The 115,343-nt window shown below is 46.7% G+C and carries 110 protein-coding genes (2 of these 110 only partly in view); 54 read left to right on the top strand and 56 right to left on the bottom strand.

All coding sequences use genetic code 11. The annotated features are described in order from the left end of the window. The 4 genes in view from BFP76_RS02030 to BFP76_RS02015 are tightly spaced (at most 55 nt apart) and all read left to right on the top strand, a layout consistent with a single transcriptional unit that may run on beyond the window. Positions 1-231: the 3' portion of a S41 family peptidase gene (locus tag BFP76_RS02030; RefSeq protein WP_099591496.1), read on the top strand. The gene continues 1,098 nt to the left of window position 1, outside the view; only the last 231 of its 1,329 coding nucleotides appear in the window; its start codon lies beyond the left edge, outside the window; its stop codon occupies positions 229-231. A 48-nt stretch (positions 232-279) separates the two neighbouring features. After that, entirely contained in the window at positions 280-765 is a 486-nt protein-coding gene (locus BFP76_RS02025) for an RNA pyrophosphohydrolase (protein ID WP_099591495.1), read from the top strand. Between the two features lie 55 nt (positions 766-820). Beyond that, positions 821-1,339, top strand: coding sequence for a hypothetical protein (locus tag BFP76_RS02020; protein WP_099591494.1), 519 nt, complete (start codon positions 821-823; stop codon positions 1,337-1,339). 16 nt (positions 1,340-1,355) lie between these two features. Beyond that, positions 1,356-1,790, top strand: coding sequence for a c-type cytochrome (locus BFP76_RS02015; RefSeq protein WP_099591493.1), 435 nt, complete (start codon positions 1,356-1,358; stop codon positions 1,788-1,790). Here the strand turns inward: BFP76_RS02015 and BFP76_RS02010 are convergent. Further along, on the bottom strand, positions 1,780-2,574 hold the full coding sequence (locus tag BFP76_RS02010) for a hypothetical protein (RefSeq protein ID WP_099591492.1): 795 nt from the start codon (positions 2,572-2,574) through the stop codon (positions 1,780-1,782). The genes BFP76_RS02015 and BFP76_RS02010 overlap by 11 nt on opposite strands. Before the next feature lie 49 nt (positions 2,575-2,623). Then, positions 2,624-2,905: an I78 family peptidase inhibitor gene (locus tag BFP76_RS02005; protein WP_099591491.1), complete on the bottom strand. Its 282-nt coding sequence runs from the start codon at positions 2,903-2,905 to the stop codon at positions 2,624-2,626. Between the two features lie 66 nt (positions 2,906-2,971). Between BFP76_RS02005 and BFP76_RS02000 the strand changes: the two genes are divergently transcribed. The 6 genes from BFP76_RS02000 to BFP76_RS01975 are packed head-to-tail and all read left to right on the top strand — an operon-like array spanning position 2,972 to position 8,058. Next, on the top strand, positions 2,972-4,084 hold the full coding sequence (locus BFP76_RS02000; protein ID WP_099591490.1) for an S-(hydroxymethyl)glutathione dehydrogenase/class III alcohol dehydrogenase: 1,113 nt from the start codon (positions 2,972-2,974) through the stop codon (positions 4,082-4,084). 9 nt (positions 4,085-4,093) lie between these two features. Then, a complete protein-coding gene (locus tag BFP76_RS01995; RefSeq protein WP_099591489.1) occupies positions 4,094-4,585 on the top strand; it encodes a GNAT family N-acetyltransferase in 492 nt (163 codons plus the stop codon). A 56-nt stretch (positions 4,586-4,641) separates the two neighbouring features. After that, positions 4,642-6,045, top strand: coding sequence for a Si-specific NAD(P)(+) transhydrogenase (gene sthA, locus BFP76_RS01990; RefSeq protein ID WP_099591488.1), 1,404 nt, complete (start codon positions 4,642-4,644; stop codon positions 6,043-6,045). Further along, positions 6,042-6,503: a YaiI/YqxD family protein gene (locus BFP76_RS01985; protein WP_099591487.1), complete on the top strand. Its 462-nt coding sequence runs from the start codon at positions 6,042-6,044 to the stop codon at positions 6,501-6,503. The genes sthA and BFP76_RS01985 overlap by 4 nt, the downstream gene beginning before the upstream one ends. Next, complete coding sequence (locus tag BFP76_RS01980) at positions 6,500-7,120, top strand: HAD family hydrolase (protein WP_099591486.1); 621 nt, start codon at positions 6,500-6,502, stop codon at positions 7,118-7,120. Before BFP76_RS01985 ends, BFP76_RS01980 begins: the two co-directional genes overlap by 4 nt. 2 nt (positions 7,121-7,122) lie before the next feature. Next, complete coding sequence (locus BFP76_RS01975) at positions 7,123-8,058, top strand: ornithine cyclodeaminase family protein (protein ID WP_099591485.1); 936 nt, start codon at positions 7,123-7,125, stop codon at positions 8,056-8,058. On the opposite strand, the gene BFP76_RS01970 is transcribed toward BFP76_RS01975, so the two are convergent. From BFP76_RS01970 to BFP76_RS01960, 3 genes are all read right to left on the bottom strand, one after another. Next, positions 8,027-9,484 (bottom strand): heme biosynthesis protein HemY, encoded by a 1,458-nt coding sequence (locus BFP76_RS01970; protein WP_099591484.1) that lies wholly within the window; start codon positions 9,482-9,484, stop codon positions 8,027-8,029. The genes BFP76_RS01975 and BFP76_RS01970 overlap by 32 nt on opposite strands. Before the next feature lie 17 nt (positions 9,485-9,501). Continuing rightward, the gene (locus tag BFP76_RS01965; protein WP_099591483.1) at positions 9,502-10,791 is read right to left on the bottom strand and encodes a COG4223 family protein; all 1,290 of its coding nucleotides are present in this window, start codon (positions 10,789-10,791) and stop codon (positions 9,502-9,504) included. Positions 10,792-10,892: 101 nt separating this feature from the next. Further along, a complete protein-coding gene (locus BFP76_RS01960; RefSeq protein WP_099591482.1) occupies positions 10,893-11,594 on the bottom strand; it encodes a uroporphyrinogen-III synthase in 702 nt (233 codons plus the stop codon). A gap of 77 nt (positions 11,595-11,671) precedes the next feature. On the opposite strand from BFP76_RS01960, the gene tsaD reads away from it, so the two are divergent. The 3 genes from tsaD to BFP76_RS01945 all read left to right on the top strand — a co-directional run bounded on the left by tsaD (position 11,672) and on the right by BFP76_RS01945 (position 14,199). After that, positions 11,672-12,769, top strand: a complete 1,098-nt coding sequence (tsaD, locus tag BFP76_RS01955) for a tRNA (adenosine(37)-N6)-threonylcarbamoyltransferase complex transferase subunit TsaD (RefSeq protein ID WP_099591533.1) — start codon at positions 11,672-11,674, stop codon at positions 12,767-12,769. After that, positions 12,766-13,737 (top strand): NAD(P)H-dependent glycerol-3-phosphate dehydrogenase, encoded by a 972-nt coding sequence (locus BFP76_RS01950; RefSeq protein WP_099591481.1) that lies wholly within the window; start codon positions 12,766-12,768, stop codon positions 13,735-13,737. Before tsaD ends, BFP76_RS01950 begins: the two co-directional genes overlap by 4 nt. Positions 13,738-13,812: 75 nt before the next feature. Further along, positions 13,813-14,199, top strand: coding sequence for a DUF1761 domain-containing protein (locus tag BFP76_RS01945; protein ID WP_099591480.1), 387 nt, complete (start codon positions 13,813-13,815; stop codon positions 14,197-14,199). Here BFP76_RS01945 and BFP76_RS01940 read toward each other — a convergent pair. The 6 genes from BFP76_RS01940 to BFP76_RS01910 all read right to left on the bottom strand — a co-directional run bounded on the left by BFP76_RS01940 (position 14,196) and on the right by BFP76_RS01910 (position 20,679). Continuing rightward, on the bottom strand, positions 14,196-14,915 hold the full coding sequence (locus BFP76_RS01940; RefSeq protein WP_099591479.1) for an extensin-like domain-containing protein: 720 nt from the start codon (positions 14,913-14,915) through the stop codon (positions 14,196-14,198). The genes BFP76_RS01945 and BFP76_RS01940 overlap by 4 nt on opposite strands. Before the next feature lie 271 nt (positions 14,916-15,186). After that, entirely contained in the window at positions 15,187-15,528 is a 342-nt protein-coding gene (locus tag BFP76_RS01930; RefSeq protein WP_099591477.1) for a DUF2853 family protein, read from the bottom strand. Between the two features lie 137 nt (positions 15,529-15,665). Then, positions 15,666-16,307, bottom strand: a complete 642-nt coding sequence (locus BFP76_RS01925) for a YjbF family lipoprotein (RefSeq protein WP_099591476.1) — start codon at positions 16,305-16,307, stop codon at positions 15,666-15,668. Next, positions 16,304-18,430, bottom strand: a complete 2,127-nt coding sequence (locus BFP76_RS01920; RefSeq protein ID WP_133117373.1) for a YjbH domain-containing protein — start codon at positions 18,428-18,430, stop codon at positions 16,304-16,306. The genes BFP76_RS01925 and BFP76_RS01920 overlap by 4 nt, the downstream gene beginning before the upstream one ends. Before the next feature lie 102 nt (positions 18,431-18,532). Then, positions 18,533-19,723, bottom strand: coding sequence for a Wzz/FepE/Etk N-terminal domain-containing protein (locus BFP76_RS01915; RefSeq protein ID WP_099591474.1), 1,191 nt, complete (start codon positions 19,721-19,723; stop codon positions 18,533-18,535). Positions 19,724-19,857: 134 nt separating this feature from the next. After that, positions 19,858-20,679, bottom strand: a complete 822-nt coding sequence (locus BFP76_RS01910; RefSeq protein ID WP_165775630.1) for an IclR family transcriptional regulator — start codon at positions 20,677-20,679, stop codon at positions 19,858-19,860. A gap of 302 nt (positions 20,680-20,981) precedes the next feature. On the opposite strand from BFP76_RS01910, the gene BFP76_RS01905 reads away from it, so the two are divergent. The 5 genes from BFP76_RS01905 to BFP76_RS01885 are packed head-to-tail and all read left to right on the top strand — an operon-like array spanning position 20,982 to position 26,457. Further along, a complete protein-coding gene (locus tag BFP76_RS01905) occupies positions 20,982-22,592 on the top strand; it encodes a peptide ABC transporter substrate-binding protein (RefSeq protein WP_099591472.1) in 1,611 nt (536 codons plus the stop codon). Between the two features lie 57 nt (positions 22,593-22,649). Beyond that, a complete protein-coding gene (gene oppB, locus BFP76_RS01900) occupies positions 22,650-23,573 on the top strand; it encodes an oligopeptide ABC transporter permease OppB (RefSeq protein WP_099591471.1) in 924 nt (307 codons plus the stop codon). A 4-nt stretch (positions 23,574-23,577) separates the two neighbouring features. Continuing rightward, a complete protein-coding gene (locus BFP76_RS01895; RefSeq protein ID WP_420818646.1) occupies positions 23,578-24,504 on the top strand; it encodes an ABC transporter permease subunit in 927 nt (308 codons plus the stop codon). A gap of 1 nt (position 24,505) precedes the next feature. Continuing rightward, positions 24,506-25,474, top strand: coding sequence for an oligopeptide/dipeptide ABC transporter ATP-binding protein (locus BFP76_RS01890; RefSeq protein WP_240513957.1), 969 nt, complete (start codon positions 24,506-24,508; stop codon positions 25,472-25,474). Continuing rightward, a complete protein-coding gene (locus tag BFP76_RS01885; protein WP_099591469.1) occupies positions 25,471-26,457 on the top strand; it encodes an oligopeptide/dipeptide ABC transporter ATP-binding protein in 987 nt (328 codons plus the stop codon). Before BFP76_RS01890 ends, BFP76_RS01885 begins: the two co-directional genes overlap by 4 nt. A gap of 2 nt (positions 26,458-26,459) precedes the next feature. Here BFP76_RS01885 and BFP76_RS01880 read toward each other — a convergent pair whose 3' ends face one another. The 6 genes from BFP76_RS01880 to BFP76_RS01855 form a co-directional block, all read right to left on the bottom strand. Further along, positions 26,460-27,245 carry an SDR family oxidoreductase gene (locus BFP76_RS01880; RefSeq protein ID WP_099591468.1) on the bottom strand — a complete coding sequence of 262 codons (786 nt, stop codon included), beginning with the start codon at positions 27,243-27,245 and terminating at the stop codon, positions 26,460-26,462. Between the two features lie 124 nt (positions 27,246-27,369). Continuing rightward, entirely contained in the window at positions 27,370-28,452 is a 1,083-nt protein-coding gene (locus tag BFP76_RS01875) for a DUF1513 domain-containing protein (RefSeq protein WP_099591531.1), read from the bottom strand. Between the two features lies 1 nt (position 28,453). After that, positions 28,454-29,428, bottom strand: a complete 975-nt coding sequence (locus BFP76_RS01870) for an imelysin family protein (protein WP_205661345.1) — start codon at positions 29,426-29,428, stop codon at positions 28,454-28,456. Next, entirely contained in the window at positions 29,428-30,939 is a 1,512-nt protein-coding gene (locus tag BFP76_RS01865) for a di-heme oxidoreductase family protein (protein ID WP_099591466.1), read from the bottom strand. The genes BFP76_RS01870 and BFP76_RS01865 overlap by 1 nt, the downstream gene beginning before the upstream one ends. Positions 30,940-31,021: 82 nt before the next feature. After that, complete coding sequence (locus BFP76_RS01860; RefSeq protein ID WP_099591465.1) at positions 31,022-32,275, bottom strand: imelysin family protein; 1,254 nt, start codon at positions 32,273-32,275, stop codon at positions 31,022-31,024. Between the two features lie 89 nt (positions 32,276-32,364). Then, positions 32,365-32,739 (bottom strand): response regulator, encoded by a 375-nt coding sequence (locus tag BFP76_RS01855; RefSeq protein ID WP_099591464.1) that lies wholly within the window; start codon positions 32,737-32,739, stop codon positions 32,365-32,367. Positions 32,740-33,004: 265 nt separating this feature from the next. Between BFP76_RS01855 and BFP76_RS01850 the strand changes: the two genes are divergently transcribed. The 10 genes from BFP76_RS01850 to tdh all read left to right on the top strand — a co-directional run bounded on the left by BFP76_RS01850 (position 33,005) and on the right by tdh (position 43,869). Further along, on the top strand, positions 33,005-33,433 hold the full coding sequence (locus tag BFP76_RS01850; protein ID WP_165775629.1) for a MarR family transcriptional regulator: 429 nt from the start codon (positions 33,005-33,007) through the stop codon (positions 33,431-33,433). Between the two features lie 264 nt (positions 33,434-33,697). Then, a complete protein-coding gene (locus BFP76_RS01845) occupies positions 33,698-34,273 on the top strand; it encodes a substrate-binding periplasmic protein (protein ID WP_099591462.1) in 576 nt (191 codons plus the stop codon). Continuing rightward, complete coding sequence (locus BFP76_RS01840; protein WP_099591461.1) at positions 34,274-36,526, top strand: ATP-binding protein; 2,253 nt, start codon at positions 34,274-34,276, stop codon at positions 36,524-36,526. A gap of 426 nt (positions 36,527-36,952) precedes the next feature. Further along, the gene (gene msrB / locus BFP76_RS01835; RefSeq protein ID WP_099591460.1) at positions 36,953-37,399 is read left to right on the top strand and encodes a peptide-methionine (R)-S-oxide reductase MsrB; all 447 of its coding nucleotides are present in this window, start codon (positions 36,953-36,955) and stop codon (positions 37,397-37,399) included. Position 37,400: 1 nt separating this feature from the next. Beyond that, positions 37,401-37,910 (top strand): peptide-methionine (S)-S-oxide reductase MsrA, encoded by a 510-nt coding sequence (msrA, locus tag BFP76_RS01830; protein WP_099591459.1) that lies wholly within the window; start codon positions 37,401-37,403, stop codon positions 37,908-37,910. 16 nt (positions 37,911-37,926) lie between these two features. Next, complete coding sequence (locus tag BFP76_RS01825; protein WP_099591458.1) at positions 37,927-39,399, top strand: protein adenylyltransferase SelO; 1,473 nt, start codon at positions 37,927-37,929, stop codon at positions 39,397-39,399. 150 nt (positions 39,400-39,549) lie between these two features. Beyond that, a complete protein-coding gene (locus tag BFP76_RS01820; protein WP_099591457.1) occupies positions 39,550-40,926 on the top strand; it encodes a DUF1963 domain-containing protein in 1,377 nt (458 codons plus the stop codon). 40 nt (positions 40,927-40,966) lie between these two features. Further along, positions 40,967-41,533 carry a helix-turn-helix domain-containing protein gene (locus BFP76_RS01815; RefSeq protein WP_099591456.1) on the top strand — a complete coding sequence of 189 codons (567 nt, stop codon included), beginning with the start codon at positions 40,967-40,969 and terminating at the stop codon, positions 41,531-41,533. Positions 41,534-41,623: 90 nt separating this feature from the next. Then, positions 41,624-42,826, top strand: a complete 1,203-nt coding sequence (locus tag BFP76_RS01810) for a glycine C-acetyltransferase (RefSeq protein ID WP_099591455.1) — start codon at positions 41,624-41,626, stop codon at positions 42,824-42,826. Then, positions 42,823-43,869, top strand: coding sequence for an L-threonine 3-dehydrogenase (tdh, locus tag BFP76_RS01805; RefSeq protein ID WP_099591454.1), 1,047 nt, complete (start codon positions 42,823-42,825; stop codon positions 43,867-43,869). Before BFP76_RS01810 ends, tdh begins: the two co-directional genes overlap by 4 nt. A gap of 2 nt (positions 43,870-43,871) precedes the next feature. On the opposite strand, the gene BFP76_RS01800 is transcribed toward tdh, so the two are convergent. Together BFP76_RS01800 and BFP76_RS01795 are read right to left on the bottom strand one after the other, a co-directional pair. Then, positions 43,872-44,060: a hypothetical protein gene (locus BFP76_RS01800; RefSeq protein WP_099591453.1), complete on the bottom strand. Its 189-nt coding sequence runs from the start codon at positions 44,058-44,060 to the stop codon at positions 43,872-43,874. Positions 44,061-44,182: 122 nt separating this feature from the next. Continuing rightward, the gene (locus BFP76_RS01795; RefSeq protein ID WP_099591452.1) at positions 44,183-44,896 is read right to left on the bottom strand and encodes a helix-turn-helix transcriptional regulator; all 714 of its coding nucleotides are present in this window, start codon (positions 44,894-44,896) and stop codon (positions 44,183-44,185) included. Between the two features lie 90 nt (positions 44,897-44,986). Here BFP76_RS01795 and BFP76_RS01790 point away from each other — a divergent pair, with 90 nt between their 5' ends. The 4 genes from BFP76_RS01790 to BFP76_RS01775 all read left to right on the top strand — a co-directional run bounded on the left by BFP76_RS01790 (position 44,987) and on the right by BFP76_RS01775 (position 48,732). Beyond that, a complete protein-coding gene (locus tag BFP76_RS01790; protein ID WP_099591451.1) occupies positions 44,987-45,223 on the top strand; it encodes a hypothetical protein in 237 nt (78 codons plus the stop codon). A gap of 42 nt (positions 45,224-45,265) precedes the next feature. Continuing rightward, positions 45,266-46,159, top strand: a complete 894-nt coding sequence (locus BFP76_RS01785; RefSeq protein ID WP_099591450.1) for a PfkB family carbohydrate kinase — start codon at positions 45,266-45,268, stop codon at positions 46,157-46,159. Next, positions 46,156-47,061 carry a pseudouridine-5'-phosphate glycosidase gene (locus BFP76_RS01780; RefSeq protein ID WP_099591449.1) on the top strand — a complete coding sequence of 302 codons (906 nt, stop codon included), beginning with the start codon at positions 46,156-46,158 and terminating at the stop codon, positions 47,059-47,061. The genes BFP76_RS01785 and BFP76_RS01780 overlap by 4 nt, the downstream gene beginning before the upstream one ends. A 75-nt stretch (positions 47,062-47,136) precedes the next feature. After that, on the top strand, positions 47,137-48,732 hold the full coding sequence (locus BFP76_RS01775) for a GMC family oxidoreductase (RefSeq protein WP_099591530.1): 1,596 nt from the start codon (positions 47,137-47,139) through the stop codon (positions 48,730-48,732). A gap of 1 nt (position 48,733) precedes the next feature. On the opposite strand, the gene BFP76_RS01770 is transcribed toward BFP76_RS01775, so the two are convergent. Continuing rightward, positions 48,734-49,948, bottom strand: a complete 1,215-nt coding sequence (locus tag BFP76_RS01770) for an acyl-CoA dehydrogenase (RefSeq protein WP_099591448.1) — start codon at positions 49,946-49,948, stop codon at positions 48,734-48,736. A gap of 146 nt (positions 49,949-50,094) precedes the next feature. Here BFP76_RS01770 and BFP76_RS01765 point away from each other — a divergent pair, with 146 nt between their 5' ends. Further along, positions 50,095-52,227, top strand: coding sequence for a hypothetical protein (locus BFP76_RS01765; protein WP_133117372.1), 2,133 nt, complete (start codon positions 50,095-50,097; stop codon positions 52,225-52,227). On the opposite strand, the gene gmd is transcribed toward BFP76_RS01765, so the two are convergent. From gmd to BFP76_RS01740, 5 genes are read right to left on the bottom strand one after another with little or no spacing between them, the layout of a single operon-like run. Continuing rightward, positions 52,228-53,298, bottom strand: coding sequence for a GDP-mannose 4,6-dehydratase (gene gmd / locus BFP76_RS01760; protein ID WP_099591446.1), 1,071 nt, complete (start codon positions 53,296-53,298; stop codon positions 52,228-52,230). An 18-nt stretch (positions 53,299-53,316) separates the two neighbouring features. After that, positions 53,317-54,741: a mannose-1-phosphate guanylyltransferase/mannose-6-phosphate isomerase gene (locus BFP76_RS01755; RefSeq protein ID WP_099591445.1), complete on the bottom strand. Its 1,425-nt coding sequence runs from the start codon at positions 54,739-54,741 to the stop codon at positions 53,317-53,319. A gap of 8 nt (positions 54,742-54,749) precedes the next feature. Next, entirely contained in the window at positions 54,750-55,922 is a 1,173-nt protein-coding gene (locus BFP76_RS01750; RefSeq protein ID WP_099591444.1) for a DegT/DnrJ/EryC1/StrS family aminotransferase, read from the bottom strand. Further along, a complete protein-coding gene (locus tag BFP76_RS01745; RefSeq protein ID WP_133117371.1) occupies positions 55,923-56,852 on the bottom strand; it encodes an NAD-dependent epimerase/dehydratase family protein in 930 nt (309 codons plus the stop codon). Positions 56,853-56,861: 9 nt separating this feature from the next. Continuing rightward, on the bottom strand, positions 56,862-57,779 hold the full coding sequence (locus BFP76_RS01740) for a hypothetical protein (protein ID WP_133117370.1): 918 nt from the start codon (positions 57,777-57,779) through the stop codon (positions 56,862-56,864). Between the two features lie 193 nt (positions 57,780-57,972). On the opposite strand from BFP76_RS01740, the gene BFP76_RS01735 reads away from it, so the two are divergent. From BFP76_RS01735 to BFP76_RS01710, 6 genes are all read left to right on the top strand, one after another. Next, complete coding sequence (locus BFP76_RS01735; RefSeq protein WP_099591441.1) at positions 57,973-58,587, top strand: ribonuclease D; 615 nt, start codon at positions 57,973-57,975, stop codon at positions 58,585-58,587. Next, positions 58,554-59,219: an LPS export ABC transporter periplasmic protein LptC gene (locus tag BFP76_RS01730; RefSeq protein ID WP_133117369.1), complete on the top strand. Its 666-nt coding sequence runs from the start codon at positions 58,554-58,556 to the stop codon at positions 59,217-59,219. The genes BFP76_RS01735 and BFP76_RS01730 overlap by 34 nt, the downstream gene beginning before the upstream one ends. Before the next feature lie 27 nt (positions 59,220-59,246). Further along, positions 59,247-59,702 carry a lipopolysaccharide transport periplasmic protein LptA gene (gene lptA, locus BFP76_RS01725; protein WP_165775628.1) on the top strand — a complete coding sequence of 152 codons (456 nt, stop codon included), beginning with the start codon at positions 59,247-59,249 and terminating at the stop codon, positions 59,700-59,702. Between the two features lies 1 nt (position 59,703). After that, on the top strand, positions 59,704-60,459 hold the full coding sequence (gene lptB, locus BFP76_RS01720; RefSeq protein WP_099591438.1) for an LPS export ABC transporter ATP-binding protein: 756 nt from the start codon (positions 59,704-59,706) through the stop codon (positions 60,457-60,459). Between the two features lie 249 nt (positions 60,460-60,708). Beyond that, positions 60,709-61,287, top strand: coding sequence for a ribosome hibernation-promoting factor, HPF/YfiA family (gene hpf, locus BFP76_RS01715; RefSeq protein ID WP_099591437.1), 579 nt, complete (start codon positions 60,709-60,711; stop codon positions 61,285-61,287). A gap of 27 nt (positions 61,288-61,314) precedes the next feature. Then, positions 61,315-61,779: a PTS sugar transporter subunit IIA gene (locus BFP76_RS01710; RefSeq protein ID WP_099591436.1), complete on the top strand. Its 465-nt coding sequence runs from the start codon at positions 61,315-61,317 to the stop codon at positions 61,777-61,779. A gap of 7 nt (positions 61,780-61,786) precedes the next feature. Here the strand turns inward: BFP76_RS01710 and BFP76_RS01705 are convergent, their stop codons facing one another. The 8 genes from BFP76_RS01705 to cysQ all read right to left on the bottom strand — a co-directional run bounded on the left by BFP76_RS01705 (position 61,787) and on the right by cysQ (position 71,000). Continuing rightward, complete coding sequence (locus BFP76_RS01705; protein ID WP_099591435.1) at positions 61,787-63,238, bottom strand: nodulation protein NodH; 1,452 nt, start codon at positions 63,236-63,238, stop codon at positions 61,787-61,789. Beyond that, positions 63,238-64,938 (bottom strand): DUF5927 domain-containing protein, encoded by a 1,701-nt coding sequence (locus BFP76_RS01700; protein WP_099591434.1) that lies wholly within the window; start codon positions 64,936-64,938, stop codon positions 63,238-63,240. The genes BFP76_RS01705 and BFP76_RS01700 overlap by 1 nt, the downstream gene beginning before the upstream one ends. Further along, positions 64,938-65,948, bottom strand: coding sequence for a glycosyltransferase family 2 protein (locus tag BFP76_RS01695; RefSeq protein ID WP_099591433.1), 1,011 nt, complete (start codon positions 65,946-65,948; stop codon positions 64,938-64,940). The genes BFP76_RS01700 and BFP76_RS01695 overlap by 1 nt, the downstream gene beginning before the upstream one ends. Before the next feature lie 23 nt (positions 65,949-65,971). After that, a complete protein-coding gene (locus tag BFP76_RS01690) occupies positions 65,972-67,195 on the bottom strand; it encodes a glycosyltransferase family 4 protein (RefSeq protein WP_133117368.1) in 1,224 nt (407 codons plus the stop codon). A 40-nt stretch (positions 67,196-67,235) separates the two neighbouring features. Then, a complete protein-coding gene (gene galU, locus BFP76_RS01685) occupies positions 67,236-68,126 on the bottom strand; it encodes a UTP--glucose-1-phosphate uridylyltransferase GalU (protein WP_099591529.1) in 891 nt (296 codons plus the stop codon). A gap of 72 nt (positions 68,127-68,198) precedes the next feature. Next, positions 68,199-69,422, bottom strand: a complete 1,224-nt coding sequence (locus BFP76_RS01680; RefSeq protein ID WP_099591431.1) for a glycosyltransferase family 2 protein — start codon at positions 69,420-69,422, stop codon at positions 68,199-68,201. Next, entirely contained in the window at positions 69,419-70,201 is a 783-nt protein-coding gene (locus tag BFP76_RS01675) for a 3-deoxy-manno-octulosonate cytidylyltransferase (protein WP_099591430.1), read from the bottom strand. Before BFP76_RS01675 ends, BFP76_RS01680 begins: the two co-directional genes overlap by 4 nt. A 1-nt stretch (position 70,202) precedes the next feature. Further along, entirely contained in the window at positions 70,203-71,000 is a 798-nt protein-coding gene (gene cysQ, locus BFP76_RS01670) for a 3'(2'),5'-bisphosphate nucleotidase CysQ (protein WP_099591528.1), read from the bottom strand. 116 nt (positions 71,001-71,116) lie between these two features. Here cysQ and BFP76_RS01665 point away from each other — a divergent pair, with 116 nt between their 5' ends. Next, complete coding sequence (locus BFP76_RS01665) at positions 71,117-71,947, top strand: ABC transporter permease (protein ID WP_099591429.1); 831 nt, start codon at positions 71,117-71,119, stop codon at positions 71,945-71,947. Here BFP76_RS01665 and BFP76_RS01660 read toward each other — a convergent pair. Continuing rightward, entirely contained in the window at positions 71,944-72,546 is a 603-nt protein-coding gene (locus BFP76_RS01660; protein WP_099591428.1) for an alpha-ketoglutarate-dependent dioxygenase AlkB family protein, read from the bottom strand. The two genes, BFP76_RS01665 and BFP76_RS01660, sit on opposite strands and share 4 nt — an antisense overlap. Before the next feature lie 254 nt (positions 72,547-72,800). On the opposite strand from BFP76_RS01660, the gene dnaK reads away from it, so the two are divergent. Both dnaK and dnaJ read left to right on the top strand, forming a co-directional pair. Further along, the gene (gene dnaK / locus BFP76_RS01655) at positions 72,801-74,696 is read left to right on the top strand and encodes a molecular chaperone DnaK (protein ID WP_099591427.1); all 1,896 of its coding nucleotides are present in this window, start codon (positions 72,801-72,803) and stop codon (positions 74,694-74,696) included. Between the two features lie 71 nt (positions 74,697-74,767). Beyond that, entirely contained in the window at positions 74,768-75,904 is a 1,137-nt protein-coding gene (dnaJ, locus tag BFP76_RS01650) for a molecular chaperone DnaJ (RefSeq protein ID WP_099591426.1), read from the top strand. Positions 75,905-75,955: 51 nt separating this feature from the next. On the opposite strand, the gene BFP76_RS01645 is transcribed toward dnaJ, so the two are convergent. Continuing rightward, a complete protein-coding gene (locus BFP76_RS01645) occupies positions 75,956-78,217 on the bottom strand; it encodes an NADP-dependent malic enzyme (protein ID WP_099591425.1) in 2,262 nt (753 codons plus the stop codon). A 270-nt stretch (positions 78,218-78,487) separates the two neighbouring features. Between BFP76_RS01645 and BFP76_RS01640 the strand changes: the two genes are divergently transcribed. Next, positions 78,488-79,633: an NAD-dependent epimerase/dehydratase family protein gene (locus tag BFP76_RS01640; RefSeq protein WP_099591424.1), complete on the top strand. Its 1,146-nt coding sequence runs from the start codon at positions 78,488-78,490 to the stop codon at positions 79,631-79,633. 44 nt (positions 79,634-79,677) lie between these two features. On the opposite strand, the gene BFP76_RS01635 is transcribed toward BFP76_RS01640, so the two are convergent. Genes BFP76_RS01635 through BFP76_RS01620 form a run of 4 tightly spaced genes read right to left on the bottom strand, consistent with a single transcriptional unit; the run spans position 79,678 to position 84,302 of the window. Further along, on the bottom strand, positions 79,678-80,499 hold the full coding sequence (locus BFP76_RS01635) for a Stf0 family sulfotransferase (RefSeq protein WP_133117367.1): 822 nt from the start codon (positions 80,497-80,499) through the stop codon (positions 79,678-79,680). A 26-nt stretch (positions 80,500-80,525) separates the two neighbouring features. Beyond that, positions 80,526-81,368, bottom strand: coding sequence for a Stf0 family sulfotransferase (locus BFP76_RS01630; protein WP_165775627.1), 843 nt, complete (start codon positions 81,366-81,368; stop codon positions 80,526-80,528). 31 nt (positions 81,369-81,399) lie between these two features. Next, positions 81,400-84,087, bottom strand: coding sequence for a glycosyltransferase (locus tag BFP76_RS01625; RefSeq protein WP_133117366.1), 2,688 nt, complete (start codon positions 84,085-84,087; stop codon positions 81,400-81,402). 32 nt (positions 84,088-84,119) lie between these two features. Continuing rightward, the gene (locus BFP76_RS01620; RefSeq protein ID WP_099591420.1) at positions 84,120-84,302 is read right to left on the bottom strand and encodes a hypothetical protein; all 183 of its coding nucleotides are present in this window, start codon (positions 84,300-84,302) and stop codon (positions 84,120-84,122) included. 213 nt (positions 84,303-84,515) lie between these two features. Between BFP76_RS01620 and BFP76_RS01615 the strand changes: the two genes are divergently transcribed. From BFP76_RS01615 to BFP76_RS01605, 3 genes are read left to right on the top strand one after another with little or no spacing between them, the layout of a single operon-like run. After that, positions 84,516-85,475 (top strand): NAD-dependent epimerase/dehydratase family protein, encoded by a 960-nt coding sequence (locus BFP76_RS01615; protein WP_099591419.1) that lies wholly within the window; start codon positions 84,516-84,518, stop codon positions 85,473-85,475. Between the two features lie 4 nt (positions 85,476-85,479). After that, on the top strand, positions 85,480-86,316 hold the full coding sequence (locus tag BFP76_RS01610; RefSeq protein ID WP_099591418.1) for a glycosyltransferase: 837 nt from the start codon (positions 85,480-85,482) through the stop codon (positions 86,314-86,316). Between the two features lie 3 nt (positions 86,317-86,319). Beyond that, complete coding sequence (locus BFP76_RS01605) at positions 86,320-87,549, top strand: hypothetical protein (protein WP_099591417.1); 1,230 nt, start codon at positions 86,320-86,322, stop codon at positions 87,547-87,549. Between the two features lie 2 nt (positions 87,550-87,551). Here BFP76_RS01605 and BFP76_RS01600 read toward each other — a convergent pair whose 3' ends face one another. After that, the gene (locus tag BFP76_RS01600) at positions 87,552-89,510 is read right to left on the bottom strand and encodes a glycosyltransferase family 8 protein (protein WP_099591416.1); all 1,959 of its coding nucleotides are present in this window, start codon (positions 89,508-89,510) and stop codon (positions 87,552-87,554) included. 116 nt (positions 89,511-89,626) lie between these two features. On the opposite strand from BFP76_RS01600, the gene BFP76_RS01595 reads away from it, so the two are divergent. Further along, positions 89,627-90,445, top strand: coding sequence for a Stf0 family sulfotransferase (locus tag BFP76_RS01595; RefSeq protein ID WP_099591415.1), 819 nt, complete (start codon positions 89,627-89,629; stop codon positions 90,443-90,445). Between the two features lies 1 nt (position 90,446). Here the strand turns inward: BFP76_RS01595 and BFP76_RS01590 are convergent, their stop codons facing one another. The 7 genes from BFP76_RS01590 to BFP76_RS01560 all read right to left on the bottom strand — a co-directional run bounded on the left by BFP76_RS01590 (position 90,447) and on the right by BFP76_RS01560 (position 99,421). Next, positions 90,447-91,139, bottom strand: a complete 693-nt coding sequence (locus BFP76_RS01590; protein ID WP_099591414.1) for a hypothetical protein — start codon at positions 91,137-91,139, stop codon at positions 90,447-90,449. Between the two features lie 32 nt (positions 91,140-91,171). Continuing rightward, positions 91,172-91,945 carry a hypothetical protein gene (locus tag BFP76_RS01585; protein WP_099591413.1) on the bottom strand — a complete coding sequence of 258 codons (774 nt, stop codon included), beginning with the start codon at positions 91,943-91,945 and terminating at the stop codon, positions 91,172-91,174. Beyond that, positions 91,942-93,009, bottom strand: a complete 1,068-nt coding sequence (locus BFP76_RS01580) for a GSCFA domain-containing protein (RefSeq protein ID WP_205661344.1) — start codon at positions 93,007-93,009, stop codon at positions 91,942-91,944. The genes BFP76_RS01585 and BFP76_RS01580 overlap by 4 nt, the downstream gene beginning before the upstream one ends. 115 nt (positions 93,010-93,124) lie before the next feature. Next, complete coding sequence (locus BFP76_RS01575; RefSeq protein WP_165775626.1) at positions 93,125-94,726, bottom strand: M10 family metallopeptidase C-terminal domain-containing protein; 1,602 nt, start codon at positions 94,724-94,726, stop codon at positions 93,125-93,127. A 147-nt stretch (positions 94,727-94,873) separates the two neighbouring features. Then, on the bottom strand, positions 94,874-96,652 hold the full coding sequence (locus BFP76_RS01570) for an acyl-CoA dehydrogenase family protein (protein WP_099591410.1): 1,779 nt from the start codon (positions 96,650-96,652) through the stop codon (positions 94,874-94,876). A gap of 90 nt (positions 96,653-96,742) precedes the next feature. Further along, on the bottom strand, positions 96,743-97,978 hold the full coding sequence (locus BFP76_RS01565; RefSeq protein WP_099591409.1) for a DUF1501 domain-containing protein: 1,236 nt from the start codon (positions 97,976-97,978) through the stop codon (positions 96,743-96,745). 3 nt (positions 97,979-97,981) lie between these two features. Next, the gene (locus BFP76_RS01560; protein ID WP_133117365.1) at positions 97,982-99,421 is read right to left on the bottom strand and encodes a DUF1800 domain-containing protein; all 1,440 of its coding nucleotides are present in this window, start codon (positions 99,419-99,421) and stop codon (positions 97,982-97,984) included. A 78-nt stretch (positions 99,422-99,499) separates the two neighbouring features. Here BFP76_RS01560 and mutS point away from each other — a divergent pair, with 78 nt between their 5' ends. Continuing rightward, positions 99,500-102,157 carry a DNA mismatch repair protein MutS gene (gene mutS, locus BFP76_RS01555; RefSeq protein WP_240513955.1) on the top strand — a complete coding sequence of 886 codons (2,658 nt, stop codon included), beginning with the start codon at positions 99,500-99,502 and terminating at the stop codon, positions 102,155-102,157. A 34-nt stretch (positions 102,158-102,191) separates the two neighbouring features. Here the strand turns inward: mutS and BFP76_RS01550 are convergent, their stop codons facing one another. From BFP76_RS01550 to BFP76_RS01535, 4 genes are all read right to left on the bottom strand, one after another. After that, on the bottom strand, positions 102,192-102,563 hold the full coding sequence (locus BFP76_RS01550; RefSeq protein WP_099591407.1) for a VOC family protein: 372 nt from the start codon (positions 102,561-102,563) through the stop codon (positions 102,192-102,194). Positions 102,564-102,596: 33 nt separating this feature from the next. Beyond that, positions 102,597-103,181, bottom strand: a complete 585-nt coding sequence (locus BFP76_RS01545) for a nucleotide exchange factor GrpE (RefSeq protein ID WP_099591406.1) — start codon at positions 103,179-103,181, stop codon at positions 102,597-102,599. A 3-nt stretch (positions 103,182-103,184) separates the two neighbouring features. Then, complete coding sequence (gene hrcA, locus BFP76_RS01540) at positions 103,185-104,210, bottom strand: heat-inducible transcriptional repressor HrcA (RefSeq protein ID WP_099591526.1); 1,026 nt, start codon at positions 104,208-104,210, stop codon at positions 103,185-103,187. A gap of 93 nt (positions 104,211-104,303) precedes the next feature. After that, the gene (locus BFP76_RS01535) at positions 104,304-105,095 is read right to left on the bottom strand and encodes an ABC transporter permease (protein ID WP_240513962.1); all 792 of its coding nucleotides are present in this window, start codon (positions 105,093-105,095) and stop codon (positions 104,304-104,306) included. A 98-nt stretch (positions 105,096-105,193) separates the two neighbouring features. On the opposite strand from BFP76_RS01535, the gene BFP76_RS01530 reads away from it, so the two are divergent. From BFP76_RS01530 to BFP76_RS01505, 6 genes are read left to right on the top strand one after another with little or no spacing between them, the layout of a single operon-like run. Then, entirely contained in the window at positions 105,194-106,417 is a 1,224-nt protein-coding gene (locus tag BFP76_RS01530) for a KpsE/RkpR family capsule polysaccharide export protein (RefSeq protein ID WP_240513954.1), read from the top strand. Position 106,418: 1 nt separating this feature from the next. Further along, positions 106,419-107,183 (top strand): ABC transporter ATP-binding protein, encoded by a 765-nt coding sequence (locus BFP76_RS01525; protein WP_099591404.1) that lies wholly within the window; start codon positions 106,419-106,421, stop codon positions 107,181-107,183. Between the two features lie 9 nt (positions 107,184-107,192). After that, complete coding sequence (gene rph / locus BFP76_RS01520; RefSeq protein ID WP_099591403.1) at positions 107,193-107,906, top strand: ribonuclease PH; 714 nt, start codon at positions 107,193-107,195, stop codon at positions 107,904-107,906. Beyond that, positions 107,906-108,517: an RdgB/HAM1 family non-canonical purine NTP pyrophosphatase gene (gene rdgB, locus BFP76_RS01515; RefSeq protein ID WP_099591402.1), complete on the top strand. Its 612-nt coding sequence runs from the start codon at positions 107,906-107,908 to the stop codon at positions 108,515-108,517. The genes rph and rdgB overlap by 1 nt, the downstream gene beginning before the upstream one ends. Beyond that, positions 108,502-109,662, top strand: a complete 1,161-nt coding sequence (hemW, locus tag BFP76_RS01510; RefSeq protein WP_099591401.1) for a radical SAM family heme chaperone HemW — start codon at positions 108,502-108,504, stop codon at positions 109,660-109,662. The genes rdgB and hemW overlap by 16 nt, the downstream gene beginning before the upstream one ends. A gap of 9 nt (positions 109,663-109,671) precedes the next feature. Continuing rightward, a complete protein-coding gene (locus BFP76_RS01505; protein ID WP_099591400.1) occupies positions 109,672-110,025 on the top strand; it encodes a YbaN family protein in 354 nt (117 codons plus the stop codon). Here the strand turns inward: BFP76_RS01505 and BFP76_RS01500 are convergent. The 5 genes from BFP76_RS01500 to mnmE form a co-directional block, all read right to left on the bottom strand. Beyond that, positions 110,022-110,921, bottom strand: a complete 900-nt coding sequence (locus BFP76_RS01500; protein ID WP_099591399.1) for a ParB/RepB/Spo0J family partition protein — start codon at positions 110,919-110,921, stop codon at positions 110,022-110,024. The genes BFP76_RS01505 and BFP76_RS01500 overlap by 4 nt on opposite strands. Before the next feature lie 27 nt (positions 110,922-110,948). Further along, positions 110,949-111,719 carry a ParA family protein gene (locus tag BFP76_RS01495; RefSeq protein ID WP_099591398.1) on the bottom strand — a complete coding sequence of 257 codons (771 nt, stop codon included), beginning with the start codon at positions 111,717-111,719 and terminating at the stop codon, positions 110,949-110,951. Next, complete coding sequence (gene rsmG, locus BFP76_RS01490; protein WP_099591397.1) at positions 111,716-112,348, bottom strand: 16S rRNA (guanine(527)-N(7))-methyltransferase RsmG; 633 nt, start codon at positions 112,346-112,348, stop codon at positions 111,716-111,718. The genes BFP76_RS01495 and rsmG overlap by 4 nt, the downstream gene beginning before the upstream one ends. Further along, a complete protein-coding gene (gene mnmG / locus BFP76_RS01485) occupies positions 112,345-114,210 on the bottom strand; it encodes a tRNA uridine-5-carboxymethylaminomethyl(34) synthesis enzyme MnmG (RefSeq protein WP_099591396.1) in 1,866 nt (621 codons plus the stop codon). The genes rsmG and mnmG overlap by 4 nt, the downstream gene beginning before the upstream one ends. A 95-nt stretch (positions 114,211-114,305) precedes the next feature. Continuing rightward, a protein-coding gene (gene mnmE / locus BFP76_RS01480; RefSeq protein ID WP_099591395.1) for a tRNA uridine-5-carboxymethylaminomethyl(34) synthesis GTPase MnmE crosses the window boundary here: on the bottom strand, positions 114,306-115,343 show its 3' portion. 258 nt of this gene lie beyond the right edge of the window; the window shows 1,038 of its 1,296 coding nt (coding positions 259-1,296); the start codon falls outside the window, past its right edge; it ends in the stop codon at positions 114,306-114,308.

The following is a 115,343-nucleotide window of genomic DNA, read 5'->3' as shown; positions in this document are numbered from 1 at the left end:
CAACGCCCACCGCTGGATGATGTGCTGGAAGAAGATTCACAAGCACAACGATTTGAGGCAGACCTGCGTGGGTCGCTGGAAAATGACAGCCTGACCGACGATGAGCGCAAACAATTGGAAGAAGAGCGCAACGCGCAAATCGAAACGGCCAAGCTGCGCGATCAGGATTATCAACTGGCCTATGCATTGGATGTTCTAAAAGGTTTGTCCGTCTTGAAAAACGGTAACTAATCCGTGGGGGCATAGCCGCCCCCACACATTTTACCCCAAGGTATTCACATGACCGAAGAAGAAATTTACGCGCTGCCATATCGTCCTTGCGTGGGGATAATGTTGTGCAATCGACATGGCGGAATTTTCGCAGGCCAACGTTTGGATAACCCCACCGCCGCATGGCAGATGCCACAAGGTGGTGTGGAAAAAAACGAAGATCCGCGCAATGCCGCACTTCGTGAATTGGAAGAAGAAACAGGAATCCCCGCCAATGCGGTTGAAATCATCGCACAGACGGACGATTGGATTCCCTATGATTTACCACATGCCTTGGTTCCAAAATTATGGAAGGGCAAATATCGCGGCCAAAAACAGCAATGGTTTTTAATGCGGTTTTTGGGCGATGATGATCTGGTGAATATTCAAACTGAACACCCTGAATTTTCGCAATGGTGTTGGATGCCTGCCGATCAATTGTTGGACAGTATCGTGCCGTTCAAACGCGCGACCTATGAACAGGTATTACGCGAATTTCAATCACAGTTGGCCTAGCCCCAGTTTGAAATCCGTTCAATCGTTATTACCTGAATAGGCGAGAGGATTTGATATGAAACAGTTTATGTTACTGACATGTGCGAGCATTATGTTTGCCCAATCCGCCCATGCGCTGTCTTGTATGCGCCCAAATATTGCACGTTCATTTAACGAATTTGCCCAAAGTGACGACATATATGTATTGGGATTTGGCAAGATAACCCCAACGCAAAAAATCATCGACCCAAACAAGGGCAAAGACGGTGTTGCAAAACATGAATCCTATTCCGTTCAGGCAAGTTTTAGCGGCCGTTTCATGGGCAAAAGCGGATGGGGTGAACCAAAAACGCTGCCTGTGCGTGTAGAGGTTCAATGTTTGTCGATCTGGTGTGGTGGTTTTCCTTCCGGCAAACAAGACGCCATCGCATTTTTTCAGAAAACCAAATCTGGATATGTGTTAAACATGGGGCCCTGTGGTGGAAATTACAAAGCATCACCAACCTCACAAGAGCAAAGCATTCTAAAGTCCTGTTTTCGAAACAATAAATGTTCGAATGCGCAGATTGAAAAACTTGGTGGCACGTATCGCTAATTCTTAGGGGGGCTTCATGAAACCAATTTATGTATTTTTCACGGCTCTTGCGTTTGGCGCATCTGCCTTTGCGCATGGCAATGCAACGGGGGCGGTTTTGGAACGCATGGAAGGAATGAAATCCATTCAGGCCGCAATGAAATTATTGGGAAAACAGGCTGGCACCAATGATGCATTTGATTTTTCTGCTGTGAATGCTGCGGCCACTGATATCATGCATCATGCAAACGAAATACCCGCCGTTTTCGCAGAAAAGGATTTATCGATGCCCACAGAGGCCAAAGCGGAAATCTGGGAAGAAATGGATGCATTTAACAAGCTTGCAGCCGCATTAGAATCCGCAGCCCAGATCGCCGCGAATGCGCAAAATGCAGATGAATTGAAATCCGCAATGGGGGCAATTGGCGAAACCTGCAAAGCCTGTCACAGCCAATATCGTATCAAAAATTAAACGGCACATACCAAGACATGCTAATCGATGGGCCGTGATGTGTTTCATCCGAAATGTAACGCCGATCAGCGGTGTAGCGCAGGTTTAAATTCAAATTCCCCCGCTCATAGATCGGCCATTTCAACCGCAGGCCTGCATCAAGTTTGAGTTTGTTATTGTAATCCAGCCCGTCATGATCGCTGACAAATCCAGCGCCCAGAAATACACCCATTTTTGGCGCTGGGTTGATACGGCGAAGTTGCGTGATTTCACGCGCCAGTTCAAATCGCCCTTGTCCTACCCAATTATCCGCCCGCGGACCATCACGCCCCGCAGAATTGCGCAGATTGGCCCACCCGCTCAACACAATTTGATCGCCATCCTTGGCCGGTTTCAACCGTTTCCAAAGATCAAAATCCACTGTTGCAATCCAACGTTTGTGCCGTGTCTGCGAAAGGTCGCGATTGTCCATATCGTATCGCGCACCAAACGCGATCTTTGATCCAGCGAACAATTCATAGCGCAGTTTTGCACCAATGCTCAGTCGTTGTTTGGATGCAAAACCATTATCTTGGGAATCGCGCGCACCAAAAAGCGCGCTATATAAAATGAATTCACCTGGGACCAAAACGGGGCCGTAATTCACACTATGCGTTAATGTGGTTTCCGCGTTGAGATTGTCATCATCCGCAGGCAAAGCAGAGTTTGGAAAGACCACAGCGCCAGAAAACACGCTACTTGATTTAGGTGTGGCATTCACCGCGTGGGGCGCAAGAATCATCAAAAGAGCAGCAATTTTTTTCATATGACCATTGTCATGGCCAAGAATTGCGAATTTCTAAACGCGCAGAAAATTAGCCGCAATAAATACGTTCAATGCGACCTAATTTTCCGATGGTGATATTCATACGATCGCTGCGGTAATCCATTGTCACCGCCATATCTGGCCCAATGACGCGCGTATTTTTGGGCAGCGTTACGCCATCTAAAAACGATTGGGGCTGCCACAATAAATGTTGATAAGACGCCGCCGCGCATTCCTTGGGCGTATCGATTACTTCTACTGGCATTTGCGTTTCGCAAGCCACAACGCCAAGCATTGCACCACAGATAAACAAAGTTTTTGTACCAAACATAAATCTCTTTTCCTTACGGGGCAAAATTGCCTACACTCTGGCTGAAAATCAGCTTGGAGATGAAACATGATAACACGCGCCGCCGTCGCCTTGGAAGCAGGCAAACCACTTGTCGTTATGGATGTAAACCTAGAAGGCCCCAAAGCAGGCGAAGTGTTAATCGAGGTTAAGGCCACAGGCCTGTGCCACACAGATGAATTCACCCGTTCGGGAGACGATCCAGAGGGCGCATTCCCCGCCATCCTAGGCCACGAAGGTGCCGGCATTGTGATCGAGGTTGGCGAAGGCGTCACTTCGCTAGAAGTTGGCGATCACGTGATCCCGCTTTACACACCTGAATGTCGCGAATGCGAATATTGTTTGAACCCAAAAACAAATCTGTGTCAAAAAATTCGTGCTACCCAAGGTGCAGGCGTTATGCCCGATGGTACCACGCGATTTTCGATGATGGATGGCACGCCGATCCTGCATTATATGGGCTGTTCCACATTTGCCAATCACACGGTGATGCCTGAAATCGCATTGGCCAAGGTGCGCAAAGACGCGCCATTTGATAAAATCTGTTATATCGGTTGTGGTGTCACAACGGGTATTGGCGCGGTGATCAATACGGCCAAGGTTGAAATTGGATCAACCGCGATTGTGTTTGGTTTGGGCGGCATTGGTTTGAATGTGGTTCAAGGCTTGCGCCTTGCTGGGGCCGATCAAATCGTTGGTGTTGATTTGAATGATTCCAAGGTGGAAATGGCAACCAAATTTGGCATGACTGATTTTGTAAACCCCAATGATGTTGATGGGGATCTGGTCGAACATCTGGTTAACGTCACGGGTGGTGGCGCGGATTACACATTTGATGCTACAGGCAATGTGAATGTGATGCGCACCGCATTGGAATCCGCGCACAAAGGTTGGGGCGAAAGCGTGATCATCGGCGTGGCCCCTGCGGGTGCAGAAATTTCCACGCGTCCATTCCAATTGGTAACCGGGCGTGTTTGGCGCGGCACCGCATTTGGTGGCGCATCTGGGCGCACAGATGTTCCAAAAATTGTTGATTGGTACATGGATGGGAAAATCGAAATCGACCCGATGATCACCCATAAACTCTCGCTTGATGAAATCAACGAAGGTTTCGAATTGATGCACCAAGGTAAATCGATCCGCGCGGTTGTTGAGTTTTAAGTTCGAAACATGATCCAAATCTCGCCTGCCACGAACACTGATCAAGATGCAATTTGGGCAATCTTGAAACCTGTGTTTCGTGCAGGCGATACATATGCCATCGATCCGGATATCAGCCGCGACAACGCGCTGGCATATTGGATGGATGGCAATCATCGCGCATTTATTTGCCATGACGACGATACCGTTTTCGGCACTTATTACATCTGCCCAAATCAAGGCGGTAATGGTGATCACATTTGCAATTGTGGTTTTGCCACCGGTAAAACAGCACAAGGCAAAGGCGTGGCGCGCACAATGTTGGATCACGCGCTTACAACCGCCACAACGATGGGCTTTAAGGCCATGCAATTTAATTTCGTGGTTGCGGCAAACACACGTGCCATTGCGATTTGGCAACGTAACGGATTTGACACCATCGGGCGCATTCCCGATGCATTTAACCACCCACAAAACGGTATGGTTGATGCATTAATAATGTATCGCAAATTGGGTGAATAAACCTTGCACGAAAAAACCCGTGCAAATATCCTGATTTTGAAACACGGGAACAAAGCATGTCTCATTATGACTTGATTATTATTGGCAGCGGGCCATCGGGGCGCGCCGCTGCAATGCAAGCGGGAAAATTAAAACGCAAAGTGTTGGTTGTGGAGCGCGGACGCAAAGTCGGGGGTGTTTCCGTACATTCGGGTACGATCCCATCAAAGACGCTTCGTGAAACGATCATGAATCTATCGGGTTACCGCGAGCGTAGCTTTTATGGCCGTGCACACCGCGCCAAGGATGTAATCAAAGCGGATGATCTGCGCCAAAGATTGGTTAAGACATTGAACTATGAGGTTGATAACCTTGAAAATATGTTCGCCCGCAATCACGTGGACATCATGCATGGCGAGGCCCATTTTACATCCAAATCATCAATCGAAGTTATCGGCGAAGATGAAGAACGCATTACATTCACTGCAGATCGGTTTTTAATCGCCACTGGCACGGTACCATTTCGCCCCGATTATATCCCATTCAACGGCAGCACCGTTTTAGACAGCGACGATGTAATCGAGCTGAAACGCCTTCCACGGAGCATGATTGTTATCGGTGCAGGCGTGATTGGTGTGGAATACGCCACCATGATGCAGGCCTTGGACGTTAAAGTAACTTTGATCGAGCCGCGAAAGACTTTTCTGGATTTCATCGACTCCACCCTTATCCAAGATTTTTCTCATGAAATCAGGGATATGGGGCTTGACCTTCGTCTGGGGTGCAAGGTCACATCCGTGGTCGATGAAGGCGATCAAATTGTGGTTCAAACCGATAATGGCCGCCGTGCCTGTGCGGAAATGCTGTTGTTTGCCGCGGGGCGTATGGGTGCCACGCAAAGCTTGAATTTGGCTGCATGTGAATTGGAAACAGACCATCGTGGCCGCATCGAGGTCGCCGAAAAAACCTATCAAACCAAACAACCCCATATTTACGCCACTGGTGATGTGATCGGCTTTCCAAGCCTTGCATCAACATCGCTTTCGCAGGGACGGATTGCATCCTGTCATGCGTTTGGCGAAAAAACCTTGCCTGAATCGCCTTGGTTTCCCTATGGCATTTATTCGGTGCCCGAAATTTCAACCTGCGGCATGTCCGAAGAGGAACTTCAGGAACGTGGCATTCCATATGAGGTTGGTATCGGCAAGTTTCGCGAAACATCGCGGGGCAACATCATGGGGATTGAACATGGCGTGTTAAAAATGCTGGTCAGTTTGAAAACACGGCGCATTTTAGGTGTGCAAATCATGGGCGAAGGCGCGACAGAGCTAATTCATATTGGCCAGGCGGTGATGAACCATTCAGGGACGGTGGATTATTTCATCGAAAACACATTTAACTATCCCACCTTGGCAGAGGCCTACAAAGCCGCTGGTTTTGACGCCTGGCAACGTATGCCGAAACCCGAAATGAAATCATGACCAGTGTTTATGTCGATGCGGATGCTTGCCCCGTGAAAGACGAGGTCGTGCGCGTGGCGGAACGACACAAATGCAAAGTGTTCATCGTATCAAACGGCGGTTTGCGCCCCAACCCACATCCGTTGGTGGAAAATATTATCGTTCCCGATGGTCCCGATATTGCCGATATGTGGATTGCAGATCGCGCAAAATTGGGCGATGTGGTGATCACAGGTGATATTCCATTAGCGGCAAAAACAGTGGCCAGTGGTGCGCGAACCATTCGTCATAATGGTGATATGTTTACATCAGCAAACATCGGTAACCAATTGGCAACACGTGATTTAATGGCAGATGTACGCGCCGCAGATCCATTTCATCGCGGCGGTGGAAAACCGTTTTCCAAGACCGATCGTTCCAATTTTCTCAACAGCCTAGAGCGCGAAATTCGCGCCGCCCAAAAGGAGGCAACCCCATGATTACGGCCGTAATATTTGATATCGGAAATGTTCTGATCGAGTGGCAGCCAGAACGGCTCTATGATGCAGTGATTGGATCTGATCGCCGCAAAGAAATGTTCGCCGAAGTCGATCTGCATGGCATGAACGATAGCATTGATCGTGGCGCACCCTTTAAGGAAACCATTTATGATTTCGCCGATAAAAACCCAAAATGGCGCGATGAAATTCGCATGTGGCATGACCGTTGGATTGAAATGGCAGCACCCGTTATCCCCCAATCCATCAGCTTGCTTCGCACGTTAAGGTCAAAGGATATCCCTGTGTTTGCATTGACAAATTTTGGCATTCAAAGCTTTGATTACGCTGAAACAGTGTACGATATTTTAGGCGAATTTGACCAACGATATGTATCGGGTCATATGGGCGTAATTAAGCCAGATGCGTTAATCTATGAAATGGTCGAAGAACGATGTGGGCACCCACCCGAAAATCTGTTGTTCACAGATGATCGCGCGGACAATATCGAAATGGCATCATCACGCGGATGGAATACGCATCTTTTCACATCACCGCAGGGCTGGGCGGATTGTTTGGTTGAACACGGGCTGTTAACCAAGGCCGAGGCAACAGTTTAACGATGACACATATTCCATTGATATCATTCGATGAAATGGACAAACACCTGTCGTGGAAAGCCATGGCAGAGGCCATTCGTGCAGGTCACGATTTGCCCAAGGCACAGTTGCAGGATGTGTTTATTCGCCGTGATTCTGACACGCTTTTGAATCGTAGCGCATGGGTCGATGGATTAGGCGTTGCAGTTAAGGCCGCAACCGTATTTCCCAAATCTGATCCATCTGTGGATGGTGGTATGTTGGTGTTTGATGATGACTCCGGCGCATTGCAAGCGGTTGTAGATTTCAAACTTGTCACCAAATGGAAAACCGTCGCCGACAGCATGTTAGGGGCAAGCCTGTTGGCGCGGCCTAAAAGCAAACGTTTGTTGGTTGTGGGTGCCGGAACGGTCGCAGAAAATCTTATCAGCGCCTATCAATCGTTTTTCGATCTTGATCATATTTCCGTTTGGAGCCGCACCGAAAAATCTGCGCAAAAATTGGCGGCGAAAACAAATACAACGCCCATTACGGATTTGGAATCGGCCGCAATAGATGCGGATATCATAAGCTGTGCCACGATGGCGACGGAACCTGTTGTTTCTGGGGATTGGCTGCAAGCTGGACAGCATATTGATCTGATCGGCGCCTATCGCGGCGATATGCGCGAAGTTGATGATGCCGCCCTAACTCGCGCCCGCATTTTTGTGGATTCTCGCGACACAACGATTGATCATATTGGCGAGTTGAAAATTCCAATTTCCCAAGGCGTAATCACCGCGAATGACATCATCGCCGATTATTACGATATTCCCATGGGTAAATTTGCACGCAATTCAGATGATGAAATCACCCTTTTCAAAAACGGGGGTGGTGCGCATATGGATTTGATGATTGCCAAAGCGATTATCGCGCTTTGGCAAAACATTAATGCGGCTGGGCAGATTCATCAGGAGTGATAATCTCTGCATCTGGTACGTCTGTATCTGGCTGTTTTTCAGCCTCGCCCGTTAACATACCCGCGGTAAAGCCGAGCATCGCCGTGCTGCTTTGCAAGTCAGCGCTGGTTGGGGGAACCTTCCATTCCAAAGTGTCAAACCCAGCACAATTTTCGCAGCGCGGTGTCCATGCGGCGTGGATGTTGGAACAGTTTCCACATACCCACTGTGGCCCACGTGGTGCATCAAGCGCCTTGTTCAGCCAACCGCGAACAACTTGTTCGGATGCTCCTTCGCCTTTTTCAATCGCGGCCATGATTGTCAGCGAACGTGTGGTTGGTTCTGACTGTGCCAGTTCACGCGCTGCGCGACGTGCGGCGGGGAAATCTTCGTCTGCAAGGGCGAGCTCTGCCTTGAGCAGTTTTGTTTCGCTATTTTCAGGATGCTGTTTGGTTAACACCGCGAAACGTTTCAATCGCGCAGTTGGTGTTTCGTTTGGTTCAACCTCTGCCAATGCAGCCGCAAGATCGGGATGTGGGTTTGCGCCCCACGCCTTTTTCAACACCGCCGTTGCCGCACGATTGTTGTTGTTAAGCATGTGCATTTCCGATGCCAATACGGCCGCAGGCACCAATGCGGGCGAAAGCTTGTTCGCATTAAGCGCTGCATCTTTACCCGCCTCGATATCACCAGCGTCCAGCATTTGACGCGCATCGGCAAGGGCAACAACAGCCTCGCGGCGTTTACCAACATCTTTGGGCAGGTTGTTTGTCCGCACCTTGGCCTCGATCGTTTTTTGCGCACCTTGCCATTCGGATTTTTCCGTTTGCAAATCAAACAATGTTTGCAATGTCGCCCCGTGATTAGGGCGCAGCGCAAATGCTTTTTCTGCCAATTTTAACGCGGTATCCGTATCGCCATCTGCCAATTTTTGTTTCATAATCCCATGCACACCAACAAAGCGCGTGCGATCATTATCCAACAATTGTTTATAATATTTCATCGCGCGATCCGTATCGCCGTTCAATTCGGCGGCTTGGGCGCTGATTAAATTTGTAAGCTCTGGTTTATCCAAATACCGTTCTGCGGTGGCAATTTGTTTAATGGCTGTGCGTCCTTCGCCAGCGGCCATTGCAACCATGCCATCGGTCAGGGCATCAAACCCGCGTTTTTCTTTGTTTCGACCAAAATATCGTGTGATCGCAGTTTCGTCGCCATTGAAAAATTTGAAGATCGAAATTGCCAAACCCACCAAAAATTCAGTGACCCATAATGCCGCGATAAACAACACAATCGCCAAAACAGCCTGCATCGGTGAAATGCTAATTTCTTGATCACCAAATTGGATATTCACAGATCCGCCCGTGTCAATAATTTGACCTGCACCAAATGTAATTGCCGCGATGACAACAACGAAAAGGACGATTTTAATAAGAGACCAAAGCATAAAAAATTCCTTTTCGATTAACGATCAAATGAGGCAGCAATGGATTGCAACGCAGTTTGCGCATCCGCACGCGCCGTTGCATTCCCTGTCCATTCAGACATAGCAGATTTTGCACCATCATTCAGCGCGGATAGCTCGGCCAATGCGCCTGACAAATTATTTTCATCCAGCGCACCTTGTACGCGTGATAAGATCGCGTCGGTATCATCGCCCGCTTTTGGTTTTAATGAACGCACGGTGACTTGGGATTTGAAAAACGATGAGATTTTTCCGCCCACACTATCCGCTTGCTCTGATGCAATTGATGCCTTGAGTGCCGCATGTGCCGCTGGTGAAAAACTTGATTTCAGCTCTGCCATTGGCATGACGCCAGATTGTGCACTATCAGAAAGTGTGGCTGGTATTTCCACGCCATTATTTCCCAGATGCGTCAAAACGCTTTCAAAACTTGCCCCTGATTCAAGCGCGGTTGAAAGATCGCTAATCGCTTTCTTAACCTCTGCATTGGCCACACGCGCATTTGCTGTTTCGGTCACAGCGGCAATTTTGGTTTCCGCTTCTTGTACCTTTCGCTCAGAGCTTACGGATACCTCGTCAATTTTCTGGCTTAACGATCCTTGCTTGGATGACACATCGTTAAGCTCTGCTTTCAACCCTTCGATCGTGGCGGCATAGCTTGCGATTTTGGCGGCGGTGGCGTCATCAACGGTTCCACTGTTCAGATCAACATCCGCCAATTGATCGGTCAATGATGTAAGCTGTGCTGCGACACCTTCCATGCGGGTTTCAATCGATGACAGTCGCGATTCAATATTCGCACTGTCCGCCGCGGCAAGTTTGTCGGCAAATTCCTGGATCGTTGCCGAATTTTTGGCGTCATATTGTGCAAACGCCGCATCAATCGTTGCTTGTGTGTCATCTGCATTGGCAAGATCGTCAAATTTTAAATTCAACTCATCGCGCAGATCGGCGATCTGTTGCGCTGCTCCTGATTGTCCGGGTGCCAAAAATTCAGCAACAGGTGACAGGCCAGCGGGCAAATGTGGCGCAATTTTTGGACCACCCCAAAGCGCGATACCGCCACCAATCGTCAACAATACCAACCCTGTCAGCACCATAGATGACAGGGACGAGCCATGCGCCAATTCTTCGCCGTCATCGATATGATCGTCTTCGAATTCAGCTTCCATTTCGTCTGACGGCGTTTCAATAACGTCATCTTCAACAGTTAGGGTATCTTCAACAGATGAATCTACGGAAGTTTCATCCGTAGTTGTGTCGGTTGTTTTGGAATCTTTATTCGCCACGCTCGATATCCCCTTGATCGTCTGTTCATTTAATATAGGGCGCTTTTACCCCCTATAAAAGGTTTGCAGTGAATTCTATGAGTCGACAAGCAGAGATTACGTCATTTACCTGCGGTATATGCGCCTGACACCAATGATAACATGCCTGCGCGATTGGGTGATTTGGCAATTTGAACATAGCAATTGGGCATATCAGATAATAGCGCTGCGACCTGATCGCTGATGCATGGTAAAATCAAATTTCGCGGTTTGATTTGCTGTAATTGCGCACGCAATATGTTCGCGCCATTGGTTGAAAAAACAGGAATAACGCATTGTTCAGAATGTATAATATTGCGAACACCGCTTAAAAAATCCACCGGAATTTGACGATAGGAAGCATATGCATCACAGGCAATTCCACGGCGCTCTAGATTTGCGCATAAATCAAACGATATTTGTTCGCCATGAACATAACAAACAGGCCCATCCGTAATCATTTCCGCCATCGCCGCGCCATCACCCGATCCTTGGGTGACAAAAAAACCAGCAGCACGTGCGCGCGTTGCAGTTGCGTCATTCACGCAATATGCGTGATTGCCAGAAACACGATGTGCACGCAGATAAGCGTCAACACCGTTGGCTGATGTGAACGAAAAAATGCGATTCTCGGGCGGCGGGAGAGTAACTGGTAAAAACGCAATTTCCACAAGTGGTGCATATTCCACCGCTACATCATCACAAATTTCGCGTAACGCATCTATGAAATCGCGTGCCTGTCCCATCGGGCGCGTCATGATCAAAACTGGTTTTGGTGACTTCATGGTTGCTTTACGTTGAATGGATCGTTCTGGGGTGATACCCCGTTATGGAATATGAACATGCAATGGGCCAATTGGCAATGGAACAGAACACCACCATCCTTGGAATCGAAAGCAGCTGTGACGATACAGCCGCTGCGATATTGCAACAAAGCAATGGCAAGGGCGTTATTTTATCATCTGTTGTTTCTGGCCAAGAAGACCTGCATGCCGCATTTGGTGGTGTGGTTCCCGAAATCGCCGCGCGTGCACATGTGGAACGTTTGGATTTATGCGTTGAAAAGGCAATTGCCGATGCCCAAATTTCGCTATCAGAAATTGACGCAATCGCGGTGACGGCAGGGCCGGGGTTAATCGGTGGAGTCATCAGCGGCGTCATGTGCGCCAAGGGATTGGCAGCGGGGTTAAACAAACCCCTGATCGGGGTGAACCACTTGGCTGGGCACGCATTAACACCACGCATGACAGATGGCATCGCATACCCATATTTAATGCTATTGGTCAGCGGCGGACATTGCCAATTTTTGGCAGTGCAAAGTGTCGAAAAATTCACGCGCTTGGGTGGCACAATTGATGATGCACCTGGCGAAGCATTCGACAAAACGGCCAAGCTATTGGCGCTTGGTTATCCCGGTGGGCCGTTGGTGGAAAAGGCCGCACTTGCAGGTGATCCCGCCAGATTCAAATTTCCACGCCCATTGTTGGATCGCGCGGGCTGCGACATGTCTTTTTCGGGTTTAAAAACCGCATTGCGCCGAGCACGCGATCAAATCGTTTCGGAAAAAGGTGGGATCAGCAAACAAGATCGATCCGATCTTTGTGCCAGTTTTCAAATGGCGGCTGCTGATACATTGGCGGAAAAAACACGACGTGCCTGTTTGGCATTTTTGGATTTGTCCAAAGCCCATTCACCAACAATTGCCGTTGCCGGCGGTGTTGCCGCAAATGGAGTTATTCGCGGCAAACTGGAACAAGTCGCAAAAGATGCAGGGTTCGATTTTCTCGCACCACCGATGAAATATTGCACCGATAATGCCGCGATGATCGCATGGGCAGGATTGGAAAGATTCAATGCTGGATATAGCGATGACATGACCCTTGCCGCACGTCCCCGCTGGCCGTTAGATCAATCAGCCGCACCAATGCTGGGATCGGGCAAAAAGGGGGCAAAGGCATGAATAATATCGGTGTGATCGGTGCAGGCGCATTTGGCACAGCATTGGCATGCGTGTTTGCCAACGGGGGCAATCACGTCACCTTGTGGGGGCGCGATCAGGCCAAAATGAATGCAATGGCCCAGTTGGGTGTGAATTCGGATTACCTGCCAGATTTACCACTGCCAAACGGTTTATTACCCACATCGGATTTTTCGCGCCTACTGGATATGGATGCCATTTTGATGGTTGTACCAGCCCAACATTTACGCGGTTTATTGGCACAATTAGATTTTACAAAAATACCCTGTCCGATCATTTTTTGCGCCAAGGGCATTGAATCTGAAAGCGGAAAATTACAAACCGAAATCGGCAACGCGTTTTTACCAGATCACGATATTGCAGTGATCACAGGGCCTGGATTTGCACAAGAAATCGCGGGTGGAAAACCAACCGCGCTCACCATCGCCAGCGATAATCCCGTGCTTGGTGAACGATTGCAAGAAATGTTATCCACCCCAAGTTTGCGATTATATTTATCCAACGATATGCGTGGTGCACAACTGGGTGGTGCTTTGAAAAACGTGTTGGCAATTGCATGTGGAATTGTCGCGGGCAGCGGCCTTGGCCAGAGCGCACAGGCCGCCTTGATGACACGTGGATTTGCAGAAACCTCGCGGTTGGGGCTTGCCATGGGGGCGAAAATTGAAACGCTTTCTGGGCTATCTGGATTTGGGGATTTGGTTTTAACCTGTACGTCCAAACAATCGCGCAATTTTTCGTTTGGTCATACGCTGGGGCGCACCGGAGCGTTTTCCACGGGTAAAACATACGAAGGTGTTGCAACGGCAAAGGCTTGTTTAAAACTAGCGCAACAATTCAACGTCGAAATGCCCATCGCACAAACCGTTGCAGATATTTTAGACGGGCAATTGGATGTACCAACTGCGTTGACATCATTGATGTCTCGTCCGCTAAAATCAGAATTTTAGATAACGCGCAAAATTACAAAGCCCTAGATTTTTCGCTTTTCTCACTGCATAATTTTCACATTTAGGGAGGATATCATGCAATTCATCGCCGTTATAATCGCCGCTATCGCTAGTTTTGGGTTCGGAGCGATCTGGTACATGAGCCTTGCCAAACCGTGGATGGCCGCCGCCGGTGTTAGCGAAGAACAGGTTAAGGCCGGTGCGGGGCCAGCGCCCTATATCATCGCGTTTATCAGCGCCATTTTGGTTGCTGGCATGATGCGCCATATTTTCGCTAGCAGCGGCATCGACACGGGTGGCAAAGGATTGATAAGCGGGCTTGGCATTGGGTTGTTTATGGCATCACCATGGCTGGCAACCTGTTATTCATTCGGAATGCGTTCCAGAAAATTAATCGCAATTGATACAGGTTACATCACATTTGGCAGCGCTATCATGGGATTAATTCTGGGGCTGTTTTAACGACAACTGTTCCAGCGTCCTTGATCAAAATGAAAATGATCTTTGTGAAGGGCATTATAATCTGGGCTCAGGGTCACATTAAACCAATCACAAGCGCCATCACGAATGGAGCGTAAAAATATCGCTTTGTTCGATTGATCATCCCAATCAGATAAAACAGAAACTTTCTGACCATCCGCCAAAACAAACCCTGCGATATCCACCGCATTCGCGCTGGCGTGTTCGCTCATGCGGCGGCGCTGACCATTTGTTGTGCGTATAGGGCGGCATGAATAACTGGAAAAATGTTCTACACGCGCCACCGATTGCCCCAAATGTTCAAAAGCGGCGGATTGTAGCGCATGGCGTTCCCACAACGCCAATCGCAACGCAATTTCACATTTTGTTTCCATTGGCGCGATTGATGATTGTCCAACTTCGCGCAATTCAACACGGTTTTTAATGTGGCAATTTTGTTCATCAATGCGATCATTCATATTGCGAAAATTTACATCCAATTGCGCCAACAAAGTGCTACATTGTGCGGGGTTTTTTAGCGCGCGGCGCAATTTATAATCTGTAAACCGCGTATGTTTGGCCATCGGGTCAAATGGGCTAACCGGGTTCCATTCATCTGGCAGTGGGGAATTGGGCAGATAAATCAAGCCGGCAATCACCCCGCCCCACAACAGGCAAAGTGATATCACCACCCCATTCAACCATCGCAAAAACCGCATTTGACCTGCCTAAATTTGACGCTGCACCGAACATCCATTTGAAAGAATATTCAATGCCAAAGAAAAGGGAAGCTCCATAGCGGAACCTCCCTTACCCCACAGCCCAAAACGGGTGCTCACCAATTTTGCATGATGGGATATAGATATGATTGTTTTAACATTGCAAATTTTGTTTGTGAATAAATTAAGATAATTCAGCTTCTTAACCATCACTTCAAAAATAAAAGGGGCGCACATGCACCCCTTTTCGAAACTGATATTTTTGGTCAAATCAACCGTAAACAGATTCTTTGCCAAAATGTTTTGTCAGCATGTAATAGACAACTGCGCGGTATTTTGAACGTTCTGAACGGCCATATGTATCCATGGCTTGATTGATCGCATCCATCAATGCAGGACTGTCAGCCAAACCCAATTTTTTGATCAAAAAATTGTTTTTCACTGTTTCAAGTTCGGCTTCTTGAGTAGCCGCAACAGTGGATGCATCTTTGTTGTAAATTGCTGGCCCACAACCGATGGTTACTTTTGTCAACAGATCCATATCTGGTGACATGCCACATTTATTTTTCAAATCGTCTGCGTATACCGCGATCAAATCGTCTCTTTTGCCCATGAAATTGCTCCTTGTTTTCAAAGCAGGTTATTAATTTCAGCAACAGATAATCGAACTCTGCCACCTCCCGTGGGTTAAAGATAGGGTATGTTGCAGCCCAAAAAAAGAGGCAAGATGCAGAAACATCTTTTCTTTGGTTAGTTATTTAATATCTCTATGATTGCATGCCCCATTTGTGGGCTGATCCATTGTTGAGATTTCCAAACTTTTCCAGATGCTTGGCTGATCCAATAGCGGTTTTTAAACGCGTGTGTTGGGCTTTTGCAGAATTCTTCAACACGTGTGAGCGTATAGTTTTTCTCTACAATCGTAATCGTGTCGCTGGTTTGCCCTTCAAATTCACAGCTAAATTGAATTTCTGCCAGATGATTTTCAGGAGTGAGATAACGATAGGTCCGCATTTTTTGACCAGACGTTCCCATTGCCATGAGATCATATTCCAACCCACGGGTCGCAACCAGTTTATTGTTTCTGATGGTAAAGGTTTTCCCACCTTTGTTCAAAAATGTTCGATTGGAGCCATTTTGCGATACCATCGTAAACAAAGATTTCACACCCGCTTTGGGCACCGAAATCTGAGCAATACTTTGTTTTACATTTGCAATGCTTGCACGGCTAAGCGGTTTTGGTTTGACGCCTGATCGTTTCGCCTTACGCTCGGCAATCATTTGTTTCGCGGTGTCGCTCATCAATCCGCCACCAGCCACGTTATTTTCGCTGCTACATGCGCCAAGGCTTAATACAATGGCAACCCCAATTGATAGGCCGATTAATTTCATCGCCAAAACCTTCCCCAAGAACCTGATACTGCATTTGTGTGATAGTCTTTCACAATCGGATATAATCGGTTCTCCACATTAAGCCGCGCACCACCATCACGCGTTAATGATGTCAGCGTGTTGTTCACAGTTTTCTTGCTTGATGTACCAATCGCCCATGAAAGCGGAATTTCCATACGCACACCTTTGTCAAAACTGCCTTCGCCAAAATCTTCTGCTGGAACATCTGTCAGGGTCGCATAGGCACCGACTTTCCAGCCATTGTCAAAGGTGCGATCAATTGAGAATGTTGCGCCAACATCACCCGCCAAATAGCGCCCCGCATCCAATTGCAACGCAAATCCGTTATTCATGTCCAAATAGCCAGAGACATGCCCAGTCACGACCGAATAATCGCGAAAACCCAAGCGCATATCAAAATCACGCTGTTTGACATAATTGATTTCGGCGCCCAGCCCCCAGTTTTGTTCAACAGGTTTATACAAAACCTCTGCCGAGACGCCGCCGTACATTTTTTCCAAATAACCGGCCGAAACACGGCCATAAACCGCTGGGGATAGTTTGAACAAATAATCCGCCGTTAAACGATCCAAAGATGGATCACCCTGACGATTGTATTGGCCGATATCCGTACGCACGGCGGGCAGATTGCTTTCACTTGGAGAAGGTTCAAAATCGTTTTTAATGAGCTTTTTGGAAATAGACCCGCTGATAGAAAACCCCGGTGATATGTCCAAATCGCCTCGCAGACGCAAACCACCAGTAATTGCAAATGGGTCGTCAGAATCAAAAACCTTGATCGAAACATATGGTGCAAGCGACCAAGTAAAATCTGGGTATAGTTCGGGATCCAACTCACCAATTGACGGCAGCTTTCGCGCATCGCTTAAATCAAATGCGCGCGCGCTTTTGACAATACCATTTGGATCGTTTTCAAATTTTTCCAACTGATCGCGATTGATCGTCATTGAGGCCACAGGCAAGCCTTGTTCAACAGGTGTGATAACAAACGTATCAACGGAATCTGGCATGACAAATGCCATGGCGCGTGCCGCACGGCCATACGCCTGTGCGGTTGTAATATAGCGTTCATTACGTACGCGCAATTCTGCACGATTTGCGCTGAGCGCCAGTGACTCTACAACCAAACCCTCTTTGTTTAGCAAAGTGTTTAACTGTTTGCGCCCCTTGGCATTGATATTGTCAACGCTTTGCCAATCTGTAGATCGATCCACAGGTCGCGCACGCGGTGTTATTGGAAGTGGTGCGGAATCACGAATGCCACGACCACCCGTTTTGGGGTTAAGTGATGTGGTAAATCGCAAGCCAACTTCGGATCCGTACATGTAATACAGGCCAACGCTGTAGGAGCTATTGCGCGAATATTCCAAACCAAAATTGAGTGGCGATTTGCGATCAAAGGTAATTTCAGATCGACGATTTGGAAAATTTTCGTCGCGATCAAGCGTGTTTTCAATCGCATATTTGTCAGACGAATATTCAACCTTCGCACGCAGCCCCTTTACAGGAGTTTGCCACTCAACACCGCCAAAAAAACCAGCGGGTCCGCTAAACCAATCGTCGATGGATGGTTTCCCGCCCAAGTTTCCTTCGCGATAAACTTGGATGTCATCGCTATTGGAAAAGCGCCCCCAACCAACACCGCCTGTGACCTTTAGCTTGGGCGTGATGTTTTTTGTGGCGACGATATACTGACCAGAATAAATTCCTGTTCCCATAAAATCGCGCAAACCAATGGCGAGAGCAGGGCGAAATTCAGTTTCATCAAGCAAGCGATATTGGAAATCAAAGCTACGATCATATGTTTCGTTATCAAACACCCAGTTATCAATTTTGGTGTATCGAAAGGTGCCCGATAATCGTGGCGTCACCTGAAATGTGAAGGTACCGCGAACAGATCCTGCAAAACTGGAAATTGTGGTGGAAAATTCAGCATCTGGCTGGCTCTCTGCCGATGGCATATCAATCAAGCCAGAGGTTCCAAACATATTCATCGACGGTCCAAATGACAGGGACTGCGCCGAAATGGCCGATGCGCTGACAGTTAGCATCAACGTTGAAATACACCGCAAACGATGTTGGAATTTACTGGCTCTGCCCACTGAACTGCCCCTTCACTTTCGCGATCTTTTGTTGGTTATAACAATAGCATCACCAAAAGCGAAAGTTAAATCGTTGTCCGATAAATTGTGAGCGGTTAAGCGTTACAATACGTGTTGCTGCTTTTGCCAAGCATAAGCATCCCGTAGCGCAACAATAGCTGCGCCAAACAAAAGGGTGATCAACATCGCGATCCCCGTTTTCATCAAAACCCCATATCCAAGTTTTGCACCGTGATTAGCAACGGACAAAATACGGCTTTCGTTCAAGTTGCGATCGTAAACATCTGACATTTGTCGAAACTGTAACAACGCCTGATCATGCAACAGTGAATCTGTGTCGACTTGTCTGTTCAATTCTTGCAGCGTTTCCAAATCGGATGCATATTTTTTGATTTTCTGCGCTAATTGGTTTTCCGCAAATATCAATGAATCGCGTTGCTGTTTGTTGCGCATCTGATCTTTGGTTAGTGCATTATCCTGTAATGATTTCACTTCTTTCAATTTCAAGCGCAGCGCTTCGTCATCCCCAAGATCAGTTGCGGTTTTTGCAGTATGAAATGTGGCGCCATCATCCGCAGGAAACCCTTTGAAATTCACAATCTTGAATTCCCCAGACGCCTGAGTAATCTGCGCGATGCGTTGGCGCGTTTGTGTCATTTGTAAATACAAACGATCCAATTCTTGGGGCAATGATGCATGGGTATTTTGTTTAAATTTGCGCAAATTTTCCAATGAAACGTTCAGGCGGTTTTTGCTCTGCGCGACGCGTTGTGACAAATGTTGCATTCGTGTTTCAGCAACAAAATTGCGATGCTCCATCTGGCGTTCGGTGTATATTTTCACAAGTTCATTCGCCAAATTAATCGCGTTTTCTGCATCACGCGCCGATGCTGAAACCTCGATAATATAGGAATGGCGAATATTTTTAACACTGATTTTGCGCGCCAAATGATCGACAATTTTTTCAGGATCTTCGATTTTCGCATATTCCGTAAATGATGCGACATGCAAACGTTTTGCCAATTCAGCAAGCAAATCACGCGATGTCAGTACCGCCAGCTGTGTATTCGCCGCATATTCCAAAGACGCCGCCGCACCCGTCGCCACAGTTTCACCGCCATCATTTTGGCCCAGTGAAATAACAATCGCAGATTTCGCCTGATACCAATTTGGCGAAAAATAAGTGAAATAAATCGCGGCCATAACGCCGGCGATCAAACCAAGCGCAGCCAAAAACATTTTGGCCCGCCACAATATTGCAGCAAGATGAAATATATTTATATCACGCGACATGGGCACACCATTTTGCGGTGCGGTTAACAATCCATTCTGCAATTTATTGATCTTTCATGGTTCGACCAGTTTCGAATTCGCTGGCCAAACCATTTACGATTTTAATTAAATTTTTGTTAACTTCGAAACGATGACTAGTTCGCCAAAGCAATCGTAATATCATGCGCCGTCTGGCAAATAATTGGCGCAAGCTCTTCTTCGACGCGCTCTACCGTCCAGTTTGGCATGGTTACGCAAATGTTGATTGCCCCGACACCTTGCCGTCCCGGGCCATAAATCGGTGCGCCGACAGATATTTCACCGATAATGCATTCCTGAACAGCGATGGTATATCCTTTGTCCGACACTTCGTTGATCCGACGCAATATTTCCGCAGGGTCAGTCACGGTATGGGGCGTGAGATTACGAATATCAGATTCTTTTAAAATTTTGGCACGATCTTTGTCGGGTAGAGTTGATAAATATGCGCGCCCACTCGCCGTGCAAAACATCGGTGCACGCCCGCCGATGATCGGGTTCACAATGGGGGAATGAAAGCTGGGCAGGCGAGAGACGTAAATCACATCTTGTTCCATTGGAAGCGCAAGGTTCACCGCCTGTCCACAGATTTCACGTGCACGCAACAAATAAGGTGCCGCCAGTGTGTTCGTCGGATCAGACCGTAAAAACGTATAGGAAAATTCCAGTAATTTTGCAGAAGGAAACATACGACGGCTACCCTCTTCGCGTTCGAGATATCCCATTTCAACCAAGGTATAACAAAACCGTTGTGCCGCGCTTTTGCCCAGCCCTGTTTTCAATGCAACTTCGGTCAGGCTCAGCGGTTTTTTTGATTGATGAAAGGCGTGCAATACAAAGAAGCACTTTTCAACCGATCCAACAAACAGCGAGCTACGGTTATCTTCGGCACTGGGTTTTTTTCCATTATGTGTGAGCAATTCCGCCGCATTTGTCATCACTATCATCCCCCCGCACGAAATAATTCGAAATTCCGTTTGCAAATCTAAATCTTCTGGATACAGTTTGTACTGTAATTTGACACAAAGTATTGCAATATAATACTTGGTGTCAATTTAAAATACGCTGGATTGATGATGCAACAGAAAGCCAAAACACGTTATGATTGTAATTTCTGTTCTAGGGTCGTCGTATCCACCGCATGAAAAATAGTGCAAACCACCAAAAGCAGTGTACGATCAAACCAGAATGAAAAATTCAATCTTAGCTGCAATCCAACATGAATGAAGGGAGACTTAAGATGAAAACCAACTTATTTATATCCGCCGCGGCCTGTGCGCTTTTGGCGATGCCCACGATGGCGGCAACGCCAATGGAGGGCGAAAAGCTCGCTGCAGAACAAGTTTACACATACCGCCTGCTTGACGATATCAAATCTTTCGATCCGCAGATCAACACCGATGTTGAAGGATCTGAAATCATGCGTGACCTGTTTGAGGGTCTGATGAACGAAGACGCAACAGGTGGTTTGGTTCCAGGTGCCGCTGAAAGCTATACCGTAAGCGATGACAAACTGACCTACACATTCAATTTGCGCGATGCGAAATGGTCAAATGGCGATCCCGTTACGGCCAATGATTTCGTTTATGCATGGCGTCGTTTAGTCGATCCTGCAACCGCATCTGAATATGCATGGTATATGGAATTGATGGGTGTGAAAAACGCCAGCAAAGTTGTGAAAGGCGAAGTTGCCCCAGATCAGCTTGGCGTACGCGCAGTTGATGACAAAACATTCGAAGTCACAATCGACACGGCATTACCTTATTTTGCCGCCATGACAGTTCACGGTTCAACATTTCCAGTAAACCAAAAGGTTGTGGAAACACATGGTTCCGAATGGACAAAACCGGGCAATCTGGTGGGTAATGGTGCATATGTATTAACCGAATACCGTTCAGGAGAACGCGTGGTGCGTGAACGCAATCCAATGTATTGGGATGATGCAAACACGATCATCGAAAAAACTGTTGGCTTGATTGTGAATGATGAAAACATCGCGCTCACACGTTATTTGGCAGGTGAAATGGATCAAACGGATATTCCCGCCGGTCAATATCCACGCCTGAAAGCGGAACTTCCAGATGATACATATTCATATCCACGCTCGTGTTCGTATATCTATTGGTTCAACCAAGGCGAAAAAGGCAACCCAGCCTTGAAAGACGCGCGCGTACGCAAAGCGTTGTCATACACAATTGATCGCGAAGTCGTCGTTGATCGCATCCTTCAAGGTGGCCAATATCAATCATATAACTTTACCCATCAAAAAACCGCTGGGTTCGAATTGCCAGAAATTGATTATGCAAGCTGGACACAAGCCGAACGCGATGCAAAAGCCAAAGAATTATTGGCAGAGGCAGGATATGGCCCTGATAATCCGCTCAGCGTGAAAATTTCCTATAACACAGACGAAGCGCATAAAAAAATCGCTATCGCTGTGTCACAGTTTTGGAAACAAAAACTGGGTGTGAATACGGAACTGGCAAATTCAGAATGGAAAGTTCACACAACCAATATGCAAAATGGCGATTATGAAATCGCGCGTTACGCATGGTGTGGTGATTATAACGAAGCATCGACATATCTTGATCTGATGACATCATATTCAGGCCATAACGTTTCTGGCTGGAGCGATCCAGAATATGACAAGTTGATGAAAGATTCCAAAACCATGGCGGATCCAAATCCGAACTATGCCGCCGGTGAACAACTGTTGGCCGATAACATGGTGTTTGCGCCAATCTATCAATACACGGGCATCATTATGCTCAAGCCAGAAGTAAAAGGTTTCCCAATCGATAACCTGATGCAAAACTGGTATTCGCGTGAACTGTACATCGTAGAAAAATAATCATATGTGGGGCGGCGCAAACGCGGCGCCCCATCATTTCTGCGATAGGTACACTCCATGTTGAACTATATTATCAAACGGCTGGCGATTGCCGTTCCCACGATCCTCGTATTGATCGTATTTTCGTTTTTGTTGATGCATGCCGCGCCTGGTGGACCATTCACATCAGAACGCGCCGTTCCCCCTGAAATTTTGGCTAATCTAGAGGCAAAATACGGCCTCGATCAGCCGCTTTATATGCAAATCTGGACCTATATTAAAAACGTTGTGTTCCATTTCGATTTTGGTCCGTCATTTACATACAAAGACCGCACGGTGAATGAAATCATTGCCCAAGGTTTTCCAATCACGCTCACCTATGGTTCTGTTGCATTCGTTTTCGCCGTGATCGTTGGCGTATCGCTTGGCGTGGCGGCGGCGATTTACCACAATAGCTGGCTTGATTATTTGGCCGTGGGTATTTCCATTGGCGCACAGGTATTGCCCAACTTTGTTATGGCGCCGATCTTGGTATTGATCTTTACGCTTTGGCTTGGTTGGTTGCCTGGTGGTGGCTGGGAAAACGGCGAGGTTAAATTCCTCATCATGCCTGTGATCGCTCTTTCGACCAGCTTTATGGCGTCAATCGCGCGTATCATGCGATCATCAATGTTAGAAGTGATGAACGCCAATCACATCCGCACCGCACGTGCCAAAGGGTTGCCAACACGCCAAATCATTTTTCGCCATGCACTAAAACCTGCGATGTTACCCGTTGTGTCATATCTGGGCCCTGCATTTGTCAGCATGATCACGGGTTCCGTGGTGATTGATATGTTCTTTTCCACAGGTGGCATTGGTCTGTTCTTTGTGAATGCGGCATTAAACCGTGATTATTCCGTGATGATGGGGATCACGATTTTGATCGGGGTTCTCACCATTCTTTTCAACCTTGTGGTCGATATCATCTATGCATGGATCGATCCGAAAATTCGGTATTAAACATATGTTGATCGAACAAGATAAAATGGAAAATCTCGCCGATGCATTGGTTGCCGCAGAAGTTAAGGGGCGATCACCATGGGTGGATGCACGCAAACGATTTTTCAACAACAAGGCCGCCGTGGCGGGATTGATCGTGCTGATATGTGTTGGGTTGTTTGCATTTCTGGGCGGATATTTCGCAAAATTTAGCAATGATGAAATTGACTTTATGGTCATCGGACAGGTCGCCCAATTGGGCGGGCCATCCATTTCATCGGGGCATTATTTTGGCACCGATGATTTGGGCCGCGATATGTTTGCCCGCGTGGTGCAAGGTACACAAATTTCCCTGATGGTTGGTGTTGTTGGCGCGGCAATCGCGGTGATTGCGGGTACACTTTATGGTGCAACGGCGGGATATGTTGGCGGGCGGATTGATAATATCATGATGCGCATCGTCGATATCTTGATGGCGATCCCATATATGTTCGTGTTGATCTTGCTTCTGGTGATTTTTGGGCGCTCGATTTCCATGCTGTTCGTCGGTATTGGGTTGTTGTCTTGGCTGGAAATGTCACGCATTGTGCGCGGCCAAACCCTGACCCTTAAAAACAAAGAATTCATTGAGGCGGCGCAAGCCACGGGTGTGTCCAGCTTCAAAATCATCACCCGCCATATCGTGCCCAATCTGTTGGGCGTGGTTGCGGTTTATGCAACCTTGCTGGTTCCCCTGATGATCCTGACAGAAAGCTTCATTTCATTCCTTGGGCTTGGCGTACAAGAACCGCTAACTTCATGGGGTGCATTGATTTCCGAGGGTGCTGGAACAATGCAATATGGCACGTTGTGGCAACTGGCGTTTCCATTATTTTTCTTTGTGATAACCCTGTTTGGCTTTTATTTTGTTGGTGATGGTCTGCGCGATGCGCTCGACCCAAAGGATCGTTAAAATGGCACTTCTTGATGTTCAAAATCTGTCTGTGTCATTCAATACCAATGATGGTGTTGTGAATGCGGTCAACGATGTGAGCTTTGCCATGGACGCGGGCCAAACCTTGGCCATTGTCGGCGAAAGTGGTTCGGGCAAAAGCCAAACCGCATTCGCGATACTTGGTTTATTGGCGCAAAATGGCATGTCATCGGGATCGGTTAAATTTCAAGGCAAAGAAATCTTGAACGCACCGCTGGAAAAGTTAAACAAAATCCGCGCCGCCGATATCGCCATGGTGTTCCAAGATCCAATGACATCGCTCAATCCATATATGCGCGTATCCGATCAAATGGCAGAAGTCTTGATTCACCACAAAGGCATGTCAAAAACCGAGGCGATTGCTGAATCTGTGAAAATGTTGGATGCGGTCAAAATTCCCGATGCGGCGGCACGCGTACGGCTTTACCCCCATGAATTTTCGGGCGGGATGCGCCAACGTGTAATGATCGCAATGTCGTTGTTGTGCAAACCAAAACTGTTGATTGCGGATGAACCCACAACTGCCTTGGATGTAACGGTTCAGGCACAAACGATGACCTTGTTTTCAGAGCTTCAATCCGAATTTGGCATGGGTGTTATTTTGATTACCCATGATCTGGGTGTGGTTGCAGGTTTTTGCGAAGAGGTGATGGTTTTATACGGTGGGCGCGTGATGGAACAAGGGCCAACCGATCCAATTTTCGCAACGCCAAGCCATCCTTACACTCGTGGTTTGCTCAAGGCGATCCCGCGTGTCGATCAACTGAACGCCGAACTTGATACAATTCCTGGAAGCCCGCCGAACATGTTGCAAGCACCTAAAGGGTGCCCGTTCGAACCGCGTTGCCAATATGCCCAAGAGGATTGCGTGCAATCCCTGCGCCCATTGACCGAATTTGCCCCTGCGCGCAAACGCGCCTGTAATCGTGAATTGGAGGAATTGGTATGAGCGATCCATTGCTAAAGGTCGAAAATCTCCGCGTTTCATTTCATATCAAATCCGAAGGCGATATGCCGTGGACAAAACCGCGTGAATTGCACGCCGTTGGCGGTGTTGATTTTGAATTGAAACAGGGTGAAACGCTGGGCATCGTTGGTGAATCGGGGTGTGGGAAATCCACATTGGCACGCGCATTAATTCGTATGGTTCCCGGTTCTGGCAACGTGGTTTGGATGGGTGGCGATAATTTGTTGAATGTCAGCAAATCCAAAATGATGAATTACCGCTCTGAAATTCAGATGGTGTTCCAAGATCCGCTTGCATCGCTAAACCCGCGCATGACCGTGGGACAAATCATCGCCGAACCTTTGCGCACACATCAGCCAAATTTAGGCAATGCAGAGGTAAAGGAACGTGTGAAAAAAATGATGCAACAGGTCAGCCTGTTGCCAAACCAAATCAACCGATACCCACATGAATTTTCAGGCGGGCAATGCCAACGCATCGGCATCGCGCGCGCATTGATCGTGGAACCAAAGTTGATCATTTGCGATGAACCGGTTTCGGCGTTGGACGTTTCCATTCAAGCACAGGTGATAAACTTGTTGATGGAATTGCAGCGTAAAATGGGGCTATCGCTTATTTTCATTGCGCATGATTTATCTGTGGTCAAACACATTTCAAACCGTGTGATGGTTTTATATCTGGGCAAGGTGATGGAAGTGGCGGATCGCAATGATCTCTATGATAATCCGCGCCACCCTTACACACAGGCATTGATTTCCGCTGTGCCAATTCCCGACCCCGAGATTGAACGCAACAAGGAAATCATTCTGATTGATGGCGATTTGCCAAGCCCGCTTGCACCGCCTTCGGGTTGTGTTTTTCGCACACGCTGCCCCAAGGCACAGGCGATATGTGCAACCACACCGCCCGCACTTGACCCACAATCAGATCAGGAAACCCATTTGGTTGCCTGTCATTTTACATAACATCATTCACGGCTTGGGCTAGCGGCGGAACCCGCCAAAATCCCACCATCAATGGTCAGTTCAGCGCCGGTCATATATGCCGCCTCGTCGCTGGCAAGCATGACAGCGATTGCAGCAACCTCGGACGGATCACCAAATCGGCGCATCGGTGTGTCGGCCACAATTGCTTCCGTCCGTTTTTCGCGATCAGGGCCATCGCCCAACATCGGTTCCCACATTGGGGTGAGAACGGCAGCGGGGTGAATGGAATTACATCGGATATTCAACCCCTCTTGCGCACAATAAAGCGCCACTGTTTTCGTGTGATTGCGCACCGCCGCCTTTGATGCCGCATAGGCAGCAGCGGCTGGTATCCCGATCATTCCAGAGCGTGACGATATGTTAATGATCGAACCCGCGCCAGATTTACGCATGGCGCCAATCGCATATCGGCAACCCAAAAATGTACCATCACTATTCACCGCATGAACGGCACGCCAATCTGCAAGGCTTGCGTGTTCTGGATCGTGGGGCACCATGCCCTGTTCAAATCCTGTGATACCCGCGTTATTCACCAACACGTCAATCTGTGGATGGTGTCTGGATAATTGCGCCCAGCCATCTTCGGATGCGACATCCAACTGATAAGCAGTACCACCAATTTTGGTGGCAACATCCGTGGCCGATTGCAAATCAATATCTGTGACAATGACCTTTGCGCCCTCGGCGGCAAACGCATGTGAAATGGCCGCACCAATACCGCGACCCGCGCCGGTAATGACGCATGTTTTATGTGATAGACGTTTCATGAAAACCCCAATGATCAGAGAAACCGCATCCGCGGCAAACAGTAGAATTCGATTTTAGCGTACTGAATTGTTCATCTGACTGATCCTTTGGTTGCGCATAAGGTATCGCAAAACGGGGTAAACTTCAAGATCGCTGGCAATTCACCAAATGATTATCCCACGCCAGCGCATGACGTTTTTTCGCGACCAAATCTCCACCGGTACAGGTATACACGCCACCCCCGCCATCGGTGATTTTGAATCCAGCGCGATCGGTTGCGATCCCACATGCATCGGATCGATGCAGCATGGCGCGCAATCCCACTTCGACATCATAGATTTGCACCTTATTACCACGGGGCGATGTCGCGCCGATCTGTGTTCCATCCCCTGAAAACGCAACGCTGCCGATATAGTTTTTCATCTGACGCAATTGTGCAAACGGCGCGTCGAACAACGTTGCCTCTTTGCCAATTTGATGGGTTCCAACCAGCGGTGGTGTTTCTGTTTCATCACCTTGCCACTGCATCCCAAATGCAACCAAACCATCAGCGCGCACATCCATATGACGGATGGAATTTTTGCGAAAATCATCATCCAATTGCATCTGCGCGATTAAATGACCATCGCGTTTAAGATAGCTGATATTGGGTTGCATATCGTCCAGATTTAAAATCTCTCGGCCATGGTCAGGGTGCGTTTTCAATCCGCCATTGGCAACAACTAGTGTTTGATCATCGGGCATCGTGCAAATTTCATGTGGCCCAATTCCACCCGATGTAATTTCACCAATACGGCGGTAATTTTGTGCACGCGACCAAACTCCGATCACACCCTGCCCATGCTCATAATCATTTTCGGTGGTACATAGATAGGCGCCATTTTCCACAAATGTGCCATGCCCATAAAAATGTCGCCCTGCGGGGGCCTCTAATTTTTTGATCAGATCACCATTGGTGCAATCAATGACCAAGGCAAAATTGCCTGGGCGGCGGGCAAAACCAACAGCCTCTGGCGCGGTGGGATGTGCGCAGGCGGCGTGGCCACGATCAGGCAGCGGGATACGAAAAACCTCGCCACCATTATCATCCAATCCAAAAAGCGCAAATGTTCCGCTTGGCTCTTTCGCGGCGGCCAGCAATGTTGGGTTGCCTGCATCGGCCCATGTCAATCGCGGTGTGGTGCTCGCGCTGATCAACCCTGCCAAAAACAAACGACGATTGGTCATATCAATCCCCATCCAACGCATTAAAGCCAAGATTCACACCAAGATATGTGCCAAGCTCCACGCGCATGGCTTCGTTAACGTTATGAACCATGGTTTGCACTGTCTCAATTTGGAACCGTACCCCTAATTCAGAAACGCTTGCGAATGCGGGATCGTTGATTGTTGGCAAAAACCGTAACAATGCCGCCATTGCTTCGTTCGTTTCAGGAGTAGCATCATCACCCAAAGCGCGGATCATTTCGTCCAAGGCAATTAATGTTGCTTGAATATTTGGCAGTGCTCGCGCCGATCGCCAAGCCTCGGCACGTTTTGGCCGTGGGCGTTGAATCGTGCCAAGAGGGCGGGCAATCCGAGATGTTTCAATAAATTCCAACGCGCCCGACAAAGATGTTAGATATGCCTGTGCAGCCTCTTGTTGGGTGAGGTAAACGGGATTTGTTGCATCACCTGCATCGCGCACTATTTTTGCAAATTCGCTCTTCCAAGCCGCGTTCATGGTCGCTGCTTTGCCTGCAATATCTTGGGTAATGCGATCGACCAGTTTACAAGAATAGGACCCTTCTGAAAATTGAATGAAATCTGGATCAAACAACATCATTTCCAATGCCAAAAACCCATGCGCGGCAATTGATACTGTTGCGAAATCTTCGCCATTTTCTATGGCCTTGTCCTGATCTGTAATCAGGCGCGACAATGCCTTGGTGGTGAAACCTTTTTTATCAGGCCAAAATGCCAAAGCCAAAGCGCCGCCCTGTTGTTCCAACGGGCCAAATGACACGATGCTAGCGCCATTCCATGCATCATATGCACGGTGATAATTCGCAATGATATCGTCCCCCTGACAGGAGGATTGCGCCAAGGTTTGCGCGGCATCATCAAAGCGTTGGTAAAATTCCAATGTTACATCAACACCGTGATCAACCCCGCCGTATACGGGCGTTGCCATCAACAAAATTACCGACAAAAATTTACGCATCATAGGCTCTCAATAAATTTAAGAAGCGCGTCACGATCACTGGTTGATAAATCAATCACACGCTGTTTGGCATGTTCGCCTTCACCGCCATGCCAAAGAATGGCTTCGAGCAAATTTCGCGCGCGCCCATCGTGTAAAAACCGTGTGTGTCCGCTGACTTGTTGCGTTAATCCAATACCCCAAAGCGGTGGAGTGCGCCACTCGTTGCCCGATGCCTCACCAGAAATTGAACCATCCGCCAGACCGTTCCCCATGTCATGTAACAACATATCCGTATAGGGCCAGATCAATTGAAAGCTTTGCGCATCTTGATCGACCAATCGGTTGGTTACAAATTTTGGACGATGACAAGCAGCACAGCCAGATTCATAGAAAACTTGTTTCCCCCGCAACACCACTGGATCATCCACGTCGCGTCGCATAGGCACGCCCAAATTGCGCGCATAAAAATTCACCAAATCCATTGCCTCATCGGATATTTCGACATTCCCGTGTTCTTCGGTGCTGCCGTCTGGGGCTGTGCGACAGGTGTTTTGAAATTCGGTGCAGTCACCCCATCCATCTGGAAACAAAGTGCTGGAAATTCCAATGTCATTTTTGAACGCAGTTGCCGATTGTTCCAAAATTGATGGGCTGGTTGCCTTGAGTCCAAAGCGGCCCAATTCAACATTGCGCGTCATTGCGGACAACACCCAATTGGGACGCCCAGATATTCCATCACCGTTGGAATCTTCTGGATCTGCATGTGCAAGAATATCAGCGGCTGGTATCGCCTCTAACAATCCCAACCCGATCATTTGAGGTGCGATGCGTGGCGCCACAATCGTATCCGGATGCAAATCGCCATAAGCCAAGTTTTTCACGGAATAGGTTGGAAATTGAAGCGTCACAACAACACCATCAGATAGCGTAATATCAATGTCGGAAGTGGTGATTTCGAATTGACCTTCCGCCGCAAGGCCAGGGATTGCGAAATCTTGCAATTGTGACCCGTAAATTGGATCAGGCAGGGATGCCACGTAATCTTTGATTGCATCGGTATCTGGCGTCATCGGCGATGAACGTGACAAATTCATCAGCATCGAAACATGGCTGTCATTTTCACCCACCGGAGGATGCCCACGCCCATCTTTTAGGTGGCAGCGCTGACAAGATCGCGCATTATACAATGGGCCAAGCCCATCAGACGCAAGCGTACTGGATGGGGATGACACCCACAGTTTACGAAACAAGGCATTGCCCAGTTTAAAATCCAATTCATCTTCAAAGCTAAGGTTTGCTGAAAAATCGGAAAATGCATTGCTATCGCTGCGCACCCGCACACTGGCCGCACCTGCAGGGCGAGATTCAAATTGTTCAGATTGCGTGAAATCATGCGTGAGCGCGGTGATATTTGCCACGCGTTCAATTTCGGCATCTGTGCGCGGCACGACAACAAGATTGAACGGTTCATTTGGTTGGGCGTTGACGATACCTGCGTATAAACACAGGCAGATAGCTATCCATTTCATGGGCAATCTCTTGTTCATTTTCGCGTCACTACCACGAAAAAACGGCGCCTAAAAGACGCCGTTAGAAAAGTTGATATTGGATTTACTGAAAAACAGCATCTGGATTATCAAGACTGTCGGAACCTTCAAATTCAATCAAGTCAAGGCCCAGCGCAGTTGTTGCACGTTCAATTGATTTGGTCTGTTTAACTAACCCGTTGACGGCATTCATGATCAACATCTCGCCTTTTTCATTTCCACGCTCCAACATTTGGTCATATGCAAATCCGGCATCCGCAGCAGATTTCAACGCGCCAAGATCCTGCATGGTTTGTGCTAAATCATCGGTTAATGCCGCTGCAATGGCTGCATCTTTTTCTGCAACCAATCCAAACAATGAATCGCCCGTTACAACAGAACCATCAACGCGTTTGTAGGTGCCCAAGAATATGTTTTGTACGCCCAACCCATCGTAAAAATGGCTGTTGTGCGTGTTATCGGAAAAACAATCATGTTCTTCCTCTGGATCATTTAGCATCAGACCAAGCTTCATCCGTTCACCCGCCTGTTCGCCATATGACAATGAACCCATACCTGTAAGCATCGCAAGAAGCCCCGCATCAGCATTACCTGTCACTTCGCCACGTGCGTCGCCACCTGTTTGCCATTGCGCAACCATCCATTCCAAATCGGAAACCAATAAATCTGTCGCTGCTTTCAAATAATCACCACGACGATCACAATTTCCGCCTGTACAATCATCACCCGTGGCATAATCCGTCGCAGGGCGTGCGCCTGCTCCTGTTCCATGACCATTCAAATCTTGTCCCCAAAGCAAAAATTCAATTGCATGATAACCGGTTGCTACATTGCTTTCGATTTCGTCGGCTTCGTGCAATTCACCCGACAATAATTCAGGGGTAATATTTGATGCATCAATTTCCTGACCAGCAACGGTCAGCTTTGGATTAGCAATAACATTTAGAACTGCCAATGCGTTTTCATCTGTTGCCCCGCCATAAGATGCGTCAACGTAATCAATCAAACCCTCGTCCAATGGCCAAGCGTTTACCTTGCCTTCCCAATCATCAACGATGGCATTGCCAAAACGATAGACTTCGGTTTGTTGATACGGAACACGCGATGCCAACCACGCTGATTTTGCATTCGCAAGCGTTTCATCCGTTGGATTTGCAATCAACTCCGATACCGCCGCTTGCAATAATTTCGCAGTGCTAAGGCTGTCTTCATATTTTGCTTGGGCAATATTGGCATAGTTTTCAACCACACTTGCCTTGTCGGCCAAAACGGGCGAGGCGATCAATGCAGCGGTGGTTGCAACGACGAATGATTTCATAATGGAGGTCTTTCTGAACAGATAAATTCGAATCCGCGAACCGCGGTTATCTTTATCTGACAAAAATAATCAGTTATGTCAAATCAGAGTTATTTAGTCGGAATTACTTTTTCAAGAAGCTCTTTAAGCTGTGCCGTTGAAACTGGTTTATAAAGCACATCTTCAAATCCAGAAATTTCCCCCATTGCGGTGACTGCTTCCAATGGTATTTGATGCCCACCACCCGAAATCATCACAATTGGAACATTCGTGAAAATATCTTGGTTGGATTTATACAATTCAATCCCAGTGGTATCACCAAGCCACATATCCAACAGCACCAAATCGGGCTGTGATTTTTTCATCTGAGCGATAAATTCTTCTGCTGTGGTAATGCTTGTTGCTTGGTGACCAAACACTTCGCACATGGCACCAAGTGTCTTTGCGAATTCAGCATTATCATCAAGAATATATACAACAGCCATGTTCAACCATTACCAAGACAAACGGGTATAAATTCTGACCCTCGGTAAATTGCATACCACTTTTGGCTGTTAATCGCCAATTGCAAACCACCAAAAGGCGACAATTTACTAAAAAACCAAAGAAAGCTAAGTACAACAACGATTTAGAATTGCGCAATCCTTGGTCAACGTGGCAAAGTAGTTGAACAAAATTTGTTTAGGGAGCTGAGTTTGAATATTTGCAAACCGAAATTTTCGATTTTTCGGATTCAAATGGTTGGATTCAGTGCCTGATACTAATCGTACACAATTGGCCACGGCGGTTCTGCTTGAACAAGTTTTGCGCAAAACCTACGTCCGGCTTGGGCCACAGGAATTACAACCTGCACAGTGGTCAGCATTGCGTTATTTTAAACGCACCTATCCCGAGGGTGGTACGGTATCTGAGCTTTCTAAATTTTTGGGAGTTACTGCAGGCCCCGCGAGCCGCGCAGCACATGCATTAGAACAACGCGGATTATTAGAAGCGCGCGTAAATCCAGAAGACAAGCGAAGCACATTATTTTGCCTCACCCCCCAGGGAAAGGCGAAATTGGTACAAGATCCAATGCTCGCCCTTGCTCAAAACATCGCAGAGCTGGACCCAAGTGACCAAGACGCATTGGCGCAAACTCTGTTGAAATTAACCAGCTTGTTAAAAATTGACACATCTTAAGCGATAATTTACCACAGTATCGCCACCTTATTGATTGAATATCGGTCTCAAGGTTTGTCTGATTAGATAAATGAACGCTATTCATTTAGGTGTGAGGTTGATTTGGGACATCGTTTTATAAAGTTTATTTCTATCGTCACAGTAAGCATTATTTGCGCAACCGCTGCTTATGCACAGACACAAACCAAAAGCCTATTCTTATCATATTCGGTGCTGTCACCCATTTCGACACCTGAATGCGACGGATATCTTGATCGCGTTGTTATGGAAATGTTCAGGCGCAATAATCTGTTGCTTGATAAAGAATATGTTGCACCAGCACGTGGGCTTGATATGGCAAACCGTGGTTTAACAGATGGCGACATGAGCAGAAGCCAAGTTGTGAAGGTTTCACATCCTGATCTGTTACAAGTGCCTGAATCCACCTATTCCATCACCCTTGCGGGCATGTATACCGATCCAAAAATTAATCTTACGAGTTGGTCAGATTTCAACCAGTATAACGTTGGTTATATTCGTGGCTGGCAAGAGGCGCTTCGTATTTTTGATGGCCATCAAAAATTGACCGAGGTTTCTGATCCCGAAACATTGCTTCAGATGTTGCAAACGGGGCGCATCGATGTGGCATTGTTTACGATTCTGCCCGCAAAGATCATGGCGAAAAACTTGAATTTCGAAAACTATTACTTTTCCGATATTCGCCAAGAACGCAAAATGTACATGTATTTAAATCAACGCCACGCAGACCTGATTGAACCGCTGAGCGAAAGTCTTCGTGAAATGAAGCGCGATGGAACATATCACGAAATCATGGGGCCATATATCAAGGAAAATAAATAAATGGCGTCCAATCGACCGCGATTGTCCCGAATTGGCTTGGCCACCGCGCAGTCAATTTTGCTGCCTTTGATTATCGCCAGTGTGGTTAGCTGTACTGTGTTGGTCAATTGGGTTTATCGCACCGAACAAAATCGGCTGATGGATGAATTAGATCACCATGGTCGCACGCTCGTGACCGCATTGGAACAATCGCTTTGGCTGTTTGACGACCCTTTGACCAAACAACATATCGATGATGCGATAGAATTTAATTTCATCACATTTGCCAAAATCGAAGATAATTTTGGCGAAAACTATCAAACGGGTACGCTACAGCCCACAAACATGTTCACCCGCGAATATACCATCGAGCGCAATTTTCGTGGCAGGCAAATCGAACTTGGTACTTTGCAACTTGGCGTCGACACCCGCCATTTGATCAGAGATTCAATTTTGCTCGCGGTGTTTGAAGTCGTCATATTTTTTGCCACCATCATGATCGCAAGTTTGGTGATTTATCTTCATCTCAAGAACAACCTGTTGTCACATCTTAATGCCATCGCACAAAAGCTTAAATCCTCACCCGAATTTCCACTGGGATTTAATATCGCGCTCAATCGCAAGAATTCCAAACCCGATGAGCTGGACGAACTGGTTGAATCCATTCATCACATGCACCACCAATTGATCACCACACGCGCCACCAGCGAACAAACCGAGGGTAGATTTCAAGGGGCATCAAAATTTGCCGCACTTGCCCATTGTACGGTAGATCTCCACACATTTCGTCTGATCGAAGCGGACGAAGCATTTATTGAATTGATTGAACTTGACCCTGAAACGATGCACTCCATTGATTTGATCAATGAATTGGCGCCCAGCAGGTTAACCGAACCATATCTATCCGATGTTCCAGAAATTTTGGCACGTTTATTACGCTTTGAATCCGTGGAAAACGTGATGGAACTTTCCCTGCCTTCTGGAAAACGCAAAGTAATCCGACATCTGTTTGTGCCATTGCCAACCGAACCCGATGGCACACGCTTGGTGAATATGATCGCACAGGATATTACCGAAATTTATGAAATGCAAAACAGCCTGCTTCAATCGCAAAAAGTCCAAGCCATTGGCAAACTTACGGGCGGTGTTGCACATGATGTAAATAACATTTTGGCAATCATTTCTGGAAATATCGAGCTGTCACAGATTTTGAACAGCAACGAAAAAATTGATGAATATTTGTCTGTTGCTTTGACCGCAACGCAGCGCGGCGCGGGATTAACGCGCCAATTGCTTGCCTTTGCACGACAACAGCCATTGTTGCCAAAGGCGATAAATCCCAGCGAACTGATCCAAGAATCAAAAGAGCTGATCCGCACAACAATTGGTGAACATATTTCCATCACAGCGGAAACCAATGATGATATTTGGCGCTGCACTGCCGATGAAGCACAGCTTCAAGCAGTGATTTTAAACTTAGTATCAAACGCACGCGATGCCATGCCATATGGCGGTAAACTTTCGATAGCAGTTTCAAATGTGACATTGGACGAAGAATTCACCAAAACTGATACGGACTTAATCCCAGGTGATTTCGTCTGCATCTGTGTCTCTGACAACGGAATGGGAATGAACGAAGAAATCCTGAACAAAGTGATCGACCCGTTCTTTACCACCAAACCGCTTGGATCAGGTACGGGACTTGGTCTGTCCATGGCATTTGGTTTTGCAAAACAATCCAATGGCCATCTGCAAATCAATTCAAAAATTGGCAAAGGAACATGTGTGCGTTTGTATCTGCCACGTGATTTCAGCGTCGACATTAAACAGTTGGATACATTCAAAAATATACCTCACGATTTTTTGGTAGATAAGTGCATTTTATTGATCGAAGACGATAATGTTTTGCGCGAAATCTACGCCAAGCAATTGTCCAACACAGGGTGCATGGTTCGATCTGCATCCGATGGCCCAACGGCCGTAACCTTGGCATCATCCATGCCGCATATTGATCTTGTTCTTTCGGATTTCATTTTACCGAATGGGATGAACGGGAATGTTGCATGTCAGGAAATATTGAAACTTCATCCAAATGCGAAAACGTTGTTGATGTCAGGCTACACCGGTGATGCCGATCTCTCTTCACCCATTACAGGTGCAGTTGGAAATGTATTACAAAAACCTTTTGAATTTGCTGATCTGTTAAACGCAATCTTCGCCACACTATCAACACAAACCTCTATCAAAGTAGCCAAGAAAGAGTTACAACAATAAATAGTTTGCTACTAGCAACTAAAGCAGCTATAGGTTGAATATAACTATTAACGATAGAGTATTTTTATGGGTAACACGACGAAAAGCGACGAAAAGCAATCTAAAAAGGTGCAACAGATTAGATTGATCAACAAACTGTACGCAGAGGCTGATCGGCATTTTGAAACGCCAGTTGCAAACAGTAATTCCATACCAAGCCAACACAATTGGGCAAATTCCCGTTTGGCACAGGAATAGTCACGCAAAATTGCAAAAATTGAAAATGCTCTAGGAAAGCCGATAAAATCTCTATTGGCTATCTGAGCCACGGATGAATAACCCGTGGCTCATTTTTACGTGAAAATTGTTCACAAATCGCGAATTCAATTTGGTATTTCCCAATAAACACGCCACATTAGCATCAACAAAAATAGTTGGAGCAATGCCGTGAAAACCTATGAAAAATCCAAAGATGCGCTGGCCAATTTAACGCCAGAACAATTTCGCGTCACACAACAAAATGGAACAGAACGCCCAGGCACAGGGGAATATCTGAACAATAAAGAGCCGGGTATTTATGTTGATCTGATCACGGGTGAACCTTTGTTTGCCTCATCTGATAAATACGAATCTGGGTGCGGTTGGCCGAGTTTCACCAAACCGATTGAGCCTACAAATCTGACCGAGCTGCGCGATGAAACGCATGGAATGGTGCGCGTTGAAATTCGCTCAACGCACGGCGACAGCCATCTTGGGCATGTGTTTCCAGATGGCCCACCCGATCACGGTGGATTGCGATATTGCATAAATTCTGCATCCTTGCGTTTCGTTCATCGCGATGCGATGGAGGATGAAGGATACGGCGATTACATCGACCAAGTAGAGGAATTTTAACATGGCACAATCACGCGCTGTCTTGGCTGGCGGCTGTTTCTGGGGAATGCAGGATTTAATCCGTAAAATGGATGGCGTTATTTCAACGCGCGTGGGGTACACGGGTGGTGATGTTGAAAACGCAACCTATCGCAACCACGGAACTCATGCCGAAGGGATCGAAATTATTTTCGATGATAGCATCATCAGCTATCGCAAACTTTTAGAATTCTTTTTCCAAATTCACGACCCAACAACCGCGAACCGTCAAGGCAACGATGTTGGCGCATCATATCGTTCTGCGATTTACTATACGAATGATGAACAGCACAGCGAAGCATTGCGCACAATTGCCGATGTAAACGCATCTGGTATTTGGCCAGCACCCGTAGTGACAGAGGTTGAACCTGTCAGTGCGTTTTGGGAAGCGGAACCTGAACATCAGGATTATTTGGAACGCATTCCAAATGGATATACCTGTCATTTTATCCGCCCCGATTGGGTTTTACCGCGCAGTGACGCCGCCGAATAACAAATGAAAGCCGCAGATGCCCATCGATTTTCATTTTGATAACACCTATGCACGCGAACTGGATGGTTTCTATGTTCAATGGCAGGGCGATACTGCGCCAGATGCAAAGATCATTAAATTCAATCATGAACTTGCGAATGTACTTGGGCTTGATGCGGATGCATTAAACTCAAAACAAGGCGCAGCGATCTTTGCTGGAAGCGTTGCGCCAACGGGTTCAAACCCTTTGGCACAAGCATATGCAGGGCATCAATTCGGGGGGTTTTCCCCACAACTTGGCGATGGGCGTGCCATTTTATTGGGTGAAATCGTTGATGCAAAAGGCCAACATCACGACTTGCATTTAAAGGGATCGGGCCGCACCCCATTTTCACGTGGCGGCGATGGTAAGGCCGTGCTTGGCCCAGTTTTACGCGAATACTTGATGGGCGAGGCAATGCATGCGTTAGCCATACCCACCACGCGTGCCTTGGCCGCGGTTACAACTGGCGAAGAAATCTTGCGCGATGGGTACCAACCCGGTGCTGTTTTGGCGCGCATCGCCGAAAGCCATCTTCGTGTGGGAACCTTTCAATTTTTTGCGGCGCGTCAAGAAAATGAAAAGCTACGCCAATTGGCAGATTACGCAATTCATCGCCACTATCCAAACTTGCAAAATGCCGAAAACCCCTATGTCGCGTTGCTGCAATCTGTTTGTGGGGCACAGGCTCAACTGATTGCAAAATGGATGTTGGTTGGATTCATCCACGGGGTTATGAACACAGACAATATGACCATCAGCGGGGAAACCATCGATTACGGTCCCTGTGCGTTTATGGATTATTACGCAAGTAATACGGTATACAGTTCGATCGATGCAAACGGGCGATATGCATATGGCAATCAACCCAAAATGGCCAAATGGAATTTGGCGCGTTTGGCGGAATCTTTGTTACCGCTTATTGATCAAGACACAGATCGCGCAATTGAAATTGCAACTGTGGAAATAAATAAATTCGATGATATCTACACCCATCATTGGGTCGATGGGATGCGCAAAAAAATCGGATTGTCCACTGTGCAAGACGACGATGTCGATTTAATACATCAGCTTTTCACATCAATTGAAAATCAACAGGTCGATTTTACGCAACTGTTTCGTGCTCTGGCAGGTGCTGCAACGGATGAACCCAGTGAAGTTTTTGATTTGGTTTCGCATTCTGATGATTTCAAATTATGGATTGCCCGTTGGCAAACCCGCCTTGCACAGGAATCCATCAATCCATCTGATCGCATTGCCGCAATGAATGCGATGAATCCGTTGTATATTCCACGCAACCATTTGGTGGAAGCAGCACTAAACGCTACGGTGAACGAAGGTGATATGACCCCGTTTGACGATTTACTGGCAGTGTTAAAACAACCATTCACACCTCGTTCAAACGCAGAAAAATACGCCCAACCTGCACCCGCTGATTTTGGACCATATAAAACATTTTGCGGAACATAGGTTTTTGTTCAGCGCATACGGCAACACACCTGTGAAAATATTGCCCAAAATTCGACGCAATACATTGCTAACGATATGATTATAGGTGCATTATTGTGCCTACACCCACCCAGAATCGTAATTTTAAGGTAACATTGCAGAGCTTTATACATGGACCCGATTGAAACCATTTCACAACATATTCAAGCGGCACCGATCATCGCCGCCATTACGCTGGCGTTGTTAACCATCCATTATGGGGTTGTGTGGCTTCTCAACCAGCGCAAGTCGACCAACGTGAGCGATGTAGAAACCCATGAATATGGTACCGAAGGTGGATTGATCGCCGATATGATGAAGGCGGGATCAGGTAGCAACGATTTGGAACAGCGCGAAGCAAAGGAGCGTGAAAACCCGCCAACCTCGCTTCGGATTATTCCTCAGGTTCCGATCCGAACGGACGTTGCATACAATAGCTGGTTTGGCGGACATCCCTATTTACCAGAAGAGGCCAACTGGCCCGTTGCACCCAACGATCATATGCATTTCTTGGCACAAATTAATTGTGCTGACATTCACCCGCATGTCTGGGGTGGCGCGGGCCCGCGCAAAGGTTGGCTTGTGGTGTTTTTAAGTGAATCCTGGCCGCCAAAACCTCTGATAATTTATACGCAAACTTTGGGAAAACCGCGTTCTGCGCCAACCCCATCGGACAAATTGCAACAATGGTTTGAACCCAAGATGGAAACAGGATTGGTTTATCAGCCCGTTTCACCACGCTGGCCCGTTCAATTTGGTGTCCACACGATGGGTATGGATGATCCATTTGATTGGCAACAGGACAATGCCATCACCGGCCTTGCACGCCCTGACCCACGCACAGCGATACCGTTTGATATTTCGCAACCGCATTTTCGCCCATTTGATTGGGCATCAACCCTGCACATTTTGAAATTCATCAAAACGCAAAAACAGGCTCAACGCACCGCGTTCGTTGATCGCAATGCGATGAAGTTGAAATCAAATACGATGAATCCAGAACAGCTGGCGCAATACAATCAAACCGTTACGCAGATGGACAGCCAATTATCTAAATTCCAAATGTTGTTGGACACTGCGCATAATCAGGCACAATCCAAACCCTTTACCGATACCGAGCTAGAAGCAAGTTTTGGATTGATCAGTTTCTTTTTTGGGGAGTCATTTTTCCAAGATAACCAGCACGATTATCTTCGTGCGATGTATGAATATTGCAAACATTTATACACCCAAGCACCCAACAGCCTGCCAGATACACATCGACCCTATTATGAATCGCTTTGGGCATATGATGCGCGGCGTGAAATCGGAGCGCTTGGTAATATTCCACGGGGCAACATTGATTTGTTCATTGGCCAAGATAGCGATGATGTTGTATTGCTTGAACTTCCAAGCAGCGCGATGATGGGCTGGGTTTGGGCCGAAAATAGAGACTTGGTCATTACAATGAAACGCAGCGATTTGCGCCATTCTTATTTTGGCAATTTGGGGCTGCACCTCACCACCTAAATTTTCGCAAATATGCAGATGATTAAAAGGAACCTTTCGCGTGTCGCCAAAACCCGAAATCACCATAAGATTAGCGAACCGCCTGAAAGAGGCGCGCAATGCCAAAGGGCTAAGCCTTGATGCGCTGGCGAAATTGTCTGGTGTATCGCGATCCATGCTGTCACAAATTGAACGCGGCGGTTCCAGCCCGACTGTGGCCAGTCTTTGGAATTTGACACAGGCATTGAATGTCGATTTCGCGGGTTTGCTAGATGATGATCAAAACGATAGCAGCCCGATCAAAGAATATGTAAGCGCCGATGAAACGCCGGTCATTTCACAAAAAGACACGGGTTGTACTATTCGGATATTAAGCGCCCCAAGTGACGTTGGCGAAACCGAAGTTTACGATATTACTTTTGATTCAAACGCTATGATGGATAGCGCACCGCATAAACGGGGTTGTGTTGAATCAATCACTGTATTGGAAGGGACACTAAAGATCACAAGCGATGGTCATAGCGTGCAATTAGCGACGGGTGACACTGCCCGATACGAAGCAGATAAAAACCACGCGATTCAGGCGGATAAACCCGCCCGCGCATTGCTCATTGTAAAAAATGCATAACGGACAATATCCAATATAATGGCATGTCATCCTTTATCTTGACGCATGCCAATTTATTGGCTAATCCTCCGTTATAAAGGAGGCCAATCCATGCCGACAGATTTCTTAGATCATATTGAAAATACACTTCGCAACATTGATGCCGATGGATTGTACAAACGCGAACGCATGATTGTTTCGCCGCAATCGGGGCGAATTACGGTTGACCACCCAATCAACGGACGCGCGGAAATGGTGAACCTTTGTGCGAATAATTATCTGGGTCTTGCTGATCATCCTGCACTTATCGCGGCTGCCAAGAATGCGTTGAATGAACACGGTTTTGGCATGGCATCGGTGCGATTTATTTGTGGAACCCAAGATATTCACCGCCAGCTGGAACAACGCTTGGCCACGTTTTTAAACAAAGATGATGCAATCCTGTTTGCTGCTTGCTTTGATGCAAATGGCGGTTTGTTCGAACCCTTGCTTGGACCCGAAGATGCCATTATCTCCGATAGCTTGAACCACGCATCCATCATCGATGGCATCCGCCTGTGCAAAGCAAAACGTTATCGTTATGCCAATTCGGATATGGCGGATTTGGAAACACAATTAATCACAGCGCGTGAAAACGGTGCACGGTTTATCATGATCGCAACCGATGGTGTTTTTTCCATGGATGGATATTTGGCAAACTTGCCCGCGATCAACGCCTTGGCCGAAAAATATAATGCATTGGTAATGGTGGACGACTGTCATTCAACCGGTTTCATGGGGCCAAAGGGCAAGGGAACACCCGCACATTTTGGCGTGGATGTTGACATATTGACCGGCACATTAGGCAAAGCATTGGGCGGCGCAATCGGGGGTTACATCGCAGGACCACAAGCGGTGATTGACCTGCTGCGCCAACGCGCACGACCATATTTGTTTTCAAATTCTCTACCGCCCGCGATTGTTATGGCGGGAATGGCCGCGCTGGATTTGATCGAGCAAGGCGATGATTTGCGCGAACAATTATTTGCAAATGCAAGCTATTGGCGCAAAGGGTTAACCGCACTGGGGTTTGATTTATTAGAGGGCGAACATCCAATTATTCCTGTCATGCTTGGCGATGCGCGATTGGCCCAAGATATGGCGGCGGATTTATATAATCGCGGTGTCTATGTTGCCGGTTTCTTTTTCCCCGTCGTCCCCAAAGGACAGGCACGCATTCGCACGCAAATGAACGCAGCCCTCACTCGCGACGATCTTGATTTTGCACTTGATGCATTTGCCAAAGCAGGGCGCAAAACAGGGGTATTGTCATGAGCAATGAAATGAAATCTCTGGTCAAGGCGAAACCCGAACAGGGTCTGTGGATGCAACAAAGCCCAGTGCCTGAAATCGGACCAGACGATGTGTTGATTCGCATCAATAAAACGGGCATTTGCGGAACAGATATTCATATTTGGAATTGGGATGATTGGGCGCAAAAAACAGTGCCTGTGCCAATGATTACAGGACATGAATTCGCAGGCGAAATTGTTGAGCTTGGTAAAAACGTAACCGATCTGACCCTTGGTCAACGCTGTTCTGGTGAAGGGCATCTTATTGGAAAAAACAGCCGCCAATCACGCGCCGGGCATTTTCATCTGGATCCAGATACGCGCGGAATTGGTGTGAATGAACAGGGTGCATTTGCGCAATACCTGCGCCTTCCTGCGTTTAACGTGGTGCCGCTGCCCGATGAAATTTCAGACGATATTGGCGCAATTTTGGATCCATTGGGCAATGCCGTTCACACCGCATTGTCATTTGATTTAATCGGCGAGGATGTTTTGATCACGGGTGCGGGGCCGATTGGAATAATGGCCGCCGCCGTGGCACGCCATGCCGGTGCACGAAACGTGGTGATCACAGATATAAACCCTGCGCGTTTGGCATTGGCCGAACAGGTAACTGATCTGGTGCCCGTAAATGTTGCAAACGAAGAACTGGCCGATGTGATCCCACGCCTGAAAATGAAACAGGGGTTTGATGTTGGTATGGAAATGTCAGGCAATCAGGTCGCACTTGATCAAATGATCGAAGCAATGGTGATGGGTGGGCGTATCGCAATGCTGGGTATTCCACCGGGCAAATCACCGGTTGATTGGTCGCGCATCGTTTTCAAGGCCATCACAATAAAAGGTGTTTATGGTCGTGAAATTTTTGAAACATGGTACAAAATGATCGCCATGTTACAAAACGGATTGGACGTGAGCAAAGTGATCACACATCATTTTGACTTCAATGATTTTGAACAAGGTTTCGCAGCAATGAAAAGTGGTACCAGCGGCAAGGTGGTTTTGGATTGGACCAAATCAATCTGATCCTATGATGCCGCCTTACGTTGGATATCTGTGTCTAAAATTTGTTGGTATTTTCGCTGACAATCCTCGCAGTATTCGTTTTCAACACCTGCTTGATCTTTCGCTGCTAAAACTTTGTTACATTCACAGCAGTGCACATTTGAATTTGCGTTTGTCGCAATTTTTTCTTGTTGTTTGTATTTATCCAGCATTCTTGGACCATTATTTAAAAGTATTTAAAAGTGAGTAATTGTTATCATGTTAAACTTTAACAAGAGTACAAATTATTTCAAATAAAGCCTGCTTTTTGCTGTCTTTTCGGACAGTTTTGGCACTAAATCAGCTGTCTGCCGACCGAAATGGCGACGGCTTGGGTTCGTGTTTTAGCACCCAATTTGTGTAACGCTTTGCTGCATCTTTGCTTTACCGCTGATTCTGAAATTCCAATGGTTTCGGCGATTTCGCGCTGTCCCATTCCATCGCGCAAGCATCGCAAAACCTGTATTTCGCCGGCGGATAAATTGGGGTTGTCATTTACCCCATTCAGTATCTCTTCAAACGTTTGATTTAGTTGCGCAAGCTCCCCATCCGTAAAATCACGATCAGAGCGTGCGGCGGCCAAAAATGATCGTTTGTACTGAATTTTTCGTGAAATAACGGCACCATATTTCATGCCGAAATCTTGGTTTGCTTCCTTTAAAATACCGCGCATATCGGGCAACTGAATTTCGGACCAACGCTTCATTCCTTCGTTGGTCACGCTCCACATAAATATCGGATCCAGCGCGAAATAATTGCTGCGCTGATACTTTGTTTGCCATTTTTTGGGATAGGTTGTGTACCAAAAATTTGGGCCACGAACTGTCAGATTGATGGCCAAGACAAATCCAGATTTTCCCAGCTTCTCAATGGCTGTGACTTTTTTTTCAAATTCAGGTATGATACTAGCTAGCATAACAATAAAACTTTCAACGAATGAAATACTTTTATCAGTAACGAAATTGTTATAAAATACCCGATATGCTTCACTGTTGTGAAATGTGAACATCGGGTGGTTTGAAATGCGGCTGTTTTTACGTTAAGCTGCGTTCTGGATCAAACGTGTCGCATTCAGTTGCACAGAGATTGTGGGGAAAATATGCAAACGGTAACAAACGAAAACACCGTGATAAAATTTACCGCTGATATGGCGGAAAATCTTATGACCTATTTTACAAATTACCAAACAGGCGGTGTGGTTGCGATTGAATCAAACCATCTTGGGCTGTGGTTTGTGAATCCAAATGATGGATCGCGTCAATTCTTGGGCAAAGCAGCCATAACAACACGTAACGCAACAGGCGTATTCAAATCGGTTGAGTTCAACAAACAATAAGCGGCTTGCCAACTGTGAACAGAATGTTCACAAGGTGCGCTTATGACAACAACACCAAAAATTTTATGTGTCGGTTCTGTTCTGTGGGACATTATCGGTCGATCAAGTAGCCATCTTCGGGTTGGGTCGGATGTGCCTGGGCGCATTACGCGTATTCCAGGTGGTGTGGCGATGAATATCGCAATGACATTGCGCCGCTTTGGGTTAACGCCAGCGTTGCTCACCGCGATTGGACAAGACGACGAAGGCCGCGAATTGCTGACCGCATGTATGCGTATGGGTATGATCACAGATCACGTCTATGCATCCATTGATTTGCCCACCGACCGCTATATGGCGGTAGAGGGTGCAAACGGATTGATCGCAGCAATCGCCGATGCACATTCGCTAGAGGCCGCGGGCGATAAAATCTTGACCCCTTTATCAGACGGCAGCTTGGGGAGTGTTGAAAATCCCTATGCTGGGATTATCGCGCTTGATGGAAATCTTACACAGGCATTGTTGTCCGATATCGCCAAAAGCCCATTGTTCAAATCGGCCGACCTTCGGATCGCACCCGCAAGCCCAGGCAAGGCAGAACGGCTATTACCCGTGCTCGGCCATCAGGGCGCAACGCTTTATGTAAATCTGGAAGAGGCTTCATTGCTCTGCCACAAGGAATTTAAAAATTCAGAAGAAGCAGCCAATGGTTTGATATCAAATGGTGCGCATCGTGTGCTGGTAACCGATGGTGGTAACATGGCCACCGAAGGGTGCGCAGATGGACTATATTCCGCCACACCGCCGCCTGTGTTGGTAACCCGCGTCACGGGTGCGGGTGACACGTTCATGGCGGCGCATATCGCCGCTGAAACACGCAATGAATCGCGTGCCCAAGCTTTAAATTCCGCGCTCAAGGCTGCGGCAGACTACGTTTCAGGAGACACCAACCTATGATCCCTATCACCTATTCCAGTGCCGTTTCTGCTGCGCGCGAAAACGGCGCACCGATTGTTGCGTTGGAATCGACCATCATTACGCATGGTATGCCTTATCCGCAGAACATGGAAACCGCACAGCGTGTTGAACAAGTCGTGCGCGACAACGGTGCCGTACCGGCAACAATCGCTGTAATTGATGGCAAATTATGTGTTGGGCTAGAAGAAACGCAATTGGCTGCATTGGCACAAGCGAAAGACGTTGCCAAACTTTCACGCGCTGATCTGGCAGCCTGTATCGCCATGGGTGGCACGGGTGCCACAACAGTCGCCGCCACGATGATTGGCGCAGCGCTGGCAGATATCAAAGTATTTGCAACGGGTGGTATTGGTGGCGTTCATCGCGGTGCGGAATTGACCTTTGATATTTCCGCCGATTTACAAGAATTGGCGCAGACATCCGTATCCGTTGTTGCGGCGGGACCAAAGGCCATTTTGGACATCCCAAAAACGCTAGAGGTTTTGGAAACACTTGGTGTGCCGGTTATTGCCTATGGTCAATCCGAAATCCCTGCGTTCTGGTCGCGATCTTCGGGCATTGCAGCACCACTGCAAATGGATACAGCACGTGATATCGCCAATGCACATATAATGCGTGAAAAAATGGGATTGCCTGGTGGTCAGCTCATCGCCAATCCAATTCCAGCAGAGGATGAAATTGCTGCCAGTGATTTGGCGCCTGTTATCGAAAAAGCCTTGGCCGAGGCCGAAGAGCAAAACATTGCTGCCAAATCCGTAACCCCATTTTTGTTGCAACGTATATTTGAACTGACTGATGGTAAATCGCTTACTGCTAATATTGCATTGGTGTTGAACAACGCAAAACTGGCCAGCAAAATCGCAGTTGAGATGGCGCGTTAAAAAGGTTGTTTGAATGGTCAAATCGTGGAAAGCTATCCCATGTAATTGAATGGGGTGGATAGATTGGTGCAGGCAATTAACAACGAAAATCAATACGATTATATTATCGTTGGCGCTGGCTCTGCTGGCTGTGTTTTGGCCAACCGTCTGTCCGAAAATCCCAAAAATCGTGTCCTTTTGTTAGAGGCCGGTGGCAAAGACAATTACCATTGGATTCACATCCCTGTTGGGTATCTCTATTGCATCGGCAATCCGCGTACCGATTGGCAATTTAAAACCGAACCCGAAAAAGGATTAAATGACCGCAGCTTGCTTTACCCTCGTGGGCGGGTCTTGGGTGGTTCATCCTCGATCAACGGCATGTTGTATATCCGCGGACAGTCCGCAGATTACGACGGCTGGGCACAAATGGGTTGCACGGGTTGGGGTTGGGATGACGTTTTACCCCTTTTCCAAAAATCAGAGGATTCATTCGCGGGCAAATCCCAATTTCACGGTGCAGGCGGTGAATGGCGTGTCGAAGAACAGCGGCTTCGCTGGGATGTGCTTGATTCAATCCAAGATGCCTTTGTCCAGACAGGTGTTCCAATCAGCGATGATTTTAACACTGGCGATAATTTTGGTGTCGGCTATTTCAAAGTAAACCAAAAGTCTGGCTGGCGTTGGAATACGTCCAAGGGGTTTTTACGCCCCGCAAAAAACCGCCCGAACTTAACCGTGCGCACCAACAGCCAAGTGCAAAATATCATCTTTGAAAACAAACGTGCCACTAGCGTGAACCTGTTGGATGGTTCAAAATTTTTCACCAAAGGCGAAATTATTTTAAGCGCGGGCGCAATCGGTTCGCCGCAAATTTTGCAACTATCTGGCATCGGTGACGGCGATGCATTGCAATCCCTTGGAATCGATGTTGTTCACCATGCACCCGATGTTGGTAGAAACCTCCAAGACCATTTGCAATTGCGTTGCGTGTGGAAGGTTAAAAACACAAAAACCCTCAACACAATTGCCAACACATTGATGGGCAAGGCGCGGATTGGCTTAGAATATGCATTAAAACGCAGTGGCCCAATGTCGATGGCACCAAGCCAGTTGGGCGCATTCACCAAATCATCACCTGAAATGGATACCCCTGATTTAGAATATCACATTCAGCCACTTTCACTGGGTGCATTTGGTGAAGATCTACATAATTTTGACGCGGTCACGATCAGCGTATGTAATTTGCGCCCGCAATCTCGTGGACAGGTGACGATAACGTCGCCTGATGCACGTACACATCCAAAAATTGCGCCAAACTATCTGTCAGAACCTGCCGATTTACGTGTTGCCGCAAATGCCATTCGCCAAGCGCGAAACATCATGGCGCAAAGCAAATTGGCCCAATTTGAACCTGATGAATTTTTACCAGGTGCGGATAAAATTTCTGAAACAGATTTGCATACGGCCGCGGGCATGGTTGGATCCACCATTTTTCACCCAGTAGGCACCGCACGCATGGGAATGGATGATCAATCGGTTGTCGATCCTGAATTGCGTGTGCGTGGAATTGATGGGCTGCGGGTAATTGATGCATCGGTGATGCCCAAAATTATTTCGGGCAACACCAATTCGCCAACCATTATGATCGCGGAAAAAGGTGCGCAAATGATTTTGCGCAGTGCAAGTTAGCCTACATAAAGGCCTGCAAACCTGTTTGTGCACGGCCAAGGATCAGGGCATGAACATCATGCGTACCTTCGTAAGTATTAACCGCCTCTAGATTCATAACATGGCGGATCACACCATATTCATCGGATACGCCATTGCCCCCATGCATATCACGCGACACACGCGCGATATCCAATGCTTTGCCACAATTGTTACGTTTCATCAGGCTGATCAATTCGGCAGGCGCACGATGTTCATCAAACAATCGCCCAAGTCGCAAACAACCCTGAAGCCCAAGCGAAATTTCGGTCTGCATATCTGCAAGTTTTTTCTGAATAAGCTGCGTTTGCGCCAAAGGTTTGCCAAATTGTTTGCGTTCCAGCGTGTAATCCCGCGCCGCATGCCAACAAAATTCAGCCGCACCCATCGCACCCCATGCGATACCATATCGCGCACGATTCAAACATCCAAACGGCCCCGCAAGCCCCGAAACATTTGGCAACAAGTTTTCCTCTGGTACAAAAACCTCGTCCATTTGAATCATACCTGTTGTCGATGCGCGCAGGGAAAATTTGCCCTCGATCTTGGGGGCATTCAAACCTTTTATGCCTTTTTCCAAAACGAACCCTTTGATCGCACCGTCATGCGCATCAGATTTTGCCCAGACAACAAAAACATCCGCAATCGGTGAATTGGTGATCCAGTTTTTAGCACCTGAAATTGAATATCCGCCATCAACTTGTTTTGCACGGGTTAACATCCCACCAGGATCTGAACCGTGGTCGGGTTCTGTTAAACCAAAGCATCCAACCCATTCGCCACTTGCCAATTTTGGCAAATATTTTTGGCGTTGTTCGTCCGTGCCATATGCAAAAATCGGGTGCATCACCAATGAGCTTTGCACAGACATGGCAGAACGATAACCGCTATCAACACGTTCAACTTCGCGTGCGACCAATCCATAGGAAACGTAATTCGCACCAACACCGCCTAGTTCTTCTGGGATGGTGGACCCAAGCAAACCAAGCGCACCCATTTCCGTCATGATTTCGCGGTGGAACACTTCGTTTCGGTTCGCCTCGGTCACGCGGGGTTGCAATTTATCTTGGCAATATGCGCGTGCGGCATCGCGGATCATGCGCTCTTCTTCGGTCAATTGATCTTCGATCAAAAACGCATCTTCCCAGATCATCGCAGGCGGTTTCGCGCGGGCCAATTCGGGGGTGTTTTGTGCCATAATAATTTCCCATTTTTTTCGATTTTTCAAAATATTGAACTATTTCAATTGGAATGAACAGAACAGTTTTTAACGAAACGTTACCCGCATTCTAGTAATTGCCACAATCAATGATTACACAAGGTATTCAGAACAAAGATGAAATGATGTCGAAAACAAAATCTGCTGCATATGCCTTTCGCGTTGATCGCATGGGGTCGCGTTTAATCGCGATGCTAAACGCATTGCGTGTGGCCACCGATTACGACATTGATTTCAAAATGTATTGGTTAATCACCGATACAATGAGCGATGAAATCAGAGACCCAAGCCAAATTTTTTCGCAAAATTTTATCGACAAATATTTCGTAACCAAAGACAGCTTTGAATCTCTTCAACCTGACATGTTCGAGGTCGCATATCGTAACCCTGGATGGGATGCGGACAGGTTGGCATCCGAAATTGCCAAGGGAAAAAATCTTTTGCTGTCACACGCATTTGCAAGTGTCGCAACATTTCCTCACGAAGACGAAGCCGTGGTTCGCGCAAGCGTTGCGGCCGCATTTGATCGATTGGAATTCAATCCAGTCGTCGCAACAATGATCGACAAGATCAACACAGCCTTAGACGATGCACCACCCATCGCATATCACATCCGCCGTGGCGATATTATCGATCCAGAAAGCAATGCCGCTAAAAAGGTATGGCCGAAAAAATACACCCCCCGAGAATTTTATCATATCCATCTGCAACGCCACAGTGAAAATTCCAACGGTAAAATATTGGTATTTTCGGATGAACCACGAGAGGTTGAACGCCTAAAAACCATGTCATCAAATGTGCTTGCGCTTGATGATATGATTGACACCGCTGCGCTTAACGATGCGCAATATGATTTCCTAAGCTTATATGCCATGTCGCGATGCCACGAAATTATCGGCCCGCCGGGCAGTGGTTTTTCAGAAACTGCAGCATTGTTTGGCAATGCCACCGTCACCGATGTTCAGGAAACCCTGTCACCAGAAGATCACGATCAAGCATTGGCATTGCTTGTCTCGCACCTAGATAGCGGTCCGGAACATTTCCTTGGGCTTGCCGATGTTGGGCAAACGTTACCATTTGCAACCGAATATTGGTTAAAGAATAACAAGTCGAAACAAGGTGCTGCGATCACGCGAAAATATTTGGATATGGGTCTGAACCGGGCATATATCTATGTTATTTTGTGCGAATTATACCTTGGGCATGATGATGCACAGGCGGCATTGGATATTCGTGCGTTAGCACAAAAACAAGAATTGCAATTTGATATTGCGATGGCCACGTTGAATTTGATGTGCGTGCGTGCGCATCTTGCGCAAAATGATAAAGAGGGTGCGATTCAATCGCTCTGCCTCTCGCTTTGGTCATTTCCAAATATTCAAGGTGCGGAAAAAACCATGCTGCAAATGGTTTTGAACAAGCTTCTGACACCAGACAATTTTTTCCCTTTTGATAAAATGCTTACGCGGTTTGCGCTGCCTGGTTCACCGGCTGCGGGTGGAAATCGGGTTGGTGGATTTATCGGGAAAAAGCCAATTGAAATACCATTCGTATCTATCGACATGATCAGCCGCGATTGGTCTTTGTTTTTGGGAAAACGTCGCCATCGTTTATTTCATCACAAAGATCGGATTGAAATGCTGTATTCACGGATCACAGCCGTGTGCGAACGCTGTTCACCCGAACATGCGCATAGCAGCATGACAGGATTATATGCACTTGAAATGGGTGATGTGAAACGCGCATTAAAACAACATCGCGCAGCGACTGATGCTGTCCCTAACAATGCGCTTTATCAAAAACGATTTGGTGATGCGCTGATCGCAGATGGTCAAATCGGCAACGGAATAACCGCATTAACACTTGCGGCGAAAATTGAGCCTGAACAAATTTTATACACGGCCCATCTGGCCGAAGCACAAATTCAAAACAAACAAGTGGATGCAGGAATTGAAAGCTATCGTTCTATTGTTGCGCAAGCGCAAAACTATCCAGAAGTGGTGTTGAAGGCCGCACTTGCATTATCGCGTAAGAAAAAGCACCGCGAACAAGCCCGAAAACTGGGATTGATCGCATTGGAAAACAGCCAAGGTTCCGCGCGAGTATTGAATGCCTATGCCACAATTTTAAAACGCTGTGGTTCAAAAAATGAGCTCTTGGCAATCCTGACCGTTTTACAAGATGTGGGAACGTTGCGCCCGGCCTTTCGAAAAATTCATGACAAGCTAACCGCCGATTTTAATCGTAAATCCGCTTAACTAGGTCGCACCATATGTACGCCGCGCCAGACGTTCCGTTTTCAACAATTGGCGATCTTCGGTAACCATTTCCTCGACCAGTTTTTGAAATGGCGTTGTGTGGCTCCATCCAAGTTTTTCGCGGGCTTTTGTTGGATCACCCAATAATTGTTCCACTTCTGTAGGGCGGAAATAACGTGGGTCAACTTCGATCAAGCATTTGTTGGTTTTCGCATCAAAGCCTTTTTCATTTTCACCTTCGCCTTCCCAGCGAATTTCAATGCCAACATGGGAAAATGCGATTTCACAAAATTCGCGCACGGAATGCATTTCGCCCGTTGCCAAAACGAAATCATCAGGCGTGTCATGTTGCAAAATGCGCCACATACCCTCGACATAGTCACGTGCATGGCCCCAATCGCGTTGCGCTGATAAATTGCCCAACATCAATTTTTCTTGCAAACCCAATTCGATCGCAGCAACCGCACGGGTGATTTTACGCGTTACAAACGTCTCCCCGCGAATGGGGCTTTCGTGGTTAAACAAAATCCCGTTAGTAGCAAACATATTATACCCTTCGCGGTAATTCACTGTGATCCAATAGGCATATAGTTTCGCCGCTGCATAAGGTGATCGTGGATAAAACGGCGTTGTTTCGCTTTGCGGGATTTCTTGCACTTTACCATAAAGCTCTGACGTAGACGCTTGATAAAATTTGGTTTTTTCCGTCAGCTTTAGCAAACGAATTGCCTCTAACAAACGTAGCGTGCCAATACCATCCGCATTCGCGGTATATTCCGGCATTTCAAACGAAACCTTTACGTGGCTTTGCGCGGCAAGGTTATAAATTTCATCTGGTTGAATATCCTGAACCAATGAAATCAAAGACGCGCTATCAACCATATCGGAATAGTGCAGGTTAAAGTTTGAATTCTTGTGGCTGTCGATTTGCAAGTGGTCGATACGACCCGTATTAAAAGACGAAGAACGGCGTTTAACGCCATGAACTTCATAACCTTTTTCCAGCAAAAGTTCAGACAGATACGCGCCATCTTGGCCTGTTACACCTGTGATTAGGGCGGTTTTAGTCATTGTTTCTCCTTTGTGCGGTCAGACCCGCGCATAAATGTCTTCGTAACGGATGATATCATCTTCGCCAAGATAGCTTCCGGTTTGCACTTCGATCAGGTGCAAATCAACTTTGCCAGGGTTTTCAAGCCGATGCACCGCACCAAGGGGGATGTATACCGATTGATTTTCTGTCAGCAATTCCACGCGATCATCCACCGTAACATTCGCCGTTCCTGCGACAACAACCCAATGTTCCGAACGATGCACATGTGATTGCAAGCTTAGCTGTGCACCTGGTTTTACCATGATGTTTTTCACCTGAAACCGATCACCAAGCGCGAGCGTTTCATACCATCCCCACGGGCGGTGGCATTTTGGGAATTCTTCGGCCTGTGGCGCATTAATGGATTTCAAATGTTCCACGGCTTGTTTCACCGATTGCACCTGATCCATGTCCGCCACCAACACTGCATCTCGCATGGCGATGGCCACGATGTTTTTCAAACCAATGCCCACAATTTGAACCTGATCACCGCGTGATTGCAGCAATGTATTTTCACAATCAATCGCTGTGGCCGTATCGCCCAAGGCAACACCGTCGTCGTCTTTGTCAGCCTCTTGCCATACGGTCTTCCAGCTTCCTAAATCGTTCCAACCTGAATCCAGCGGAACGGTTACACCCGAAACATTTTCCATGATGGCATAATCGAAACTAATGTTATCAGCCTTGTCATAATCCGATGACATTCTGAAAAAATCGAGATCCTCTGCGCCGTTTTCAACACCTTTTTTCACGGCACTTAACACTGCGGGGGCATGTTTTTCGAATGCGGCCAACACCGCATTAGCAGAAAACATAAACATGCCTGAATTCCAAAGATAGCGACCAGAGGCGACCATTTTTTCCGCCGCTTTTTCATCTGGTTTTTCAACGAATTTTTCAAATGGTAATGCAGTTGGCACATTTCCATCAGGTGCCGCGTCCAACTCTATATATCCAAACCCTGTTTCGGGTCGCGTTGGACGTATGCCAAAGGTCACAAACGCACCTTTGGCGGCGGCATCGGCGGCAACGTTCACCGCTGTTTGAAATGCGGCTTCATCTTCGATCACGTGATCTGATGGTGCGACAAGGATCAATGCATCTGGGTCTTGTTTTGCCAGAATCACTGCCGCTGCCGCGATTGCGGGTGCGGTGTTGCGCATTGATGGTTCAATAACAATTTTGGAAGGGCCCGCATCCAGCTGCGCCAATTGATCCCCGACCAAAAAACGAAACGCGTTGTTTGATAACATCAAGGGGGGTTCAAACCCAGCGCCCGCAAAACGACGCACCGTTGATTGCAGCAAGCTTTCCTTGCCAAACATTGACACGAATTGTTTTGGATAAGATTTGCGCGACATCGGCCACAAGCGTGTGCCAGAACCGCCGCATAAAATTACAGGATAGAGTTTATGTGCCATGAAATATCCTACTGTTTATCCGCGACATCTTGCACAACTTGGCGCAGGCGCGCCAATTGTTCGGGAATGGGGTGATGGTGATTACCCACGAACAGACCATCAACATCCACATCCTGTGCCGCGGTGATGGTGCTCCCGACCGAATGGGGCAGCTTTTCAATCACGGGGTTATTTAAAAAATTACCGGTCACAATCGGGCGGCATTCAATTTCGGCAGCTTTGAAAGCATCAACCAACAATGAACGCTTCCCTTTCATTTTTCCTTTTAGGATCATGGCAAAGCCAAACCAGCTACTCTCGCCGCGCTCTTGTTGGATATCAAGAAAATCAAGGTCGTTGAACATGTCCTGAAATTGTTTACCGTTTTTGCGCCGCTCGCTCACAAAACCATCCAATTTCGCCAATTGCGGAATGCCCAGCGCACCCTCCATTTCGATGGGTCGCAGATTGTATCCAGGCAGCACAAATCGAAACTGACGCACGAATGGATCAGGGTCGAGCGGTAAATGTGTATCAGATGGCAAATCCCGCACCCAACCATGCGCACGCATAGACAACATCGTATCATACATTTTGCGATCATCGGTGATAACCACGCCACCTTCCATGGTGCAAATGTGATGTGAAAAGAACGTCGAAAACGTGCCGCAAAATCCAAATGCGCCCGCCTGTTCGCCATCATATTTCGCACCCATTGATTCACAATTATCTTCCATTAACAACAAGTTATGTGATTTACATAATGCGCGTAATTTATCCGCCTCTACTGGGTTCCCCAGCAGGTTCACCGCAAACACAGCCTTGGTGCGTGGGGTGATCGCCTGTTCAATTTTGTTCAGATCAATATTCAGCGTTTCTGGATCAATATCGACAAAACGCAGCATCAAGCTCGATTGCGTAATTGGGAAGTAGGTTGTTGACCAGCTGACCGCAGGCACCAACACCTCATCCCCTGGGCGCAAGCCTAAATCTGGATGATGAAACGCCGATGAAATCGCTAGCAGGTTGGCGGTTGAACCGCTTGATGTCATTATCGCGTATTTTTTACCAAATTTGTCCGCGAACTTTTCTTCGAATTCGCGCACTTTCGCGCCCATGGTAAACCGATCAGATGCAATCACATCTTGTAGCGCGGAATGTTCGGCGTCATCCCATGTGGTATTCGCGAGCGGGTAAAACATTTATTGGTCCTGTGTCTGCATTTGAAATTTTTGAACAATGCGTTCTAAAGCTTGGTTAATAGGTGTGACGGGTCCCCATCCGTGTTTTGCGGCGATGCTACTATCCATTTGTTTGGCCATCATGCCTTCTGGTTTGCTGGTATCAAAGGTAAATGTACCTTTAAATGAAAAAAGCTCTGCAATCATTTGATAATATTCGAAAACTGAATGATCTTGACCGTATCCAGTATTCAAATATGCGGGCAATTCATGGCCCTTGTCGATATTTTGCAAGATAAAACGCGCCAAATCATCAACCAGTAAAAATTCGCGCCGCGCGTTTCCAGATCCCCATATTTCAACCGTATCCTTATTATCATTCACCGCTTCAGATATCTTGGTTACAATTGCGGCAATCAAATGGCTGGCATCTGACCCAAAATGGTCATTCTCGCCAAATAAATTACACGGGATCAGTGTTTTGTAGGCATAACCACTTTGCGTGGAAATATATTCACATAAACGCGCACCCGTGATTTTTGACAGGGCATACCCCTCGTTTGTGGGTTCAAGCGGCGCTTGAAGAATATACTCTTCTTTCAACGGTTGTTTGTAATCCTTGGGATACATGCAAGACGAGCCCAGAAAAAACAGACGTTCTATTTTTGCTTTGTAGGCGCCCATGATCACAGCATCATTAATTTGCAGATTTTCTGCCAAAAACGCCACCGGATGGGCGATATTCGCCTGAATACCACCAACGCGCGCCGCGCCGTGAATAACCGCATCGAATTCGCCATTTTGCATAAACTCTGCAACAGCATCGCGATTGGTTAACATCAATTGAGAACGGGTTGGCGCAATGATTTCGTGTTGAGGAAATTCGCGAACAGCAATGGCACGCAAACTTTGCCCCAACATGCCGCTTCCGCCAGTTAATAAAATGCGCACGAATATCCCCTAGTCAGCCAGATTATCTGGCGTTGTAATTGTGTTTAAACCTTCCATGCGCTGAATATAATACCAATCATCGTCATACCCATAGGTTAATTGTTGAATGCGTTCTGGCGTCATCACATCGTGGTGGCGTGGCATTTCACTGCTTGGGTAGTTTTCGGTATATTCATGCATGATCTTGTTCATATCATCGTCTGCGATATCGGGTGAATTTGCCAGATATTCGTGCAACAATTCGCCACCTTCCAGTGACAAGCCAGTGTTTATCGGGCGTGTTTCGATGCTAAGCTTTTCGGGCTCTGAAAACCCGGTCATTTCACCAATCAACCGGCGTGAAATATCGTGAAGCTCTTCGTATTTCCACACGGTAAAATTGACATCAGGCACGGCAGTAAACAATTTTTCAAATGTTGATGACCAGCGAAATCGATCAATATCCATGCGCTCGATGTATTTTTGAAACGGCATAGATTTTTCAAACCTTGCGATTTCGCTATAGGCGGAAATGACAAATTTGGCAGGATTGCGAATTCCAAAAAATATCCGCAGTGAATCGTTTTCGAAAATCTCGCGCAGGCGAATGCATCGTGATGTTAACGGCGCATATGCCTGTGCATTAACAATTGGGGCGCGAATGGACCCTGCAATGCTATTGGTCATCACAACCAATCGTTTTGGGTTTTCGACATCACCGGCAAGCTTTTGAATAAACTCTTCGCGTGCCTCTGATAATGGTTGGCCTTTGTTGGTGTTTACAATCATTTGCGACACTGCGGATGCACCGGCCTTGGCCGTTGGCACAACGATGTTTTCGCCCGCCAAAAGTTCAGCATTTTGCAACATACAACGATTAAGATAATGCAACGCCACCCGATGTGCGCCGAGAAAAAAGCTTACTTCGATCTGGTCAGGTGTGCTCACGTTGAATTTGCCTTTGGTTGTCATTTATTAGTTAGGTATAGATTGATAAATTTCAGCGTCTAGCCATCGAAAAAATCCTCATAACGCACATGAAACCTAAACAACACGACAATGGCGAGTTGATTATACCGAAAAACACCGTAAATATAGAGCCTTGCGATTAATTTAACGCGGCGACATTAAAAGAGCGAAAATGACGAACTATTTGCACAAGGGCGATTTGCCTGATGATTTGGATCTTGGCCCAGTGGTGGCGATCGATACTGAAACCATGGGGTTGAACCCACATCGCGATCGATTGTGCGTGGTGCAATTATCCGCAGGAAATGGCGACGCGCATGTGGTCCAAATCGCCCAAGGTCAAACAGAGGCACCAAACCTGTGCAAATTGTTTGCCAATCCAGATCAGATCAAACTGTTCCATTTTGCCCGTTTTGATATCGCGGCAATTGAAAACCATTTCGGTGTGCGTACCGCGCCCGTCTATTGCACAAAGATCGCATCAAAACTGGTGCGGACATATACGGATCGACATGGTCTTAAAAACCTGTTGCAAGAATTGCTAAAGGTGGATGTATCCAAACAACAACAAAGCTCTGATTGGGGAGCGGATGATTTAACCGAGGCGCAAATTGAATACGCCGCAAGTGATGTGTTGTATCTGCATGGTTTAATGGATGAGCTAAACATTCGCCTGAAACGCGAACATCGCAGCGAAATCGCACAGGCTTGTTTTGATTTTCTGCCGACACGGGCAACATTGGATCTGGCTGGTTGGCCGGAAACCGATATTTTCGCACATATGTAATCGTGGCACAGAAAGATACATATTCCAAATTTGTCGCGATGGCGAAATTCGTTTTGCCGGTTGTCGCCGTTGGATTATTTGGCAGTATCTTTTTGTTCACAAAATCTGATGCAATCCGCGAAGGATTGATTTTTACCAATGCTGAAATGGCAGAATTGGCAACGGGACAAAAAATCACCAAACCCCATTTTGCAGGCGTCACCCAGTCGGGCGAAGCATTTACCGTGTCCGCCAAAGAAGCGTTACCAGATGCGCCCAGCCCCGAGCGCATTGATTTGATTTTCCCCAATGCCGAAATCAATACCAAAAAAGGGTTAAACATTATTTCCAAGGCAACGGACGGTGTGATCAACATCAAAAATAAATCCGCGACCTTAAGCGGTGACGTCAGCATGGATACATCAAACGGATATTCCGCACGCACGCAACATTTGGTATTTGATTTCAAAACCGGCAATGCACAAAGCCCGAATAAGGTGATTGCACAAGGCCCAATCGGATCAATCGAAGCAGGCTCACTCGAGGCAATTCAAAACCTTGATATTGCGCCGCAAGGCGGACAAGCAGTTCTGCTGTTCAAAGGGGGGGTAAAGCTGATATATACGCCCACAGAAACCAACAGTGCCGAGTAGATAATGAAACACATATTGATCGCATCAATGACATCGCTTGTCCTTTTTTCATCGCCCATCGCGGCGCAAACTGGCGTTTCATTATCTGGACCAACCCACGACACTCAGCAACCCGTTCAGGTTACTGCCGATAATTTAACCGTCCAACAGGCCAGTAATTCTGCGATTTTCGAAGGAAACGCCAAGGTCGCACAGGGCGTTGTGCGATTTGGCGCTGACAAAATTACCGTGCATTATGATGCAACTGGTAAAACAGTGTCCGATATTGTTGCAAATGGTGCGGTGGTTTTTACTAATGGCGCTGAATCAGCAGAAGCACAGAACGCCAATTTCAATGTGAATTCTAATATGGTCATTTTGACAGGGAATGTATTGTTGTTGCAAGGGTCCAACGCAATTTCTGGCGATACGTTACGCTTGAACCTAACAACCAACCAGGCGACGGTTTCTGGAAATGTAAAAACCGTAATTTCGCCCAACTGAAATGGAAAATGACGCGCAACATCACGATAGTCTTTCAGGTGGCTTAACAGTTGCCAGTTTGGGTAAGTCGTACAAAGAAAAAATTGTGCTACGTGATGTTAACCTGTCATTAAACCGTGGCGAAGTTGTTGCTTTGCTGGGTCCAAATGGTGCAGGTAAAACAACCTGTTTTTATGCCATCGCTGGATTGGTCGCACCAGATTTGGGTACCGTCATTGTTGATGGCAAGGATGCCACGCATTTACCAATGTATCGTCGTGCAAACCTTGGGCTTGGCTATCTTCCGCAAGAGGCCAGCATTTTTCGCGGCTTGTCGGTCGAAAAAAATATTAGTTCTGTCATCGAACTTTGGGAACCAAATCGCCGTAAACGTCGTGCACGATTGGAACAATTACTGGATGAATTTTCCATCAACCACATCCGAAAATCACCCGCGGTCGCATTATCTGGCGGTGAGCGGCGGCGCGTGGAAATTGCGCGGTGTTTGGCCAGCAACCCGAATTATGTCCTGCTTGATGAACCATTTGCGGGTGTAGATCCAATTGCCGTGGGCGATATTCGCGCACTTGTTTCACAGCTTAAACAACGCGACATTGGTGTATTGATCACCGATCACAATGTGCGCGAAACACTCGAAATCGTGGATCGCGCGTATATTTTGCACGATGGCGTCGTTTTAATGAGCGGTACCCCAAAAGAAGTGGTCGCAAACAAGGATGTGCGGCGTGTCTATCTGGGTGAAGATTTCAAAATTTAGATTTCGTTAACTTGGAATCAGTGTCAATTTCTACATTTTGCAACGCAACTATCTGCCATAAAATTTTGAAAATCAATATTGTTTGGTAACTGTTTGAGTCCTAGATTAGTGACATGTCTATCCAAAAAACACACGATTACCCGTTCATTTGACCGATGTCATCTGGGGGGAGTGCGTGATGAAACAACAAAAAAGGAGGATAAAAATCACGATAGACACCCCATCGCTACCATAAAAACAGGAGAATTCATGCGATATCAAATCAGTGGAAAAAAACTCGACATTGGCGAATCACTTCAAACCCATGTGAAATCAGAATTGGGCGAAGTTATTGAAAAATATGCCGAAAGACCTACCGACGCGGTAATTACTTTTTCCAAAGACAGACATGAATTTCTATGTGAATCGACCATTCATTTGTCCACGGGACTTACGGTTAATGCACATTCGCGCGCCAATGAGATATATGAATCTTTTGATATTTGCGCCGAAAAAATGGAAAAACAGCTTCGCAGATACAAGCGCAGATTGAAGGATCACCACAATACACGCACAACACCAGTTGAGTTTATGGGCGCTTCGTCGTATATCCTCGCCAGCGAGGGAGATATTGCAGAGGCGAGCGAACCTGAATCACTGCAACCCATAATTGTCGCGGAAATGGAAACGAAGATTAAATCGCTGTCCGTTGGGGAGGCTGTCATGCAAATGGAACTAGCCGACGAACAGGTATTGTTTTTTAAAAACGAAGGCCACAATGGTTTGAATGTGGTGTTTCGGCGTAAAGATGGGAATATTGGTTGGATTGACCCCGAAAATATGAAATAGGGGCGGCCTAACGAATAGAGGCATAAAATGGAACTGAAAGACATTCTGGAAAAAGACGCAGTGCGGTTTGTTCAATCGACAAGCAGCAAAAAGCGACTGTTACAGGATATCAGCGAGCAGGCGGAATCAAACTATGGCATCAGTGCCGAGGTTGTTTTGGCTGCTTTGCTGGAACGTGAAAAGCTTGGCTCAACAGGCGTTGGACGTGGCGTGGCGATTCCACACGCGCGTTTTGATGAAATTGACCGAGTTTTTGGTCTTTTCACACGTTTAGAAAAACCAGTGGATTATGATTCAATGGACAGTCAGCCTGTTGATCTTATCTTCACCATTTTAGCGCCCCAAAAAGAAGGTGCAGAGCATCTGAAAGCGTTGGCATTGGTATCGCGCACATTACGTTCGGAAAACATTTGTGCCAAACTGCGCGCAAATAGCGATGCGAACACCCTGTATAGCCTTCTGACAGAAGTGATGACTCATCAAGCGGCCTAACCTTTGGTTAGGCCCAATCCTTAAATCCAAATCGATTATAATCAATTTGATACGCAGCGCGCGTTAGCTTTTCAATTTTCGCGTCGTAAATTTCAGCAAGCGTAAACATTTGATCTGGCTGATCTGGATCTGGCAATCCAATTGGTTTCAATCCCAGTTTGGATTCAATGAACGCCATCGAAATTGCAAGTTGATCTGGTGTGACGATCACATCTGGCTGTACCCATTCCGACAGACCCGCAAGCACCGAAAACTGGCTTGCCCAGCAAGGATCAATCCGCGCACGGGTTTGTCCATTCAAATTACCCTTAAGATATTTCAAAAAACATGCGAACGCTTTGGCGTGTTGATCAGCCGAATATCCATCCCCAAGAAGCGTTTCGCGTGAAGCATTTTCCATCTGTTCATCCGATGGCAATGGCGCATCATAATATTGAATAAGGTTTTTGCGAATCCAGGGAAACACCGACGCGCCGTTTAAAAAAATGTGATCGTAAAATGCCTTATATGCGCGATCGACAGGGTGATCCAAAACGCTAAACACTGATCGGATATTGCGCGATTTCAACCACTCGTTCAAAACTGCTTTGTTTTGATTATTGGATACGGATGCATCATGCATCTTCATCCATTTCAAAACCTGATCGCGTTGACAATTCCCAATGGGAAAATACAATAATGGCGATGTGTCACCACAATAAAATTGTTTCACATCCAATTGATATTTCGCACCAGACAGGGATGCTTCGCGCAAGCTGGCGAAATCCATTGTCGCGATTGATTGCATCATCTCGTCAAAATTAGATACTTTTTGCGATAACGGTTCCGGATTTTGACGCGCCATTTTTTGCGAAAGGGTTTTTTGCATTTTGCGCGCACCAATAAATCGCGCAACACCGTTCATCACATCCAAATCATTCAAATCTTCGTATTTCAAACGAAACGCTGATTGCCCAGATGTTTGCAGCGTTTTTTCGATATGGTCCGTATTGGCATCGCGTTTGGCGACAAAGCTTTTAAATTCGTCTGCATCAAATTCTACCACCGCTTTTTTGCGTTTATGCAGATCCCCCATTTTCCATTGATCGGTTTGTTCTGCAATTTTTTGCGACACAAAACTGTCCACCGGATTGCGGGTTAAAATAATTTTGGCACATTCGTCGTCTTCCAAACAAAAATCCAAAACCCGTTGATCATGTTCAGAAAACAATCGAAACCCTGGCAATGTGTCACTCACGGTTTCAACCAAGTTTCGAAGCAGCAAAAACGGATCGCGTTCGCGGGTTTTTAAATCCATTTCAACAACAGATTCTTTTAACGGATAACCCACAAAACCCGGATTGAACAATTCGCCGTGGCACGACAGTTCATCAAACCCGTTGATATGGCTTTCAAACAAATTTGATCCTGTGCGCATTTCCGCCAACAGAATAAAATATTTGAATTTTCCATCTGACATTATTGAACCAACTTTGGTGTGCTGCGTGGTTGTTTATCCGCTTGTTTTTCCGCCGCTGGTTTCGCCAATGGCACAGTTTCCAACGTAAGTCCTGCATTTTTTAAATCACGAAGCGCTTTGTTCACGCCATTCAAATCAACCATTTTTGGCATATCAAGCAAAGCGTGTTTTGGTGCATCGCCCAATATTTCAGTCGCTGCATTCAAAATTTGTTGCGGATTTTCCAACACATCCTGCAGATCAAACGTACTTACACTTGCACTTGTGCTGGATTGTTCCAGTTCAAGCAGAAATGCACGTTCCATATCTTGAAGCTGTCGTGCATAAGATGGCACATCTTTACCCACCTTTTTCGCGGCAAGGTATTTCAAAATCCAACCTTCGCGAATGACAATGATATGCGCATTTTCATCCTGTGTAAGACGTGTTCGCACCGCTTGATGATCACGTAGATCAAATTGAAAACAATGTTTGTTTTCGCGATCATTCCACAAAAGATTTTGCAAAAAACCATAGGGGTTGCGATTTCGGATTTTCACATTGCCATCCAACCCGCCCAAGAAATTTTTCGCACCAGTTGCGAATTCAACTCTTTGACGGTGAAATAAATGCCCGTGGCAGACCATATCGGATGATTTGCAAAGCCAATTCACGATATCAGGATATAAATCGTTCAACCCATAATACACGGCAAATGGCGCCACCGTTTGCCCGCGTGAACCAGCGTAACCACCTGGAAACCGTCCTGCGTTAAAATACCCAACACCCCCCGATGTGCGTTGTGCAAGGGCCGCTTCAAAATGTTCATCGATTGATTTTGCGCCCACCTTTGACATTGGTACTTTGTCACGATCGGACGCTAGCAATTGCGCATACATTTTATCCGCGCCAACCCACACTTTGCGCACAAAAAATGCATCGGATTTTGAAATGGCATCAAGGTGGTCGTCATACAAAATAAATGGTTTTCCCTGTGCGTCGAATTTCGCAAATGTCAGGCTGCGCGATTCAATGCGTTCAGAATGGTTGCGCACCAGTGTTTGAAAATAGGATTCATCTGGTATCCAGCAATGTTTGAAATATGAATCATTCACGGCGCGATTTGGATCATTCACAATCAATTGCAACGTTTTCCCAGTTAAACACCACCACTGAGATCCGGTATGGGGTTCAATATGTGTTGGGATTTGCCGGTTAACACCAAGAATCCGCTGTGCCTGAACCAATTTGTCAAATGTAAACCGGTTTCGTTTCCATGACACTGGAAAATACAATGTGAACCGTTCTTCGTTCAAACCGTCTTGAACCCATTTGTCCTTTTCAACCGATACCGATTGAATAAAATCCGTCGCTTTGTGACGTGACAAGAAATGTTTGAATTGTTTGATCGGCCTGATCGGCAAACAAGAACCAGAAATTAACGCGACATGCCCAATGTTTGGATGCTTTTGTAATAACAATTCTGCGGCGCTCAGGCTTGCCTGAACCAACGAAAAACGACCCCATTCGCAATGAATTGAATCCGTGAACATGACATGTTTATTGGTCTTGAACTGATCGCGGAGCGCATTGGATTCTTTTGCGGGGGTATGTGCATCGATATGTAAACTGATTGCACAGTTTTGCTTTGCCAAATATTCCACAAGCGCACCAACACGGTGTAAATTTTCATGCGCGAGTATGACAAAGCCAAGCTCCATTACGCCCAATCTCCAGAGGACATCAAACCAAGGGATTCCAATTGGCGCCAATCCTTGTATTTAACAGATTGCCCATTCCATAAATCGTTTTTGCCCCCACGGTGTTTTGAATAGGAATTGTATTCACGGCTGGCCGCATAATGTTGTTTTCTGGCCAATTCTTCTTTGGTTTTAGTGCTGAACATTTCCAGAAATTTCGTATGCACCAAACAACCAGACGCACGCTGTCCCCCGTTATGGGCGTAAACCAAATTCAAGCTGCGCGGTAACAGGTTATGTGTCGAACTGACAAAAACATTTCCTCGTTTCCATTTCACCAATGGAATTTTATTTAAAGCAGGCGCAAATGCTGGACGTCCAGCAAAAAATCCACGCTGTCGCGCACCCCCTTGGATCCACAGGTTTCCATATTTACGGTTGCGTTCATAATAATAATTTCCCGTATCGAAATGGTCAGAAACAGTCATCGGATTATCACCGGGGCGGTAATGCGCCTCTGATATTTTTCCTTTGGGGTAGGTGTCCACCAATTGCGTCCCAAAACTACGGGTGGAGGATTGATCCAGCCAATGGGTCAACGCCTGAATGGGTCGGGTATCACAATGAGGATATACAAAAAATTCATCGACATCGACAACCAAGCACCAATGCCCCACCGCATAGGCACCCAACAAACCGTTCAACCAATCCATTCCAAATCCAGCGCGTTTATAGCTTCGCGTGGTGTGCCACACGGAAACGTCTGGCTGGCTTATCAAATATTCAAGCGTACCATCGTCGGAACCATTATCGACAAAACAAAAGTGGTTCACGCCAAGTTTGCGATAATATTCAAAAAAGAAAGGGAGCCTGATTTTTTCGTTTCGCACAGTGGAAAACAAAATCACATCGTCTTCACGAATCTTGGAAACATTCAACGCAGCAGGCGTCAGCTCTCTGCGTTTACGCAGTGATCTGGCCCGTCGGCGTTTGCGCTCTAATCGCAATCTATATTGATCCCAAAACTTCATGATGACCCTAAATTGGATACTGATTATGGAATTTCTGCGGCGAACACCGTATTAAAATGTGCCCGCCAAGTTGATTCATCAATTAATTTCAATTCATTGGCCGTTAGTTTTGCTTGTTTTTTACCAATTTCCAAGCGTGTTTTGATTGCCGCACACCATTGGTCAACATCTGTTGCAGATACATAAGTTGGATATTCGCCAACGCACTCACGAAACACCCCAAGATCGCTACAGATAACAGGGGTGTTTTGCGCCATTGCTTCGATTGCGGGTAATCCATATCCTTCGGCAAAGCTTGGAAATAACAGTGCATGCGCACCACTAATTGCCGCCATAGCTGTTGTATCGGGCAACCCTGATTTTTCAAAAATGTTCACCTCGATTTGTGGTGAGTTATCCAAAAAACCAAAAGTGTCGTGGTTATTCCAACCGCGACGACCAATAACGAATAGATCGGGCATTTTGTCGGGCGCCAGCGCTGTGTTTAGCTTTTGCCAAACATCGAATAACACCTTGTGGTTTTTGCGGGGTTCAATTGTACCCAAAATCACAAAATACGGACGGTCATTTCCAAAGATTTCCGCACCCTGATCATTGTTTTTATTGATGCCAAGTTTCGCGACACAAATTTGCGGAACCGCGCCCCATTTGGAAAAATGATTGTTCACAGTTTCCTTGGTGTGATGTGAATTGACAATGATCCTGTTGGCAAATTTTTGAGCGACTTGCATCTTTGTCTTGAATAACGCCGGCGTATCTGCACGGCAATATTGGGGATAATCAAGTGGGATCGTGTCGTGAATAAATACGTGAATATCTGTACATCCTGCGTCCTGAATTTGCTGAAAACAACGCTGGGACAGGTTCGAATGCGCTGTATTGTAATACTCAAATCCATTGGGAAAAGAATTTCGCAAAACGTTTGCAAGCTGGCGCCATGTGCCAAAAGATTTGGCCACATGTCGAATTTCGCTTCGCAATTTTCGTTGGTCATGATCCAATCGAAATCGTATGCGATCGATGCCTTTTGGATTGGGCAACATCCTTTGCGATACCTTGTCTTTCAACGCGGCAAATTCAGTGGGTGTAATTAGCGCAAAATTTCGCCCCATCTCGGTCATAAACAACGCATCGGGAAACCTTTGACCAACTTCGTCAATATAGGCCAGCTCTACCCGATCAACGCCAGTAACCAATCCTTGGCTCATCCTTGAAACGGTGCGCGTAATGTCCAATAAAACTGTCAACAGCGCTCCATTTCATCGCCAAGCGTACAATTATGTAAATCTATTGTGCGGCGCGCGGTGTTTCAACCATTTGCACGAGATAGTCCATTAATTCATCACGCAAATCATCACGGGATAGCCCAAATGAAATACTTGCCTGTAAAAATCCAGCCTTTGATCCACAATCAAACCGTTCGCCGTCAAATCGAAAACCATAAACGTTTCCGCGTTCACGCAATTCGGATGCGATTGCATCGGTCAGCTGAATTTCATTTCCCGCACCTTCACGCGTAATTGCCAAGTGATCCAAAATTTGAGGCGTGAGGATGTAACGGCCAATCACCGCCAAATTCGATGGTGCCTTATCCACATCCGGTTTTTCAACCAAACCTTTTACAGATATCAGTTTTCCATCGTCGTGTTTCACATCCAATATGCCATATGCATTGGTGCGGTTCATCGGGACTTCCATTGCGGCGATAATGTTGCCGCCCGTTTGTTCATGTGCGTCCATCATTTCCTTAATGCATGGTTTTTCAGATGCAATAACATCATCTGGCAAGATCACTGCAAACGGTTCATTTCCAATTATGCGCCGCGCACATAAAACCGCATGGCCCAGTCCCAATGGCTGTGTTTGGCGCACATATGAAATTTCGCCGCAATTCATCGACGATTTATAACATTCCTCCAATAAATCCCATTTTCCACGGGATTTAAGAGAATTCTCCAATTCTGGGGCCGCATCAAAATAGTCTTCTAGGGCGGATTTTCCGCGTGATGTCACGAAAATAAATTCTTCGATGCCGGCATCGCGTGCCTCATCAATTGCGTATTGAATTAAGGGGCGATCAACCAACGTTAATATTTCTTTTGGAATGGATTTGGTCGCTGGCAAAAAACGTGTTCCCATTCCAGCAACGGGAAAAACAGCTTTGGTAATTTTGGGCATTGTGATCATCCTTTTGACAGTTACGCCAAGGAATAGAATCATTTTTTTAAGGATCGGTTTTCGATCAAAATATTATCTGTGCGAACTGTCTAAAATTTTCGAAAAATCGCGCTGATCAGTCAGCAGTTTTTGTTCGCGTTTCGCACGCGATGCAATTGAATATGGGCAAAAAATCGGATCGTTCCGATCAGATCGACCATACACGCCACCGGTTTGCACCCAAAACCCCCGCACATCAAAATACCGATGATGGAATAACGTTGTATGGGTAAAACAAAAAACCATTGTGGGAATGCCTTGCTCCGCCAAAATTTTAGCCCGCTTTACCAAGCTGTTCCAACGTAGCAACGATCCAACAATTGCAACGCCATTGGTTTCGTTTGTATTTGTTGCTGGTAAAAATTCGGGCGTGTTTTGCACAGACAAATTGCATTTCGCATCACCAATTTGTGTACCTTGTGAAATACCATCATCCAACGTTTGAAGCAGTTTAATCTTTTCTGCATTGGTAATTTTCGTGCCAGAAACAAATGTGGTTAATCGGCGCTCTTGTTCATCACGAAACAATTGTATTGTGTCCAAATCACCGTATTTTTTTAAAAAATATGCTTTGCTAAACCCAATTTGAAACAAGGTTTTCGGGGCACGGTTTACACCGCGCATAAGGCTCGCGGCATAACCATGTTGCACCTCTGCCAGGGGAACAATCGCGGTTTTCCAACCAGCACGCCCCATTCGCAAGGTTAATTCTGTTTCATCCAAATAAAACGCAAAGTTTTCATCAAAACCACCGAGATCGACGACACCAGTCTTTCGAAATGCACAATTTGTTCCCTGAACTTTGGCAAATCGCTCACCACATGAATGGATACTGATATCGCTGCACTCTTCTCGTTCCAACGGATAATCATTTCCATTCATATCGGTTTCAAGTGCGCGCCATTGAAATGAAATCCCGTTTCGTCCGCGCACATATCCACCCGCAACACCAATATCAGGGTTTTCAAAAGGTGCGATCAAACGTTCCAGCCAGCGCGGCTCTGGAATTGCATCGTCATCACAAAACGCGATGATGTCACCTGCGGCAACTGCGATGCCCAAATTCCGTGCCTTTGAAATGTTCGCCTCATCAAATTTCACAAATTTGATATTCTTCGATGTTGGCTCATGATCCGCGACAACGATAATTTCAAAATTTGCATATGATTGAAATCGTAATGCGGAAAGAATCCGCGCCAATCCATCGGGGCGCCCATGGCTTACAATTATGATGCTGGCGGGCGGGGTGAATTTCATTCGATGCCCAGCGCCAACAAAATTGATTCAACACGCGGCACATCTTCTGGATTGTTAACCTCCCAAAATACGCAACCTTTTGCATCAACTTCGACACATTGAATATGGCGACCTTCGGCCAAGAAGCGCATTTGTTCCAAACCTTCTTGGCGTTCTAACTGGGATTCCGGCCAATTGGCATATGCGCGTAAACTTTGTGGACGATAGGCATAAATTCCACAGTGGTGATATACCTCTGCGTCGGGGTTTTCCGCATATGGAATGACCTCTTTGGAAAAATAAAGTGCACGGTTGGTTTTATCAAACGCAGCAGTTGTACCACCCACAAGCCCATTCATACGATCATTTTTCAACTCGGCCACCATTTGTGCATCACAGCGCAAAACCGGGGTTGCAACATCGGCCAAGGGCGCATCATGCAATCCATCAATCAATGCGGGAATAAACCATGACGGGGTCAGGGGTGAATCGCCTTGCAGATTCACCACAATTTCGAATTCTTCACCCAATGTTTCATAAGCCTCTGCGCACCGTTCAGAGCCGTTTTTCGCAGATGTTGATGTCATAACAACATCTGCACCAAATCCCGTTGCCACATCTTTGATGCGATCATCATCGGTTGCAATCACAACACGTGCGTTTGGTACCTTTAACGCAGCTTCCCAACTGCGTTGAATCAGAGGTTTTTCAATGCCAGTTGCACCGCGCAACATGGCCAGCGGTTTTCCATTAAACCGACTGGAACCATAACGCGCGGGAACAACGACAAGAACAGACATGTTACGCCGTTTGCAACGCCACACCTGGCGCATAGGCAATGAAGAACGGATTTTCAAAAATGGGTTTGCCGTAGGTTAGTGGTTCGTGATTATCAAATCGCACAACATCGCCACCTGCGCCCAACAAAACCGCGTGACCCGCCGCCGTATCCCATTCCATTGTGCGCCCAACTCGAGGGTACAAATCCGCCTCGCCAGTTGCGACCAAACAGAATTTCAAAGACGAGCCCGCAGCGGCACTATCTTTAACAGAATATTTATTGATGTAATCCTCGGTTGCTTGATCGCGGTGCGATTTAGAGGCAACAATGATCAAATTTCCATTGTCGGGTGTGGATACAGAAATGGGTTTCGTTTCACCGATTTTGTTGGCATCGTGATCGCCGAATTCTTCCACGGATTGGCCGGTTGCATCAGTATAAAACAACCGTTGTTTTGCAGGTGCATAAACCACACCAGCCACAGGTTTACCATCCACAACATAGGCAATGTTCACCGTGAAATCACCGCGACGGTGGATGAATTCCTTGGTTCCATCCAGTGGATCAACAATAAAAAAAGTGTTTGCGGTTTCGTTATGTGTGTTGGATTGCTCTTCGGTTACAATCGCGACATCTGGGAATGCATTGCGCAGGCCTGCAAATATATGTTTGTCCGCTGTTTCATCTGCGATTGTGACAGGGCTTTCGTCTGATTTCGATTTCACTTCAAAATCGTCGCTGTTGTAAACATCCATGATCAAGGCCCCAGCCTCGATCGCGAGTTTACGGATTATTTGCGTGGTTTGTTGCATGTCCATCAAAGATATCTTTCTTTCGTCAAATGTTAACCGCAGTTGAATTACCATGACATATGATCACATGACACCTAAACAGCAAGTCGCCATTGGCAAATTTCAGTAACTTGCATTAGATAATGAGCATGATGTTACCAACAAACCAAAAAAAATCGAAACTGTCGAAAACGATTTCGTTTTTCGAACTGTGCTATCATTCGATTGTCCGCAATGTACGCAAGGGCCATTCAAATGCGGTTCAAGGTTTGATTATGGACGTGCTGCAAAACCTGTTGTTGGTTGTGTTCTTTGCCCTGTTCATTAGCATTCTTGGCATGCGAAGTGTTGCCGTGCGCGGGAACTTTATCCTTTATGTAATGACTGGGGTGTTTTTGTATCTGAGCCATGTAAAGGTGATGGGCGCGGTGCGAACGGCGGCCAGCCCAACCGATACAATGTTGAAACACGCACCTGTCACCATGTTGCTTAATGTGATTTCTGCTTCTTTTTCTGCGCTTTATATCCAAATACTTTCGATGGCAGTTCTATTATTTGCCACGCATGTGTGGTTGGAGCCCGTGACATTCTATAGTCTAAAGGGTGTGGTGCTTTGCTTTTTCCTTGCGTGGTTATTTGGTATCGCGATGGGGGTGCTGTTTTCGTCTATTGGGATATTCTTTCCCAAACCAATGACGATTATCACCACAGCATATACGCGCATGAACATGATTTTCAGCGGTAAGATGATGCTCGCAAATAGCATAAGACCCGCACTTCTGCCTTGGTTTACATGGAATCCCCTGTTTCACATCATTGATCAGGCGCGTGGGAATGCGTTTATCAACTATGTTCCGCGCAATACCAATTTGACCTATGTTTGGGTGGTGCTTTTGATCGCGCTTGTACTTGGATTCATGATTGATCATTGGGCACGAAAATACGCATCACAAAGCTGGAATGCACGGCGTTAATCAACCACACGCAAAGTCAAGTTTAATCGCCCATGTGCATTGAACAAACGCGAGCTAGCAAATTTAATCCGATCGACCCCGTGATATGCCAAACGCGCATCACCCCCCATGACAACAACGTCACCCGAATCCAACCAGATCGATTGCGTCTTGCCGCCTCGTTGCGTTCCACCAACACGAAACAGCGCGCTATCGCCCAGTGAAATGGATAACACGGGATATGAATAATCCGCTTCGTCATTATCTTGGTGCAATCCCATTTTTGCACCTTCGCCGTAAAAATTAATCAAACAACAATCTGGTTCGCGTGATGTTGATACCAAGTTTTGCCAAATCGAAAGCACACTATCTGGAATGTCTGGCCATGCCGTTCCATTTGGATGGTGGTCAATGTAACGGTATCCGCTTGCATCAGAATGCCAACCATATTTTCCCGCAGCGCTCATACGCACAGACATTTGTGCACCGGTTTTTACACTGGGCGAAAACATCGGCGCGGCGCTGACAACTTGGCGTAAATCTGTTGCCAATTGTTGTTGATCCGCGCTGGACAAGTAAGATTTATAAACCTGAAATCCTGCTAGATCCAAAAATGGCATTGTTGCATCCTCAAATTCGTAAAATATTGCCCAAATTTATTACAATTTAACCAATATCAGCTTTCATTCCGCGCGGCACGACGAATAAAGGTGAAAATATTCACAAGTTGACAAAAACGTGGGCTTTCACGGCTTGCAGACATAGGTTGTGTCGCCTATATAACATTTTGCCCATTTAGGGGCTGAAAAGGGATAGAGGCTGGGTGCCGCAACAGGGCTCAGCGTCCACAAATCGCCAAAAGAAGGAAACGATCATGGCTAAAGTTATTGGTATTGACCTAGGAACGACAAACTCCTGTGTTGCGATCATGGATGGATCACAGCCAAAAGTTGTTGAAAACGCCGAAGGCGCGCGCACAACCCCATCTATCGTTGGTTTTACCGATGATGAACGTCTGGTTGGACAGGCCGCGAAACGCCAAGCGGTAACAAACCCAGAAAACACATTATTCGCAGTGAAACGCCTGATTGGCCGTTCCGTGAATGATCCCTCCGTTAAAAAAGACCTCAAGCACCTGCCATACAATGTTGTTGATGGCGGCAATGGTGATGCATGGGTTGAAGTGAAAGGTGAAAAATATTCACCATCACAAGTATCCGCATTCATCCTTGGTAAAATGAAAGAAACCGCAGAAAGCTATCTTGGTGAAACAGTAACGCAAGCCGTTATCACTGTTCCTGCGTATTTCAACGATGCTCAGCGTCAAGCAACCAAAGATGCTGGTAAAATCGCTGGCTTGGAAGTTTTGCGTATCATCAACGAGCCAACAGCCGCGGCACTTGCATATGGTTTGGACAAAGAAGGTGGAAAAACCATCGCGGTATATGACCTTGGTGGTGGTACATTCGACGTATCCATCTTGGAAATCGATGATGGTTTGTTCGAAGTGAAATCAACCAATGGTGACACTGCCCTTGGTGGTGAAGATTTCGACATGCGTATCGTTGAATATTTGGCCGACGAATTCAAAAAAGAAAACGGCGTTGATTTGTCCAAGGACAAAATGGCGTTGCAACGTTTGAAAGAAGCCGCCGAAAAAGCAAAGATCGAGCTGTCTTCCAGCCAACAAACAGAAATCAACCAACCGTTCATTTCAATGGATCCAAAAGGCGGTCAGCCGTTGCACTTGGTATTGAAATTGACACGTGCAAAATTGGAAAGCCTTGTTGCTGATCTTATCGCGCGTTCGATGAAACCTTGTCAGGCCGCATTGAAAGATGCTGGTGTTTCCAAAGGTGAAATCGACGAAATCGTTTTGGTCGGTGGTATGACACGTATGCCAAAGGTTATCGAAGAGGTAACAAAATTCTTTGGCAAAGAACCAAACAAAGGTGTGAACCCTGACGAAGTTGTGGCCATGGGTGCTGCAATTCAGGCGGGTGTTTTGCAAGGCGACGTGAAAGACGTTGTATTGTTGGACGTGACCCCATTGTCATTGGGTATCGAAACATTGGGCGGCGTATTCACACGCCTGATAGATCGCAACACAACGATCCCGACCAAGAAATCACAGGTGTTCTCTACTGCGGAAGACAACCAAAATGCTGTGACCATCCGCGTGTTCCAAGGTGAACGCGAAATGGCTGCGGATAACAAAATTTTGGGTCAGTTCAATCTGGAACAAATTCCGCCAGCACCACGTGGTATCCCACAGATCGAAGTGACCTTTGACATCGACGCCAATGGTATCGTTTCTGTTTCAGCCAAAGATAAAGGCACGAACAAAGAGCAGAAAATCACCATCCAGGCATCTGGTGGTCTGTCTGATGACGATATCGAACAAATGGTTCGCGACGCCGAGGAAAATGCCGAAGCGGATAAAGAAAAGCGCGAATTGATCGAAGCCAAAAACAGCGGCGAAGGTTTGTTGCACGCCACTGAAAAATCTTTGGAAGAGCATTCAGACAAAGTTGATCCAAGCACTGTCGAAGTGATCGAAATGTCCATGGCAAATCTGAAAGATGCACTTGAAACAGACGACGCTGGCAAGATCAAAGCACAGATTCAAGACCTGCAAGAAGCAGCAATGAAACTGGGCGAAGCGATCTATAACGCGCAAGCAGGTGAAGGCGACGAAGACGAGCCAAAGCCAGTTGACGACGATATCGTTGATGCCGACTTCGAAGACCTTGGCAAAGAAGACCGCTAAGATCACAGTGAACGTAACCACATGTTGGTTGGCCAATTCGTTTGGCCGACCAACGCCATAGTGGAGGCGATATGTCAAAACGTGACTATTACGAAATTCTGGGTGTGGCCAAAGGCGCATCTGAATCAGAGCTGAAAAAAGCCTATCGCAAAAAAGCGATGGAACTTCACCCCGATCGCAACCAAGACAACCCAGAAGCAGAAGCACAATTCAAAGAAGCCAATGAGGCTTACGACGTTCTCAAGGACCCCGAAAAAAAAGCAGCATATGACAACTATGGTCATGCCGCGTTCGAGGGTGGCATGGGCGGCGGCGGCGGTTTCCGCGGGCAGGGCGATTTTGGATCGGCCTTTTCCGATGTATTCGACGATCTGTTCGGCGATTTCATGGGTGGAAACCGTGGCGGTGGCGGGCGGCGTGCAACGCGCGGCTCCGATTTGCGATATAACCTGAATGTATCTTTAGAAGAAGCATTTACAGGCAAACAGCAAACCATTTCGGTAAACGCATCCGCATCCTGTGACACATGTTCGGGAACAGGTGCCGCCAATGGTTCGGAACCATCTGGATGCCCGACATGTTCTGGCATGGGTAAGGTGCGTGCACAACAAGGTTTCTTTACCGTTGAACGCACTTGTCCAACCTGTTCAGGGCGCGGCGAAATTGTAACCAACCCATGTAAAACGTGTTCAGGTACAGGCCAAACACAGCGTGAACGTTCACTCAGCGTGAATATCCCCGCCGGTGTAGAAACAGGCACGCGCATCCGTCTAGCGAATGAAGGCGAGGCGGGCACGCGTGGTGGGCCATCTGGTGATTTGTATATTTTCATCAATGTGGCCGATCATGAATTGTTCGAACGCGAAGGTTCAAATTTGTTCTGTCGTGTCCCGGTCAGCATGCGCACCGCCGCATTGGGTGGCGAAATAGAAGTGCCAAACATTGATGGTGGGAAATCACGCGTCAAGGTTCCCGCAGGTGCCCAATCAGGCAAACAAATGCGCCTGAAAGGCAAAGGTATGCCAGCGTTGCGAGGCCACGGCAGCGGTGATTTGTATCTGGAAATCGCGGTTGAAACACCCGTGAACCTGACCGCAAAACAAAAAGAGCTGTTGAAAGAATTCGATGAACTCTCTGTGGATAACAATCCAGAAAGTTCGAATTTCTTTGGCAAGGTTAAATCATTTTGGGATGGGATGAAGGGTTAAACCTTCATCGCCAATTCAAAAAATTCGAAGGGCCTTTTGGGCCCTTCTTTTTTATCCAACGTCACATGCGGCCATCACGGCCATATTCAAAATGTCGTTCACTGTCGCATTCACAGAGCAAAGCTGAACAGGTTTATCAATACCCGTCAGGATCGGCCCGATCATGGTCGCCCCACCCATTTCCTGCATCAATTTGGTTGAAATCGATGCTGAATGGCGTGCTGGCATCACCAAAATATTTGCAGGTGCCGACAGACGTGCAAACGGATAATACTTTTTGCGCAATGCATCATTAAGCGCGACATCAACGGTCATTTCGCCTTCGTATTCAAAGTTCACGCCGCGTTTGTCCAACACATCAGGTGCCATTGACATTTTTTCTGCGCGTTCTGATTTTGGATAACCAAAATTGGAAAAGCTGACAAATGCGACGCGCGGATCCATACCCATTTTGCGTGCCACTTCGGATGCGCGTTCGGCGATATCTGCCAAATCTTCGGCCTCTGGCCATTCGTGCACCAAACTGTCAGCGATCAAAACCATACGCCCTTTGTGCAACATCGCATTCACACCGATTGCACCATCACCCGGTTTAGCATCAAACACGTGGTTAATCTGATTCAAACATAGCGCTGATTTGCGCGTTGCACCCGTGACCATGCCATCCGCATGACCATGCGCCACAACAAGTGCTGCGAACACATGGCGGTCACGCGATGCAAGTTTGTGAATATCGGATAAATCGTAACCATCGCGCTGCAAACGATTATACAAGAAATCTTTGTATGTTCGCAGGTGATCGGTGGTAGCAGCGTTTAAAACTTCGATATCTTCAAACGCTTCTCCCATGCCTGCTTGTTCAAGTTTTTCTTTCACATCCGCATCACGGCCAACAACAATCGCACGACCAAGCCCTGAGCGCACATAAGCAACCGCCGCACGCAATACCCGTGGATCGTCGCCTTCGGCAAAAACCATTGTTGCCTGCGTGTTACGCGCACGTTGGAACATCGCTTGCAAGAATTGTGCAGATGGATCCAAACGTGATTTCAGATCAAGCGTATATCGATCCATATCAATGATCGGACGGCGTGCCACGCCTGTGTCCATTCCCGCCTTTGCAACCGCTGGTGGGATGATGTGAATAAGGCGCGGATCAAATGGTGTTGGGATAATATATTCCGGCCCAAATTGAAGTTTTTTGCCATAAGCAAGGCCGACCTCATCTGGCACGTCTTCACGTGCAAGTGCGGCCAAGGCTTGTGCACAGGCGATTTTCATTTCGTCATTGATTGAACGCGCATGCACATCCAACGCGCCACGGAACAAATATGGGAAACACAAAACGTTGTTCACCTGATTTGGGTAATCCGAACGCCCAGTGGCCACAATCGCATCAGGGCGCACAGCGTGTGCATCCTCTGGTGTGATTTCTGGATCAGGGTTTGCCATCGCAAAAATCACAGGGCTCTTGGCCATAGATTTCACCATATCCTGCGTCACCGCACCTTTGGCAGATACACCAAGGAAAACATCGGCATCTTTCATCGCCTCTTCCAATGTGCGCATTTCTGTTTTGATCGCATGGGCAGATTTCCATTGGTTCATACCCTCGGTGCGGCCTTGGTAAATGACGCCTTTGGTATCGCAAATGATGCAATTTTCATTCTTTGCACCCATACGTTTGATCAATTCCAAACAGGCAATTCCAGCGGCACCAGCCCCGTTCAAAACGACCTTCACGTCTTCGATTTTTTTACCGCTGATGTGCAACGCGTTTAACAAACCAGCGGCACAAATCACCGCTGTTCCGTGTTGATCATCATGGAAAACGGGAATATCCATCAGCTCTTTGAGCTGTTGTTCGATGATGAAACATTCAGGCGCTTTGATGTCCTCTAAATTGATGCCACCAAAACTTGGCCCCATCAATTTCACCGCGTTAATGAATTCATCTGCATCTTCGGTGTCCAATTCGATATCAATCGAATTTACATCGGCAAAACGTTTGAACAAAACCGCCTTGCCTTCCATCACGGGTTTGGATGCCAGCGCACCCAAATTTCCAAGTCCCAAAATTGCGGTACCATTTGAAATGACCGCAACCATATTTCCCTTGGATGTGTAATCATAAGCAAGCTCTGGATTTTTACCAATTGCTTCGACGGGAACGGCAACACCAGGTGAATAGGCAAGCGACAGATCGCGCTGTGTGCTCATTGGGGTTGATGCAATTACTTCGATTTTACCAGGTGTTGGTTCAAGGTGATATTGCAACGCTTCTTCGTCAGTTACACGTGATTTTCCGCTCATTTGCTTTTCCATCTAAATGATAGTTTAATATTAAACTAATGCCGATTTGTTATTCATACTTCCTTTGTGCAAAATTAACAACCTTGTGCGGCGCAACATGATCCATCATGCCCAATCACAGTTGTTTGCAGTCTAATATCCAGTATGACCCACAATATTAGGCATATAACCGACGAAAACCCAAAGAAATGACCGCTAGACTTGTATATTTCACTTGGTTTGACTACTTGTAGCCAGACATAAACAGCCTATGGATTCTAGGGGACAAATATGAAGGTAATAGTACTTGGTGGCGATGGTTTTTGCGGTTGGCCAACCAGCTTGAAATTGGCAAAAGAAGGCCATGAAGTAACAATCGTTGATAACCTGTCGCGCCGCGCAATTGATCTGGAACTGTCTTCTGGCAGCTTGACCAATATCGCATCAATCCGTGATCGTATCAAAGTTGCGAATGAAAAGATTGGCAAGATTGATTTCCATAACATCGACATCGCAAAAGATTTCGCAGGTTTGCGCAATTTGATCGCTGATGTGAAACCTGATTCAATCATTCAATTTGCGGAACAACGCGCAGCACCATATTCAATGATCGGTGATAGTGAGCGTCGTTACACCGTGGATAACAACATTGTTGGCACGCATAACGTTTGTTCTGCAATCGTCGAAGTTGACCCATCAATCCACCTGATCCACTTGGGCACAATGGGTGTTTACGGTTATTCCAAAGAATTCGGTAAAATCCCCGAAGGCTATTTGGACATCGAAATTAAATCCACTGCTCAGGACACACAAATCCTGTACCCTGCAAACCCTGGTAGTGTTTATCACATGACCAAATGCTTGGATCAGTTGATTTTCCAATTCTACCACAAAAACTGGGGCCTAAAGGTTACCGACCTTCACCAAGGTATCGTTTGGGGTGTTGAAACTGCTGAAACCAAATTGGACCCAGCATTGGTAAACCGTTTCGATTATGATGGCGTTTATGGCACCGTGTTGAACCGTTTCATTAGCCAAGCAGCGAATGATGTGCCACTGACCGTATATGGTATCGGCGGCCAGGAACGTGCGTTTATCCACATTTCTGATTCTGCGCGTTGCTTGCAACTGGCTGTGGAAAATCCACCTGCTGACGGTGAGCGCGTTCGTATTTTCAACCAAGTATCAGAAGTGCAAAGCGTCAAAGGTTTGGCACAAATATTGGCTGATCAAACAGGTGCAGAAGTTCAATTCGTTGACAACCCACGCAAAGAGTTGGCGGAAAATGAATTGGAAGTTGCAAACGACGGTCTACGTTCGCTTGGTTTTGAACCAGTGTTGTTGAATACCGATCTGATCGAAGATGTGAAATTCATCGGCAACGAAACAAAGCACAATTTTGATAAGGCAAATGTTCTGAGCTCACCCAAATGGTAAGCATCGACAATTGTTCAAACAAAAGGGGCCGCGTGGCCCCTTTTTTATTTGATTGTTTCAAGCAGCTTTTTCACTTTGCGATTGTGATTGCCTTCGCTTGCGAATTTTTCAAATGACGCTCTAATCTCTTGCGATTTTGATTTATCAATCAGTTTTCGCAAGATGCGGTCGAACTGGTTTTTTTTCGGTGTGAACCCGTTGGCGACCGCATGATCAAACAGTTTTTGCTGTGCCTCATTGGGATGTTGAGCAAGATAGTCATAATCAACAAGCAACGCCCGCCCAGCATTGTTTTTAGCAATCTGATGAAGCACTTCATTATCCTTTGCCACGCGCGGAATAAGATCAATGATCATTTGATTAAGCGCGTCTAGGTCCAGCTCTTTCCCTTCGTATGGATCAACGTCTTTCATCCGTTTTGTGTCACGGTGATGATAAACGGAGGTGCTGCGCGCCACAGCGCGTGAAATGCATTGATCCAAAACGGATTCACGGATGATGACAACCAAATTAACCGCATCAAAATTTGCATAAGCCCAATCAATAACGGATTGCATCGTTACGCTTTTGTCTTTGCTGGTCGGTAGTCCCAAAAAATTACACAACATGGGCGATTGACCAACCATCAGTTTCACACCTGCAACATCTGGATTGTCATCCGAACAACCATTTTCACGCAGGAAATCAACGATGTCCTTTTCACTTCGCGGTAGCGGATTACCCTTTGCTTCGGCTTTTTTGTGTTCACCGAACAGGCGTTTAAAATGCTCTTTGGGTAATCCCAAGCCACCCAATCCAATCATATCCTTGCACAACAATGTTGAACCAGAACGTTGTGTTGCCAGAACCAAAGTTAATTTGTTCATTTCGAAACCTTTTTCAAAAACGTGTTTCAATCGGCGTATTTTGGATTATCCAAAACATCGCGTAACACGGCATAATCTTCTTTATTTAGCATTTCACCCAAAAGATATTCGAAAAAGTCCGATTTGATTTTTTCTGATCGATCGGTGTCGATAAGTTTTCGCAAATATCGTTTTGCGCGTTTGTTTTCGGGTGTGATGTTATTGCTGACCAGATGGTCATACAGCTTTTTTTGACAGTAATCTGCGTTGCGAGACAGAGTATCATAATTGATATTCAAGATATCGGATTTGTTGTTCTTAATCACCGATAACAGATCGGATTGTAATTCGCGCACAAGCGTCAAATTATCAAGGATGTTCCGGTTCAACAAAGCGCGGTCAATCTTGGTTTTGGCATATGGATCCGTTTCCTGTTTACCCTTGGGTGAACGATGGTGAAACACATCTGTCACACGCGCCATTGATCGCGAAATCGCTTGGTCCATTATGGATTTACGCACAATGGAAACCAATGCAACGTGTTCAAATTGATTCCGCGTCCAATTGATAATTTCTTGCATTGCTTCTGCGCGATCTTCGATCAATTTCCCGCTGATATTTTGATAAACCTGCGGGGCATAGGAAACCATTAACTTCACCGATCCTACATCGGTTTGGTTTTCACTTCCCAAGCCCAACTGCAAACTTTCCATGACGGTTTCATTATTTGCCTTCATCTTGCGCCCAGCATTGAATGCAGGGCGATCCGCACGCACCATCGGCAAGAGATGCTCTCGCGGAACGCCAACACCACCCAATCCTTCGATGTCTCGACACAAGAGTGTCGAACCAGAGCGTTGAGTCGCCAAAATAAGAATAAGTTTTTTCAAAATGTCCCTACCAAACCCACAAGCGGTTGCGTTAAACTTTATTATTGACGATTTTTTTAGCCAACCGTCTTAACGCTTGTGCTGCGCGTTTGGGCAATAATCCACCCCCGCACAATACCCATTCAACCTGATTGCGCAACCGTTCATGCCGATCTTTGACACGGTGAAGCTGTGACCGAAGCGCTTCCAATTCTCTTGTTTTTAAATCCAACCGTGTAGCCAGCTCATTCTCTGGCAAATCATTGTATTTGGACGTGTCAGGCATTCCACCGGTCACAAATCCCTTTTTGTTTATCGCAAATGATTTGTCATACTCCGCATAGATCGGGTTATCTTCGTATCGATCCAGCGGCGTTTTTGGGATCGCAACTGGAATCTTTGCACCTTTATTCGCGGCCAGCATTTGTGATTTCATGGCGTTAAATTGCATTCGCAATTCGTCGCGTTCTTGGGCGCGCGCAAATTTCATATCACGCTGTGAATCGCGATCTTTACGAAGCTTATCCACCTGTGCCGTCAACCGCGCATGTTCTTCGTACATGCCATAGGAAAACAATAACAGGTTACGAAACACTGTTGGCCCATAACGATAAAACGGGCGCACTTGGCGGATATTTTCGGCTTGGCGATTATACAATCGCAACGCCAAAAGTTTATCGTTCAACTTGCGGCGCCAATACAGCGGTTGTGGAATGGATTCACAAACACCGCCATTCAATGCGATGGCATGATACAGTTCTTTTTCATCACCCAAAATTCTGAAATCGCCGGTGAATCCACCAACGCGATCAAAGTCAGTACGACGCACCATCATATCCAATGGTTCAGAATCTGCATCAAAGAATGTGTAGTTCAGATTCCCCAAAATTGGCATACGCATGAATTCTGCGTTGGATGGCTGTGTTGGAACCTTGGACTTAAAGTCATAACAAAAACCCGTCACAACACCGAGGTTTCGTGTTTGGGCAACCTTTACCAATTTGCTCAACGCGCCATCAAACAGCACGTTTCCTGAACGGGTAAGATAGATCAATTCCGCATCTGATCGTGCAATCGCATCATTCGCACACACACCATAATCCAGCCCCGGTGATTCAATATATTTCCAATTCAGCGCAGCAAAACGGCTGGTGATTTTTTTAAGATCTGCTTTGGCCTTTTTGGCGATACTTCCATCGTCAACCAAATAGACATCAAAATTGCTGTAGTCTTGCTTTTCCAACGCTTTCAGGCTGTGTTTTAACCCGGCGATATCATCGCAATGCGTAACAATAACCGAAACCTTGGGCGTTGGATTTTCTAACGCAACTGGTTTGGTTTTAAATTTTGAAAGCGAATGATGATATTGAATCCATGTTTCAATATTCTTGTCATTATCAAACGAACATTCTGCAACGACACCACCGTTTTCCAGCGAGCGCGCAATTTGGCGTGCCAATGGAACGGGGTGAGGATCACACAAAACATCGTCGTGATATTCTTCTTTTACCAATTCTGGGCTGCCGCCTGAATTTGATGCGACAAACGGGATTTGGCAAATGGCTGCTTCGTAAACCGCAAGGGACGAATTTTCGATAATGCTCGGCATAACCGCCAACCGATTTCCTGCGAGCAGATAACGCAGCGCGGGTTCTTGTTGAAATTCTGTCAGCAATTCAATTTCACAAGGCCAGTCTTGTGAAACCTCTTTGATGAAATCCAATACATCGATATCTGGGCGGCTTTGAATACGCGCACCCGGTTTTCCCATAAAGGAAATTTTAGGCGGAAGCTTGACACCTTGTTGCACCAAATTGCTGATCGCTTCGCAGAAAACGGCCAAACCTTTGCGCGCCTCTAGGCGACCAAAGAAAACGATTTCATCAACTGGCACGCGTGTGCCAGGCGAAACATTTCGATCACCAATAATTTTTTTCAGATGCTCAATCGAAATGATGTTTGGCTGCACAAATGTTGCATCGCGCTTCAATGCGTAACCTTGGCTTGCCATCCAGCGCAACAAATGCGCAGAGCCACCGATAATATGATCGCCAAGCTCTACTGATTTTTGTTCGATGAAAATCTTGTCCAGATCATCCAACGTGCGCAATGAATGCGAACCATACAATCGGTTCCACAACCATGGTGATGAACATTTTACTGCGAAATGCGTGTCTTGAAATGCCAAGCCTTGTGATTTCGCCAACATGGCCAAATAACCAGACCCGCGCCATTCCGATACATGCACCATGTCAAAATGATGCTCTTGTAAATATCGAAACATATTGAACATCGGTGCGGTCCAGCGATCGGATGCACCTTTGCATTTTTCTTCGGTATAGTAATCTTTGATCGGTACAAATTTTACGCCAAATTCAGCATAGTATTGTATCCATTCATCAATCGTTCCTGTTTCGCAATAAACGCCTCGCAAGAACAAGATCGTGACATCGAATCCTTGTTCGGCCAAGGTGCGCGCCAGAAATGAATAGGTTGTTCCGATACCGCCATTTCGCACAGGCCCAACGATATCTTCGGTGGCGATACAGATTTTGGGTTTATCTGTTTTGGATTTTAACAATTTCAACGATGTTAAATCGTTGAACTGTAATTCCCACGAATCCGTCGCGGGACCAACAAGATCACGAAGATCGGGTTTCATATTCACGTCTGAAATTGCTTCTTCTAGCAATCGAGACCCAAGTTTTATTTCCGTAGAAATTTTAGATGTATCAGACAAGTCTCAACCTATATCTTCGTTTTCAGAGCAGCTTATTTTGTTGCTTCCAATTGCGCAATCTCTTTGCGAATTTGCAAAATGCGAAGCTCCGCCTCCATCATGCCCATACGCGCCACAGCATCGCGATTTCGAAGCTCGTTAATCTCTACTTTGTTGTGCAAATCTTCCACAAGCTTTTTCTGCGCAGCTTTTTTGTCTTGTACAGTTTTTGTCATTACTGATATCGCCCCTAAAATTAAAAATACATCACGATTCATCGTTGTCGCCGATATAGTAGGTAACCCATCGAATTTAAAGATTTACACAACATCTTATGCGTGTTTTTTTCAAAAAAACCCAACAACACTTGAATGTTGAAACCTTTTCGGGGCTGTGCGAAAAGGCGCTAAACGTAACTGCGCGGTATGCGCAAAAATATTGGTGTATAAATGGTGCAAGATAATCCTTTGATTTTGGTTGGCGGTTATGGGTTTGTGGGGCGTAATATTTTGGACGCGGTTGCGCAAAATCCCGAATTTTCTCAATTCAAACCGCTCGTTATTGATAACCTGAGCAATGCATGTTCTGGGTACGAGCAGCTGGGATTACAACAATGCATCGCACATTATAACGATGAATCCGTAAAATCATTTTTGGACAAACATGCGGATGCACCGCGCACGTTTATTTTTCTGGCGGGTGAAACACGTGTGGCGGAATCCAAGGATCGCCCGCTTGATTTCATCGACGCCAATATCAAAGACCCGGCACAGTTTGTGATGGAATCTGTACGCGAGGGTGATCGGTTTATTCTGATTTCCACTGCGGGCGCGTTGTTTGATGGTACATTTGAAATCAATACCGATAGCGTTTATTGCCCGAAAAATTTCTATGGCGCATCCAAAGCGGCCGAAGAAATGGTTCTTGAAAAACTGGTTGGTCTACGCGGCGCAGAATTTTCGATTGTTCGCTTTACCAATGTGTACGGCACGCATTCAGAATTAAAGAAAAGCGCGATCCACGCGTTTACCCGCGCATTATTACAAGACACAACTGTGACCATAAATGGCGACGGTGAACAGCGTCGCGATTTTGTATTTTCTGGCGATGTAGGTAACGGTGTTGCGACGCTTGCAAAACGTATGACCAATGGCGAACCGTTCGACAAAGTGAACATGATCGGAAGTGGCGAAACCGTATCGCTTAATGATGTGGTCGCCGCATTAGAAGCCGCGGCAAACAAGCCACTAAAATATCAACGCGACGAGGCCAAAGAATTGTTGGCAACAGAACCGCGCGAAGTCAGCGCACGTAAATCTGATGTTGAAGTTTTGCTTGGGCAAAACATCACAAGCCTTTCCAGTGGTTTGGAACAGACCTTCAACTATTACAAAAATCTGTTGAAATAACGCAATGGCGGAGCAACAGCATAATATTGCTCCGCCGTTTAGCGTGCTTGCGGTGACTTTCGCGGGTGAAACGGATGAAAATCTAAAACGATTTTTTGATTCACTTCGCGCGCAAACATTGCACGCGACTGAAATTGTTTTGGTGATCGACGGGCCAATCAGTGCAGCGCGTGATCAATTGCTTGCAAAATTGTCAAACGGGCTACCTCTGCGCCAAATCGCAACAGAAAAATCATCGCTTGGCGAAAGCTTGAACACAGGGTTGCAACATTGCAAATTTGATCTTGTGATGCGGTGCGATACGGATGATCAAAATCTGCCAAAACGGTTTGAAACGCTGGTAACCGCATTTGATCAAAACCATGCATCCGTATGTTCTGGCCCGATACAAGAGTTCCAATCAAATGGGGCCAAACAAATTCGAAACCTGCCGCGTGGCCATGTCACCAAACGAAATTTTTCATCCTTTTTTCGCAGCCCTATCAATCACAACAACTGTTGTTATTCAAAGTCCGCCGTGCTTGCCGCTGGCGGGTATCGCGGTGGGCGCATGGAAGATTTCAAACTTTGGGTCACCATGTTGCGCAAAGGAAATACGCTTTTTAATGTAGACGAGGTGCTATTGCACGCAAACGCAGATCGCATCGCGCATCGCAGAAGCGGGATAGATTACTTTCGTGCAGAATTCCGTTTGTTCGTTCTCAATGCACCGCGTTTCATGGGGCTTGGTGTCTTTCCAGCGATTGCATCATTTCTTATTCGTGCGCCATTGCGGATTCCACTGACACGCCCAATACTTGCATTTTTCTATCGCACCGTTTTGCGCAAAAAGGTGAATTAACAGATGGAAAAAACCAACAAGCCAACATTGTATCTGCACATCGGAATGCACAAAACAGGGACAACTTATCTGCAAAATATTCTGCGCGAAAATCAAGAATATCTTTTGGAAAACGAGGGTTTGTTTTTTCCAGATTATGCAGGTGTGCAAAATGGGCAACTCACAACGCGTTCGGGCGCCAATTCTGGTCACGGCGCGTTTACGCATCGCCGCGAACAAAAAAGCATTCACCAGCGATTAATCGAGGATTGTGAACGGTTAAAGCCAAAATCCGTTTTGATTTCGTCTGAAAATTTTACCATTTGGCGCCGCCGTGTAACCGCAAAACAATATTTGGCGCGGTTTCAATATTTTGAAAAAATTGTCGTGATACTTGTATTGCGCCGCCAAGATCGCTGGATTGAAAGTTATTACAAACAATTGCTGGATGGTTTTATTGATTTCGAAATCAGAAGCATTGAACAATTTTGCAACGACCTCGACGAACAACTTTTCGATTACAAGGCGCGGTTCCAACCGTGGCGCGAAATCGTTGGTTCCAAAAATTTTCGGGTTGGATCATATGATGAAATCGTTGCCAATTTAGGATTAATGAATTGGTTATGTGCAGAGCTTGGATTAACACCAGAAACCCAAACATTCTTGTCCAATCAAAACGCAGCAAAATACCCAAGCACAAGCGGGTTAAATAGCTTTGCGTTACGTATTTTAAACAGCTTGGTCATCACCAACAAAGAAACGCGCACCAAAATCGTACGCGAATTATACGACGCTGGCGAAGACAACAATTTTGATTTGTTACCAAAAAAGACCGCCGAAAAATTACGCATGAGATACCAAGCATCAAATGAATGGATTGCCAAAAATTGGATGCAATCTGATGCATCCGAATTTTCAGAATGGAAAACTCTCCATTATACCGACACGCCTGTTCCAAATGCCCAAGACGCAAATCTTGTTGTTAAATTGAATGTACTAGCAGATTCAATCGAACGCCATTGCGGGCCAAGTGCACGCGCACTTGCATTCAGAAATCTGGACAAAATCATCACCACGAACGGATCAGATAAAAATATTTCTCAGCGATTAATGGGTGTTAATGACGATTTGCGCCGTGCACGTAAAATTTTGCAAGCACGGCTTTCAAACAGTTCAAAACGTTATCTTGTCGCCGACATTACTCGTAAATTCAAAAAGGTTATGGTTTCAGTGTGGCGCCGTTTAAACGGTTGATATCAATTCGGTAAACGAAAAATCTTACGATAGGCACGATGTGCCAAATTTGGCTTATTGATTTTAGGCTTTGTCGTATACGTAAATTCGCAATCCGCATTCCATTTCTGTTCCAAGGCTTTAATCGTCCCACGATACAATTGGATATATTTGTTAGACGGAGATTTATGCGTGTGCCAGGGTTTCTTGCTTCCAGAATAATGAAAAATTTCAGCGTCTTTATGTTCTTCTTTCATTTCTAAAATTTCAGGAGCATCGCGATATCGCGCTTCGAAAAACTGAATCATATAATTAACCTTGCTGGTTAATCGCAATTTTTTGTCTTTGAACACGATATTGACCGCATCCTGATCACGCTGGGTCAACGCGCGTGCATCTGTTTTCAACAAATCCAAACCCCTTAATGCGCGCTCTAGGTATTCTGGATGATCCATGTCCAAAACCAACAATCCGGCGTTAAGGTAATCCAGAACATTTTCCTGCCCTCCAACAATGTCGGACAATCGTTCCGTTTTCTCGGCTGAAATGCGATTGGGGGCATATTTGATCCGTAACGCCGCACTATCGCTTACGCCTGCGACGATGTTATTTTCCATATCCATATCGAACAGATACGAAATATCTTTCATGACCAACATATCACTATCGATATAGATCACCCGCCCGGATTGAATGTGTTCTGGCAAATATAGTCGCGAAAATGTTGCGCGTTTTTTGTCTTTGATACCGACATCGCGATCCAGCTTAAGTGTTTCGTCACAAATATGTAGCTGTAGGTTTTTGAACACATTTGAGAGCGAATTCAAATGTGCAAAATCTTCAGGGAGCAAACTATCGACCAGCAAAAATACCCGTACCGGTTGGTTTGGGTCCATTTTATCCATCACCGACAAAATACAGGCATACGCAGGTTTTACAAAGTTGCGATCACAAGCCATTGCAAATTGATATTTGACCGGGTTTCTGGGCAAGACGGGATATTCAGGGCAAATATCAAAACTGCTAAACCCTTTGACTTTTGTTGCTGAATACGGCTGATCAAAATCAGTGTCCGCCAAGTTTGGCGAAAACAAATTTCCCTTACTTTCAAGTTGCTGAATTTGGCTCTGAGGCAAGACAAACAACGCGCGATACAATCGTTCCAGCGCGATCAAACCTTCAGTGTATGCATCGGCAAACAGCGTCAATTGTTGACGACGCTTTTCACGCATTCCCCGCGCAAGCGTTGTACCGATTAAGCGCTGCGTCCACTTTGCCCGCCAGGTTTCAATATTTCCGCAATCAAAATGAAGAATATGACCAAACGAGGGTTCAAGTTTAGACACTTTTAATTCATCGTTCTTGGGGCTGGGGCGATGCACGCCAATTGATTCATAGTTCGCAGGGATTTTGTAAATCGTTTTCCCAGTCGTGTATCCAAAAAAGCCTTTGCGTTGCAGCGATGAATACTTGCCCTTTCGTGCACCAAACCAAGTGGTGGCAATATTGCGTTTCAAAAAGATATCTGCCCCAAAGGGGTTCGTCACATCGCTGGTTGGGGAATGGCGCGCCTCGACCACGCTTAACATGAATGACCCAAAATTTTCGTGCTGTTGATCCAACAAGTCAGCAAGCGGTTGGGGCGCATAGACAAGCTCGTCACTATCAATCGATGCAACATATCGAATGCCCATTTCTTTGGCCAAATCAAGGCTGGTTTTCAAAGCAAACATTTGTTTTGCCTCGACACTTATGACGCGCCCTTTGATCCGTGTTTTCCAATAATCCATTGTGCAATGCGTAATGGAAACCCGCGGATCAGACGAAAACAATTCTGAATAATCGTTTAAGGGACGATCAAGATAGATGAAAACGTGTTCAACCCCTTGATTTAAGTGCCAATTTACGACGTTTACCAACTGATCCATAACACCAGCATGGGTTAACGTTATTGCAATCCCAGACAACGGATGGTTCGTCATAATAATCCCTCAAATTTAGTCCGTTTTACTGGTAAGCGTCGCCATTGCAAAGTAGTAACAATATAAATAATTTGCTCATAATTCTTAAGCAAAGCTCCCAATACAGAGAATTTATAATGGCCAAACTTACCCTGTTAATCGCAACCCAAAGATCTGGAAGCACGCTCTTAAGATCAGACATCCAAGATATGGGTGGAATGGGTGTACCTGGTGAGCATCTGATGCCACTGATCCGCAAAGATAAGAAAGCATTCAAACAAGGCGGTGATTTAACGGTCAGCGAACAGGATGTCATCGATTTGATCGCGAAAAAGGGCGGGGACGATAATTCGCCTGACGTCTATGGGTTAAAACTCATGGTTTCATACGCAGATCACGTAAATTGGATGTTGGGTGGTGAAAAAGAAACCCACCCCGTGCAAGCGGCGCAAAATGTAATTGATTGGGCTTATCGCACATACGACGCCGTTAATTTGGTTTCCGTTGTGCGCCCATCTATTTTGGATCAATCAATATCGCGCGCGATGGCAAAAACGACTGGCATGTATCATTTGCCACAAGGTGATGGGGCATCCGATCCATATGCTCAAACTGAAATAGACGATGATCTGTTAAATTTTGCGATCTGGCGCGAGGTGCCAATTGTGATTAATCATATGCGAAATTTACAGTCCATTTTGAACGCGAACCAAGACAAAGTCTTGAAAATCGATTTTCGTGAGTTGACCAAAAACCAAACGGATTCCAATCTTCGCATTGTCGAACATGCCCGCAAATCTGGGTTTGAACCACATAAAAACCTTGCCGAAAGAAAATTGAAAAAGTTGATCAAGAAAGAGCGTTCAGCGCAAATAAAGCAAAACTTTTTTGATTTTGCTCTTAATCAAGGATTTGGTGCTGAAAACTTTGAGATGATCAAATCAATTCTAAAGTAGCCTAGGATAATTGCGCCGACAAATGTTGGGCCAATGCACGCATATAAATCACGCCGTAAGCTTCGTTCATATGTGCCCGATCGCCACCATTTCGTTTACCCTGTGTGGACGAGGGTTGCTGACGCGCAAAATCTTCTGATGTGGAAAATTCGGAATTACGCGTTTCTTTTGGTTGGGCAAATACCGATACGTCTATTTCGGACAACACTTCTGATAACAGATTAATGCGATCGTCAAATGCGATGGCTTTGTTGTGCCAGTGTTGAATGTAATCTTCAAAATGCGCTTTTAACGGATTGGGTGAAAACCAAATCGGTTTTTGTGTTATTTGACGCAACCGCAACACAACAACCGCACCCACGCTTGTTTTAAAACCATCTTCCATAAGCAGTTTTTTAACAGCACCTGACAGGCGATTATCTTCTGCAAAGATTTTTTGGCCACCGATTACAAAAAATGCATCATACGCATTGGAATCAATGCTATCCAATCCGTTCGAAGACAACGCAAGTTTTGATTTTAGCTCATCATTATTTGCAATTAACTTGTCTCCGCTGACCTCTAGCTGGCCAAGTGTTCTGCGTGCAGAGCTGAAAAACGTAACCGACACATCTGGAAACTCTCCGCGGATAACGTCCCAACCTTGTTTGAGCGCGCCAGCGTGGCTATTCCCGATCAACGCAATTTTTTTCACGATATTCTCCAGCTAAACACCATCACGGATCGTTATTTCATCGTGCTTAACAAAGCGGACATATATAATGCACCATAATCACCGTTCATATGGCTTTTCTCATTTTTACCATGGCTTAGGTTTTTTGGGCTCGCGATTTTGAGTGGTTTTTTACCCATCGCAATTCGCTTTTCATTGCGCTTTTTCTTTTCCTCAATTGCATCATTGAGTTGCGTTGAACGCAATCGCGCCGAAGATTTCGCATATTTTTCAACTGTCGAAAATTCAGAGCTTCGCGTTTTATCGGGCTGTGCGACCACAGTTACCGAATGTTCCTGCGCAATCTTTTGAACGGCCTCAATACGTTGGGCATAACTAAGCGACATTGATTTAAATTCTTTGACGAATGCTTTGGTCTGTGCGCGCAATGGATTGTGGCCCAAATAAATTGGTTTATCGGTTGCGGAGCGCAACAGCTTTGCCAAGTTTCCGCCAACAGTGTTTTCAAAACTATCCGAAGCGATGGTTGATTGCACGGCAGATGATGTACGCTTATCCACCGGAAAAATTTTCCAGCCCCCAACGATGAAAAATGCATCATATTGTTCAGGGTCAATTTCCGATACGCCGTTTGAAAATTGTTCCAATCGACGCGCCAACACGTCATTGGTTGGAACCAATTTTCCATCTTTCAATTCCATGTCCCGCAACGCTTCGCGTGCCGCAGCAAAAAATGTAATTTCAACGTTTTTGTGTTTTTTTGAAATTGAATCCCAACCCAATTTCAATGCACCAATATGGCTATTACCAATTGCGGCGATCTTCATTTTTTGTCTCCGAAAGCGGCCAGTAGTTCTTCTTCGCAAACCAATTCGTTTGCTTCTTCTTTGCGTTTTGCGGCGCGCTGAGTACGTTCGGCTTTGTCTGCTTTGATTTTTTCAACATCAATACCAAGCCCAGCAAAGAAATTTGCCATCACATGATCAACGCCACGTTGTTCTACGCTGCGAAGGTTTTGCGCAAAAAATTCGCCGCGAAACGGAAAGCTACTGATAATTTCATAAGACGGGAAATAATCAACGTTGCGACGGTTGGTGGCAATGTCACCCGCAACCGCGCGTAGTATTGATTTTGATTGCATCGTTGCGACCAGAACATGATTTCCAGACATGGTTGCGGTCAACGGAACAGGTGACACTGTCAACAAGAACCGCAACGCACGATTTGCTTCTTTCATCAGTTTCAGCGCATCCGTCAAATTTTTGTGGATCAACTTGTAATCCTGATTCACAAAAATATGTTCCTTTTCATCAAAATCGCCAGCAACCGTACCTGGGCACATTGGATATTCATATCCACCTGATTTGTTGATCCAGCTTTCGGTTAAGCCCAATGTGAACACAAATATTTTTGAATCAACAATCGCGGCTTTGAATGCCTCGATGCACATGTCACGCGACGCAATCATCTCTTCAACGCTGGCAAAACCGTTTGGCTCTACACGTGGGCGGAACGGGTCATAAATGCGCCCGTCTTTTTCCCAATATTCCGCTGGTGGTTTTTCCTTGCCCAGCGCCCATTTTGTCCACTGTAGCAAAAGCGAAGTCGTATAAATATTGCCTGTACGACAGGTAAAAACACCATAATTATACAATAGCGCATTTTCATCGGACAAACCGTCAGGTGTCGGTTCTGTATTGTTCCAGCGAAACCCATTTTTAGTGAGCGCTTTGCTAAAGTGTTGCGCAAAGCACGAGCCAAATGTTGCAACTTTGCTGCTTGGCTTAATCGGGAATTTTGGAGACCAAAGCTCGGATATTTCGAGCATGTCACGTTTGCCAACTGCAGGCGCCCAAAACGCCCTTTGATCTAGGTTTTGATACGGGTTCATAATGCTTCCTATCTGGATGCTGACTTAGTTAATTACTTAAATCCAGATTTAAACGATCTCGTACCAAAAAGAAAAGCACCATTCCTTCTACTTTGGGTTATTCACACAACTAACCTTACGGACTGGCGATCAACACATCGTCGGATAGTTCCGCAATGGTGATAAATTCTACCGTTAAGATGTCTCTGTTTCCAAAATTAAAAACCACATCCCCGTCAATTTCAGTGGCGTAATCCCATACATTGCCGACCGAAAAATCGCTAAGATCAAGCAAATCGATATCATTTTGGAAATCATAAATCTGATCATTATTATCACCGACTTGATAAATAAATTCGTCAGCGCCAGATCCGCCAAAATATTGGTCACGCCCACCAGCCCCACCATATATTATGTCATCACCAGATCCGCCGTATAAAACATCACGCCCAGAACCGCCGTAAATGGTGTTGTTTCCCAATTCACCATCTAGGATATCTGCACCGTTCCCACCATAAATGGTATCATCATCATGGCCGCCACGAATATCATCACGCCCACCTTCACCCCACAAGGTGTCGTTTCCGGTTCCACCATAAATGCTATCACTTCGTGAATTACCGTTTAAATAATCGTTCCCGGCACCACCATAAATTTCATCGCCACCCGCCGCTGTTTCGATAATATCATCGCCATCACCGCCATCGGCGATGTCAGCTCCTGAACCGCCAAAAATGATGTCATCACCATCCCCTGCGTATACAGCGTCATGGCCATCTTGTGCGTAGATGGTATCATTTCCTTCAAGGCTATAAATCGTGTCATAGCCTGTATTGGCCCGAATATAATTATCGGCCTCGTTGCCAGTGACCGTATCATTGCCGCGCCCAAGATAGAGATTTTCAATCACCGTATCGGTGTAAATCACCATATTGCCAACCAAACCATAAACATCCGAGATACCACCACCACGCATATCAATATATTGATCTGCCGCCGTATTGATCAAACGCAATGTATCAATGCCACCGTCATCAATAATGGTAAATGTAACTGGGCCGCTGGCATCAATGATGTCGTCATAATAATTTCCAGCATTCCCATTTTCACCATATGTGGTGTTACCAGTACGGATTGTGTTGCTGTCGCCGTATAACAATTGTGCTGCGTGAATATCCGCGATCATCGGCGTTACAACAAATGCGCGCGTGGCGTCGATATATGTATTTTGGGTCTGCGAAAAATACGACATGACCGTCATCTGCCAACTGTCGTTCAAAAACTCTGCATGTGTTTCATATGTGGTACCACCACTTTCATAATGCCCTGGATGCGCAATACCCAATGCATGTCCAATTTCATGGATATACGTTTGAAACCCATAATCACCGATACCGCTGCCATATGTATTGATCCAAGATTGATCAACATGCACAAATCCCGATATGATATAACCGCCCGATGATGACCATCCGCCAACTGGCCCGCCCGAAGTATCCGAAAAATCCAGTTGCGCCGCGCTAGCAGAATTTACAAACGTAAATTCAATCCCCGTCACACTTGTCCAAGCCCCCAATGCCAACATTGCCACTTGTTGTGATTCATTGCTCATTCCAGAAATATGAACGCTAATGGAATCGCCAGCACTGACGTTCCATCGAACAGGCGTTGCCGCACTGTCCCAACCTTCATCAATAATAAACTCTGCAACTTCGATCGGCGTCCATTCAGTAATCATATTCAATTTTCCCGTTTGTTGGCATTCACGTGGGTTACTATTGTTAATAACTTTGCTTGGGGCAAGCATTCCATACAATTATGGCGTGATTAGGCCAAAAAAAATGGCGCGAAAACATCGCGCCATTTTAGTGGTTATAAAAAATTATTATAGAATTTCAGGTGCCATTGCTTCGATTGACGCGCCGCCGTCCAATACGATTTTGGCGTATTTCTCAACCTCTGGCAGGGTATGTTTTGCAAATACCTGTGCCAGCGAAATTTTGGCGTCTAGGAATGTTTGATCCCACGTACCTTCATTCATTGCACCCTTGGCGGCCAATGCGGATTTCACGCTCATCCAGCCACCCGTTAATGTTCCCATCATCATCAGATATGGCACAGAAATTGCCGCCGCTTCGCGTTGAGACAGAGTATTTGACAGGATAAATTCAACCGCGCGTATGGCTGTTTCTGTGCCGCGCAATACATCCGCCGCCGCATTGGCGATATTCGCATCATCAGATTTGCTCGCGGTTTCCGCATCGGTTTTGATTTCTGCCAGCAATGCGTTGACCGCCTTACCACCGTCGCGCAGCGTTTTGCGGAACATCAAATCATTGGCCTGAATCGCGGTCGTACCTTCGTAAATTGGCAAAATACGCGCATCACGATAATGCTGTGCCGCACCCGTTTCTTCGATAAAGCCCATGCCGCCATGCACCTGTACCGCATCAGACGTCAGATTCAACGAACGTTCGGTTAACCAGCCTTTGATAATTGGCACCATCAATGATGAGCGTTCTGTCCAGAATGCCTTGTCATCGCCAGATTCATAATGCGCACGATCCAATGCCGCCGCACCGTATAGTGACATGCCGCGTTGGCCTTCGATTTCGGCGCGCATTGTTGCCAACAAACGCATCACATCTGGATGGTGATCAATCGTGTCTTTTTCATTGCGATCCAACGGGCGGCCCTGCACACGTTCGCTTGCGTATTCTTTCGCCTGATAAAATGCACGGTTGGAAATGGACAACCCTTGGATACCCACGCCAAAACGGGCGTGATTCATCATGCCAAACATGATTTTCAAACCTTGGTTTTCTTCGCCAACCAAATACCCGATTGCGCCTTTTTCTTCGCCAAATTGCAACACTGCGGTTGGGGATCCATTGATGCCCAGTTTATGTTCGATGGAAACACATTTCACATCATTGCGTTCGCCAAGGCTCCCGTCATCATTGACCAAAAACTTGGGAACGATGAATACGGAAATGCCGTTAACGCCTTCGGGCGCACCCTCCGCACGTGCCAATACCAAATGCACAATGTTTTCGGCCATGTCATGTTCACCATAAGTGATGAAAATTTTCTGACCCTTGATGCGATAATGATCGCCTTCTTTTACTGCGGTGGATTTAATCGCGGCCAAATCCGTACCTGCCTGTGGTTCAGTCAGGTTCATGGTGCCTGTCCATCGACCCTCTGCCATTGGCGGAAGGAATTTTTCTTTTTGTTCTTGGCTTGCGGATACTGTCAACGCATGGGTCAATCCCTGCGTTAACAAATGACACAGCGAAAACCCCATATTCGCCGAATGGAACATTTCGCCAACAGCGGCAGAGATCAAATGCGGCAAGGCTTGGCCACCGAATTCTTCTGCAATTTCGATGCCATACCACCCCCCTGCGGATAGCGCATCATGCGCTTTCTTAAACCCATCTGGTGTAGTCACGGTAAAATCAGAATTCCATTTTGATCCTTGAGTATCGCCTGTGTTGTTGCAGGGTGCCAATTCTTCGCGTGCGATTTTTGCAGCTTCGCTCAACACCGCATCCACCAAATCGGGGGAAACATCAGCAAAGGCATCAAGATGGCTGATTTGATCCAGCCCAATAGTGTGCTGAATAGCAAATCGAAGATCATTTTCGGATGGATCGTACATGGTTTATTCCTTTGGGGTCATTCAAATTTGCACATTTATCCGTCAGCGCGATTTAAAAAGAAACAATTACGCAGCGGCCTTTGCAAAAGGTTATAGAATAAACCGTGGATCATCCACAATATCGAGACCTGGAAACACCACACGCTCCAAATCATTTGGTGAAATGCCAAATAAATGGCGCATCGCAATCGCGCCATAGCTACGCACATCCGCTGTGGGCAATAAATCACGATTGTTAAACAGGTTTTCATCCGCAAGCCCCGGCCAATTGCCATAAACCTGACCACCGCGAATGGCCCCACCCGCCATTAACATCGCACCACCCGTGCCGTGATCGGTTCCCTGTGTTCCGTTTTGGCGCACCGTGCGGCCAAATTCGGTCATGCATAACACCGCCGTTTTATCCCAATTCGCGCCCAGTTTTTCGCGTAGGGTTAAAATCGCGGTGCTCAGTTGCGACAGGGGTTTTTGAATAACCACTTTTTGGTTGCGATGCGTATCCCATCCACCAATTGAAAACGCAGCGATGCGGCTATCTTCGTTCAACCGATCGGCCGCAAATTCCGCCAATGCACCTGCGCGTTTTGCCAGTTTAATCGCCTGATTATTGGCTTTCATCTGGTCTTGCATGCTGTCCATTTCTTCCATCATGCCATCCATGTCACCAATGGCCATCAAATCTTCGGTCAATTCAATCGCCACCTCTGCGGAGGCGTGGAACAACGGATCGGATTCATACATGCGGTTTAACAATAATTGACCTTGGGCGGACATCAACAAGCTTCGCCCTGGTGCCCAAGACGCGTGCGGTGCATCGCCTTGCAATAACAACAAATCATCCTGACCAACCGCATAGGCCGTTTCGGTTTCCACATTGGGCACCAAGGTTAGCATACGGTTCAACCAACCACTTGATCCCAATTGGCGACGCTCATCCAAACTGGCGTAACCGGCCTCTAGCAAATCTTGCCCGTCGAAATGACTTCGCTTATTGCGATAAGGTGTTGATACCGCATGCGCAAAGGCCAACTGTCCCTGATCCCACAGCGGGGCAAGATCGCTTAGCCCGCTGTGCATTCCATAAAAACCATCCAAATCAATTGCATCTGTTTTTGCCAAATCAGGTCGATGTTGCGCAAACATTTTATCCCCATAGGGGCGCACAACATCCAACCCATCCATCGCCCCACGCAACACAATGACAACCAGTCGGTTGTCCCACGGTGCGGATGCGAATGTAACAGGTGTTATCAACGGGCTTGCCGCAGCAGAACAGCCCAGCGCAGCAGTATTTATCAAAAACTTGCGGCGAGATTGATCAATCATCGCTTATCTCCTGTTAAAATCAGGAGAGGCAAGAATTAGTGCCAGTCCTTCGATTTTGGATTCCGCGCGCGCGGCGGCCACATGGATATCATTGCTGGCATCATGTCCAACCGCCTGCACCACAAACGCGCGTGGATCGACGCGATCATCAATTGTATCGGCCATTTGCATCGCAAACTGCACACGCCCTGCCAATCCCGCAGGGGTAATCCAATGTTCGCCATCTTCTGGCCATCCATCTGGGCCGTCTGGCTGCAAAAAACGTTGCCCCATAAGATTCATCGGCACATGGGTTCGGGAATTAAACTGTCCACGTTTCAGCGCCAAGATATCTTGGCCGGTTGCGCCCATCGCACGATGAACCGATACCACAAAATCAAACGGCTGTTTCACCTTGGCGCGTGGGGATTCCCACGCCGCATGATGGGATAACATGGCGCTGTACATTTCATAAAGGCTCCCATCGCTTGCCAAATAACGTTCGGCCATTTGATCGATCAAATCTTTGGGTGGTGTATCGGAAATAAAATGCACAGCCAATTTTTGCGCCAAATGCTTGGCTGTATTTGGGTTTAGCGAAATATCATGCATAAACTGTTTAATATGGCGAAGTTCTTCTTCATTCCCGCCATATGATTTACCCAGAATATATTCCGATCCAGGTTCCGCAAACACAGGGTTATATCGCACGCCCTTGGCATTAACCCGCAATCCTGTCAGCAATTCCGCCAATTCGCGCACATCCGTTTGCGAATAGCCACCACCCACACCCAAGGTGTGAAGCTCTAACATTTCCCGTGCCAAATTTTCATTGAGCCCCTTACTTTTACGTTTAAGGGCAAAATTGCTATTGGGTCCGATCGAGCTTGTTTGATCTAAATATTCCAACATCGCGGGATGTAAATTTACCCCGATCAGCATATCGCTAAACTTCCCCGCCAGATTTGGACGAATTGCGGAATCAATCATCGTTGGCATCATAACGCCAAGCTTACGACCCCGTGCCGACACTGAAAAATGGTCTGTCCAAAACCAAGCAAGACGTTCGCGAAATCCATCCGTGCTATCCACAGCGCGTGCAAACAGATTGCGATGTACTTGTTGTGAAAGTTGGCGGAAAACCTTTTTCTGGGTTTTAACCATCGCGGCACCTTCGGCCGTTCCGGTTTTTTCAACTTTGCGCGCCGCTGCAAAATCGGACAGCGCGCTCAATCCTTGATCGGTAGAATATAATGGGAATTTTGTGGCAAATCTATCCGCCCCGTCTAGCTGTGCCAGAACAGAGTTTGCATCCTGTGGGTTTGCCTGAATTGGAGACAAACCAAATCCAAAACGAATTGCAGCCAGTTCATCAATTTGCAAAACCATCACTCCCAATGTTTCGCGATACATAAGCATTATACGAAACATATCCACTTGTCCGTCGAAAATTTCGTTTAGCATGAATGCATTGTCGCCCCCGAAAAACCGCTTTTCGTGGCGCGGCTGTTTGGGTATCGTCACGCGAAACACAGTTGGGGAATGTTTGTGTCTGCATCGAAATCAACCGTCACACCAATGATGGCGCAATTTTTGGAAATCAAATCTGAATATCCAGATGCGTTATTATTTTATCGCATGGGTGATTTTTACGAAATGTTTTTCGATGATGCCGTTCACGCGGCAGAGGCATTGGATATTGCGCTTACAAAACGCGGCAAACACAACGGCGATGATATTCCCATGTGCGGTGTTCCACATCATGCCGCAGAAGGATATTTTTTAACTCTGATCCGCAAGGGTTTTCGCGTTGCCGTCTGCGAACAACTTGAATCACCGGAAGAGGCGAAAAAACGCGGTTATAAATCCGTTGTCAAACGCGGGGTTGTGCGGCTTGTCACGCCTGGAACCTTAACCGAAGATAGCCTTTTGAATGCCCGCCATCATAATTACCTTTGCGCCTGTTCAGAGGTGCGTGGGGAATTTGCGCTGGCTTGGGCGGATGTTTCAACGGGTGACTTTTTGGTGCAAAACTGTCCGCGGATTGCCCTTGGTCCATTGCTTGCGCGTCTTGCCCCAAAAGAAGTGTTGATTACAGAATCTCTTGGCCAAGAGTTACGCGAAGTTATATCGGATTCAGGTGCCGCAATCACCGAACTTTCACCTGCAAGCTTTGATAGCGCGGCGGGAACGGATCGTTTGCAAAAACAATTTGGCGTTAAATCCTTGGACGGATTTGGCCAATTTGCCCGCGTTGAATTGGGCGCACTTGGTGCAATTGTTGACTACCTTGCCATTACACAAAAAGGCAAACTGCCGATGTTGCGCCCCCCGATCAAAGAAAGCGCAAACACCGCGATGCAAATTGACGCCGCAACACGGCGCAATCTTGAAATTACGCATAATTTGTCCGGTGGTCGCGATTCAACGTTGTTGCGCACAATTGATCGCACGGTCACGGGTGGCGGTGCGCGTTTGCTTGAACGTCGATTAACCGCACCATCCACCAACATCAGCACAATCAATGAACGCCTTGATGCCGTTGGATATTTCACACAAAATTCATCCGCCAAAGATCAGGCTCGCGATGCGTTAAAACAAACCCCCGATATGGATCGTGCGTTATCACGCATATCGCTTGATCGTGCTGGCCCGCGTGACCTATCAGCCATTCAAAAAGGATTAGCCCAAGGCGCACAATTGGCCACCGATTTACATGCCGATGAATTACCACAAGTGTTGATCACTGCGTCCAAAGATTTGCAAGGCCACGACGAATTGTTCAATGCACTTGGCGACGCGTTAATTGCTGAACCCCCACTGTTATCACGTGACGGTGGGTTTGTTGCCGACGGGTATAATGATGAACTTGATGAATCACGCAAACTTCGTGACGATGGGCGCAAGATTATTTCTGCATTTCAGGCGGAATACAGTACATTAACCGGCATCAATGCGCTGAAAATAAAGCACAATAATGTGCTGGGCTATTTCATCGAAACGCCCGCAACCCATGCACAAAAAATGTTGAGCGAAGAATATTCTGATAAATTCATTCATCGTCAAACAACAGCAAACGCCGTTCGCTTTACCACCGTTGAATTATCGGAACTTGAAACCAAAATTTTAAATGCAGGTAGCCGGGCATTAGAAATTGAAAAACAAATATTTACGCAACTTTGTTCATTCATTTTAGAACGATCAGATGCCATATCTGTCGCGGCCAAGGCACTTGCGGAAATTGACCTTTCTTCAGCACTTGCCGACCTTGCAAATGGTGACGATTGGGTGCGCCCAAAGCTTTCTAATGATCGCACATTCAATATCATTGCTGGCCGCCATCCCGTTGTTGAATCCGCGCTGCGGCGTGATGGTAACCATGCGTTCGTGGCCAATGATTGTGATCTCAGCGCAGATGGCGAGGATGCAAAACCCGCTTGGCTATTAACCGGTCCAAACATGGCGGGTAAATCGACATTTTTGCGCCAAAATGCATTGATCGCGCTCCTTGCCCAAATGGGCAGCTTTGTACCCGCCCAAAGTGCTGAAATCGGAGTCGTCACTCAGTTGTTCAGCCGCGTCGGCGCATCCGATGATCTGGCACGCGGGCGTTCAACATTCATGGTTGAAATGGTCGAAACCGCCGCGATCTTAAACCAAGCGAACGAAGGTGCGCTGGTTATTTTGGACGAAATCGGCCGCGGTACAGCCACCTATGACGGGTTATCAATTGCATGGGCTACCTTGGAACACTTGCATGATGTTAACAAATGCCGAACGCTATTTGCGACACATTATCATGAACTTACAGGGCTTACTTCACAGCTTTCTGGTCTTGTGAACGCAACAGTGACGGTCCGCGAATGGGAAGGTGACATCATTTTCCTTCACGAGGTTAAACGCGGTGCTGCGGATCGATCATATGGTGTTCAAGTTGCCAAACTTGCTGGTCTGCCGGTCGCGGTAATTGAACGCGCGCGATCAGTATTGGAAAAACTCGAAGACGGTGCTGCATCTGGTGGCGGCAAAACCCAAACGCTTTTGGATGAATTGCCACTGTTCAATGCAAACCCGACACCCGCACAGTCAGCACCAAAAGAATCTGAGATCGAAAATGCATTACGCGAGGTTTTGCCAGATGAGCTAACACCCAAAGATGCGCTTGCTCTGATCTATGAGCTACGGAGTAAACTGGACTAAACCCCAGTCTCCATTTTGCTCAAATATCCAAAATTCACAACCCAGGCCCAGCAGAGCCCGGTGTCAAATCTTGGCCGAAACACATCCGGTTTCCGTCCAAATCGATGACTTCTAAATCGCGACAGCCATATACTTGATCCACAATTTCACGCGCCAATTCAATGCCGTTTCCTTGAATATGGTCGGCAAAAGCATTGATATCATTGAGATAAAAATATGAAACCCAGTTTTCACCAGACCCGCGTGCATCCAAATCACGCATCAATCCAACGGTTACGGTATCCAAGTGAACGATGGCAAAATTTACACTGCCATCGTCATTGTTCCAATGTCCCGCAATCTCAAACCCCATTGCAGCGAAAAAATCAGCAGATTTCAAAACGTCCTTCACGGACAGTATTGGCATTGATCTTTGGCCTTGGGACATGGTTTCGCTTTCTTATGTTGGTGATCCTGATGATACGCCAACTTGCGCAGGGCGCAAAAGTTTTTCTGCAATCATGAAACCCTCGTTCATCACCTGTGCAACACAGCCTTTGTCCACACCGGGAACAGGGGCTTCGTACATTGCTTCATGAATTTCTGGGTTAAATTTTGCGCCGATTTCTGGAACGATTGGCACGATTTGATGTTTTGCAAACACGCTAATCAATTCACGCTGAGTTAATTCAATACCCTCAAACAAACCTTTGTTTGCTTCGCGTTGTTCGTCCGTTGCGTGTTCCAATGCACGTTTCATATTGTCATAAACTGTCAATAAATCGCGGCCCAACTTACGCCCACCATAAATTTCCGCGTCACGACGATCACGTTCGCCGCGTTTGCGTTGGTTTTCCGCCTCTGCCATTGCGCGCATCAAACGATCCTTAAGGTCTTCGTTCTCTGCCTGTAATGCAACAACCGCATCGTCATCGGTTTCTTCTTCTGGTTCCGCAATCGGTTCGGCTTCTTCGTCCAAAAACCGTTCCAAATCTTTCATTTCTTCGTCCAAATCAATCTTTGGTTTGCCGTTTGTATCCGCCATGTTTCAGCCTCTTAACATGCGCCCAACCAATTGGGCCGTATAATCCACAATGGGCACGATCCGCCCATAGTTCAACCGCGTGGGCCCAATAACACCGACCGCACCGATCACTTTTCGATCAGCATCCATATACGGTGAAACCACCAATGACGACCCCGAAAGTGAAAAGAGTTTGTTTTCAGAGCCAATAAATATTTTCACACCGTCACCCGCATCTGTCAGATCCAAAAACTGAGCGATATCTTTCTTGGCTTCCAGATCGTCAAACAGTTGGCGAATACGCGCCATGTCCTCTTCGCTGCCAGCATCATTTAACAGATTTGAACGGCCCCGAACGATCAATCGTTCTTCGTTATTTGCATCCTTGCTCCAGACCGCAACACCAGCGGTTATCAAATTTTGCGCCAGCGCATCCAATTCTGATCGGCGCGCCGATATTTCACGTTCAACGATTGATTTCAGCTCGCGCACGGTATGACCTGCAACCATTGCATTCAAAAAATTCGCCGCCTCGCGCATTGCAGATGGCGTTTGGCCAACAGGCGGTGTGAACACGCGATTTTCCACATGACCATCCTCTGTTACCAAAACAACCAATGCCCGATCGGGTGAAAGGCTAACAAATTCAATGTGTTTAATCGGAGATTCCGTTTTTGGCGCCATCACCACAGATGCGGTATGGGTCAACCCCGACAACAACGATCCCGCATGATCCAACAGGGTTGAAATTTCGCTTTCATCCGACATCTGTTTATCAATTTCGCGCCGCTGCGCACCACCCAGATCGCCAACCTCCATGAATCCATCAACGAACAGCCGCAGGCCAAGTTGTGTTGGGATTCGACCCGCGCTCACATGCGGGCTATTTAACAGGCCGAGATGTTCCAAATCCTGCATCACATTGCGGATTGTGGCGGCGGAAACTTTTTCAGATAAGCTACGTGTTAGCGTACGCGATCCAACCGGATCACCCGTTTCCAGATAAGATTCCACCAACAGGCGAAAAACCTCGCGGCTACGATCCGTCATATCATTGGTTGGGTTTGGTGCGTTCAATTCACAAATACCACGTTGTTATGTCCCATTCATTCCTAAAAACTCTGTGTGCGTTGGTCAAATGGATTAACTGCGCATTTGTTTTCGGAATAAAAACAAGAAAAACAAACCAACGGCAAAACATGTCAAACCAAAACCCATCACATATGAAACAGATATATGATCGGCTGTGTAGGTTGGGTAAAAACCCTTGCGTACCATACCTGTCACATGGGTAAGCGGATTGATCAAAAGATATTTTTGATACTCCGTTGGCACATCTTCGACAATATACAAAACTGCCGACAAAAACACCAATGGGCGGGTCACAATACGCCAAAGGTTTTCCCAATTGGGCACATATACAAACAGAAATATATTCAACGTTCCAACGCCAAGCCCCATAATGGTCGCCATCAAAACACCAAGAATCATATATTCATATTGATGAACGGTGTGTGTCACGTACAACCATTCAATTGCGGTCACCAAAAAGTAGAACACAGTGACCAATATCGCCAAATTTACAAACAACCGCGCAAAAATCGCATCGGTAAACTTCACGCGTGAATAAGACAAAAGCCGTTTCGAAAATGACAAAGAGTTGGCGATTTTAAGTTGAACCTGGGAATATACATAAAACGGCAAATAGCCCGAGGCGTAAAATATCGCAAAATTTGACCCCAAAGAGGGTGATTTAAGCGCCAATGAAAACACAAACGTCAACAACGCGATGCTTAACACCGGTTCAGCAACCGCCCAGAAAAAATCGCTTGGCGATTTTCCATAGCTGGTCGCCATTTCGCGAAGCATCAACGACAATATCGTTCGTGCGGATGCGAAGCGTTGCTTTTGGATTCCAAGTGCCTGTGGTTTCATTTCGGTCAAAATGGGGTCTTTTCTCTTACATTGGTCAACTTTATTCCCTAAAACAGCGTTTAACAACCTAAACTCCGTGCAGTAAATATGAAGGCGTTATGTCAGATTCAAACAGACAAACCACATCAAAAAACAAAATGACGAGTGAAAACATGCAGGTTAAAAACAGCTCGAAACAAGAGGCCGATTATTCGTCGATGCCGATCCCTTCGGGAAAGTCTCGATTCAAACTTCGCCACTTTGTTGTTCTGCTCTCATTCATTCTTTTTGTTGCTGCTCCAACGGCGGTATGCGTTTGGTATTTTAACGCACGCGCCGCAGATCAATTTTCATCAACTGTTGGCTTTACCGTTCGCCAAGAGGAAACGTCATCAGGTCTTGATATTCTGGGTGGTGTTGCGTCACTGGGATCATCGGGAACATCTGATACCGATATTTTGTTTGAATATATTCAAAGCCAGGAGCTGGTCGCAAAGCTCAATAAATCGCTCAACCTCAAAGCGCTGTATAGCAAACCAGAAAATGATCCCATTTTCTCTTTTGATCCCGATGACCCGATAGAGGATTTGGTGCGTTATTGGTCGCGCATGGTCAAAATTTATTATGATTCTTCAACCCAACTTATTGAATTGCAAGTTTTGGCGTTTAGTGCGGATGACGCAACACGCATCGCACAAGAGATTTTTAATGAATCCAGCCTGTTGATCAATCGCCTGAGTGCAATCGCACAATCCGATGCAACGCGCTTTGCGAAATTAGAGCTCGACAATGCCGTTGATCGGCTTAAATCCGTGCGACAAATAATTTCCAAATTCCGCTCTGATAATTTGATCGTCGATCCCAACGTAGATCTACAAAGCCAAATGGGCATTCTGTCATCCCTACAACAACAATTGGCGGAGGCCTTGATCGAACAAGATTTGTTGGACAAAACCGCCAGCCGCCAAGACGCGCGTAAAGATCAAATTTCACGAAAAATTTCCGCGATTGAAGCACGTATCGCACAAGAACGCGCAAAGCTTGGTGGGAGCGGATCAGAAAATGTGCGTTTTACCGATCTGCTGACAACCTACGAAGAAATGCGTGTGGATTTGGAATTTGCACAGACGTCATATGTCAGCGCATTGGCCACTTATGATAGCGCGCTATCCGATGCACGCCGCAAGAGCAGATATCTAGCGGCATATATCGAGCCAACCCAAGCTGAAACGTCACAATTCCCAAAACGTGGTACAATCACGGGAATGATCACGTTTTTCCTATTCCTCATATGGTCCATCGGGACGTTGGTATTTTATAGCGTCCGCGACCGCCAAGCGTAACATGATTGAAATCCGCAATCTGACCAAAGTTTATCGTTTGAACGGTACATCACACAAAGTTGCCGACAATCTGTCTGTGACGTTTCCGTCAAACAAAAGTGTTGCGTTGCTTGGGGCAAACGGTGCGGGCAAATCCAGCCTGTTAAACATGATCTCCGGTTCGGTTCATTACGATTCAGGGACAATCAGAAAAACCGGCGCAATATCTTGGCCAGTGGGCTATGCGGGAAGTTTCCACAAAGAATTAACTGGCGTTCAGAATGTTCGGTTTCTGGCGCGTGTTTACGGCGTTGATACCGATGATTTAATCGATTTCGTGCGCGATTTCGCCGAGCTTGGCAAACACTTTAACCTTCCGCTTGATTCATATTCTTCTGGAATGCGATCGCGTCTGTCGTTCGGTGTTTCAATGGGTGTAAAATTTGACACCTATCTTGTGGACGAAGTTATGGCCGTGGGTGACGCGCGGTTTAAAAACAAATGTCGGCTGGTCATGAAAGAGCGCCTTCAAGATAGCGGTGCCGTTATCGTTTCACACTCCACACGTCAAATATCAGAGCTTTGTGATTCTGGTGCGGTATTGAAAGATGGGAAAATTACATATTTCGAAGATGTCCAAGACGCCCTAGACTTGCACCACAAAAATATGGAACAAGCGGGCGAAAGAAGAAGCCGCGTTGATCCAAAACAAAAACAGCTCCGCAAAGAAAACAAAAAACGCCGCTTAGAAGAAAAACTTGCAAGGCTGGCAGCGAAACAAAAATAGGAATACATCATGCGCCCATCAGGCCGAAAAATAGACGAAATGCGCGCCATCAGCGTTGAAACAGGGATCACCAAACACGCCGAAGGTTCGTGTTTCATCAAATGCGGTGATACGCATGTGTTATGCACCGCATCTGTCGAAGATCGCTTGCCACCGTGGTTGCGCAATTCTGGTCTGGGTTGGGTAACAGCGGAATACGGCATGTTGCCCCGCGCCACTGGTTCACGAAATCGCAGAGAGGCCGCCGCTGGTAAACAATCTGGCCGCACACAAGAGATTCAGCGTCTTATCGGGCGATCACTGCGTGCAGGTGTTGATCGTGTTGCATTGGGTGAACGCCAAATCACCGTTGATTGTGATGTTATCCAAGCCGATGGAGGCACACGCTGTGCATCCATCACTGGTGGTTGGATTGCGCTTCGCCTTGCGGTGGATGCGTTGATGAAAGCGGGTGATATCAAAGAAAACCCGCTTACCGATCACGTGGCGGCGGTGTCATGTGGCATCTATGGCGGTCAACCCGTATTGGATTTGGATTACGCCGAAGATTCCGAAGCAGGCACAGATGCAAATTTCGTGATGACTGGGGCAGGTGGCATGATTGAAATCCAAGGCTCCGCCGAAGGCGCCACCTTTAGCCGCGCTGAATTCGATCAATTGATGGATTTGGCTGAAAAAGGTGTTGCTGAATTGGTTGCCGCGCAAAAGGCAGCGATTGCATAATGCGCAAGCTTACCGAAAAAAAAATCGTTCTCGCATCGCATAACGCGGGCAAGCTTCGCGAAATCGCGGCGTTGCTGGAACCATTTGGCATTGATGTCGTATCGGCTGGTGATCTGGGGCTTGATGAACCCGAAGAAACCGAAGACACATTCGCAGGCAACGCACGGATAAAGGCACATTATGCCGCCAATAAATCCGGACTTCCTGCATTATCCGATGACAGCGGCATTGCGGTTGCGGCATTGGCTGGCGCTCCTGGTGTTTACACCGCGGATTGGGCCGAAACCCCAAATGGGCGCGACTTTGTCATGGCGATGACAAAAACCTGGGATCTGTTGGAAAAGGCAGAGGCGCCCCTGCCACGCGCAGCACAATTTTGCTGCACCTTGTGTATCGCATGGCCAGACGGACATGACGAAATATTCGAGGGCACCGTTGATGGTTCGCTCACTTGGCCCATGCGCGGTGAGCTTGGGTTTGGGTATGATCCGATATTTGTTCCTGATGGGTTTAGCGAAACCTTTGGTGAAATGGATCCCGCCCAAAAACACAAGATGAGCCATCGCGCCGATGCTTTTGCAAAACTCGTTTCACAATGTCTGAGCGCGTAATCACACAAGATTGGCAAAACGCTGGTTTTGGCATTTATATCCATTGGCCGTTTTGCGCAGCCAAATGCCCATATTGCGATTTCAATTCACATGTACGCAACAGCGTTGACCACGATCAATGGTTGGCAGCGTTGATTGATGAACTCCAAATCGCATCCGAACGTACAAAAAACCGTGTCGTGAATACGGTTTTTTTCGGTGGCGGCACGCCGAGCCTTATGCAGCCAAGGGTTGTTCAAAAGCTTATTGAAACCATCGACAATCTGTGGGGGCTTTCCCCCAATGTTGAAATTACGCTAGAGGCAAATCCAACATCTGTTGAGGCTGGTAAATTTTTCGATTTTGCGCACGCAGGTGTCAATCGCGTTTCAATGGGTGTTCAGGCATTAAATGATCCTGATTTAAAACGACTAGGGCGGATGCATTCGGTGGCAGAGGCACAATCCGCTTTTGATATTGCAAAGACACATTTCAAACGGGTGAGCTTTGATCTTATCTACGCTCGCCAAGATCAAACCCTTACAGATTGGGAATCCGAATTGCGCCGCGCATTGGATATGGCGGTGGATCATTTGTCTTTGTACCAGCTCACAATTGAACCCCAAACCGCGTTTGGGAATTTGTTTGAGCGCGGAAAATTACACGGGCTTCCGGCCGATGATACCGCTGCGGATATGTATGATATCACGCAACAGATTTGCACCGATGCAGGCATGCCAGCCTACGAGGTTTCAAATCACGCCGCCGCGGGGCAGGAATCTCAGCACAATTTAATTTATTGGCGATACGGAGATTACGTTGGTGTTGGGCCGGGCGCACATGGTCGTATCACTGTCGGTGGTAAACGCATCGCAACCGAATCCATCCGCAATCCAGAGGCTTGGTTAAACGCAGATCAAAAAACCAAAGACGTGGAAATCATATCAAACACGGATCAAGCAGCCGAATATTTGATGATGTCGTTGCGCCTGTCAGAAGGAAGCGATGTTGCGCGGTTCAAAAACCTGTCTGGGCAATATTTGCCCAATGATGTCATCACCACACTTTGCACCGATGGGTTGCTCCGCCAAACCAACAGCCACATCATCGCAACGCAAAAGGGGCGGATCATTCTTAACGCTTTGCTTCGTGATCTTTTAGTTTAGACAGGGATCATGAAAAATCTTTGGACAATGGCGGGGTTTGTGATGGTCGCATTAGGTGCGATTGGCGCGATATTGCCGTTGCTGCCCACCACGGTATTCATGATCATGGCCGCCTTTTGTTTTGCCAAAGGTTCGGATCGCGCACATGCATGGCTGATGAATCACAAAATATTTGGCCAAGCGATCAAAGACTGGCAACGCAACGGTGCGATTGCTCCAAAATCAAAACGCATTGCGACCTTGTCGATTATTGCGGTGTTTTTGGTATCTGTACTTATGAATGTAAATCTCCCAATCCTAATCTTACAGGCTGGGATTTTAACATGCGTTTTAATCTTTATTTGGACGCGCCCAAATCATTAACGCCGCTGGGACGAAAGAATTGCGCATAACCGATCTAGTTCATCAAGGTTTTTATAGCTGATCGTCACCGAACCCGTTTCACCACCAGCCTTATGATCAATGGATGTCTTCATCCCCAGATTCACCGACAGATCGGTTTCAAGTGCGCGTGTATCGCTATCCTTCGCAGGTGCAGAAAGTTTAAGCGCGTTTTTCGGCTTCAACCCGTTTTTTGCCAATGTTTCGGCCTGACGCACGGACATGCTTTTCTTGATGATTTCGCGTGCCATCGCGCTTGCATCATCATTGCCAACAAGAGCACGCGCATGACCAGCCGTAAGTTTCCCTTGGCGTAAATATGTCAGCACATCCGCAGGCAGGTTTAATAACCGCAACACATTTGCGATATGGCTTCTGCTTTTACCAAGCGCTGTTGATACCTGTTCTTGCGTATGGCCAAATGAATCCATCAATGCGCGATAACCAAGCGCCTCTTCAACTGCGTTTAAATCTGCACGCTGTACGTTTTCGATAATCGCAACTTCCAACACTTCGCGATCGGACATCTTGCGCAAAAGTACCGGAATTTCATGAAGCTGCGCTTTTTGCGATGCACGCCAACGACGCTCGCCCGCAACGATTTGATAATCGCCCTGGTGTAACGGATCTTCGCGCACAATAATTGGTTGGATCACACCGCGTTCCGCGATTGATGCAGCAAGGTTTTCCAGCTCTTCTGGATCAAAATCCCGACGTGGCTGGTCCGGGTTTGGGTGAATCTTTTCAATCGCAATACGCATTTCACCCTCGCGACGCGGCGCTGATTCACCCGCGTTTGGCGTTGGCGAAGGTTCGATATCAGCCATCAACGCGCTCAACCCACGGCCAAGGCCTCTTTTTTCTGGTTTTTTTGACATTTATTCAACCTTTCCAATGGGTTAGCGCTAATTTTGCCCTGCTAAAAACTCATGTGCCAGCGCAACATATGCACGCGCACCTTTTCCATACTGATCATAATGAACCGCCGCCTGACCATAAGAGGGCGCTTCTGAAATGCGAACATTTCTTGGGATGATTGCCTCGTAAACCAAACCGCCAAGATTTTCGCGCGCATCTTTTTCAACCTGCTGCGAAAGCTTGTTACGACGATCAAACATTGTCAGCAAAACACCCTCAACCCGCAAGGTTGATCCAAGGCTTTCGCGCACATCTTTGATTGTTAACAATAGCTGAGACAACCCTTCCAATGCGAAAAATTCGGATTGCAGCGGCACCAAGACCGTATCACTGGCCACAAACGCATTTACCGTCAGCAACGATAATGACGGAGGGCAATCGATGAAAACATAATCAAAGTTTTCTTTGGCAAGGATTGGGTCCTGTAACGCTTTTTTCAAACGCATAACACGCGCCTTGTCCTCGATCATTTCGATATCGGCAGAGCTTAAATCAGTGGTCGATGGCACCAAACACAGGTTGTTCACCTGTGTCATCACCGTCGCTTTTGAAAGCGGCTCGCCATCCACCAACACATCATACAGCGTCAATTTACGATCAGGCGCCAAATGCCCCAAACCGGTCGATGCGTTACCTTGCGGATCAAGATCAAGAATAAGAACCTTTTTCCCCAAATCAGCCAATGCGACGGCAAGATTGATAGTGGTAGTGGTTTTTCCCACGCCACCTTTTTGGTTTGCGACAGAAATAATCTTCATTTTTGGGCAATCCCTGTAATTTTGACGATCCGTGCCTCTTGTTGGGTCACGCTTTGAAAAGTCTCAGCAGTGAATGAATGACTCTGCTGTGCCTCTTCCAATTCTCTATCACAGCCCTGACCTTTCAAAAACAAACAATTACCGTTTGAAGCTAAGATTTTATCGCAAAAGGTCAAAAGCTGGGAAATAGAAGCCAGAGCACGCGCCGATACCACGTCAAATTTTTGGTTTTCGATTGTTTCAATGCGCTGCGTCAATATTTGCACATTCACTCCCACCGCTCTGGCTGTGTTGCGCAGAAATGCACATTTACGTGCATCGCTTTCCACCAATGTGATATTTAAATCGGGTCGCTTTTCATGCGCGATAATGGCCAGAACCAAACCGGGAAATCCCGCACCTGATCCGATATCAACCCAAGATGTTGTGGTTTCGGGCACATGGAGCCATATTTGTGCTGAGTCCAAAAAGTGTCGCTGCCATTTTTCATCGAGCGTTGTTTTGGAAACCAAGTTGATTGTCGGGTTCCATTTTTCAAGCAATGCAGCATAGGTTTCCAATTTTTCCATTGTTTCACGTGAAACATTGGTAAGGGATACCAATTGTGCTTGTGCATCTGCTTCGCTCATGCACGCTTCTCCAGATTTCCTCGGCGCAAACGTGCAAGGATCAAAACAAGCGCAGCTGGCGTCATGCCATCAATACGCCCAGCTTGGCCAATCGTAGTGGGGCGCACATTTGAAAGTTTGGTTTGCAACTCTATCGACAATCCGGCAATGCCTGAATATTCAAACTTATCAGGAATCGCCATATTTTCATCCTTGCGCAGGGCGGCAACATCCGCCTTTTGGCGATCAATATATTGGGCATATATTGCGTCACGCTCCACTTGAACCGCAATATCATGATCAATTTTTGCAAGTTCTGGCCAAACCTTGGACAAGGATTGCAGCGTTACATCTTTGTAAGCAAGGAAATCATTACCATTTCGACGAATGCCGTCCTGATTAATCGCAATGCCATTTTTCTTGGCCTCTGTAGGCGTCATCACGCAAGAGCCCAACAGCTCTTTGGCGTTTGATAATTTGTCCATCTTTGAATCAAAGGCGGCTTTACGCGTTTCAGAAACACAGCCAAGCTCGATCCCAATCGGCGTTAATCGCTGATCCGCGTTATCTGCACGCAAACTCAAACGATATTCCGCCCGGCTCGTAAACATACGATATGGTTCAGACACACCGCGCGTCGTCAGATCGTCAATCATCACCCCGATATAGCTTTCTGCTCGGCTAAAGATTACGGATTCCAAACCTTGTGCGCGGCGGGCCGCGTTTAATCCAGCAACCAAACCTTGAGCCGCTGCTTCCTCATATCCTGTGGTTCCGTTGATTTGACCCGCTAGATATAGACCTGAAACGTCTTTTAGTTCCAATGTTGGGCGAAGAGCGCGGGGATCGACATAATCATATTCGATAGCATATCCAGGTTGAAGGATCGTCACACTTTCCAACCCAACCATCGAATGAACGTAATCACGCTGTACATCTTCGGGCAGGCTGGTTGAAATTCCGTTTGGGTAAACCGTGTGATCGTTCAAGCCTTCTGGCTCCAAAAACACCTGATGGCTATCTTTATCAGCAAAGCGGACAATTTTATCTTCGATTGATGGGCAATAACGCGGACCAACGCCATCAATATGCCCCCCATACATCGCGCTGCGTGACAGGTTTTTTTCAATAATCGCGTGAGTCTTGGCGTTTGTATGCGTAATACCGCATGAAATTTGCGCGGGGTGTTCACCCTTTTTCGCCAAAAACGAGAATAGCGCCGGATCTTCGTCCGGTCCTTGGGTTTCCAAAATATCCCAATTAATGGTTCGCCCATCCAAACGCGGCGGTGTGCCGGTTTTCAATCGCCCCATAGGAAGATTGAAACTATCCATCCGCTCCGCAAGTTTAATGGACGCATCATCACCCATGCGACCGCCAGAATGGCTTACATCACCGATATGAATCAACCCACGCAAAAACGTACCTGTTGTTAAAACAACGGCTTGGGCGTTGATTTGGGTCCCATCACGCAGAATAACACCCTTACAGGTGTTAGATTCCATGATCAAATCGGCGACTTCGGCCTCGATAACATCTAAACCTTCGCGATGAACGAATTCTTTCTGCATCGCGGCACGGTAAAGTGCACGATCTGCCTGCGTTCGCGGACCCTGAACAGCAGGGCCCTTGCGGCGATTTAACAGGCGAAACTGAATTCCCGCCTGATCCGCGACGCGCCCCATAACGCCATCTAGCGCATCAATTTCGCGCACCAAATGACCTTTACCCAATCCGCCGATCGCCGGGTTACAAGACATTTCGCCAATGCGGTCAAAGCGATGCGTGATAAGTGCCGTCCGCGCACCGCTTCGCCATGCGGCCTGCGCAGCATCTGCACCTGCGTGACCGCCTCCGATAACGATGACATCAAAATGTTTCACGTGAAACAATCCTATTGTTGTGGTTGCCTCGTCTATACGTCGAATCAGGATAGCAAGGGAAGGGGTGAAAATTGTTTCACGTGAAACAATCGCAATTATTTGCCGAGACAGAAGCTGGCAAAAATTTCGTCAAGCAGGTCTTCAACATCAACCTTGCCGATAACACCGTTCAAGGATGCGATACCTTGGTGAAGTTCTGCCGCAGCAATTTCCGAAACTTCCGGCCCGTCCAAAACGAGTGCTCGTCCAGTGTTAAGGGAGTGCAGAGCCTGTTCCATACCAATTCGATGGCGTTCCCGCGTCGCGGTCTGTGCAAATGCGGCTTTGTTTGAAAGTGACGAATCAATAATTTCTATAAGTTTATCAATACCTTGGCCAGATTTTCCTGAAATTTTCAATCCCTCAGAGCTTGCTGAGATATCAGACTTGCCTATGGCTACGATATCATCGACGAGAGGCGTCATTTTCAGACCCTCGATTTCACCATTTTCTGTCAAAAATACCCGAAGATCGGCAGCCTCTGCCCGTTGACGCGCCAAGCCTACGCCAAGCTTTTCAATCTGATTGTCGGTTTCGCGAATGCCCGCGGTATCCAAAAGAGTAACGGCGAGCCCGTTGATATCCATCCGTACCTCGATCACATCACGCGTGGTTCCGGCAATTTCAGATGTGATTGCTGCTTCGCGACCCGCAAGCGCGTTGAGCAAGGTGGATTTGCCAACATTTGGTTTTCCAACGATGGCGACCTCGAATCCATCACGAATCCGTTCGGCGGCAAAGCTTCCTTTGATTTCGGATTCGAGATCGCGGGTCACGTTATCAATCAGCGTCAAAACTTCTGGGCTCACATCGGTTGGGATATCTTCGTCTGCAAAATCAATTGTTGCCTCGATCAATGACACAGCACGAATAAGATCTCGCCGCCAGCCGTTAACCTTGTCCGATAGGGCGCCTGTCATTACATTTGATGCAAGCTTTCGCTGTGCCTCGGTTTCCGCATCAATCAGATCGGCCAGCCCTTCGACCTGAACCAAATCGAGACATCCGTTTTCCAAAGCTTTGCGTGTGAACTCTCCTGGTTCGGCCATACGTGCATTTGGATGATCGCCAAGAATTCGCAACAAGGCAGAAAC

It is taken from the genome of Paramylibacter kogurei, assembly GCF_002742285.1.
GTDB classification, from domain to species: Bacteria; Pseudomonadota; Alphaproteobacteria; order Rhodobacterales; family Rhodobacteraceae; genus Amylibacter; species Amylibacter kogurei.
This window is presented reverse-complemented; position numbering and strand designations above follow the sequence as displayed.

What these genes read in the sequence shown, in the direction of transcription:
- BFP76_RS02025 (WP_099591495.1), top strand. Translation starts at nt 280, where the DNA reads ATGACCGAAGAAGAAATTTACGCGCTGCCATATCGTCCTTGCGTGGGG.
- BFP76_RS02020 (WP_099591494.1), top strand. Translation starts at nt 821, where the DNA reads ATGAAACAGTTTATGTTACTGACATGTGCGAGCATTATGTTTGCCCAA.
- BFP76_RS02015 (WP_099591493.1), top strand. Translation starts at nt 1,356, where the DNA reads ATGAAACCAATTTATGTATTTTTCACGGCTCTTGCGTTTGGCGCATCT.
- BFP76_RS02010 (WP_099591492.1), bottom strand. Translation starts at nt 2,574, where the DNA reads ATGAAAAAAATTGCTGCTCTTTTGATGATTCTTGCGCCCCACGCGGTG.
- BFP76_RS02005 (WP_099591491.1), bottom strand. Translation starts at nt 2,905, where the DNA reads ATGTTTGGTACAAAAACTTTGTTTATCTGTGGTGCAATGCTTGGCGTT.
- BFP76_RS02000 (WP_099591490.1), top strand. Translation starts at nt 2,972, where the DNA reads ATGATAACACGCGCCGCCGTCGCCTTGGAAGCAGGCAAACCACTTGTC.
- BFP76_RS01995 (WP_099591489.1), top strand. Translation starts at nt 4,094, where the DNA reads ATGATCCAAATCTCGCCTGCCACGAACACTGATCAAGATGCAATTTGG.
- sthA (WP_099591488.1), top strand. Translation starts at nt 4,642, where the DNA reads ATGTCTCATTATGACTTGATTATTATTGGCAGCGGGCCATCGGGGCGC.
- BFP76_RS01985 (WP_099591487.1), top strand. Translation starts at nt 6,042, where the DNA reads ATGACCAGTGTTTATGTCGATGCGGATGCTTGCCCCGTGAAAGACGAG.
- BFP76_RS01980 (WP_099591486.1), top strand. Translation starts at nt 6,500, where the DNA reads ATGATTACGGCCGTAATATTTGATATCGGAAATGTTCTGATCGAGTGG.
- BFP76_RS01975 (WP_099591485.1), top strand. Translation starts at nt 7,123, where the DNA reads ATGACACATATTCCATTGATATCATTCGATGAAATGGACAAACACCTG.
- BFP76_RS01970 (WP_099591484.1), bottom strand. Translation starts at nt 9,484, where the DNA reads ATGCTTTGGTCTCTTATTAAAATCGTCCTTTTCGTTGTTGTCATCGCG.
- BFP76_RS01960 (WP_099591482.1), bottom strand. Translation starts at nt 11,594, where the DNA reads ATGAAGTCACCAAAACCAGTTTTGATCATGACGCGCCCGATGGGACAG.
- tsaD (WP_099591533.1), top strand. Translation starts at nt 11,672, where the DNA reads ATGGAACAGAACACCACCATCCTTGGAATCGAAAGCAGCTGTGACGAT.
- BFP76_RS01950 (WP_099591481.1), top strand. Translation starts at nt 12,766, where the DNA reads ATGAATAATATCGGTGTGATCGGTGCAGGCGCATTTGGCACAGCATTG.
- BFP76_RS01945 (WP_099591480.1), top strand. Translation starts at nt 13,813, where the DNA reads ATGCAATTCATCGCCGTTATAATCGCCGCTATCGCTAGTTTTGGGTTC.
- BFP76_RS01940 (WP_099591479.1), bottom strand. Translation starts at nt 14,915, where the DNA reads ATGCGGTTTTTGCGATGGTTGAATGGGGTGGTGATATCACTTTGCCTG.
- BFP76_RS01930 (WP_099591477.1), bottom strand. Translation starts at nt 15,528, where the DNA reads ATGGGCAAAAGAGACGATTTGATCGCGGTATACGCAGACGATTTGAAA.
- BFP76_RS01925 (WP_099591476.1), bottom strand. Translation starts at nt 16,307, where the DNA reads ATGAAATTAATCGGCCTATCAATTGGGGTTGCCATTGTATTAAGCCTT.
- BFP76_RS01915 (WP_099591474.1), bottom strand. Translation starts at nt 19,723, where the DNA reads ATGTCGCGTGATATAAATATATTTCATCTTGCTGCAATATTGTGGCGG.
- BFP76_RS01910 (WP_165775630.1), bottom strand. Translation starts at nt 20,679, where the DNA reads ATGACAAATGCGGCGGAATTGCTCACACATAATGGAAAAAAACCCAGT.
- BFP76_RS01905 (WP_099591472.1), top strand. Translation starts at nt 20,982, where the DNA reads ATGAAAACCAACTTATTTATATCCGCCGCGGCCTGTGCGCTTTTGGCG.
- oppB (WP_099591471.1), top strand. Translation starts at nt 22,650, where the DNA reads ATGTTGAACTATATTATCAAACGGCTGGCGATTGCCGTTCCCACGATC.
- BFP76_RS01895 (WP_420818646.1), top strand. Translation starts at nt 23,578, where the DNA reads ATGTTGATCGAACAAGATAAAATGGAAAATCTCGCCGATGCATTGGTT.
- BFP76_RS01890 (WP_240513957.1), top strand. Translation starts at nt 24,506, where the DNA reads ATGGCACTTCTTGATGTTCAAAATCTGTCTGTGTCATTCAATACCAAT.
- BFP76_RS01885 (WP_099591469.1), top strand. Translation starts at nt 25,471, where the DNA reads ATGAGCGATCCATTGCTAAAGGTCGAAAATCTCCGCGTTTCATTTCAT.
- BFP76_RS01880 (WP_099591468.1), bottom strand. Translation starts at nt 27,245, where the DNA reads ATGAAACGTCTATCACATAAAACATGCGTCATTACCGGCGCGGGTCGC.
- BFP76_RS01875 (WP_099591531.1), bottom strand. Translation starts at nt 28,452, where the DNA reads ATGACCAATCGTCGTTTGTTTTTGGCAGGGTTGATCAGCGCGAGCACC.
- BFP76_RS01870 (WP_205661345.1), bottom strand. Translation starts at nt 29,428, where the DNA reads ATGCGTAAATTTTTGTCGGTAATTTTGTTGATGGCAACGCCCGTATAC.
- BFP76_RS01865 (WP_099591466.1), bottom strand. Translation starts at nt 30,939, where the DNA reads ATGAAATGGATAGCTATCTGCCTGTGTTTATACGCAGGTATCGTCAAC.
- BFP76_RS01860 (WP_099591465.1), bottom strand. Translation starts at nt 32,275, where the DNA reads ATGAAATCATTCGTCGTTGCAACCACCGCTGCATTGATCGCCTCGCCC.
- BFP76_RS01855 (WP_099591464.1), bottom strand. Translation starts at nt 32,739, where the DNA reads ATGGCTGTTGTATATATTCTTGATGATAATGCTGAATTCGCAAAGACA.
- BFP76_RS01845 (WP_099591462.1), top strand. Translation starts at nt 33,698, where the DNA reads ATGGAAATGTTCAGGCGCAATAATCTGTTGCTTGATAAAGAATATGTT.
- BFP76_RS01840 (WP_099591461.1), top strand. Translation starts at nt 34,274, where the DNA reads ATGGCGTCCAATCGACCGCGATTGTCCCGAATTGGCTTGGCCACCGCG.
- msrA (WP_099591459.1), top strand. Translation starts at nt 37,401, where the DNA reads ATGGCACAATCACGCGCTGTCTTGGCTGGCGGCTGTTTCTGGGGAATG.
- BFP76_RS01825 (WP_099591458.1), top strand. Translation starts at nt 37,927, where the DNA reads ATGCCCATCGATTTTCATTTTGATAACACCTATGCACGCGAACTGGAT.
- BFP76_RS01820 (WP_099591457.1), top strand. Translation starts at nt 39,550, where the DNA reads ATGGACCCGATTGAAACCATTTCACAACATATTCAAGCGGCACCGATC.
- BFP76_RS01810 (WP_099591455.1), top strand. Translation starts at nt 41,624, where the DNA reads ATGCCGACAGATTTCTTAGATCATATTGAAAATACACTTCGCAACATT.
- tdh (WP_099591454.1), top strand. Translation starts at nt 42,823, where the DNA reads ATGAGCAATGAAATGAAATCTCTGGTCAAGGCGAAACCCGAACAGGGT.
- BFP76_RS01800 (WP_099591453.1), bottom strand. Translation starts at nt 44,060, where the DNA reads ATGCTGGATAAATACAAACAACAAGAAAAAATTGCGACAAACGCAAAT.
- BFP76_RS01795 (WP_099591452.1), bottom strand. Translation starts at nt 44,896, where the DNA reads ATGTTCACATTTCACAACAGTGAAGCATATCGGGTATTTTATAACAAT.
- BFP76_RS01790 (WP_099591451.1), top strand. Translation starts at nt 44,987, where the DNA reads ATGCAAACGGTAACAAACGAAAACACCGTGATAAAATTTACCGCTGAT.
- BFP76_RS01785 (WP_099591450.1), top strand. Translation starts at nt 45,266, where the DNA reads ATGACAACAACACCAAAAATTTTATGTGTCGGTTCTGTTCTGTGGGAC.
- BFP76_RS01780 (WP_099591449.1), top strand. Translation starts at nt 46,156, where the DNA reads ATGATCCCTATCACCTATTCCAGTGCCGTTTCTGCTGCGCGCGAAAAC.
- BFP76_RS01770 (WP_099591448.1), bottom strand. Translation starts at nt 49,948, where the DNA reads ATGGCACAAAACACCCCCGAATTGGCCCGCGCGAAACCGCCTGCGATG.
- BFP76_RS01765 (WP_133117372.1), top strand. Translation starts at nt 50,095, where the DNA reads ATGTCGAAAACAAAATCTGCTGCATATGCCTTTCGCGTTGATCGCATG.
- gmd (WP_099591446.1), bottom strand. Translation starts at nt 53,298, where the DNA reads ATGACTAAAACCGCCCTAATCACAGGTGTAACAGGCCAAGATGGCGCG.
- BFP76_RS01755 (WP_099591445.1), bottom strand. Translation starts at nt 54,741, where the DNA reads ATGGCACATAAACTCTATCCTGTAATTTTATGCGGCGGTTCTGGCACA.
- BFP76_RS01750 (WP_099591444.1), bottom strand. Translation starts at nt 55,922, where the DNA reads ATGTTTTACCCGCTCGCGAATACCACATGGGATGACGCCGAACATTCC.
- BFP76_RS01735 (WP_099591441.1), top strand. Translation starts at nt 57,973, where the DNA reads ATGACGAACTATTTGCACAAGGGCGATTTGCCTGATGATTTGGATCTT.
- lptA (WP_165775628.1), top strand. Translation starts at nt 59,247, where the DNA reads ATGACATCGCTTGTCCTTTTTTCATCGCCCATCGCGGCGCAAACTGGC.
- lptB (WP_099591438.1), top strand. Translation starts at nt 59,704, where the DNA reads ATGGAAAATGACGCGCAACATCACGATAGTCTTTCAGGTGGCTTAACA.
- hpf (WP_099591437.1), top strand. Translation starts at nt 60,709, where the DNA reads ATGCGATATCAAATCAGTGGAAAAAAACTCGACATTGGCGAATCACTT.
- BFP76_RS01710 (WP_099591436.1), top strand. Translation starts at nt 61,315, where the DNA reads ATGGAACTGAAAGACATTCTGGAAAAAGACGCAGTGCGGTTTGTTCAA.
- BFP76_RS01705 (WP_099591435.1), bottom strand. Translation starts at nt 63,238, where the DNA reads ATGTCAGATGGAAAATTCAAATATTTTATTCTGTTGGCGGAAATGCGC.
- BFP76_RS01700 (WP_099591434.1), bottom strand. Translation starts at nt 64,938, where the DNA reads ATGGAGCTTGGCTTTGTCATACTCGCGCATGAAAATTTACACCGTGTT.
- BFP76_RS01695 (WP_099591433.1), bottom strand. Translation starts at nt 65,948, where the DNA reads ATGAAGTTTTGGGATCAATATAGATTGCGATTAGAGCGCAAACGCCGA.
- galU (WP_099591529.1), bottom strand. Translation starts at nt 68,126, where the DNA reads ATGCCCAAAATTACCAAAGCTGTTTTTCCCGTTGCTGGAATGGGAACA.
- BFP76_RS01680 (WP_099591431.1), bottom strand. Translation starts at nt 69,422, where the DNA reads ATGAAATTCACCCCGCCCGCCAGCATCATAATTGTAAGCCATGGGCGC.
- BFP76_RS01675 (WP_099591430.1), bottom strand. Translation starts at nt 70,201, where the DNA reads ATGTCTGTTCTTGTCGTTGTTCCCGCGCGTTATGGTTCCAGTCGGTTT.
- cysQ (WP_099591528.1), bottom strand. Translation starts at nt 71,000, where the DNA reads ATGGACATGCAACAAACCACGCAAATAATCCGTAAACTCGCGATCGAG.
- BFP76_RS01665 (WP_099591429.1), top strand. Translation starts at nt 71,117, where the DNA reads ATGAGCATGATGTTACCAACAAACCAAAAAAAATCGAAACTGTCGAAA.
- BFP76_RS01660 (WP_099591428.1), bottom strand. Translation starts at nt 72,546, where the DNA reads ATGCCATTTTTGGATCTAGCAGGATTTCAGGTTTATAAATCTTACTTG.
- dnaK (WP_099591427.1), top strand. Translation starts at nt 72,801, where the DNA reads ATGGCTAAAGTTATTGGTATTGACCTAGGAACGACAAACTCCTGTGTT.
- dnaJ (WP_099591426.1), top strand. Translation starts at nt 74,768, where the DNA reads ATGTCAAAACGTGACTATTACGAAATTCTGGGTGTGGCCAAAGGCGCA.
- BFP76_RS01645 (WP_099591425.1), bottom strand. Translation starts at nt 78,217, where the DNA reads ATGAGCGGAAAATCACGTGTAACTGACGAAGAAGCGTTGCAATATCAC.
- BFP76_RS01640 (WP_099591424.1), top strand. Translation starts at nt 78,488, where the DNA reads ATGAAGGTAATAGTACTTGGTGGCGATGGTTTTTGCGGTTGGCCAACC.
- BFP76_RS01635 (WP_133117367.1), bottom strand. Translation starts at nt 80,499, where the DNA reads ATGAACAAATTAACTTTGGTTCTGGCAACACAACGTTCTGGTTCAACA.
- BFP76_RS01620 (WP_099591420.1), bottom strand. Translation starts at nt 84,302, where the DNA reads ATGACAAAAACTGTACAAGACAAAAAAGCTGCGCAGAAAAAGCTTGTG.
- BFP76_RS01615 (WP_099591419.1), top strand. Translation starts at nt 84,516, where the DNA reads ATGGTGCAAGATAATCCTTTGATTTTGGTTGGCGGTTATGGGTTTGTG.
- BFP76_RS01610 (WP_099591418.1), top strand. Translation starts at nt 85,480, where the DNA reads ATGGCGGAGCAACAGCATAATATTGCTCCGCCGTTTAGCGTGCTTGCG.
- BFP76_RS01605 (WP_099591417.1), top strand. Translation starts at nt 86,320, where the DNA reads ATGGAAAAAACCAACAAGCCAACATTGTATCTGCACATCGGAATGCAC.
- BFP76_RS01600 (WP_099591416.1), bottom strand. Translation starts at nt 89,510, where the DNA reads ATGACGAACCATCCGTTGTCTGGGATTGCAATAACGTTAACCCATGCT.
- BFP76_RS01595 (WP_099591415.1), top strand. Translation starts at nt 89,627, where the DNA reads ATGGCCAAACTTACCCTGTTAATCGCAACCCAAAGATCTGGAAGCACG.
- BFP76_RS01585 (WP_099591413.1), bottom strand. Translation starts at nt 91,945, where the DNA reads ATGAAGATCGCCGCAATTGGTAATAGCCATATTGGTGCATTGAAATTG.
- BFP76_RS01580 (WP_205661344.1), bottom strand. Translation starts at nt 93,009, where the DNA reads ATGAACCCGTATCAAAACCTAGATCAAAGGGCGTTTTGGGCGCCTGCA.
- BFP76_RS01575 (WP_165775626.1), bottom strand. Translation starts at nt 94,726, where the DNA reads ATGATTACTGAATGGACGCCGATCGAAGTTGCAGAGTTTATTATTGAT.
- BFP76_RS01570 (WP_099591410.1), bottom strand. Translation starts at nt 96,652, where the DNA reads ATGTACGATCCATCCGAAAATGATCTTCGATTTGCTATTCAGCACACT.
- BFP76_RS01565 (WP_099591409.1), bottom strand. Translation starts at nt 97,978, where the DNA reads ATGATTGATCAATCTCGCCGCAAGTTTTTGATAAATACTGCTGCGCTG.
- BFP76_RS01560 (WP_133117365.1), bottom strand. Translation starts at nt 99,421, where the DNA reads ATGCTAAACGAAATTTTCGACGGACAAGTGGATATGTTTCGTATAATG.
- mutS (WP_240513955.1), top strand. Translation starts at nt 99,500, where the DNA reads ATGTTTGTGTCTGCATCGAAATCAACCGTCACACCAATGATGGCGCAA.
- BFP76_RS01550 (WP_099591407.1), bottom strand. Translation starts at nt 102,563, where the DNA reads ATGCCAATACTGTCCGTGAAGGACGTTTTGAAATCTGCTGATTTTTTC.
- BFP76_RS01545 (WP_099591406.1), bottom strand. Translation starts at nt 103,181, where the DNA reads ATGGCGGATACAAACGGCAAACCAAAGATTGATTTGGACGAAGAAATG.
- hrcA (WP_099591526.1), bottom strand. Translation starts at nt 104,210, where the DNA reads ATGACGGATCGTAGCCGCGAGGTTTTTCGCCTGTTGGTGGAATCTTAT.
- BFP76_RS01535 (WP_240513962.1), bottom strand. Translation starts at nt 105,095, where the DNA reads ATGAAACCACAGGCACTTGGAATCCAAAAGCAACGCTTCGCATCCGCA.
- BFP76_RS01530 (WP_240513954.1), top strand. Translation starts at nt 105,194, where the DNA reads ATGTCAGATTCAAACAGACAAACCACATCAAAAAACAAAATGACGAGT.
- BFP76_RS01525 (WP_099591404.1), top strand. Translation starts at nt 106,419, where the DNA reads ATGATTGAAATCCGCAATCTGACCAAAGTTTATCGTTTGAACGGTACA.
- rph (WP_099591403.1), top strand. Translation starts at nt 107,193, where the DNA reads ATGCGCCCATCAGGCCGAAAAATAGACGAAATGCGCGCCATCAGCGTT.
- rdgB (WP_099591402.1), top strand. Translation starts at nt 107,906, where the DNA reads ATGCGCAAGCTTACCGAAAAAAAAATCGTTCTCGCATCGCATAACGCG.
- hemW (WP_099591401.1), top strand. Translation starts at nt 108,502, where the DNA reads ATGTCTGAGCGCGTAATCACACAAGATTGGCAAAACGCTGGTTTTGGC.
- BFP76_RS01505 (WP_099591400.1), top strand. Translation starts at nt 109,672, where the DNA reads ATGAAAAATCTTTGGACAATGGCGGGGTTTGTGATGGTCGCATTAGGT.
- BFP76_RS01500 (WP_099591399.1), bottom strand. Translation starts at nt 110,921, where the DNA reads ATGTCAAAAAAACCAGAAAAAAGAGGCCTTGGCCGTGGGTTGAGCGCG.
- BFP76_RS01495 (WP_099591398.1), bottom strand. Translation starts at nt 111,719, where the DNA reads ATGAAGATTATTTCTGTCGCAAACCAAAAAGGTGGCGTGGGAAAAACC.
- rsmG (WP_099591397.1), bottom strand. Translation starts at nt 112,348, where the DNA reads ATGAGCGAAGCAGATGCACAAGCACAATTGGTATCCCTTACCAATGTT.